At 70.9% G+C, this 113,469-nt stretch carries 108 protein-coding genes, 2 tRNA genes and 1 rRNA gene (1 of these 111 only partly in view); 26 read left to right on the forward strand and 85 right to left on the reverse strand.

Features of this window, described 5'->3' with window-relative positions; translation table 11 throughout:
- The 20 genes from ITJ64_RS00005 to infC form a co-directional block, all read right to left on the reverse strand.
- Positions 1-72, reverse strand: a 16S ribosomal RNA gene (locus ITJ64_RS00005); the annotation flags it as partial.
- A gap of 508 nt (positions 73-580) precedes the next feature.
- Entirely contained in the window at positions 581-1,891 is a 1,311-nt protein-coding gene (tyrS, locus tag ITJ64_RS00010) for a tyrosine--tRNA ligase (RefSeq protein ID WP_370544970.1), read from the reverse strand.
- 29 nt (positions 1,892-1,920) lie between these two features.
- On the reverse strand, positions 1,921-2,523 hold the full coding sequence (locus ITJ64_RS00015; RefSeq protein WP_194678755.1) for a DNA-3-methyladenine glycosylase: 603 nt from the start codon (positions 2,521-2,523) through the stop codon (positions 1,921-1,923).
- A gap of 11 nt (positions 2,524-2,534) precedes the next feature.
- A complete protein-coding gene (locus ITJ64_RS00020; RefSeq protein WP_194678756.1) occupies positions 2,535-2,699 on the reverse strand; it encodes a hypothetical protein in 165 nt (54 codons plus the stop codon).
- Positions 2,696-4,147, reverse strand: coding sequence for an argininosuccinate lyase (gene argH / locus ITJ64_RS00025; protein ID WP_194678757.1), 1,452 nt, complete (start codon positions 4,145-4,147; stop codon positions 2,696-2,698). The genes ITJ64_RS00020 and argH overlap by 4 nt, the downstream gene beginning before the upstream one ends.
- Before the next feature lie 10 nt (positions 4,148-4,157).
- The gene (gene argF, locus ITJ64_RS00030; protein ID WP_194678758.1) at positions 4,158-5,120 is read right to left on the reverse strand and encodes an ornithine carbamoyltransferase; all 963 of its coding nucleotides are present in this window, start codon (positions 5,118-5,120) and stop codon (positions 4,158-4,160) included.
- Between the two features lie 69 nt (positions 5,121-5,189).
- Positions 5,190-6,380, reverse strand: coding sequence for an acetylornithine transaminase (locus tag ITJ64_RS00035; protein ID WP_228507601.1), 1,191 nt, complete (start codon positions 6,378-6,380; stop codon positions 5,190-5,192).
- Positions 6,381-6,456: 76 nt separating this feature from the next.
- A complete protein-coding gene (argB, locus tag ITJ64_RS00040; RefSeq protein ID WP_194678759.1) occupies positions 6,457-7,374 on the reverse strand; it encodes an acetylglutamate kinase in 918 nt (305 codons plus the stop codon).
- A complete protein-coding gene (gene argJ / locus ITJ64_RS00045; RefSeq protein WP_194678760.1) occupies positions 7,374-8,531 on the reverse strand; it encodes a bifunctional glutamate N-acetyltransferase/amino-acid acetyltransferase ArgJ in 1,158 nt (385 codons plus the stop codon). The genes argB and argJ overlap by 1 nt, the downstream gene beginning before the upstream one ends.
- Positions 8,528-9,574, reverse strand: a complete 1,047-nt coding sequence (gene argC, locus ITJ64_RS00050) for an N-acetyl-gamma-glutamyl-phosphate reductase (RefSeq protein WP_194678761.1) — start codon at positions 9,572-9,574, stop codon at positions 8,528-8,530. Before argC ends, argJ begins: the two co-directional genes overlap by 4 nt.
- 61 nt (positions 9,575-9,635) lie before the next feature.
- Complete coding sequence (pheT, locus tag ITJ64_RS00055; protein WP_194678762.1) at positions 9,636-12,173, reverse strand: phenylalanine--tRNA ligase subunit beta; 2,538 nt, start codon at positions 12,171-12,173, stop codon at positions 9,636-9,638.
- A gap of 2 nt (positions 12,174-12,175) precedes the next feature.
- The gene (gene pheS / locus ITJ64_RS00060) at positions 12,176-13,216 is read right to left on the reverse strand and encodes a phenylalanine--tRNA ligase subunit alpha (RefSeq protein ID WP_194678763.1); all 1,041 of its coding nucleotides are present in this window, start codon (positions 13,214-13,216) and stop codon (positions 12,176-12,178) included.
- Between the two features lie 60 nt (positions 13,217-13,276).
- Complete coding sequence (locus ITJ64_RS00065) at positions 13,277-14,197, reverse strand: amino acid ABC transporter permease (protein ID WP_194678764.1); 921 nt, start codon at positions 14,195-14,197, stop codon at positions 13,277-13,279.
- Positions 14,194-14,841 carry an amino acid ABC transporter permease gene (locus tag ITJ64_RS00070; protein ID WP_194678765.1) on the reverse strand — a complete coding sequence of 216 codons (648 nt, stop codon included), beginning with the start codon at positions 14,839-14,841 and terminating at the stop codon, positions 14,194-14,196. Before ITJ64_RS00070 ends, ITJ64_RS00065 begins: the two co-directional genes overlap by 4 nt.
- An 85-nt stretch (positions 14,842-14,926) precedes the next feature.
- Entirely contained in the window at positions 14,927-15,793 is an 867-nt protein-coding gene (locus ITJ64_RS00075) for a glutamate ABC transporter substrate-binding protein (protein ID WP_194678766.1), read from the reverse strand.
- Between the two features lie 57 nt (positions 15,794-15,850).
- Positions 15,851-16,630 carry an amino acid ABC transporter ATP-binding protein gene (locus ITJ64_RS00080; RefSeq protein WP_304607866.1) on the reverse strand — a complete coding sequence of 260 codons (780 nt, stop codon included), beginning with the start codon at positions 16,628-16,630 and terminating at the stop codon, positions 15,851-15,853.
- Positions 16,631-16,702: 72 nt separating this feature from the next.
- Entirely contained in the window at positions 16,703-17,503 is an 801-nt protein-coding gene (locus tag ITJ64_RS00085; RefSeq protein WP_194678767.1) for an RNA methyltransferase, read from the reverse strand.
- A 42-nt stretch (positions 17,504-17,545) separates the two neighbouring features.
- The gene (gene rplT, locus ITJ64_RS00090; RefSeq protein WP_137836111.1) at positions 17,546-17,932 is read right to left on the reverse strand and encodes a 50S ribosomal protein L20; all 387 of its coding nucleotides are present in this window, start codon (positions 17,930-17,932) and stop codon (positions 17,546-17,548) included.
- A gap of 43 nt (positions 17,933-17,975) precedes the next feature.
- Positions 17,976-18,170, reverse strand: coding sequence for a 50S ribosomal protein L35 (gene rpmI, locus ITJ64_RS00095; RefSeq protein WP_173183874.1), 195 nt, complete (start codon positions 18,168-18,170; stop codon positions 17,976-17,978).
- A gap of 54 nt (positions 18,171-18,224) precedes the next feature.
- Positions 18,225-18,851 (reverse strand): translation initiation factor IF-3, encoded by a 627-nt coding sequence (gene infC / locus ITJ64_RS00100; protein ID WP_194680648.1) that lies wholly within the window; start codon positions 18,849-18,851, stop codon positions 18,225-18,227.
- 245 nt (positions 18,852-19,096) lie between these two features.
- Here infC and ITJ64_RS00105 point away from each other — a divergent pair, with 245 nt between their 5' ends.
- Positions 19,097-19,447 (forward strand): DUF1844 domain-containing protein, encoded by a 351-nt coding sequence (locus ITJ64_RS00105; protein ID WP_194678768.1) that lies wholly within the window; start codon positions 19,097-19,099, stop codon positions 19,445-19,447.
- A 6-nt stretch (positions 19,448-19,453) separates the two neighbouring features.
- Here the strand turns inward: ITJ64_RS00105 and ITJ64_RS00110 are convergent, their stop codons facing one another.
- From ITJ64_RS00110 to ITJ64_RS00135, 6 genes are all read right to left on the reverse strand, one after another.
- Positions 19,454-20,218 carry an SseB family protein gene (locus ITJ64_RS00110; protein ID WP_228507794.1) on the reverse strand — a complete coding sequence of 255 codons (765 nt, stop codon included), beginning with the start codon at positions 20,216-20,218 and terminating at the stop codon, positions 19,454-19,456.
- Between the two features lie 37 nt (positions 20,219-20,255).
- Positions 20,256-21,002: a bifunctional 1-(5-phosphoribosyl)-5-((5-phosphoribosylamino)methylideneamino)imidazole-4-carboxamide isomerase/phosphoribosylanthranilate isomerase PriA gene (priA, locus tag ITJ64_RS00115; RefSeq protein ID WP_194678769.1), complete on the reverse strand. Its 747-nt coding sequence runs from the start codon at positions 21,000-21,002 to the stop codon at positions 20,256-20,258.
- A gap of 129 nt (positions 21,003-21,131) precedes the next feature.
- A complete protein-coding gene (gene hisH, locus ITJ64_RS00120) occupies positions 21,132-21,779 on the reverse strand; it encodes an imidazole glycerol phosphate synthase subunit HisH (RefSeq protein WP_194678770.1) in 648 nt (215 codons plus the stop codon).
- Positions 21,776-22,381, reverse strand: a complete 606-nt coding sequence (gene hisB / locus ITJ64_RS00125; RefSeq protein WP_194678771.1) for an imidazoleglycerol-phosphate dehydratase HisB — start codon at positions 22,379-22,381, stop codon at positions 21,776-21,778. The genes hisH and hisB overlap by 4 nt, the downstream gene beginning before the upstream one ends.
- A 64-nt stretch (positions 22,382-22,445) precedes the next feature.
- Entirely contained in the window at positions 22,446-23,546 is a 1,101-nt protein-coding gene (locus ITJ64_RS00130) for a histidinol-phosphate transaminase (protein ID WP_194678772.1), read from the reverse strand.
- A gap of 88 nt (positions 23,547-23,634) precedes the next feature.
- Complete coding sequence (locus ITJ64_RS00135) at positions 23,635-23,985, reverse strand: LysM peptidoglycan-binding domain-containing protein (protein WP_194678773.1); 351 nt, start codon at positions 23,983-23,985, stop codon at positions 23,635-23,637.
- A gap of 225 nt (positions 23,986-24,210) precedes the next feature.
- Here ITJ64_RS00135 and lexA point away from each other — a divergent pair, with 225 nt between their 5' ends.
- Positions 24,211-24,885: a transcriptional repressor LexA gene (gene lexA / locus ITJ64_RS00140; RefSeq protein ID WP_173183867.1), complete on the forward strand. Its 675-nt coding sequence runs from the start codon at positions 24,211-24,213 to the stop codon at positions 24,883-24,885.
- Between the two features lie 78 nt (positions 24,886-24,963).
- Here the strand turns inward: lexA and metE are convergent, their stop codons facing one another.
- The 3 genes from metE to hflX form a co-directional block, all read right to left on the reverse strand.
- On the reverse strand, positions 24,964-27,288 hold the full coding sequence (gene metE / locus ITJ64_RS00145) for a 5-methyltetrahydropteroyltriglutamate--homocysteine S-methyltransferase (RefSeq protein WP_194678774.1): 2,325 nt from the start codon (positions 27,286-27,288) through the stop codon (positions 24,964-24,966).
- Positions 27,285-28,217: a methylenetetrahydrofolate reductase gene (locus ITJ64_RS00150; RefSeq protein ID WP_194678775.1), complete on the reverse strand. Its 933-nt coding sequence runs from the start codon at positions 28,215-28,217 to the stop codon at positions 27,285-27,287. Before ITJ64_RS00150 ends, metE begins: the two co-directional genes overlap by 4 nt.
- Positions 28,218-28,459: 242 nt before the next feature.
- Positions 28,460-29,992, reverse strand: coding sequence for a GTPase HflX (gene hflX / locus ITJ64_RS00155; protein ID WP_179547903.1), 1,533 nt, complete (start codon positions 29,990-29,992; stop codon positions 28,460-28,462).
- A gap of 40 nt (positions 29,993-30,032) precedes the next feature.
- Here hflX and ITJ64_RS00160 point away from each other — a divergent pair, with 40 nt between their 5' ends.
- Positions 30,033-30,641, forward strand: a complete 609-nt coding sequence (locus ITJ64_RS00160) for a class I SAM-dependent methyltransferase (protein ID WP_194678776.1) — start codon at positions 30,033-30,035, stop codon at positions 30,639-30,641.
- Between the two features lie 45 nt (positions 30,642-30,686).
- On the opposite strand, the gene dapF is transcribed toward ITJ64_RS00160, so the two are convergent.
- The 20 genes from dapF to hrcA form a co-directional block, all read right to left on the reverse strand.
- On the reverse strand, positions 30,687-31,568 hold the full coding sequence (gene dapF / locus ITJ64_RS00165; RefSeq protein ID WP_194678777.1) for a diaminopimelate epimerase: 882 nt from the start codon (positions 31,566-31,568) through the stop codon (positions 30,687-30,689).
- A gap of 4 nt (positions 31,569-31,572) precedes the next feature.
- The gene (miaA, locus tag ITJ64_RS00170; RefSeq protein WP_194678778.1) at positions 31,573-32,604 is read right to left on the reverse strand and encodes a tRNA (adenosine(37)-N6)-dimethylallyltransferase MiaA; all 1,032 of its coding nucleotides are present in this window, start codon (positions 32,602-32,604) and stop codon (positions 31,573-31,575) included.
- Between the two features lie 2 nt (positions 32,605-32,606).
- Positions 32,607-34,301 carry a tRNA (N6-isopentenyl adenosine(37)-C2)-methylthiotransferase MiaB gene (miaB, locus tag ITJ64_RS00175; protein ID WP_194678779.1) on the reverse strand — a complete coding sequence of 565 codons (1,695 nt, stop codon included), beginning with the start codon at positions 34,299-34,301 and terminating at the stop codon, positions 32,607-32,609.
- 148 nt (positions 34,302-34,449) lie between these two features.
- A complete protein-coding gene (locus tag ITJ64_RS19215) occupies positions 34,450-35,562 on the reverse strand; it encodes a RecX family transcriptional regulator (RefSeq protein WP_194678780.1) in 1,113 nt (370 codons plus the stop codon).
- Between the two features lie 105 nt (positions 35,563-35,667).
- Entirely contained in the window at positions 35,668-36,801 is a 1,134-nt protein-coding gene (recA, locus tag ITJ64_RS00185) for a recombinase RecA (RefSeq protein WP_194678781.1), read from the reverse strand.
- A 335-nt stretch (positions 36,802-37,136) separates the two neighbouring features.
- On the reverse strand, positions 37,137-37,364 hold the full coding sequence (locus ITJ64_RS00190) for a DUF3046 domain-containing protein (protein ID WP_194678782.1): 228 nt from the start codon (positions 37,362-37,364) through the stop codon (positions 37,137-37,139).
- Positions 37,365-37,366: 2 nt separating this feature from the next.
- Positions 37,367-37,675, reverse strand: a complete 309-nt coding sequence (locus ITJ64_RS00195; protein ID WP_194678783.1) for a helix-turn-helix transcriptional regulator — start codon at positions 37,673-37,675, stop codon at positions 37,367-37,369.
- Positions 37,676-37,847: 172 nt separating this feature from the next.
- Positions 37,848-38,372: a CinA family protein gene (locus ITJ64_RS00200; protein WP_194678784.1), complete on the reverse strand. Its 525-nt coding sequence runs from the start codon at positions 38,370-38,372 to the stop codon at positions 37,848-37,850.
- Positions 38,369-38,974, reverse strand: a complete 606-nt coding sequence (gene pgsA, locus ITJ64_RS00205) for a CDP-diacylglycerol--glycerol-3-phosphate 3-phosphatidyltransferase (RefSeq protein WP_194678785.1) — start codon at positions 38,972-38,974, stop codon at positions 38,369-38,371. The genes ITJ64_RS00200 and pgsA overlap by 4 nt, the downstream gene beginning before the upstream one ends.
- Positions 38,975-38,977: 3 nt before the next feature.
- Entirely contained in the window at positions 38,978-41,935 is a 2,958-nt protein-coding gene (locus tag ITJ64_RS00210) for a DNA translocase FtsK (protein ID WP_194678786.1), read from the reverse strand.
- A gap of 80 nt (positions 41,936-42,015) precedes the next feature.
- Positions 42,016-43,692, reverse strand: coding sequence for a ribonuclease J (locus tag ITJ64_RS00215; RefSeq protein WP_194678787.1), 1,677 nt, complete (start codon positions 43,690-43,692; stop codon positions 42,016-42,018).
- Between the two features lie 70 nt (positions 43,693-43,762).
- Positions 43,763-44,740 (reverse strand): 4-hydroxy-tetrahydrodipicolinate synthase, encoded by a 978-nt coding sequence (gene dapA, locus ITJ64_RS00220; RefSeq protein WP_194678788.1) that lies wholly within the window; start codon positions 44,738-44,740, stop codon positions 43,763-43,765.
- 59 nt (positions 44,741-44,799) lie between these two features.
- On the reverse strand, positions 44,800-45,714 hold the full coding sequence (gene era, locus ITJ64_RS00225) for a GTPase Era (RefSeq protein ID WP_194678789.1): 915 nt from the start codon (positions 45,712-45,714) through the stop codon (positions 44,800-44,802).
- On the reverse strand, positions 45,711-47,045 hold the full coding sequence (locus ITJ64_RS00230) for a hemolysin family protein (RefSeq protein WP_194678790.1): 1,335 nt from the start codon (positions 47,043-47,045) through the stop codon (positions 45,711-45,713). Before ITJ64_RS00230 ends, era begins: the two co-directional genes overlap by 4 nt.
- Positions 47,045-47,509, reverse strand: coding sequence for an rRNA maturation RNase YbeY (gene ybeY, locus ITJ64_RS00235; protein WP_173183851.1), 465 nt, complete (start codon positions 47,507-47,509; stop codon positions 47,045-47,047). The genes ITJ64_RS00230 and ybeY overlap by 1 nt, the downstream gene beginning before the upstream one ends.
- A 7-nt stretch (positions 47,510-47,516) precedes the next feature.
- Positions 47,517-48,497, reverse strand: coding sequence for a PhoH family protein (locus ITJ64_RS00240; RefSeq protein WP_194680650.1), 981 nt, complete (start codon positions 48,495-48,497; stop codon positions 47,517-47,519).
- 88 nt (positions 48,498-48,585) lie between these two features.
- The gene (locus ITJ64_RS00245; RefSeq protein ID WP_194678791.1) at positions 48,586-48,930 is read right to left on the reverse strand and encodes a histidine triad nucleotide-binding protein; all 345 of its coding nucleotides are present in this window, start codon (positions 48,928-48,930) and stop codon (positions 48,586-48,588) included.
- Positions 48,931-49,025: 95 nt separating this feature from the next.
- Positions 49,026-49,784 (reverse strand): 16S rRNA (uracil(1498)-N(3))-methyltransferase, encoded by a 759-nt coding sequence (locus ITJ64_RS00250; RefSeq protein ID WP_194678792.1) that lies wholly within the window; start codon positions 49,782-49,784, stop codon positions 49,026-49,028.
- Positions 49,785-49,791: 7 nt separating this feature from the next.
- A complete protein-coding gene (gene dnaJ / locus ITJ64_RS00255; protein WP_194678793.1) occupies positions 49,792-50,904 on the reverse strand; it encodes a molecular chaperone DnaJ in 1,113 nt (370 codons plus the stop codon).
- 57 nt (positions 50,905-50,961) lie between these two features.
- A complete protein-coding gene (hrcA, locus tag ITJ64_RS00260) occupies positions 50,962-51,996 on the reverse strand; it encodes a heat-inducible transcriptional repressor HrcA (RefSeq protein ID WP_194678794.1) in 1,035 nt (344 codons plus the stop codon).
- A gap of 178 nt (positions 51,997-52,174) precedes the next feature.
- On the opposite strand from hrcA, the gene ITJ64_RS00265 reads away from it, so the two are divergent.
- Positions 52,175-52,714: a DUF4870 domain-containing protein gene (locus ITJ64_RS00265; RefSeq protein ID WP_194678795.1), complete on the forward strand. Its 540-nt coding sequence runs from the start codon at positions 52,175-52,177 to the stop codon at positions 52,712-52,714.
- Positions 52,715-52,732: 18 nt separating this feature from the next.
- Here the strand turns inward: ITJ64_RS00265 and hemW are convergent, their stop codons facing one another.
- Genes hemW through lepA form a run of 3 tightly spaced genes read right to left on the reverse strand, consistent with a single transcriptional unit; the run spans position 52,733 to position 56,525 of the window.
- Complete coding sequence (hemW, locus tag ITJ64_RS00270; protein WP_194678796.1) at positions 52,733-53,959, reverse strand: radical SAM family heme chaperone HemW; 1,227 nt, start codon at positions 53,957-53,959, stop codon at positions 52,733-52,735.
- A gap of 2 nt (positions 53,960-53,961) precedes the next feature.
- The gene (locus ITJ64_RS00275) at positions 53,962-54,672 is read right to left on the reverse strand and encodes a DUF1990 family protein (protein ID WP_370544971.1); all 711 of its coding nucleotides are present in this window, start codon (positions 54,670-54,672) and stop codon (positions 53,962-53,964) included.
- Between the two features lie 2 nt (positions 54,673-54,674).
- Positions 54,675-56,525 carry a translation elongation factor 4 gene (gene lepA, locus ITJ64_RS00280; RefSeq protein ID WP_173183844.1) on the reverse strand — a complete coding sequence of 617 codons (1,851 nt, stop codon included), beginning with the start codon at positions 56,523-56,525 and terminating at the stop codon, positions 54,675-54,677.
- Positions 56,526-56,635: 110 nt separating this feature from the next.
- On the opposite strand from lepA, the gene ITJ64_RS00285 reads away from it, so the two are divergent.
- Positions 56,636-57,523: an NAD-dependent epimerase/dehydratase family protein gene (locus tag ITJ64_RS00285; RefSeq protein ID WP_194678797.1), complete on the forward strand. Its 888-nt coding sequence runs from the start codon at positions 56,636-56,638 to the stop codon at positions 57,521-57,523.
- Positions 57,524-57,538: 15 nt separating this feature from the next.
- Here the strand turns inward: ITJ64_RS00285 and ITJ64_RS00290 are convergent, their stop codons facing one another.
- Positions 57,539-58,582 carry a ketopantoate reductase family protein gene (locus ITJ64_RS00290; protein ID WP_194678798.1) on the reverse strand — a complete coding sequence of 348 codons (1,044 nt, stop codon included), beginning with the start codon at positions 58,580-58,582 and terminating at the stop codon, positions 57,539-57,541.
- 2 nt (positions 58,583-58,584) lie between these two features.
- Positions 58,585-59,769 carry a pyridoxal phosphate-dependent aminotransferase gene (locus ITJ64_RS00295; RefSeq protein ID WP_194678799.1) on the reverse strand — a complete coding sequence of 395 codons (1,185 nt, stop codon included), beginning with the start codon at positions 59,767-59,769 and terminating at the stop codon, positions 58,585-58,587.
- 207 nt (positions 59,770-59,976) lie between these two features.
- Between ITJ64_RS00295 and rpsT the strand changes: the two genes are divergently transcribed.
- Positions 59,977-60,237: a 30S ribosomal protein S20 gene (gene rpsT, locus ITJ64_RS00300; RefSeq protein ID WP_194678800.1), complete on the forward strand. Its 261-nt coding sequence runs from the start codon at positions 59,977-59,979 to the stop codon at positions 60,235-60,237.
- Positions 60,238-60,586: 349 nt separating this feature from the next.
- Here the strand turns inward: rpsT and holA are convergent, their stop codons facing one another.
- The 4 genes from holA to leuS form a co-directional block, all read right to left on the reverse strand.
- Complete coding sequence (holA, locus tag ITJ64_RS00305) at positions 60,587-61,630, reverse strand: DNA polymerase III subunit delta (protein WP_194678801.1); 1,044 nt, start codon at positions 61,628-61,630, stop codon at positions 60,587-60,589.
- 85 nt (positions 61,631-61,715) lie between these two features.
- The gene (locus ITJ64_RS00310) at positions 61,716-63,875 is read right to left on the reverse strand and encodes a ComEC/Rec2 family competence protein (RefSeq protein ID WP_194678802.1); all 2,160 of its coding nucleotides are present in this window, start codon (positions 63,873-63,875) and stop codon (positions 61,716-61,718) included.
- Positions 63,876-64,226: 351 nt separating this feature from the next.
- A complete protein-coding gene (locus ITJ64_RS00315; protein ID WP_194678803.1) occupies positions 64,227-64,997 on the reverse strand; it encodes a ComEA family DNA-binding protein in 771 nt (256 codons plus the stop codon).
- A 63-nt stretch (positions 64,998-65,060) separates the two neighbouring features.
- Positions 65,061-67,673 (reverse strand): leucine--tRNA ligase, encoded by a 2,613-nt coding sequence (gene leuS, locus ITJ64_RS00320; protein ID WP_194678804.1) that lies wholly within the window; start codon positions 67,671-67,673, stop codon positions 65,061-65,063.
- A 209-nt stretch (positions 67,674-67,882) separates the two neighbouring features.
- Between leuS and ITJ64_RS00325 the strand changes: the two genes are divergently transcribed.
- Positions 67,883-68,662 (forward strand): aminotransferase class IV, encoded by a 780-nt coding sequence (locus tag ITJ64_RS00325; RefSeq protein WP_370544972.1) that lies wholly within the window; start codon positions 67,883-67,885, stop codon positions 68,660-68,662.
- A gap of 39 nt (positions 68,663-68,701) precedes the next feature.
- Here ITJ64_RS00325 and cydC read toward each other — a convergent pair whose 3' ends face one another.
- From cydC to ITJ64_RS00345, 4 genes are read right to left on the reverse strand one after another with little or no spacing between them, the layout of a single operon-like run.
- Complete coding sequence (gene cydC / locus ITJ64_RS00330; protein WP_194678806.1) at positions 68,702-70,396, reverse strand: thiol reductant ABC exporter subunit CydC; 1,695 nt, start codon at positions 70,394-70,396, stop codon at positions 68,702-68,704.
- On the reverse strand, positions 70,393-72,156 hold the full coding sequence (cydD, locus tag ITJ64_RS00335) for a thiol reductant ABC exporter subunit CydD (RefSeq protein ID WP_194678807.1): 1,764 nt from the start codon (positions 72,154-72,156) through the stop codon (positions 70,393-70,395). Before cydD ends, cydC begins: the two co-directional genes overlap by 4 nt.
- A 4-nt stretch (positions 72,157-72,160) precedes the next feature.
- Complete coding sequence (cydB, locus tag ITJ64_RS00340) at positions 72,161-73,168, reverse strand: cytochrome d ubiquinol oxidase subunit II (RefSeq protein WP_194678808.1); 1,008 nt, start codon at positions 73,166-73,168, stop codon at positions 72,161-72,163.
- A gap of 18 nt (positions 73,169-73,186) precedes the next feature.
- A complete protein-coding gene (locus ITJ64_RS00345) occupies positions 73,187-74,599 on the reverse strand; it encodes a cytochrome ubiquinol oxidase subunit I (RefSeq protein WP_194678809.1) in 1,413 nt (470 codons plus the stop codon).
- 154 nt (positions 74,600-74,753) lie between these two features.
- Here ITJ64_RS00345 and ITJ64_RS00350 point away from each other — a divergent pair, with 154 nt between their 5' ends.
- Positions 74,754-75,434 carry a DedA family protein gene (locus tag ITJ64_RS00350; protein ID WP_194678810.1) on the forward strand — a complete coding sequence of 227 codons (681 nt, stop codon included), beginning with the start codon at positions 74,754-74,756 and terminating at the stop codon, positions 75,432-75,434.
- Positions 75,435-75,453: 19 nt separating this feature from the next.
- Here ITJ64_RS00350 and ITJ64_RS00355 read toward each other — a convergent pair whose 3' ends face one another.
- From ITJ64_RS00355 to ITJ64_RS00375, 5 genes are all read right to left on the reverse strand, one after another.
- A complete protein-coding gene (locus tag ITJ64_RS00355; RefSeq protein ID WP_194678811.1) occupies positions 75,454-76,389 on the reverse strand; it encodes an ABC transporter substrate-binding protein in 936 nt (311 codons plus the stop codon).
- Positions 76,390-76,393: 4 nt separating this feature from the next.
- Positions 76,394-77,131, reverse strand: coding sequence for an ABC transporter permease (locus ITJ64_RS00360; protein WP_370544973.1), 738 nt, complete (start codon positions 77,129-77,131; stop codon positions 76,394-76,396).
- Positions 77,128-77,820, reverse strand: a complete 693-nt coding sequence (locus tag ITJ64_RS00365) for an ABC transporter permease (protein WP_194678812.1) — start codon at positions 77,818-77,820, stop codon at positions 77,128-77,130. Before ITJ64_RS00365 ends, ITJ64_RS00360 begins: the two co-directional genes overlap by 4 nt.
- Complete coding sequence (locus tag ITJ64_RS00370) at positions 77,817-78,629, reverse strand: ABC transporter ATP-binding protein (RefSeq protein WP_194678813.1); 813 nt, start codon at positions 78,627-78,629, stop codon at positions 77,817-77,819. Before ITJ64_RS00370 ends, ITJ64_RS00365 begins: the two co-directional genes overlap by 4 nt.
- A 98-nt stretch (positions 78,630-78,727) precedes the next feature.
- A complete protein-coding gene (locus tag ITJ64_RS00375; RefSeq protein ID WP_194678814.1) occupies positions 78,728-79,375 on the reverse strand; it encodes a TetR/AcrR family transcriptional regulator in 648 nt (215 codons plus the stop codon).
- Between the two features lie 99 nt (positions 79,376-79,474).
- Here ITJ64_RS00375 and ITJ64_RS00380 point away from each other — a divergent pair, with 99 nt between their 5' ends.
- Positions 79,475-80,521, forward strand: a complete 1,047-nt coding sequence (locus tag ITJ64_RS00380; RefSeq protein ID WP_370544974.1) for an App1 family protein — start codon at positions 79,475-79,477, stop codon at positions 80,519-80,521.
- 7 nt (positions 80,522-80,528) lie between these two features.
- Here the strand turns inward: ITJ64_RS00380 and ITJ64_RS00385 are convergent, their stop codons facing one another.
- Entirely contained in the window at positions 80,529-81,959 is a 1,431-nt protein-coding gene (locus tag ITJ64_RS00385; protein WP_194678815.1) for a helix-turn-helix domain-containing protein, read from the reverse strand.
- A gap of 112 nt (positions 81,960-82,071) precedes the next feature.
- Between ITJ64_RS00385 and ITJ64_RS00390 the strand changes: the two genes are divergently transcribed.
- The 4 genes from ITJ64_RS00390 (at position 82,072) to ITJ64_RS00405 (ending at position 87,382) form a co-directional block, all read left to right on the forward strand.
- On the forward strand, positions 82,072-83,907 hold the full coding sequence (locus ITJ64_RS00390; protein ID WP_194678816.1) for a phosphoenolpyruvate carboxykinase (GTP): 1,836 nt from the start codon (positions 82,072-82,074) through the stop codon (positions 83,905-83,907).
- A gap of 92 nt (positions 83,908-83,999) precedes the next feature.
- Positions 84,000-86,627, forward strand: a complete 2,628-nt coding sequence (valS, locus tag ITJ64_RS00395) for a valine--tRNA ligase (RefSeq protein ID WP_194678817.1) — start codon at positions 84,000-84,002, stop codon at positions 86,625-86,627.
- Between the two features lie 14 nt (positions 86,628-86,641).
- Positions 86,642-87,109, forward strand: coding sequence for a GNAT family N-acetyltransferase (locus ITJ64_RS00400; protein WP_194678818.1), 468 nt, complete (start codon positions 86,642-86,644; stop codon positions 87,107-87,109).
- Between the two features lie 33 nt (positions 87,110-87,142).
- On the forward strand, positions 87,143-87,382 hold the full coding sequence (locus ITJ64_RS00405) for a hypothetical protein (RefSeq protein WP_228507603.1): 240 nt from the start codon (positions 87,143-87,145) through the stop codon (positions 87,380-87,382).
- Between the two features lie 7 nt (positions 87,383-87,389).
- Here the strand turns inward: ITJ64_RS00405 and ITJ64_RS00410 are convergent, their stop codons facing one another.
- Both ITJ64_RS00410 and ITJ64_RS00415 read right to left on the reverse strand, forming a co-directional pair.
- Positions 87,390-88,367: an aldo/keto reductase gene (locus tag ITJ64_RS00410; protein ID WP_194678819.1), complete on the reverse strand. Its 978-nt coding sequence runs from the start codon at positions 88,365-88,367 to the stop codon at positions 87,390-87,392.
- A gap of 1 nt (position 88,368) precedes the next feature.
- Entirely contained in the window at positions 88,369-89,025 is a 657-nt protein-coding gene (locus tag ITJ64_RS00415) for a GntR family transcriptional regulator (protein WP_194678820.1), read from the reverse strand.
- 81 nt (positions 89,026-89,106) lie between these two features.
- Here ITJ64_RS00415 and ITJ64_RS00420 point away from each other — a divergent pair, with 81 nt between their 5' ends.
- A complete protein-coding gene (locus tag ITJ64_RS00420; protein ID WP_194678821.1) occupies positions 89,107-90,117 on the forward strand; it encodes a 1-aminocyclopropane-1-carboxylate deaminase in 1,011 nt (336 codons plus the stop codon).
- Positions 90,118-90,180: 63 nt separating this feature from the next.
- On the opposite strand, the gene clpX is transcribed toward ITJ64_RS00420, so the two are convergent.
- The 6 genes from clpX to ITJ64_RS00450 all read right to left on the reverse strand — a co-directional run bounded on the left by clpX (position 90,181) and on the right by ITJ64_RS00450 (position 95,133).
- Positions 90,181-91,458, reverse strand: coding sequence for an ATP-dependent Clp protease ATP-binding subunit ClpX (clpX, locus tag ITJ64_RS00425; RefSeq protein ID WP_194678822.1), 1,278 nt, complete (start codon positions 91,456-91,458; stop codon positions 90,181-90,183).
- Positions 91,459-91,587: 129 nt separating this feature from the next.
- A complete protein-coding gene (locus tag ITJ64_RS00430; RefSeq protein WP_194678823.1) occupies positions 91,588-92,175 on the reverse strand; it encodes an AAA family ATPase in 588 nt (195 codons plus the stop codon).
- Positions 92,176-92,188: 13 nt separating this feature from the next.
- Positions 92,189-92,854 (reverse strand): ATP-dependent Clp protease proteolytic subunit, encoded by a 666-nt coding sequence (locus ITJ64_RS00435; RefSeq protein ID WP_194678824.1) that lies wholly within the window; start codon positions 92,852-92,854, stop codon positions 92,189-92,191.
- A gap of 35 nt (positions 92,855-92,889) precedes the next feature.
- Entirely contained in the window at positions 92,890-93,489 is a 600-nt protein-coding gene (locus ITJ64_RS00440; RefSeq protein WP_173183815.1) for an ATP-dependent Clp protease proteolytic subunit, read from the reverse strand.
- Between the two features lie 165 nt (positions 93,490-93,654).
- Positions 93,655-95,016: a trigger factor gene (tig, locus tag ITJ64_RS00445; RefSeq protein WP_194678825.1), complete on the reverse strand. Its 1,362-nt coding sequence runs from the start codon at positions 95,014-95,016 to the stop codon at positions 93,655-93,657.
- 42 nt (positions 95,017-95,058) lie between these two features.
- A tRNA-Pro gene (locus ITJ64_RS00450) sits at positions 95,059-95,133 on the reverse strand.
- A gap of 105 nt (positions 95,134-95,238) precedes the next feature.
- Here ITJ64_RS00450 and ITJ64_RS00455 point away from each other — a divergent pair.
- The 3 genes from ITJ64_RS00455 (at position 95,239) to ITJ64_RS00465 (ending at position 96,715) form a co-directional block, all read left to right on the forward strand.
- Positions 95,239-95,312 (forward strand) — tRNA-Gly (locus ITJ64_RS00455).
- A gap of 90 nt (positions 95,313-95,402) precedes the next feature.
- The gene (locus ITJ64_RS00460; protein WP_194678826.1) at positions 95,403-95,813 is read left to right on the forward strand and encodes a hypothetical protein; all 411 of its coding nucleotides are present in this window, start codon (positions 95,403-95,405) and stop codon (positions 95,811-95,813) included.
- A 41-nt stretch (positions 95,814-95,854) separates the two neighbouring features.
- Entirely contained in the window at positions 95,855-96,715 is an 861-nt protein-coding gene (locus tag ITJ64_RS00465; RefSeq protein ID WP_194678827.1) for an LLM class F420-dependent oxidoreductase, read from the forward strand.
- A 30-nt stretch (positions 96,716-96,745) separates the two neighbouring features.
- Here ITJ64_RS00465 and ITJ64_RS00470 read toward each other — a convergent pair whose 3' ends face one another.
- Positions 96,746-97,645 (reverse strand): hypothetical protein, encoded by a 900-nt coding sequence (locus tag ITJ64_RS00470; RefSeq protein ID WP_194678828.1) that lies wholly within the window; start codon positions 97,643-97,645, stop codon positions 96,746-96,748.
- 69 nt (positions 97,646-97,714) lie between these two features.
- Between ITJ64_RS00470 and ITJ64_RS00475 the strand changes: the two genes are divergently transcribed.
- From ITJ64_RS00475 to ITJ64_RS00490, 4 genes are all read left to right on the forward strand, one after another.
- On the forward strand, positions 97,715-98,074 hold the full coding sequence (locus tag ITJ64_RS00475; RefSeq protein ID WP_194678829.1) for a hypothetical protein: 360 nt from the start codon (positions 97,715-97,717) through the stop codon (positions 98,072-98,074).
- 7 nt (positions 98,075-98,081) lie between these two features.
- Positions 98,082-98,888 (forward strand): nitroreductase family protein, encoded by an 807-nt coding sequence (locus tag ITJ64_RS00480; protein ID WP_194678830.1) that lies wholly within the window; start codon positions 98,082-98,084, stop codon positions 98,886-98,888.
- Between the two features lie 60 nt (positions 98,889-98,948).
- Positions 98,949-99,422 carry a hypothetical protein gene (locus ITJ64_RS00485; RefSeq protein WP_194678831.1) on the forward strand — a complete coding sequence of 158 codons (474 nt, stop codon included), beginning with the start codon at positions 98,949-98,951 and terminating at the stop codon, positions 99,420-99,422.
- Positions 99,423-99,521: 99 nt separating this feature from the next.
- Complete coding sequence (locus tag ITJ64_RS00490) at positions 99,522-100,019, forward strand: Dps family protein (RefSeq protein WP_194678832.1); 498 nt, start codon at positions 99,522-99,524, stop codon at positions 100,017-100,019.
- Between the two features lie 129 nt (positions 100,020-100,148).
- Here ITJ64_RS00490 and ITJ64_RS00495 read toward each other — a convergent pair whose 3' ends face one another.
- From ITJ64_RS00495 to ITJ64_RS00515, 5 genes are read right to left on the reverse strand one after another with little or no spacing between them, the layout of a single operon-like run.
- Positions 100,149-101,699, reverse strand: a complete 1,551-nt coding sequence (locus ITJ64_RS00495; RefSeq protein WP_194678833.1) for an amidohydrolase — start codon at positions 101,697-101,699, stop codon at positions 100,149-100,151.
- Entirely contained in the window at positions 101,696-102,403 is a 708-nt protein-coding gene (locus ITJ64_RS00500) for an FMN-binding negative transcriptional regulator (protein WP_194678834.1), read from the reverse strand. Before ITJ64_RS00500 ends, ITJ64_RS00495 begins: the two co-directional genes overlap by 4 nt.
- Before the next feature lies 1 nt (position 102,404).
- Positions 102,405-103,526: a DNA glycosylase gene (locus ITJ64_RS00505; RefSeq protein ID WP_194678835.1), complete on the reverse strand. Its 1,122-nt coding sequence runs from the start codon at positions 103,524-103,526 to the stop codon at positions 102,405-102,407.
- Positions 103,527-103,541: 15 nt separating this feature from the next.
- Positions 103,542-104,030 (reverse strand): ribose-5-phosphate isomerase, encoded by a 489-nt coding sequence (locus ITJ64_RS00510; RefSeq protein ID WP_179547846.1) that lies wholly within the window; start codon positions 104,028-104,030, stop codon positions 103,542-103,544.
- Positions 104,031-104,089: 59 nt separating this feature from the next.
- Entirely contained in the window at positions 104,090-104,698 is a 609-nt protein-coding gene (locus ITJ64_RS00515; RefSeq protein ID WP_194678836.1) for a DsbA family protein, read from the reverse strand.
- 52 nt (positions 104,699-104,750) lie between these two features.
- Here ITJ64_RS00515 and pepN point away from each other — a divergent pair, with 52 nt between their 5' ends.
- From pepN to ITJ64_RS00535, 4 genes are all read left to right on the forward strand, one after another.
- Positions 104,751-107,306: an aminopeptidase N gene (gene pepN, locus ITJ64_RS00520; protein ID WP_194678837.1), complete on the forward strand. Its 2,556-nt coding sequence runs from the start codon at positions 104,751-104,753 to the stop codon at positions 107,304-107,306.
- Between the two features lie 105 nt (positions 107,307-107,411).
- Entirely contained in the window at positions 107,412-108,473 is a 1,062-nt protein-coding gene (locus ITJ64_RS00525; protein ID WP_194678838.1) for a mechanosensitive ion channel domain-containing protein, read from the forward strand.
- Positions 108,473-108,874, forward strand: coding sequence for a globin (locus ITJ64_RS00530; RefSeq protein ID WP_194680653.1), 402 nt, complete (start codon positions 108,473-108,475; stop codon positions 108,872-108,874). Before ITJ64_RS00525 ends, ITJ64_RS00530 begins: the two co-directional genes overlap by 1 nt.
- A 139-nt stretch (positions 108,875-109,013) precedes the next feature.
- On the forward strand, positions 109,014-110,669 hold the full coding sequence (locus tag ITJ64_RS00535) for an FAD-binding dehydrogenase (RefSeq protein ID WP_370545140.1): 1,656 nt from the start codon (positions 109,014-109,016) through the stop codon (positions 110,667-110,669).
- A gap of 84 nt (positions 110,670-110,753) precedes the next feature.
- Here ITJ64_RS00535 and ITJ64_RS00540 read toward each other — a convergent pair whose 3' ends face one another.
- On the reverse strand, positions 110,754-111,422 hold the full coding sequence (locus tag ITJ64_RS00540; RefSeq protein ID WP_194678840.1) for a hypothetical protein: 669 nt from the start codon (positions 111,420-111,422) through the stop codon (positions 110,754-110,756).
- A gap of 84 nt (positions 111,423-111,506) precedes the next feature.
- Here ITJ64_RS00540 and ITJ64_RS00545 point away from each other — a divergent pair, with 84 nt between their 5' ends.
- The gene (locus tag ITJ64_RS00545; RefSeq protein ID WP_370544975.1) at positions 111,507-112,373 is read left to right on the forward strand and encodes an acyl-CoA thioesterase; all 867 of its coding nucleotides are present in this window, start codon (positions 111,507-111,509) and stop codon (positions 112,371-112,373) included.
- 111 nt (positions 112,374-112,484) lie between these two features.
- On the opposite strand, the gene ITJ64_RS00550 is transcribed toward ITJ64_RS00545, so the two are convergent.
- Both ITJ64_RS00550 and ettA read right to left on the reverse strand, forming a co-directional pair.
- Positions 112,485-112,967 carry a thioesterase family protein gene (locus ITJ64_RS00550; protein ID WP_194678841.1) on the reverse strand — a complete coding sequence of 161 codons (483 nt, stop codon included), beginning with the start codon at positions 112,965-112,967 and terminating at the stop codon, positions 112,485-112,487.
- A 7-nt stretch (positions 112,968-112,974) separates the two neighbouring features.
- Positions 112,975-113,469: the 3' end of an energy-dependent translational throttle protein EttA gene (gene ettA / locus ITJ64_RS00555; protein WP_194678842.1), read on the reverse strand. The gene runs 1,188 nt beyond the window's last position; the window shows 495 of its 1,683 coding nt (coding positions 1,189-1,683); its start codon lies beyond the right edge, outside the window; the stop codon is at positions 112,975-112,977.

The following is a 113,469-nucleotide window of genomic DNA, read 5'->3' on the forward strand; positions in this document are numbered from 1 at the left end:
TCACCGTTCGACTTGCATGTGTTAAGCACGCCGCCAGCGTTCGTCCTGAGCCAGGATCAAACTCTCCGTAAATGTTTTATCGCACGACCACCGAAGTGACCGGCACATTAGTTTGTGCAACCCGGCCGGAATAGGCCCTGGTCACACGAGTTTGAAACTGACAGAACAAATCATTACTGACTTGCTTTGTTGTTTAAATGTTTTCCAAAGGAATCCCTACAACCGAAGTTGTCGGGGTTTTTGGCATTTGACATTGTGCACGCTGTTGAGTTCTCAAGGATCGGATGCACCAGAGTCGAACCCTTTCAGGCCGCCGCTCCAGGCAACTTCTCTACCCTAGCACCAGCTTTCAGTCTGTCAAATCAGACGTTCTGAAGCGGAGTGTGTTGGGGTTGTGATCTTTTCATCTTTTGTACCTGTCCCCACAAGGAACGGTCTTCAGGAAAGTGAAGATCTGATGTCCCGCTTGAGGCCGGTAAGCTCTTCCGCTTTCCGCACCTGTGGGGTGACGAGTAAGAACATTACGGCCCAATTCGAGGGCTCGCAAATCACTTTGCATCCCGGGCGTGTCGAGCCCCGGTCATCCGCTGATCGACAGGCCGGCGAGGGTCTTCTTGCCCCGGCGCAGCACTGCGGAACCGCCGGCAAGCCGACGGTCACCGATGGTCTCGGTGTCACTTATGACCTTGGTGTTGTTCAGGTACACGCCGCCCTGGCCGATCGCACGACGGGCATCGCTCGTCGACGAGACCAGTCCGGTCGCCACGAGGGCCTCGACGATCGAGGTCTCCCCCGTCACCTCGGCCCGCGGGAGTTCGGCCACCGCCGCGGCGACGGTCTGAGCATCCAGCTCGGCCAGGTCGCCCTGCCCGAACAGGGCGGCAGCCGCCGCGATCGCCGATTCGGTCGCCGGCACGCCGTGCACGAAGGCGGTCACCAGGTAGGCGAGCGTGCGCTGCGCCTCGCGCTTGAACGGAACCTCGGCCACGGCCTGCTCGAGCCGCTCGATCTCGGGGCGCGGCAGGAACGTGAAGATCTTCAGCCGCGCGATCACGTCGGCGTCGTCGGTGTTGAGCCAGAACTGGTAGAACGCGTAGGGACTCGTCAGCGCCGGGTCGAGCCAGACGGCGTTGCCCTCGCTCTTGCCGAACTTGGTGCCGTCGGAGTTCGTGATGAGCGGGGTGCCGATGGCGTGCACGCTCACCCCCTCGGCGCGATGGATCAGGTCGGTGCCGCTCGTGAGGTTGCCCCACTGGTCGCTGCCACCGGTCTGCAGCACGCAGCCGTAGCTGCGGTAGAGCTCGAGGAAGTCCATGCCCTGCAGGATCTGGTAGCTGAACTCGGTGTAGCTGATGCCCGCGTCGGAGTTCAGCCGCGCCGACACAGCGTCTTTCTTCAGCATCGTGCCGACGCGGAAGTACTTGCCGATGTCGCGCAGGAAGTCGATCGCCGACAGCGGCGCCGTCCAGTCGAGGTTGTTCACCATGCGCGCGGCGTTCTCACCCTCGAAGCTAAGGAAGCGCTCGATCTGGCCCTGCAGGTAGCCGACCCATTCGGCCACGGTGTCCTTGGTGTTCAGCGTGCGTTCGGCCGTGGGCCGCGGGTCGCCGATCAATCCCGTCGATCCGCCCACCAGCCCGAGCGGCTTGTGCCCCGCGAGCTGCAGCCGGCGCAGCACCAGGAGCTGCACCAGATTGCCGAGGTGCAGGCTCGGCGCCGTCGGGTCGAATCCGCAGTACAGCGTGATCGGCGGCCCGGCGAGCAGCTCCTTCAATGCCGCCGGATCGGTCGACACGTGCACCAGCCCGCGATAGTTCAGCTCGTCCCACACGTCGTCGAACGAGGAGTCGTTCTTCGGCACGAGAGCGGCGGGATCGATGAGGTCTGACACGGGAATCCAGCCTACCAGCGGGGGCCTCGTCAGCCCGCGGCGAGCTTGGGGTGGCGCTTGTACGGCGAGACCGTCGGGTCGCCCTCGAGGTAGAACCGCCAGGCGAAAGGCGCCCGGCCTCCGTCGCCGCTCACCCCGGTGCGCAGCGAGGTGGCGATCCCGGATGCGCGCCCCGAAGCCGGGGCGAGCGAGAACGGCTCGACGCCGAGCTCGGCCCCGTCGTCGCTCAGCGCGATGCCGAGCGCCTTCACCAGCAGCGCCGGGCCGCGCGCGAGGTCGACGTCGGACCGCGAGGTGGGGCGCCTCGATCGCGCGAGCTCATGGCCCTCGATCACCTCGCCCGCCCGCAGCAGCACGGCCGAGGCCTCCCCCGCCGGCGAGCAGACCACGTTGGCGCAGACGTGCATGCCGTAGGTGAAGTACGTGTAGAGCCGTCCGGGCTCGCCGTACATGGAGGCGTTGCGGCGGGTGCGGCCGCGGAAGGCGTGCGAACCCGGGTCGAGGCCGTCGCCGAGGTAGGCCTCGACCTCGGTGAGTCTCACCGCCACCCGGCCCTCGGGCGAGTCGTGGGTGATCACCGCTCCGAGCAGCAAGGGTGCGACCTCGACCGCTGTCGCCGAGAAGTCGATCACGGCCGGCCCGGCTAGAACAGTCGCACGCCGAGGGCGAGGCTCACGACGAGTCCGGCCACGACGACCACCGCGGCGATCGCGATGATCGTCCACACCACGCGGTTCGACAGCGGACGGCGCCAGAACCCGGGGTCGCCGGGGTCGCGCTCGGGCTTCGTCGGGCCGGTGGGGCTCATTCGGTGACTCCGGTGAGCTCGCCGCTGCGGGTGACGAGGGCGCGGACGCGCTCGGTGAGGGCGGCGAGCTGCTCCCGCACGCGGACTCCGGCGGTGCCGCCCGAGCCGTCGCGGCTGGCGACCGAGCCCTCGATGGTGAGCACCTCGCGGACGGCCGGGGTGAGGTGGGGTGAGATGTCGGTGTACTGCGCATCCGTCAGCTCGTCGAGCTCGAGCCCGTGGTCTTCGGCGAACTTGACCAGGGTGCCGGTGATCTCGTGCGCGTCGCGGAAGGTCACGTGCTGCTTCACCAGCCACTCGGCCACGTCGGTGGCGAGCGAGAAGCCCTGCGGCGCGAGCTCCGCCATCCGCTCGGTGTGGAAGGTGAGGGTCGCGACCATGCCGGTGAAGGCCGGGAGCAGCACCTCGAGGGTCTTGATCGAGTCGAAGACCGGCTCCTTGTCCTCCTGGAGGTCGCGGTTGTACGCGAGCGGGAGGCCCTTGAGCGTCGCGAGCAGGCCGGTCAGGTTTCCGATCAAACGGCCGGACTTGCCGCGCGCGAGCTCGGCGATGTCGGGGTTCTTCTTCTGCGGCATGATCGACGAGCCCGTGGAGTACGAGTCGGAGAGCGTGACGAAGCCGAACTCCTTGGTGTTCCAGATGATGATCTCCTCCGCGAAGCGGGAGAGGTCGATGCCGATCTGGGCCGTGATGTAGGCGAACTCGGCCACGACGTCGCGGGCCGCGGTGCCGTCGATCGAGTTCTCGACGCCGTGCGCGAAACCGAGGTCGTGCGCCACCAGTTCGGCGTCGAGACCGAGGGTGTTGCCGGCCAGGGCGCCGGAGCCGTAGGGCGAGGCGTTCGCCCGGCGGTCCCAGTCGCGGAAGCGCTCGAGGTCGCGCACCAGCGGCCAGCAGTGCGCGAGCAGCTGATGGGCGAGCAGCACGGGCTGGGCGTGCTGCAGGTGGGTGCGCCCCGGCAGGATCGCGTCGAAGTGCGCGTCGGCCTGGGCCGCGGTGGCGTCGATCAGGTCGACGAGCTGGCGGGTGATGGTGGCGGCGTGGTCGCGGAGGAGCATCCTGACGAGCGTGGCGATCTGGTCGTTGCGGCTGCGTCCGGCGCGGAGCTTGCCGCCGAGCTCGGCTCCGGCGATCTCGATCAGGCCGCGCTCCAGCGCGGAGTGCACGTCCTCGTCGCTCGGCAGGGGGGCGAAGTCGCCACTGTCCACCTGCTCGGCCAGGGTGTCGAGGGCGGCGAGCATGCCCTCCAGCTCGGTCGCGCTGAGGTAGCCGGCGCGGGCGAGGGCCCGGGCGTGGGCCCTGGATCCCTCGATGTCGTACTGGGCCAGCTGCCAGTCGAAGTGGGTGGAGCGGCTGAGCTCGGCGAGCTCCGGGGCGGGGCCGCCGGCGAAGCGGCCGCCCCAGAGGGCTCCGGCCTCAGCGGCGCGGTTCGAGACGTCGTCGGTCATGTCGCCCTCCTCAGGCTGCCGGAACGGGGGTCGGCGCGGCGGGGATCGCGGCGTTCTGCTCGAACAGCCACACCAGCAGCGCCTTCTGCGCGTGCAGCCGGTTCTCGGCCTCGTCCCAGATCACGCTCTGCGGGCCGTCGATGACGTCGGCCGCCACCTCGTAGCCGCGGTCGGCGGGCAGGCAGTGCAGGAACAGCGCGTCGGGCTGGGCCGTCGCCATCAAGGCGGTGTCGACCTGGTAGCCGCCGAAGGTCGCCACCCGCTCCGCCTTCTCGTCCTCCTTGCCCATCGACACCCAGGTGTCGGTGACGATCACGTCGGCGCCCGCCGCGGCCGCCGCCGGGTCGGTCAGCACCGCGACCGAGCCGCCGGTCTCGGCGGCGCGACGCTCGGCGTCGGCCACGACCTCCGGATGCGGGGCGTACTGCTCGGGGCAGGCGATGCGCACGTGCATCCCGGCCGTCGCCCCGGCGAGCAGGTAGGACTGCGCCATGTTGCTCGCGCCGTCGCCGAGGAACGTCACCGTGAGGCCGGCGAGCGTTCCGCGGTGCTCGCGGATCGTCAGGAAATCGGCCAGCAGCTGGCACGGGTGGAAGTCGTCGGAGAGCGCGTTGACCACGGGCACCCGGGTGCCGGCCGCCATCTCCTCCAGGCCCGACTGGGCGTAGGTGCGCCAGACGATGGCCGCGACCTGCCGCTCCAGTACGCGAGCCGTGTCACTCGCGGTCTCCTTGCCGCCGAGCTGGCTCGAGGCGGTGGAGATGATCAGCGGCACGCCGCCGAGGTCGGCGATGCCGACGGCGAACGAGACGCGGGTGCGGGTGGAGGACTTGTCGAAGATCACCGCGACCGTCTGCGGACCCTCGAGCGGACGGGCCTGGAAGCGGTCGGCCTTCAGGCGCTCGGCGAGGTCGAGGATCTGGGCCTGCTCGGCCGGGGTGATGTCGTCGTCACGAAGGAAGTGCCTGGTCATGCTCGCCTCAGGGGTGGGGACGGGGCGCGGATCGCGATGCGCCGAAAGGTTCAGGATAGCGGGACGGGCTCAGAGCGCCTCGACGAGGGCGAACGCCTGTCGCAGGCGGTCGCCGAACTCGCGCACCTCGTCGTCGCCGATGATCAGCGGCGGCGCGATGCGCAGGCTCGAGTCGTTCGGGGCGTTGATGATGAGGCCGGAGGCGAGCGCCGCATCCGACAGCTGCGGGGCGACCGGTTCGCGGAGGCCGACGCCGATCAGGAGTCCCTGGCCGCGCACCTCCTCGACGAGCGGCGAGTCGATCTCGCGGATGGCGGCGCGCAGCTGCTCGCCGCGCACGAGTGCGTTCTCGACGAGACCCGCGTCCTCGATGTGGCCGAGCACGGCGTTCGCCGTGGCGGTCGCCAGCGGGTTTCCTCCGAAGGTGCTGCCGTGCTGACCGCGCCGGAAGAGGTCGGAGGCCCAGCCGAAGGTGACCAGGGAACCGATCGGGAAACCGCCGGCCATGCCCTTGGCGATGGTCACCGCATCCGGCACGATGCCCGCGTTCTGGTAGGCGAACCAGGCGCCCGTGCGGCCGACCCCGGTCTGGATCTCGTCGACGACGAGGAGCACCCCGTGCTGCTCGGTCAGCTCGCGCGCCCGCTTCAGGTAGCCCTCCGGCAGGTCGATCACGCCGGCCTCGCCCTTGACGGGCTCGAGGAAGAGGGCGGCGACCGAGTCGTCGATGGCGGCCTCGAGGGCTTCGATCGTGCTCGGGATGTGCTCCACTCCCCCGGGCACCGGCTCGAACGGCTCGCGCATCGCGGGCTTGCCGGTGAGCGCGAGCGCCCCCATGGTGCGGCCGTGGAAGGCGTTCTCGAGCGCGACGATGCGGCGGCGGGTGGGGCTGGAGTTCAGGCGGGCGAGCTTGAACGCGGCCTCGTTCGCCTCGGCGCCCGAGTTGCAGAAGTAGGCGCGCCCGGCGTCGCCCGCGCCGGTCAGGCGCTTCAGCCGCTCGGCCAGCTCGAGCTGGGGCGGGGTCGAGAAGTAGTTCGACACGTGGGCGAGGGTGGCCGCCTGGCGGCTGACCGCCTCGACGAACACCGGATGCGCGTGACCGAGCGAGTTCACCGCGATGCCGGCGAGGAAGTCGAGGTAGCGGTTGTCCTCGTCGTCCCAGACCCACGCGCCCTCGCCGCGCACGAGGAAGCGCAGTGGCATGCCCATCGTGCGCATGAGCGATTCGTCGAAGCGGTTCTTCCACGGGGAGGAGGACAAGACGGGCCTTCCGGGTCGGTGTCGGGGCGGATGGAGGAGTGCGTGTGGCCGGTTCGGTGGGAGCGGGGTGCCCGGGTCAGGGCTCGTGCGTCGGCACGACCTCGGTGCCGAAGCCGCCGGGGGTGAAGATCTCGAGCAGCACCGAGTGCGCCTCGCGCCCGTCGATGATGGCGGCCTTCGGCACACCGCCGTCGACGGCCTCGAGGCACGCGGCCATCTTGGGGATCATGCCCGATTCGAGGCCGGGCAGCAGGGCGCGGAGCTCCTCGCTCTCGATCTCGGAGACGAGCGAGTCACGGTTCGGCCAGTCGCTGTAGAGCCCCGGCACGTCGGTGAGCACCACGAGCTTCGCGGCGCCGAGTGCGACGGCGAGGGCGGCGGCGGCCGCATCGGCGTTCACGTTCAGCACCTGACCGGGCGAGTCGATGTCGGGTGCGATCGAGGAGACGACCGGGATGCGGCCGGCCGCGAGCTGCGCCTGCACGCCCTCGGGGTTCACGCCGATCACGTCGCCGACGAGCCCGAGGTCGACGAGTTCGCCGTCGATCTCGACCCCGCGCCGGCGGCCCTCGAAGAGCCCGGCGTCCTCCCCCGAGAGGGCGGCGGCGAGCGGTCCGTGCTCGTTGATGTTGCTGACGATGTCGCGGCTGATCTGACCGGTGAGCACCATGCGCACCACGTCCATGGCCTCGGGGCTCGTGACCCGGTAGCCGCCGCGGAACTCGCTGGCGATACCCAGCCGGTCGAGCATCTTCGAGATCTGGGGGCCGCCGCCGTGCACGACGACGGGCTTGAGGCCGGCGTAGCGGAGGTAGACGATGTCCTCGGCGAAGGTGCGCTGCAGCGCCGGGTCGACCATGGCGTTGCCGCCGAACTTGATCACGACGATCTCGCCGTGGAAGCGCTTGAGCCAGGGCAGCGACTCGATCAGGGTGTTCGCCTTGACGTGCGCGAGCTCGGCGTCGGCCTCGGTGCGCTGGATGTGCTCGGCCATCAGCTGGCGTACGCGCTGTTCTCGTGCACGTAGTCGTGCGTGAGGTCGTTGGTGAAGATCGTCGCCGTGGCGTCTCCCGCCTTGAGGTCGATCAGGATGGTGCAGGCCCGCGGCGTGAGGTCGACCAGCTCGCGGTCGTCACCCGGCTCGCCGCTGCGGCAGACCATCACGCCGTTCATCGAGACGTCGATGGCGTAGGGGTCGAAGGCGGCGTCGGTCGTTCCCAGCGCGGCCAGCACCCGGCCCCAGTTGGGGTCGTTGCCGAAGATGGCCGCCTTCAGCAGGTTGCTGCGGGAGACGGCCCGGCCGACCACCACGGCGTCGTCTTCGCTCTCGGCGTTGACGACCTCGATCGCGATGTCGTGGCTCGCGCCCTCGGCGTCGGCCTGCAGCTGCAGCGCGAGGTCGCGGCAGAGGGCGGTGAGGGCGTCGGTGAAGGCGGCCTCGTCGACCTCGACGACGGATGCTCCGCTCGCCAGCAGGGCGACGGTGTCGTTGGTCGACATGCAGCCGTCCGAGTCGAGGCGGTCGAAGGTGACGCGGGTGGCCGCCCGGAGCGCCCGGTCGAGCGCGGCGGGCGGGAGCACGGCGTCGGTGGTGAGCACCACCAGCATCGTCGCGAGGCCGGGCGCGAGCATCCCCGCCCCCTTGGCCATGCCGCCGATGGACCAGCCGTCGCCTTCGACGACGGCCTCCTTCGGGTGCGAGTCGGTGGTCATGATGGCGAGGGCCGCGTCGTGGCCGCCCTCGGCGCCGAGCGCGTCGGCGGCGGCGGGCACGTTCTGCAGGATGGCGTCGCGGAAGCTCTGGTCGCCCACCCCGATCAGGCCGGTCGAGCAGACGAGCACGTCGCCGGGCGAGACGCCGAGCGCCGTGCCGACCGCCTCGGCCGTGGCGTGCGTGGTCTGGAAGCCGAAGGCTCCCGTGAAGCAGTTGGCGCCTCCGGAGTTCAGGACGACGGCCGACACCCGCCCGTCGGCGATGACCTGCTGCGACCAGAGGATCGGGTTGGCCTTGGCGCGGTTCGAGGTGAACACGGCGGCGGCGTGCTGCAGCGGGCCCTGGTTGACGACCAGCGCGAGGTCGCGGGCTCCGGTCGACTTGAGGCCGGCGGCGACGCCCGAGGCCGTGAAGCCGGCGGGGTGGGTGACGCTCACGGGGCGACTCCGTTCACGGGCAGGCCGAGGGTCTCGGGCAGGCCCAGGGCGATGTTGGTGGACTGGATGGCGGCGCCCGCGGTGCCCTTGACGAGGTTGTCGAGCACGGTGACCGTGACCACGCGCTCGGCGGCCTCGTCGACGGCCAGGCCGATCAGGGCCGAGTTCGAGCCGAGCACGTCGGCCACCTTGGGGAACGAGCCCTCGGGCAGCAGGTGCACGAACGGCTCGTCGGCGTAGGCGAGCTCCCAGGCCGAGCGCACGTCGGCGGCGCTGACCCCGGGCTGCAGGCGGGCGGTCGAGGTGGCGATGATGCCGCGCGACATGGGCACGAGCATCGGGGTGAACGAGACGGTGACCTTCTCGCCCGAGGCACCCTCGAGGTTCTGCACGATCTCGGGCACGTGCCGGTGCACGCCACCGACGCCGTAGGCGTGGGCCGAGCCGAGCAGCTCGCTCGCCAGGAGGTCGGTGCGGAGGGTCTTGCCGGCGCCCGAGGGCCCGACCGCGAGCACGGCGACGAGGTCGGCGGCCTGGATGACGGCGGCGCGGAGGCCCGGGGCGAGGCCGAGGCTGACGGCGGTGACGTTGCAGCCGGGCACGGCGATGCGTTTCACCCCGGTCAGGGCCTCGCGCTGCTTGCCGCCGTTCAGGCGCACCAGCTCGGGCAGACCGTAGGGCCAGGAGCCGTGGTACTCGGAGCGGTAGAACTCGAGCCAGGCGTTCTCGTCGGTGAGGCGGTGGTCGGCGCCGCAGTCGACCACGAGCGCACTGTCGCCGAGCTCGGCGGCGAGCGCCCCGGAGTGCCCGTGCGGCAACGCGAGGAAGACCACGTCGTGGCCCTTCAGGGTCTCGGCCGAGGTGTCCTGCAGCACGAGGTCGGCGTAGGAGCGGAGATGGGGCTGCACCTCGATCAGCGGCTGGCCGGCGTTCTTGTGCGCCGTCACGGTTCGCACCTCGAACTCCGGATGCGCGCTGAGAAGCCTCAGGACCTCGCCTCCGGCGTACCCGGAGGCACCCGCGACCGCAACTGAATAGACCATGGATCAAATCTAGCCGGTAGCGGGCGCCCCCTTTTCGCGAGCGCCGTTCGCGCCGCGGCGGCTACTCGCGCACGGTGGCGCCGAACAGTTCGCCGGCCTTCGCCGCGCCGCCGAGCTTCGCCTCGCTCGCCTCGGCGGCGGTGAGGGTGCGATCGGGAGCCCGGAAGCGGAGCGCGAACGTCAGGGACTTGGCGGCATCCGGAACACCCGTGCCGCGGTAGTCGTCGACCAGGCGGATGCTCTCGAGCAGCTCGCCCGCGCCCTCGACCACGGCCCGCTCGACCTCGCCGGCGGGGATCGCCGCGTCGACGACCAGCGACAGGTCTTGCGTGGCGGCCGGGTAGCCCGAGATCGGCGCGACCTCGATGGTCTCGCCCGCCGCGGCGAGCAGCGCGTCGAGGTCGAGCTCGGCCACCGCGACCACGCGCGGCAGGTCGAGCTCCTGCGTCAGCGTCGGCAGCAGCTCGCCGGCGAAGCCGACGCTCCGCTCGACGCCGTCGGCGCCGCGCACGAACAGCTCGGCCGTGCGACCGGGGTGCAGCGCGGTGTGCGAGCCGCCGGCGACGCGCAGCTCGACGGCGAGCGCCGACTCGACGAGCCGCACCACGTCGAGAACGTCGGCGATGCCGGCGGGCACGGCGGGCTGGCCCGGCTGCTTGTCGACGGCGTTGCCCAGAACGAGCACGCCGATGCGGCGCGGCTGCGGCGGGATGCCGCCGTGCAGCTCGGCCAGCTCGCCCGCGTCGGGCAACCGGGCGCCCGCGGGGAGCTCGGCCTGGCCGTACTCGCGACCCGCCTCGGGCCGGAAGACGAGGCCGAGCTCGAACAGCCCGAGGTCGGTGAGACCGCGCGAGAGGTTGCGGCGCGCGATGTCGATCAGCCCGGGCAGGAGGGAGGTGCGCAGCAGCGACGCCTCGGCGTCGAGCGGGTTCGCGACGCGGATGGCCGGCACCTCTTCGTCGCGGGGGCTGCCGAACGCGCGGTTCATCGCGGCGCCGACGAACGGGTAGGCGAGCACCTCGGTGAGTCCGCCGGCGGCCAGCACGTCGGCCGTTCGGCGACGGGTCACCTGCGTGACGGTGAGGCCGCGTCCGGGAGGCGCGACCGGCAGGATCGACGGGATGCGGTCGTAGCCGACGATGCGCGCGACCTCCTCGGCGAGCGAGGCCTTGTCTGTGATGTCGGGGCGCCACGACGGCGGGGTGACGACGAAGCCGGCCGAGGTCTCCTCGACGGTCGCGCCGATCTCGGCGAGCGAGCGGGCGGTCTCGTCGCTGGTGAAGTCGACACCGACGAGGCGCTGCACGTAGCCGAACGGCAGCACGATCGAGCCGGGCTCCGGATGCTCGTGGTGCACCGACCCGAGACCGTCGTCGGCCGTGCCGCCGGCGAGCGTCTCGAGCAGCTCGACCACGCGGGCGGCGGCGGGCTGCGCCACGGCCGGGTCGACGCCGCGCTCGAAGCGGCGGGACGCCTCGCTCGGCAGCTTGTGCCGGCGGGCGGTACGGGCGATCGAGACGGGGTCGAAGTTGGCCGACTCGACGAGCACGTTCGTGGTGCCGTCGCCGATCTCCGTCGAGGCTCCGCCCATCACGCCCGCGAGGCCGACGGCTCCGCGGTCGTCGGCGATCACGAGGTCTTCGGGGTCGAGCCGGCGGGTCTGGCCGTCGAGGGTCTCGAGGGTCTCGCCCGGGGCGGCGCGGCGCACGACGAGGCCGCCCTGCAGGGCATCCAGGTCGTAGCCGTGGATCGGCTGCCCGAACTCGAGCATGACGTAGTTGGTGATGTCGACCACGAGCGAGATCGAGCGGATGCCGGCGAGCTTCAGTCGCGACACCAGCCAGGCGGGGCTCGGCCGGGTGGGGTCGACGCCGCGCACCACGCGGGTGACGAACACCGTCGCGCCGACGCGGCCGCGGATGGGCGCCTCGTCGTGGATGGCGACGGGGAACCCGTTCGCGGCGACCGGGGTGACCCGGGCCACCGGGTCGCGGAAGGCCGCGCCGGTGGAGTTGGAGAACTCGCGGGCGATGCCGCGGATGGAGAAGGCGTAGCCGCGGTCGGGCGTGACGTTGACCTCGACGGCCTCGTCGTCGAGCCCGAGCAGCGGGAGCGCGTCGGTGCCGACCTCGGGGTCGAGGCCCAGGGTGCTGAGACGCAGGATGCCGTCGTGGTCCTCCCCCAGCCCGAGCTCGCGGGCGGAGGCGATCATGCCGTCGGAGACGTGGCCGTAGGTCTTGCGGGCCGCGATGGCGAAGCCGCCGGGCAGCACGGCGCCCGGGAGCGTCACCACGACCTTGTCACCCTCGAAGAAGTTGCCGGCGCCACAGACGATGCCGCGCACATCCGCCCCGCCGTCGGCGGCCGGCTGCCCCTCGGGGGCGACGCGCACCTGGCACCAGCGGATGGTCTTGCCGTTGGACTGCGGCTCGGGCACGAACTCGAGCACCTGCCCCACGACGATCGGGCCCTGGAGGTCGAAGTCGTGAGACCCCTCCTCCTCGAGACCGACCTTGACGAGGGCGGCGTGGACGTCGGCGATCGAGGCGCCGACGGGGAGGTCGACGTACTCGGCGAGCCAGGAGAGAGGAACCCGCATGACTAGACCACCATTCCGAACTGCTGGGAGAAGCGCACGTCGCCCTCGACCATGTCGCGCATGTCGTTGAGGTCGTTGCGGAACTGCAGGGTGCGCTCGATGCCCATGCCGAACGCGAAGCCCGAGTACTCGTCGGGGTCGATGCCCGCCGAGCGGAGCACGTTGGGGTTCACCATGCCGCAGCCGCCCCACTCCACCCAGCGCGCGCCGCCCTTGGCATTGGGCTGCCAGACGTCCATCTCGGCGCTCGGCTCGGTGAAGGGGAAGTAGTTGGGGCGCAGGCGGATCTTCGCGCCCTCGCCGAACATCTGCGTGGCGAAGTGCTCGAGCGTGCCGCGGAGGTGCGCCATGGTGAGGCCCTTATCGATGGCAATGCCCTCGACCTGGCTGAACACCGGGGTGTGCGTGGCGTCGAGCTCGTCGGTGCGGTAGACGCGGCCGGGCGCGATCACGTACACGGGCAGCGGGCGCTCGAGCAGGCTCCGCACCTGCACGGGGCTGGTGTGGGTGCGGAGCACGAGGTGCGACTCGGGCGGGTCGATGAAGAAGGTGTCCTGCATCGCGCGGGCCGGGTGGTCGGCGTCGAAGTTCAGGGCGTCGAAGTTGAACCACTCGCTCTCGACCTCGGGGCCCTCGGCGACCTCCCACCCCATGCCGACGAAGATGTCGGCGATGCGGTCTTGCAGCAGGGAGAGCGGATGGCGGGCGCCAATGCGGCGTCGGCTGGGCAGGGCCGTCACGTCGACCGTCTCGGCGGCCAGCTTCTGGGCCTCCTCGAGGGCGACGACCTCGGTCTCGCGAGACGCGATGGCCTGGTTGACCCGGGCGCGGGCCTGGCCGACGAGCTTGCCGGCGGCGGCCTTCTGGTCGCCCGGCAGCGACTTGATCTGCGCGTTGAGCGTGGCGAGCGTCGAGCCCTCCCCCGCGTGGGCGGAGCGCACGGCGCGGAGCTCGGCGGAGTCGGTGGCGGTCGCGAGGGCTGCGAGCGCCGCGTCGACCGCGTCGCTCACCGCCTGCTCGGTGATGGCGATGGGTTCAGACACGAGGCACAAGTTTACGGGGTGCGGTGCGGTTGCGCCGCCCGATCTGTTCCGTCGCCGCGTCTATTCCGTCGCGGCGTTCTCGGGGTTGCCGTTCGCCGCCGCCAGCGGGCCCGGCATGGCGCGACCGCCCTGCTCCCCGCCGTCGAGCAGCACCGGCGCTGCCTTCGGCGAGCGGCGGCGGGCCAGCCGCCGCGCGACCCACGACAGGGTGAGGTTGATCGCCAGGTAGATCACGAGGGTGATGAGGAACAGCGTGAAGAGGTAGCGGTTGCCGTAGAAGCTCGACAGGTTGTTCATCGTGGTGCGGATCAGCTCGTTGTACCCGACGATGTAGCCGAGGCTGGTGTCTTTCAGCAGCACGACGAGCTGGGCAACGATGATCGGCAGCATCTGGCGGAACGCCTGCGGGAACTCGATCTGCAGCTTGGTCTGCAGCCGGGTGAGGCCGAGGCTCAGCCCGGCCTCGCGCTGGCCGCGCGGCAGCGAGACGATGCCCGCCCGCAGGGCCTCGCCGATCAGGGCACCGTTGTAGATCGCCAGGGCGATGACGACCGCCCAGAACGCCCCGGTCGACCCGACGAGCAGGATGAACAGCATCATCAGCAGCACGGGCATGCCGCGGAAGAACTCGAGCACGATCGTCGTCGGCACCCGCACGACGGCGAGCGGTGAGGTGCGGAGCAGCGCGAAGAGCACGCCGATCACGAGGGCGCCCGCCGCGGCGATGGCCGCCGCCTGCAGCGTGCCGAGCACACCGCGCCCCACCGCACCCCAGAACTCGGGGTCGGTGACGAGCTTCTCCCAGCGCGTCCAGTCGAAGTAGCCCGGCAGCGTGATGCCGCCGGACTCGCGCGGCTGGGCGAGGGTGAAGACGATCCAGGCGAGGCCGGCGAGCACGACCACGATGACGATCGCCGATGCGATGCGGGAGCGCCGCTTGGCGCGCGGGCCCGGGGCGTCGAACAGGACGGAGGCGCTCATCGCTGCACCGCGAATCTCTTCTCGAGCCGGCCGGCGAGGATGCCGAGCGGGATGGTGATGACGAGGTAGAAGGTGGCCACCGCGAGCAGCACGGCGATCACCGCGTTGCCGTTGGCGTTGGCCAGCGTGCGGCCGACCCCGAAGAGCTCGGCCACGAAGAAGGCGCCGGCGACCGAGGTGTTCTTGGTCAGGGCGATCAGCACGTTGATCAGCGGCGGGATGACCATCCGGAACGCCTGCGGGAAGATGACGATGCTCACCGTCTGACCGAAGCCGAGCCCGAGGCTCCGCGCGGCCTCGGCCTGGCCGACGGGCACGCCGTTGATGCCCGAGCGCAGGGCCTCCGCCACGAAGGGCGAGGTGTAGGCGGTGAGGCCGATGATGGCGCACCAGAAGTAGGGCAGCTCCGAGCCGAGGTACGGCAGGATGATCGCGCAGAAGAACAGCACGAGCGTGAGCGGGGTGTTGCGCAGCAGCTCGGTGTAGACGGCGGCGACGCTCGAGAGCGCCGGCACGGGCGAGATGCGCATGGCGGCGACGATCGTGCCGACCACGAGCGCTCCGAGCCCCGCGATGAGGAGCAGCGAGAGCGTCTGGCCGAAGCCCTCGAGGTAAGCCGGCAGGTTGTCGATGACGACGTTCACTCGCACTCCTCTCTATCGGTCTGGTCGGTGGGTGGGAACGGGCAGGGAGGTGGGGAGCCGCCGGAGCGGCTCCCCACCGGAGGGATCAGTAGCGGTCGACCGCCGGGGGCTCGACGAACGGCAGCACGGCGCCGGCCGTCTCGTTCCACGCCTCCTCGTAGGAGCCGTCCTCGTAGGACTCCTCGAGGGTGTCGTTGATGAAGGTGCGGAAGTCGGTGTCGTCCTTCGCGAGGCCGATGCCGTAGGGCTCCTCGGTGAAGGGCTTGCCGACGACCTGGAACTCGCCCTCGTTCTGCGCGGCGAGGCCGGCGAGGATGACGTTGTCGGTCGAGACCGCCACGACCTGGCCCGTGCGCAGCGGCTCGAGGCAGTTCGTGTAGGTGTCGGTGAGCACCACGTCGGCGCCGAGCGCCTCGAGGTTGGCCGCCGGCGTCGAGCCGGTGACCGAGCAGACCTTCTGGCCGACCAGGTCGTCCTCGGTCTTGATGTCGTCGTTGTCGCTCAGGGTCAGGATGCTCTGGCCGGCGGTGTAGTAGGGACCTGCGAAGGAGATGACCTCCTTGCGCTTGTCGTTGATCGTGTAGGTCGCCACCACGATGTCGACCTCGCCGTTCTGGATGAAGGGCTCGCGGTTGGCCGAGACCGTCTCGACCCAGTTGATCTTGTCGTCGTCGATGCCGAGCTTGTCGGCGATGATCTTGCCGATCTCGACGTCGAAGCCCTCGGGCGTGCCGTCGGGGCCGACGAGCCCGAACAGGGGCTGGTCGAACTTGGTGCCGATGGTGATCTCGCCGGCGCTGGACAGGCGCTCCATGGTCGAGCCGGCCGCGAAGGTGGGCGCCGCCTCGGGCGTCTCCTCGCTGTCGGCGGCGTCGTCGGACCCCGCGCATCCCGTCAGGACCAGGGCGGTCGCCGCGGCGAGTGCGAAGAACGATAGCTTCGTGTGCTTCATTGGTCGTACCTCTCGTGTGCTGTGTTCCCCGCGGCAGACGCGCGGGATGGTTCCCGCCTAGTGGGCGAGGATCTTGGAGAGGAAGTCCTTCGCTCTCGGTGACTGGGGGTTGCCGAAGAACTGCTCGGGCGCAGCCTCTTCCTCGATGCGGCCGTCGGCCATGAAGAGCACGCGGTCGGCCGCCTTGCGCGCGAAGCCCATCTCGTGGGTCACGACGATCATCGTCATGCCGTCTTTCGCGAGGCCGACCATGACGTCGAGCACCTCGTTGATCATCTCCGGGTCGAGCGCGCTGGTGGGCTCGTCGAGCAGGATGAGCTTGGGCTCCATGGCGAGCGACCGCGCGATCGCCACGCGCTGCTGCTGGCCACCCGAGAGCTGGGCCGGCATCTTCTTCGCCTGGTTGGCGACGCCCACGCGCTCGAGCAGGGTCATGGCGCGCGCCTCGGCGTCTTTCCGCGACAGCCCCCGCACCTTCATCGGGGCGAGGGTCACGTTCTCGAGCACCGTCTTGTGCGCGAAGAGGTTGAACGACTGGAACACCATGCCCACGTCGGCCCGCAGCGTCGCGAGCTCGCGCCCCTCGCTCGGCAGCACCGTGCCGTCGATGGTGATGGTGCCGGAGTCGATGGTCTCGAGCCGGTTGATCGCCCGGCAGAACGTGGACTTGCCGGAGCCCGAGGGCCCGATGACCACGACGACCTCGCCGCGGGCGACGGTGGTGGAGATGTCTTTGAGGACGTGCAGCTCACCGAAGTGCTTGTCGACGTGGTCGATCACGACCAGCGGGCCCTCGGCACCACCTGACACTCGAACAGGGGTATCGGCGGATTTCATGATGAAAACCCAACCACACCCGTTCGGGGGGTGCAATTCGAGAAGCGCTTCTGTAACCGAAGCGAAACATTCTCAGGAGCGCAGGGCGAAGGCGCTCTCGTACAGGCACACCGACGCGGCGGTGGCGAGGTTCAGCGACTCGGCCTGGCCGTAGATCGGCAGCGAGACGGCCCGGTCGACGGCGGCGAGGTCGTCGTCGGTGAGCCCTCGGGCCTCGTTTCCGAAGACCCAGGCGGTGGGCTTCGCGAGGAGGCCTGCGGTGCGCACGTCGAGCAGGTCGTCGCCCTTGATGTCGGCGGCGAGGGCCTGCAGACCGGCCTCGCGGGCGCGGCGAAGCACGTCGTCGAGGGTCGCCTCAACGGCGACCGGGAGGTGGAACAGCGAGCCCGTGGTCGAGCGCACCACCTTGGGGTTGTAGAGGTCGACCGAGCGCCCCGTCAGGATGACCGCGTCGGCACCCGCCGCATCCGCCGCCCGGATGATCGTGCCCGCGTTGCCGGGGTCGCGAACCTCCTCCAGCACCGCGACGAGACGCGGGCCGGCGGCGAAGATGTCTTTCAGGGCCGTGGGGAACTGGCGGCAGACGGCGATGAAGCCCTGCGGCGTCACGGTGTCGGCCATCGAGTCGAGCACCGGCTCGGTGACGAACTCGACGTCGATGCCGGCGTCGGAGGCCCGCCGCGCGATGTCGGCGTGGCGCTCCAGCGCCGTCGGAGTGGCGAACAGGTCGATCACGAGGTGCGGCGCGAACGTCAGCGCCTCGACGACCGCCTGCGGCCCCTCCAAGAGGAAGAGCCCGGTCTCGGACCGGGCTCCCTTCTTGGCGAGTTTCGCCACAGCCCGAACGCGCGGTGATCGCGGATTGTCGAGCATGCGGCTGGCTCTCTTCTGTTGTGTGTCGTGCAGCGGCTGAGGCTACGCGGCGGTCTTCGGAGCCGAGGTGTCGGCGGGAAGAGCGGCCTTGGCGCTCGCGACGATCGACGCGAAGGTGGCGGGCTCGTTCACGGCGAGCTCGGCCAGGATGCGGCGGTCGACCTCGATGCCGGCCAGGGCGAGGCCCTGGATGAGGCGGTTGTAGGTCAGGCCGTTCGCACGCGACGCGGCGTTGATGCGCTGGATCCACAGGCGGCGGAAGTCGCCCTTGCGCGCACGGCGGTCACGGTAGGAGTAGACGAGGGAGTGGGTGACCTGCTCCTTGGCCTTGCGGTACAGACGCGACCGCTGACCGCGGTAGCCCTCGGCGCGCTCGAGGATGACCCGACGCTTCTTGTGGGCGTTGACAGCCCTCTTCACTCTTGCCATTGCTCTTCTTCTTTCTCGTCTAGGTCGGCTGCTGCAGCGGTGGCTACAGGCCGAGAAGCTTCTTGGCGACCTTGGTGTCGGCCTTGGACAGCACCTGGTCCTTGTTCAGGCGAGCCTTGCGCCCGGGAGCCTTGACCTCCAGGTTGTGGCGCATACCGGCCTGCTGCTTCATGATCTTTCCGCTGCCGGTGACCTTGAAACGCTTCTTGGCACCGGAGTGCGTCTTCTGCTTGGGCATGGTTCTCCTTGTGTTGTTCGGGCTTTTCGCGGCCGGGGAGGCCGGTCGGGATTACTACTCGGCCGAGGTGGCCGGAGCTGCCGGCTCGTCGCCGGGGTTCGTGGGGGCCGGCTCGTGAGCTCGGGCCTTGTTCGCATCGCGCTTCGCGTTCTGCTCGGCCTTGGCCTCTGACTTGTTCTTCAGCGGGCCGATGACCATGACCATGTTGCGGCCGTCGATGGTCGGGGTCGACTCGACGGTGCCGAACTCGGAGACGTCTTCCGCGAAGCGCTGGAGCAGACGCACGCCCTGGTCGGGACGCGACTGCTCACGACCGCGGAAGAGGATCATCGCCTTGACCTTGTCGCCCGCCTTGAGGAAGCCCTCGGCGCGCTTGCGCTTGGTCTCGTAGTCGTGCACGTCGATCTTCAGGCGGAAGCGCACCTCCTTGAGGATGGTGTTCGCCTGGTTGCGGCGGGCCTCCTTGGCCTTCTGCGCGGCTTCGTACTTGAACTTTCCGTAGTCCATGATCTTCGCGACCGGGGGCTTGGAGTTGGGCGCGACCTCGACGAGGTCGAGGTCAGCCTCCTGGGCGAGCCGGAGCGCGACGTCGATGCTGACGACGCCGACCTGCTCGCCACCGGGGCCCACGAGGCGGACCTCGGGGACACGGATACGGTCGTTTGTACGGGGATCGCTGATGCGTTGCTCCTTAGTTTCGTGTCTGGGCGAAAGCAAGGAACCACGCGCGCTCGCGAATTCTCATTCGCATCACGGCACGTCACACCCGGTCTTCCCGCCGGAGCGGGAGGGGTGTGCAGACCCGGTAACCTGATGAAGCGGTATGCGCGGGTGGGAGATTCTCCACTTTCGTACTGGGGCCGATGACCCCAGAGCCTCGAAGAGTCTAGCAGAGACTCGCCCCGAACAGTAAGGACTTCTTCGCGATGAGCGACTCCAGCCACTTCGACGACAGCTCAGACGCCATCCGCGACATCGCGGAGGTGCCGGCCGTCGAGGTCATCACGACCACCGCGGTGCACCTCATGAGCGCCGCCGCCGTGAAGTGCGGCCTGGCCGACGACCCCGATCTCGAGCTCGACCTCGACGAGGCGCGCAAGCTCATCACGGCCCTCGCGGGGCTCGTCACCGCGTCGGCGCCGTTCCTCGGAGACCAACACGCCCGCAGCCTGCGCGACGGGCTGCGGTCGCTGCAGCTGGCGTTCCGCGAGGCGTCCGCGGTGCCCGACGCCATCGGCGAGGGCCCGGGCGAGAAGTACACCGGCCCCGTCAGCTGAGCCGGCTCAGGGCAGGGCGGTCAGGCGCACCCCGAGCGAGTCGACGCGCTCCGCGATGAGCGGATGCGCGGCCCAGCGCTCCTGCAGGCGTGACGTCAGCGCGCCGAGCGCCGCCTGGTCGAGCCCGGGCACGAGGGCCAGCACGACCACGACGTCGTGCCCGAGCATCCGGTAGCCGGGGTCGCCGGCCACCAGGCGGAGGGCCGCCACCGCGGGTTCGCCGGCGATGCTGGCCTCGAACGCGGCGAGCACCTCGGGGTCATCCACCGCGGGCACCCACGGGGTGCTGCGGGCGATGGCCCAGACCGCGGGGCGGCGCAGCACGAACTCGGTCGCGGAGCCCGGGTCGAGCACGATCAGCTCGGTGTCCTCGGCGACGGCGGCCAGCGCCATGCGGGGCGCGGCGACCGGGATCGGGCGGGCCGTGGGGTTCCAGGCGCCGAGCGCCGCCACCGAGGTGAAGGCCGGGAGGACGGTGCGGCCGCCGGGGCCGGCGACCGTGACGAGGGAGAGCTCCTGCGTCTTGTCGACGCGGAGGCCCGTGTCGGTCACGCCCTCGTCGCCGGCGTGGGCCACGAGCGGGACGAGCAGGCGCACGTCGCGGACGGCGTCGACCACTGCATCCGGAGACCCCTCGCCCGCGCGGAACGCCGTCAGCGCAGCGAGGAGCGCGGGCGGGGCGCTGCCGTCGTCGTCGCTCGGGGTGCCGTGCGAGTCGAAGTGCCGCCCCTGCCAGGGCTGACCGGCGGAGTCGGCGAAGTGGGAGGGCAGGGAACGGGCCGCGGGCGGGCCGTCGTGCCCGGTGTCGTCAGTCAGACGCCACGTCCAGGGCTTCGGCGAGCGTGAACGCGCCCGAGTAGAGGGCGCGGCCGACGATGGCGCCCTCGAGGCCGAGCGGCACGAGTGCGCGCAGCTCGACGAGGTCGTCGAGGCTCGAGATGCCGCCCGAGGCGATCACCGGGCGGGAGGTGCGCTCCATGACCTGGCGGAGGAGGTCGACGTTCGGGCCCTTCAGCGTGCCGTCCTTCGTGACGTCGGTGACGACGTAGCGGGCGCAGCCGGCCTCCTCGAGGCGGTCCATGACGTGCCAGAGGTCGCCGCCGTCCTGCGTCCAGCCGCGGGCGGCGAGGGTCGTGCCGCGCACGTCGAGACCGACCGCGACGGCGTCGCCGTACTGGGCGATGACGCTCGCGGCCCACTCAGGGTTCTCGAGGGCGGCCGTGCCGAGGTTGATGCGCTTGGCGCCCGACTCGAGCGCGGTCTCGAGGCTGCGGTCGTCGCGGATGCCGCCGGACACCTCGACGTTCACGCCCTTGGCCTGGCGGATGACCTTCTTGATCACGCCGAGGTTGCTGCCGCGGCCGAAGGCGGCGTCGAGGTCGACGAGGTGGATCCACTCCGCACCCTGCGAGACCCAGTCGACCGCCGCGTCGACCGGGTCGCCGTGGAAGGTCTCGGTGCCGGCCTCGCCCTGCGTCAGTCGCACGGCCTTGCCGCCCGAGACGTCGACGGCGGGCAGCAGCACGAGGGCCGGTGCCTTGTTGAACTCGCTCATGAGGTGTCCTTGCTGGTGCGGAGGGCGTGGATGCCCCCCGCGATCGTAGCGACTCGGGCGGCCGGCGTCGAAACGGGGGCCGCGCATCCGCTCGTCTGCGAACCCCGGCCGCTCGGGGGCGTGCGCGCGTCAGCGACGGAGCGAGGCGATCCAGTTCTGCAGCAGGCGGATGCCCGCGTCGCCGGATTTCTCGGGGTGGAACTGGGTGGCCGAGAGTGGGCCGTTCTCGACCGCCGCGATGAAGCGCCCGCCGTGGTCGGCCCAGGTGACCCGCGCGGGGCGGCGCTTGGGGTCGGGGTCGATCTGCCAGTCCTGGGCGGCGTAGGAGTGGACAAAGTAGAAGCGCTCGTCGCGGATGCCGTCGAACAGGACCGACTCCTCGGGGGCGTCGACCGTGTTCCAGCCCATGTGCGGCACGACCTCGGCCTTCAGGGGCTCGACGACACCGGGCCACTCGCCGAGGCCTTCGGTGTCGACACCGCGCTCGATGCCGTCGGCGAACATGACCTGCATGCCGACGCAGATGCCGAGCACGGGGCGACCGCCGGCGAGACGTCGGTCGATGACCTCTCCCCCGCGCACGGCGGTGAGCTGGTCCATCACGGCGCTGAAGGCTCCGACGCCCGGGACGAGGAGGCCGTCGGCGTCCATCGCCTTCTGCCGGTCGCCCGTGACGGTGACGTCGGCCCCGGCACGCTCGAGGGCCTTCGCCGCCGAGTGGATGTTGCCGCTGCCGTAGTCGAGCACGACGACGCTCGGCGCGCCCTTCGTGCTCACAGTGCGCCCTTCGTCGAGGGGATGCCCGTCACCAGCGGGTCGAGCGCCTTGGCCTGGCGGAAGGCGCGCGCGAAGGCCTTGAACTCGGCCTCGGCGATGTGGTGCGGGTCGCGGCCGCCGAGCACGGTGACGTGCACGGTGAGACCGGCGTTGAAGGTGATGGCCTCGAAGACGTGGCGAACCATCGAGCCCGTGAAGTGACCGCCGATCAGGTGATACTCGAAGCCGGCGGGCTCGCCGGAGTGCACGAGGAACGGGCGGCCCGAGATGTCGACGACGGCCTGCACGAGCGCCTCGTCGAGGGGCACGAGGGCGTCGCCGAAGCGCGAGATGCCGGCCTTGTCGCCGAGGGCCTGGCGGATCGCCTGGCCGAGCAGGATGCCCGTGTCCTCCACCGTGTGGTGCACGTCGATGTGGGTGTCGCCCGTGGCCCGCACCGTGAGGTCGGTGAGGGAGTGCTTCGCGAAGGCGGTGAGCAGGTGGTCGTAGAACGGCACCGAGGTCTGGATGTCGGAGACGCCGGTGCCGTCGAGGTCGAGGCTCAGCTCGATCGAGGACTCGCTCGTCTCGCGCTGCAGGCGGGCGGTGCGGGGTTCGGTCATGGGGTCAATCCTATCCGCGGGCGCCGGGGTGGCGGCGGGATGCGCGGGTGGGGGCGGGTGGGCGCTAGGAGCGGAGCGGGGTGAGCTCGCGCAGGGCGTCGAGGAAGGCCGTGGTCTCGGCGGCGGTGCCGGCGCTGACGCGGAGGTGGCCCGGGATGCTGAGGTTGCGGATGATGATGCCGCGGTCGAGCAGCTGCTGCCAGAGCGCGGCCGGGTCGTCGACGCCGCCGAAGAGCACGAAGTTCGCGGCGGTGGGCCAGGGCGAGTAGCCGAGGGCGGCGAGCTCGTCGACCATGCGGTCGCGCTGCGCCTTGATGTCGTCGACCATCGCGAGCATCTCGGGGGCGTGGGCGAGCGCCGCGACGGCGGCCGCCTGGGTCAGCGCCGAGAGGTGGTAGGGCAGGCGGACGAGCCGCAGCGCATCCGTCACCGCCGGATCGGCCGCCAGGTAGCCGAGACGGGCGCCCGCGAAGGCGAAGGCCTTGCTCATGGTGCGCGAGACGATCAGGCGCGGGCGGCCCTCGAGCAGCGACAGCGCGGTGGCCTCACCGGCGGGGGCGAACTCGGCGTAGGCCTCGTCGACCACGACGATGCCGTCGAAGGCGTCGTAGGCCGCCCGGATCGTGTCGAGGCCGAGCGCGGTGCCCGTGGGGTTGTTGGGGGCGCAGAAGAAGACGATGTCGGGCGTGGTCTTCTGGATCCACTCCACCGCGGTGGAGGGCGAGATCAGGAAGCCGGGGTCGCGTTCGCCGTCGATCCACCGGGTGCCGGTGCCCTGGGCGATGATCGAGTGCATCGAGTAGGTGGGTGGGAAGCCCAGCACCGAGCGGCCGGGGCCGCCGAACGCCATCATGATCTGCTGGAGGATCTCGTTCGAGCCGTTCGCCGCCCAGATGTGCTCGCGGGTGATGCCCGTTTCCGGCGCGGTGCCCTCGAGGTAGCCCGCGAGCGACTCGCGGAGGGCGGTGAACTCGCGGTCGGGGTACCGGTTGACGGTGATGAGCTCGCGAGCGATCGACTCGATGATGTCGCGGGCGACGTCTTCGGGGATCGGGTGCGTGTTCTCGTTGACGTTGAGCTCGACCGGCAGGTGCAGGTGCGGGGCGCCGTAGGGCTCGAGACCACGGAGGTCGTCGCGGATGGGCAGCTCGTCGAGGGAGGTCACCCCGAAAGCCTACCGATCCGCCGCGGGTGCCCGCCGTGTCGACGGCCCGTCGAGCGCGCGAGATTGCCGGCGGGCGGGTGGAGTGGGGCTAGTCGGCGAGGTCGGCCGGGACGGCGATGCGCTGCCCCGGCTGCACCGACGACGTGGCCAGCTGGTTCAGGCTGCGGATCTCGGCGATGACATCACGCGGGTCGGACTCGGGGGCGATCGTCTCGGCGATGCTCCAGAGCGACTGGCCGGCCTGCACCGTCAGGTAGTCGAACTCGGTCGTGACCGAGGAGCCCGTGGCGACCGCCGAGCCACCTGCAGCGAGGGCCGCGACGCTGAGCGCGGCGACGATCGGTGCGGCGACCACGGCGGCGAGGACCTTGCGGCCCCGTGCCGTGATGCGCAGGTGGGTGCTGGGGGTGGTGCTCACGTTCGCTGCTGCGATGCTCATGATTCCTCCTGGGGTGTTCGCACCGACGGTCGGCCGGGACCGCCGGTGCGAAGTTATGTTCCGAATCTATATTCGAATGTGGCTGTGGTCAAGTGGCGATCTGGACGGGAATCGGCGACACACTCGAACACAGATGCGTTTTCGAGCAGTTCTCGGATACAGTTTCGATCGACAGCTGAATCACATCACCAACCACCGACATCGGTGGAGGAAGCGCAGGGAGACGTGGCGAACGACACCGGCCGCACCAGACGGCGGAAGAGTCTCAGCGACAAACAGCTCGCCATCCTCGACGTGATCCAGCGCTCCGTGCTGTCACGCGGCTACCCGCCGAGCATGCGCGAGATCGGCGACGCCGTCGGCCTCGCCTCGCTCTCCAGCGTCACGCACCAGCTCAACCAGCTCGAGCTCTCGGGCTACCTGCGCCGCGACCCGAACCGGCCGCGCGCGATGGAGGTGCTGATCGACGTGCCGTCGCTCGAGGAGTCCCCCTCCCCCGACGCCGACTCCGCTCCCCCCGTGGGCGACGCCACCCTGGTGCCGCTGGTCGGCCGCATCGCCGCGGGCATCCCGATCACGGCCGAGCAGCAGGTCGACGAGGTCTTCCCCCTGCCCCGTCAGCTCGTCGGCAACGGCGACCTCTTCATGCTCAAGGTCGTCGGGGAGTCGATGATCGACGCCGCCATCTGCGACGGCGACTGGGTGGTCATCCGGCAGCAGAACACCGCCGAGAACGGCGACATCGTCGCCGCCATGCTCGACGAGGAGGCCACCGTCAAGGTGTTCCGCCAGCGTGACGGCCACACCTGGCTGCTCCCCCGCAACAGCAACTTCGAGCCCATCCTCGGCGACTACGCCACGGTGCTCGGCAAGGTCGTGGCGGTCCTCCGCGCGGTGTGACCCCCTGGAGCGCGTCCGCCCCGCGCAGACGGAAGCCCCCGGCCGCCTCACGGTGACCGGGGGCTTCTCGTTCCCCCGTCAGGCGGAGGTGGTGGCGCGGCTGCGCACCCGGTTCGTCGCCTCGATGACGTTCTTCAGCGACTCGACGGTCTCGTCGTAGCCGCGGGTCTTCAGGCCGCAGTCGGGGTTGACCCAGAGCTGGCGCTCGGGAACCGCGCCGAGCGCCTTCTCCAGCAGCTCCGTGACCTCGTCGACGCTCGGCACGCGGGGCGAGTGGATGTCGTAGACGCCCGGGCCCACGCCGTGGTCGAAGCCCGAGGACTCGATGTCGTGCACGACGTCCATCCGCGACCGCGCCGCCTCGATCGACGTCACGTCGGCGTCGAGCTTGCGGATGGCGTCGATGACGACGCCGAACTCCGAGTAGCAGAGGTGCGTGTGGATCTGCGTCGCCGTGCGCACGCCGGCGGTGGCCAGCTTGAACGAGCCGACCGACCAGTCGAGGTACTCCTCCTGGTCGCGCTGCTTCAGCGGCAGCAGCTCGCGGAGCGCCGGCTCGTCGACCTGCACGATGCCGATGCCGGCCGACTCGAGGTCGGCGATCTCGTCGCGGAGCGCGAACGCCACCTGACGGGCGGTCTCGCCGAGCGGCTGGTCGTCGCGCACGAACGACCAGGCGAGGATCGTCACCGGGCCGGTCAGCATGCCCTTCACGGGCTTCGGGGTGAGCGACTGCGTGTACACCGACCAGTCGACCGTGATCGGTGCCGGCCGGGACACGTCGCCCCAGAGGATCGACGGGCGCGTACAGCGGCTGCCGTACGACTGCACCCAGCCGTTCTCGGTCACCGCGAAGCCGTCGAGGTTCTCGGCGAAGTACTGCACCATGTCGTTGCGCTCCGGCTCGCCGTGCACGAGCACGTCGAGGCCGATCTCCTCCTGCAGCTTGACCACCCGGCGGATCTCGGCGCGCATCAGCTCGGTGTACTCCTCCGAGCTCAGCTCGCCCTTGACGAAACGGGCACGGGCGCGGCGGATGTCACCGGTCTGCGGGAACGAGCCGATCGTCGTGGTGGGAAGGAACGGGAGGGCGAGGGCCGCCTCCTGGGCCTCGAGGCGCTCCGCGTAGGCCGCGCGGGAGAAGTCGCCACCCGTGAGGGCGGCCTCCCGGAGGCGGACGTCGCCGTCGCGGACTCCCGGTGCCGCCAGACGGTCGGCGAGAGCATCCGTCGCCGCGGCGAGCTCGGACTCGATGGCCACCCGGCCACCGCTCAGGCCGTGCGCCAGAGTGGCGATCTGCTGCACCTTCTGGTCGGCGAAGGCCAGCCAGGAGACCAGGCGCGGGTCGAGCTTGGTCTCGTCCTCGACGTCGTGTGGCAGGTGCTGCAGCGAGGTCGAGGAGGAGACCGAGACGTTGAAGGTGAGGGCGCCGAGGGCCTCGAGCTTGTCGTACGCGGCGGCCAGGTCGCCGCGCCAGATGTTGTGGCCGTCGACCACGCCGCCGACGAGCACGGTCTCGCCGAGGTGCTCGACGTGGGTCGGCAGCGACCCGCGCACGAGGTCGAGGCCGATCGCCTCGACGCCCGAGTCGACGAGCACCGGCAGCGCGTCGTCGAGGCTGTTGTAGGCGGCGGCCACGAAGATCGAGGGCCGCTCCCCCGCGGTGAGTGCGGCGTAGGCGAGGCGGGTCGCCTCGAGGGTGGTCGCGCGGTCGACGTCGATGCTCTCGCTGACCAGGGCGGACTCGTCGAGCTGCACCCACTCGGCCCCCGCATCCGCCAGCTTCGCGAGCAGCTCGGCGTAGACCGGCAGCAGCTCCTCGAGGCGGTCGATCGGGCGGAAGCCATCGGGTGCGTCGTCGCTCGGCTTGCTCAGCAGCAGCAGGGTGACCGGGCCGACGATCGACGGGCGGGTCAGGTATCCCTCGGCCTTGGCCTCGAGGAACTCCTCGAGCAGGCGGTCGCTCGCCAGCGAGAACACCGTCGAGGGGCCGATCTCGGGCACGAGGTAGTGGTAGTTCGTGTCGAACCACTTCGTCATCTCGAGCGGCGCCCGGCTGCCCTCGCCGCGCGCGACGGTGAAGTAGCCGGCGAGGTCGAGGCGGCCGTCGGCACCGGCGAGGTCGGCGAAGCGGGTCGGGATCGCCCCCACGGTCACCGCCGCGTCGAGCACCTGGTCGTAGAACGAGAAGCTCTCGGGGATCGAGGAGTCGCTCTGGCCGAGGCCCAGCTCGACGAGGCGCGCGCGGGTCGCCGAGCGCAGACCGGCGGCCGTGCTCTCGAGCTCGGCGGCGTCGATGCGACCGGCCCAGAACGCCTCGACGGCCTTCTTGAGCTCGCGCCGGCGACCGATGCGGGGGTAGCCGAGGACGGTGCCGGCGGGGAACGAGGTCTGGTTCGTCATGCGTATTCCTTGATCGAGGGTGAGACGAGGCCGCATTCGCGGAGCACCCCGAGGGCGGCCTCGTGCTGGTTGAACGTGTAGAGGTGGAGTGAGGGGGCGCCGCCCGCGAGCACGGCGCGGGCGAGGCGGGTGGCGTGCTCGACGCCGATCTCCCGGCGGGCGGTCTCGTCGGGGGCCTGTTCGAGCGCGTCGAGCAGGTCGGCGGGCACGGCCTCGCCCGACAGCTCGGCGACCCGGCGCAGCCGCGCGGCGCTCGTGACCGGCATGATGCCCGGGATGATCGGCATCGTGACCCCGGCCTCGCGGGCGCGGGCGACGAAGCCGAGGTAGTCGTCGGCCTCGAAGAAGAGCTGCGTGACCGCGAAGTCGGCCCCGGCCACCTGCTTCGCCAGCAGCGCGTCGACGTCGTCGAAGCCCGAGCGGTTGCGCGGATGCCCGTTCGGGAAGGCCGCGACCGAGACCTCGAGCTTCTGACGCTTCGGCTCCACGCGGCTCGTGCCGGGCAGCCCGGGCAGCCCGACCTCGGTGTACGGGATGCGCTCGGCCTGCACGCGGTGGATCAGCTGCACCAGCTCGCTCGCGCTGGCCAGGTCGCCCAGCTCGATCTCGTCCTCGGGCACGCCCGCCGGCGGGTCGCCGCGGAGCGCGAGGAAGCTCGTCACGCCCGCCTCGATGAACTCCCGGATGACGACGGTCGCCTGGGCGTGCGAGTTGCCGACGCAGGTGAGGTGGGCGAGCGCCCGCACCGGCGTGGTGCGGTGGATGTGCCGCAGCAGGTCGAGCGAGGAGTCACGGCTCGTGCCGTTGGCACCGTAGGTGACCGAGATGAACTGCGGCCCGACGGCGGCGAGCTCGCGCACGGTCTCGCGCACGGCTCTGGCCGACGCCTCGGTGCGGGGCGGGAACAGTTCGAACGAGAACCCGGTCATCTACTCTCTCCCTCCGTTCGCACGCACGACTGACGGCGATCGCGGGCGGGTGCCGGGCTCGGCTGTCGCACCATGAGCCACGCGGTGCGGCTGACGATGGGTCGACTCTACGAGCGGGCGGGGCCGGCGGGAAGCGTTGTGACGCACTATGACGGCGGATGCCCCGGGCTGTGGTGGGCCCGGGGCATCCGGCAGCGGGCATCCGCTCTTCTGAGGGGTTCTGCGAGCCCCGGTCGTTCGCGTCAGCGCGCGAACTCGACCAGGCGTTCCTCGAACTCGGGGTTGACCAGGGCGCGCACGTGGGTGCCGCCCTCCTCGTAGTCGGTGCTCAGCACCGTGTTCTTCTCGTGCAGCATCGTGACGACGTCACCGCGCTCGTAGGGCACCAGCAGGTCGACCTCGACGCTCGGGCGCGGCAGGATCGCGTCGATCGCCGCGAGCAGCTCGGGGATGCCCTCGCCGGTGCGGGCCGAGACGAAGACCGCCGTCGGCTCGAGGCCGCGCAGCACGAGCCGGTCGTCGTCGCTGACCAGGTCGGCCTTGTTGAACACGACGATCTCGGGGATGCCCCGCGCACCGGCCTCGCCCATGACGTCGCGCACCGTGGTGATCTGGCTCGCGGGGTCGGGGTGTGAGCCGTCGACGACGTGCACCACGACGTCGGAGTCGGCCACCTCCTCGAGGGTCGACCGGAACGCCTCGACCAGCTGGTGCGGCAGCGCGCGCACGAACCCGACGGTGTCGGCGATCGTGTAGGGCCGGCCGTCTTCGGTCACGTTCTTGCGCACCGTGGCGTCGAGGGTCGCGAACAGCGAGTTCTCGACCAGCACGCCGGCGCTCGTGATGCGGTTCAGCAGCGAGGACTTGCCGGCGTTGGTGTAGCCGGCGATGGCCACGCTCGGCACCGCGTTGCGCTTGCGGTTGGCGCGCTTGGCGTCACGGGCCGGCTTCATCTCCTTGATCTGCTTGCGCAGCTTCGCCATGCGGGTGTGGATGCGGCGTCGATCGAGTTCGATCTTCGTCTCACCGGGGCCACGCGAGCCCATGCCGGCGCCCGCGCCACCCACCTGGCCACCGGCCTGGCGGGACATCGAGTCACCCCAGCCGCGAAGACGCGGGAGCAGGTACTCGAGCTGCGCGAGCTCGACCTGCGCCTTGCCCTCGCGGCTCTTGGCGTGCTGGCTGAAGATGTCGAGGATGACGGCCGTGCGGTCGATGACCTTGACCTTCACGACGTCTTCGAGCGCACGGCGCTGGCTGGGGGCCAGCTCGGTGTCGGCGATGACCGTGTCGGCGCCGAGGCTCGCGACGATGGCCCGCAGCTCTTCGGCCTTTCCCTTGCCGAAGTAGGTGCTGGGGTCGGGATGCGGCCGGCGCTGCAGGAGGCCGTCGAGCACGACGGCTCCGGCGGTCTCGGCGAGGGCCGCGAGCTCGCGCAACGAGTTCTCGGCGTCGCCCAGTGTGCCCTGCGAGTAGACGCCGATGATGACGACGTTCTCCAGCCGCAGCTGGCGGTACTCGACCTCGGTGACGTCTTCGAGCTCGGTGGAGAGCCCGGCGACGCGCCGGAGGGACTGGCGGTCTTCGCGGTCGAACTGGTCGCCGTCGTAGCTGGAGCCGTCGCGCTCGCCCGTGGTGGCGGGGCGCTGGAGGGCCTGGGCCGAGCCCTGCTCGAAGAGCGAGTAGCCGCTCGAGCGCTGTTCGGCACGTGCGAGCACCCGGGCGACGGCGTCGTCGCCCGCACTCGTGTTCTCTGTGATCTCGTGGTCTGACATTGGCGTCAAGACTAGTCTCCTTGTTTGCTAGATTCCCTCTATGGATGGCGAGCACTACTTCTCTGCGCAGCCCGCGGGGGAGCTGTCGCTCCGCGAGCTGACGGTCACCCTGGCCGGGTCGGAGCACCGCCTCACGACGGCATCGGGCATCTTCAGCCCGGATCGGATCGACACCGGCACGCAGGTGCTGCTCGCGAACGTGCCGAAGCCGCCGCCCGGGGGGAATCTTCTCGATCTGGGGTGCGGCTGGGGGCCGATCGCGCTCACACTGGCCCTGGAATCACCGCGTTCGACGGTGTGGGCCGTGGATGTCAACGAGCGTGCTCTGGATCTGGTTCGTCGTAATGCTCACATCATGGGTCTCGAGAATGTCAACGCCGTGCGGCCCGAAGATGTTCCCGACGACGTGCGGTTCATGACGATCTGGTCGAACCCGCCCATCCGCGTCGGCAAGGCCGAACTGCACTCCATGCTGCGGCTGTGGCTGCCGCGGCTCGAGCCGGGCACCGAGGCGTGGCTCGTGGTGCAGAAGAATCTCGGGTCCGACTCGTTGCAGCGGTGGATGGACGGGGAGTTCCCCGAGCTCACGGTTCAGCGCGAGGCGACGAGCAAGGCGTTCCGGGTGCTGCGGGCGCGGAAGCGGGCTTAGAGCGTTCGGTCGCGCCGGCGCCGTCGGCCCGTTGTTCTAGTCGCGTTAGGCGATCGCCAGGTCGCCCTCGTAGACGAGCTCGGCCGGGCCCGAGAGCGCCACGTGCTCGCCGTCCTCGGCGGGGAACATGCGCACGCCCACGACGCCTCCGGGGACGGCGACGCTCCAGTGGTTCGGCGCGCCCTGGCCGGCCCAGTGACGGGTGGCGAGGGCCGCCGCGGCCGCGCCCGTTCCGCAGCTGAGCGTCTCGCCGCTGCCTCGCTCGTGCACGCGCATCCGGATGTGGCCGACGGCGTCGCGCACGAGAGGGTCGGAGGGCACGACGAACTCGACGTTGGCGCCGTCGACCGGGGCCGGCTCGAGGTGCGGGATGAAGGCGAGGTCGGCCGAGTCGAGCTCCTCGTCGTCGGCGAGGGCGACGACCACGTGCGGGTTGCCGACGTTGATGCCGAGGCCCGGGCGGGCGACCTGGAGGTTCTTGGCGCGCACGAGGGGCTCGCCGCCGTCGAGGCTCCAGCGGCCGAGGTCGACCTGGAAGCCGAGCGCGTTCAGCTGCACGTCGCGCACACCCGCGCGGGTGCCGATGACGAGGGTCTCGCCCGGGGCCAGCTCGGTGAGGCCGTTGTCGATGAGGTAGCGGGCATAGACGCGGATGCCGTTGCCGCACATCTCGGAGAGCGACCCGTCGGCGTTGTGGTAGTCCATGAACCACTCGGCGGCCGGGTCCTCGGTGAGGGCCGCAGCCCCGGCGTCGAGGTTCTGCGACCGCACGGCCCGGATGACCCCGTCGGCGCCCACACCGAAGTGCCGGTCGCAGATGGCGGCGATCTGGGCGGGCGTCAGATCGATCTCGCCCTCGGGATCGGTGAAGAGCACGAAGTCGTTGCCCGTGCCCTGACCCTTGGTGAAGTGCAACTCGGCTGGCATCTGATCAGTCTAGGGCGGTGGGGGTGGTGGCCGTCGCGGCGACCGCTGCCGCTGCCGTTGTCGTTGCTGCCGCTGCCGCTGCCGCTGTCGCTGCCGCTTCGAGCGCGGCGGGGTCGAGCGCGTCGACGTCGAGGGCGTTCGGGTAGCGCTTGAACCAGCTCACCTGGCGGCGGGCGTAGCGGCGGGTGAGGGACTGCGCCTCGGCGATCGCGTCGGCCTCGGTCATCGTGCCGTCGTGCTGGGCGAGGGCCTGCGCGTAGCCGATGGCGCGGGATGCGGTGACGCCCTCGCGGAGGCCCAGCGGCACCAGCCCGGCGACCTCGTCGACGAGCCCGGCCGACCACATCCGCTCGACCCGGGCGTCGAGCCGCTCGACGAGCCGCTCACGCAGGACGCCCAGCCGCACGATCGCGGCCGGCCGCCACAGCACCGGTTCGTCGGGCAGGGTGCCGCTGACGGGTTCACCCGTGAGTTCGACGACCTCGAGCGCCCGCACGAGCCGGCGGCCGTTGAACTGGCCGATTGAGGCGGCGGCCTGCGGATCGATCGCCTTCAGCCGGTCGTAGAGGGCGCGGACTCCCCCGCTCTCGAGCTCGGCCTCGAGCCGCGCGCGCACGGCGTCGTCGCGCGCGGGGAAGCGGAAGTCGAACAGCACCGACGACACGTACAGGCCCGAGCCGCCGACGAGGATCGCCGTGCCACCGCGCCCCACGATGTCGTCGATCGCGGCGCGGGCGGCCGGCTGGTAGGCGGCGACGGAGGCTTCATCGGTGACGTCGAGCACGTCGAGGAGGTGGTGGGGGACGCCCCGGCGGTCTCCCTGCGGCAGCTTCGCCGTGCCGATGTCCATGCCGCGGTACAGCTGCATCGCGTCGGCGTTGACGACCTCGGCGAACCCTCCGCGCGCGGCGATGCGCTCGGCGATCGCCAGCGACAGCTCGGACTTGCCCGTGCCGGTGGCGCCGACGACCGCGATCACGGTCGCTTCGCCGCCGTCCGCACCCTCGGTGTGCGCGGCGGGCGGTGTGGCGGCCATCGTCAGCCGCGCAGGTCGTCGGTGGGGCTGTAGATGGGCACGGTGGCGACGCCGTGGCCCTCGGTGGCGCCGGTGGGTGCCGCCGCGCCGCGGTGATCGGCCGCGTCACCGGTCCCGCGCGAGGAGCGGTTGACCGAGACGGCGGGGACGCCGACGCGGAGGGTGGGGAGGCCCAGCGAGACGGCGCGGGTCCCCTCGGCTCCGGATGCTCCGGCCGGCGTCGAGGGGACGCCGCAGGACTCGGCCTCGGCACGGTCCCAGGCGTCGCCCGCGCGGGTGCGGCGCACCTCGAGCGCCGCGCCGTCGGTGTCGGCGATGAGGTGGAAGGGCGCGGCCTGCGTGATCGTCACCGAGACCACGTCGCCCGGGCGGGGGCGCTCGGAACCCGCGGGCACCTCGAAATGCACCAGGCGGCTGTCCTCCGCGCGACCGCTCAGGCGGTTGGTCGCCTGGTCCTTCCGGCCCTCGCCGTTCGCGACCAGGACGTTCACGCGGCGCCCGATGAGCGCCCGGTTCTCCTCGAGGCTGATGCGCTCCTGCAGCGCGACGAGGCGCTCGTAGCGCTCCTGCACGACCTCGTGCGGCACCTGATCGGGCAGGGTCGCCGCCGGCGTGCCGGGACGGATGGAGTACTGGAAGGTGAACGCCGAGGCGAAGCGGGCGGCCTCGACCACGCGCATCGTCTCGAGGAAGTCCTCCTCGGTCTCGCCGGGGAAGCCGACGATGATGTCGGTCGAGATCGCGGCGTTCGGGATCTTCTCGCGCACGCGGTCGAGGATGCCGAGGAACTTCGCCGAGCGGTACGAGCGCTTCATCGCGCGCAGGATGCGGTCGGACCCCGACTGCAGCGGCATGTGCAGCTGAGGCATGACGTTCGGGGTCTCGGCCATGGCGTCGATCACGTCGTCGGTGAAGGCCGCCGGGTGGGGGCTCGTGAAGCGGATGCGCTCGAGCCCCGGGATGGTTCCGGCCGCCCGCAGCAACTTGCCGAAGGCGAGGCGGTCGCCGAACTCCACCCCGTAGGAGTTCACGTTCTGGCCGAGCAGCGTGACCTCGATCGCGCCGTCGTCGACCAGCGACTGGATCTCGGCCAGCACCTCTCCCGGCCGGCGGTCCTTCTCCTTGCCGCGGAGCGCCGGCACGATGCAGAAGGTGCAGGTGTTGTTGCAGCCGACCGAGATGGACACCCAGCCGCTGTAGGTCGAGTCGCGCTTCGTGGGCAGCGTGGAGGGGAAGGTCTCGAGCGACTCGAGGATCTCGATCTCGGCGGCCTCGTTGTGGCGGGCCCGCTCGAGCAGGCTCGGCAGGGCGCCCATGTTGTGGGTACCGAACACGACGTCGACCCAGGGGGCCTTGTCGAGGATGACGCTCTTGTCCTTCTGAGCGAGGCAGCCGCCGACGGCGATCTGCATGCCCTCGTGACGGCGCTTCACCGAGGCGAGGTGGCCGAGGTTGCCGTAGAGCTTGTTGTCGGCGTTCTCGCGCACGGCGCAGGTGTTGATGACGACGACGTCGGCCTCGACGCCCTCGGCCTTGACGTAGCCGGCGGCCTCGAGCGACCCGCTCAGCCGCTCGGAGTCGTGCACGTTCATCTGACAGCCGAAGGTGCGCACCTCGTACGTCCGGGCCCGCCCGTCCACACCCCGCGACGCGGCGGACGTCTCGATGACCGTCGGGGCTTCACTCACAGTGCTCATGATCGCTCCAGTCTACGAAACCCGACCGCCCCCGCCCGCCCGCGCCGCCGACCGGTCCCTCGGGCGGTGCCGTTGGTCGGCGCCGTCGGGTGGTGGTGACGCCGATTGCTCGAGTGCGCGACTGCGTCGGCGGGAGTCGGGCCCGCGCTCAGCGGAAGCGGGGGCCGCCGAAGCGTTTGCGAGTGGAGAGGGCACGGCGGGTGGCCTCGCGGACGATCGTGGAGTTGAAGCCGCGGCGGGTGAGGAAGGCCATCAAGCGGCGCTCGACCGTCGTGTCGTCGTAGGCGCTGAGCTGGCTGACGCGTTTGGTGGCCGCGTCGAGCGCCAGGGAGAACTCGTGGTCGTCGTCAAGGCCCTCGAGCGCGGCCGTGACCAGCTCGGACGGGATCTTGCGGGCCGACAGCTCGCGCGAGATGGCGCCACGGCTCTTGTGGTCGCGCTCCGACATGCGCTCGACGAGTGCCTCGGCCAACGCGGCGTCGTTGAGGTAGCCGAGCTCCTCGTAGCGGGCCACGAGCGTCTCGGCCTCGTCGTTCGACGCACCCTGCGCCTCGAGCAGCGCCTGGGTCTCCCCCGCGGACAGCTGCCGCCGCCCGAGCGCCCGCACGACGGTGTCGCTGACGCGAGCCAGACGCTCCTCGTCGCTGAGCTGCGGCTCGTCGTCGAACTCGTCGTCGTCACCCCGGAACGCCACCACCGAGCCACGATCCGATCCGGCACGCGAGGTGGCACCCCTCGCCCAACCGCCCTTCGAGGACCCACGCTTCGCCGTGCCGCCCGCTGATGCGGCGCCCGTCCACGAGTCGCCCTTCGAAGCACCGTCCCTCGCGGAACCGGCATCCGACGCAGCGCCCGTCGTGAACGCATCCGACGACGAACCGCCCTCCGCAGCTGCATCCGCGGAGGACGCGCCCGCAGACCAACCGCCGTCCGAAGCCGCACCCGTCGCGGACGAGCCCGCCGACCAACCGCCCTCCGGAGCCGCGCCGGTGGAGGACGCGCCGGTGGAGGACGCGCCCGCAGACGAACCGCCCTGCGGAGCCGCATCCGGGGAGGACCCGCCCGCAGACGAGCCGGCCTCCGAAGCCGCACCCTGCGGCGAGACGACCTCGGGCCTCGCGCCCGTCGACGTGTCGGCGACGGACGTGGCACCCGTCGAGGCGTCGCTTGCTCCGAAGGCCGGGTGACCCGACCCCGACGCACCCGACGGGCGCTTCTTGCGGTCCCGGCGGGCGGCGTCGAGGCTGATGATGTCGTTCACGCGACTCCTAGGGAGGTGTCTCTGGACCGGTCGCCGTCAGCGATCGTCGTGGATCGGATTTGGGGATGCAGGCCCACGAAGAGGTCGCACCCGGGGAGCGCCGCCTCAGGCGCCCTTGCGGCCCGCGGCCAGCTTGGGGGCGATGGGCTCGACCGTGGCGGTCGAGGTCTTGGCTGCCGAGGCCTTCGCATCGGAGGCTTTGGCGGCGGACGCCGTGCTGGCGGCCAGGGCCGCTGCTCCGGCCTCGCCGACGCCGAGCTTCGCGAGGATCTTGTTCTCGATCTCGAGCGCGATGTCGGGGTTCTCTTTCAGGAAGCGGCGCGAGTTCTCCTTGCCCTGGCCGAGCTGGTCGCCGTCGTAGGTGTACCAGGCACCCGACTTGCGCACGATCTCGTGCTCGACGCCGAAGTCGATCAGGCTGCCCTCGCGAGAGATGCCGACGCCGTAGAGGATGTCGAACTCGGCCTGCTTGAAGGGCGGCGCCATCTTGTTCTTGACGACCTTGACGCGGGTGCGGTTGCCGACGGCCTCCGTGCCCTCTTTCAGGGTCTCGATGCGGCGGATGTCGAGTCGCACCGAGGCGTAGAACTTCAGCGCCTTGCCACCGGCGGTGGTCTCGGGGCTGCCGAAGAACACGCCGATCTTCTCGCGCAGCTGGTTGATGAAGATCATCGTGGTGTTGGTCTGGTTCAGGCCACCGGTGAGCTTGCGGAGGGCCTGCGACATCAGCCGGGCCTGCAGACCCACGTGCGAGTCGCCCATCTCGCCCTCGATCTCGGCGCGGGGCACGAGCGCGGCCACCGAGTCGATGACGATGAGGTCGATTGAGCCGGAGCGCACCAGCATGTCGGCGATCTCGAGCGCCTGCTCACCGGTGTCGGGCTGCGACACGAGGAGCGAGTCGATGTCGACGCCGAGCTTCTTGGCGTACTCGGGGTCGAGCGCGTGCTCCGCGTCGATGAAGGCGGCGATGCCCCCGGCGCGCTGGGCGTTCGCGATGGCGTGCAGCGTGAGCGTGGTCTTTCCCGAGGACTCCGGGCCGTAGATCTCGACGATGCGGCCACGGGGAAGACCTCCGATGCCGAGCGCGACGTCGAGGGCGATCGACCCCGTGGGCACGACCTCCACGGGTGCGCGGTCGTCGCTGCCGAGGCGCATGACCGACCCCTTGCCGAACTGACGGTCGATCTGGGCGAGCGCGGTCTCGAGTGCTTTTTCGCGGTTGGCGTCTGACGGCATGGCGTCTTCCTTCTGTCGTGTGCGGCCTGGGTTCGGTGACCCGGTGTCGCGATGGTGTGCCCACAGGCTGTCGTGTGCGGGTGATCTCTCGATCGGGCAACGACAGGGCGTTTTTCGGGAGTTCCTCGAACGGGTTCCACGCTAGGCAGGACCACCGACATCCGTCGTCGGCCCGTGCCATCTGTGGAGAACGTCTTCGATTCTCTCGATGTGCAGAAGCCTACTCAGAACCGAAGGTATGTTCGAGAGGCCGGGGCGGCGTGTCGGGCGCGAAAAAGGCCCCCGGAGCATCCGAGGGCCTTCTTCAATTCAGAGCAGCAGCACGAGCGACAGCTTCACCCGCGAGGCTGAGCCGGCAACCCGGCACCGTGCCACCGCTCACGCGGCACGTCAGCGGCCCGGCACACCGCGAGCCACACCTCTCGCGGCGAGATGCCGGCCTTCAGCGCCTGCTCGGGAGTTCGATCGCCGAGGTCGACGAGCATCAGGTCGCGCGTGACCACCTGGCCGTACGCGTCGCCGAACTCGTCGGAGACGGCCTGACGGAATTCGCTCAGGCGCACTCTCAGCGGGTGACGAGGTCGGCGTCGAAGTCGGCGACGAACTCGTCGGGGATGGTGTCGGGAATGGGATCGATGCCCTCGACCACGGCGAGACGGTCTCCGACCTCGCGCATGATCACCGAGATGGGCGTGTCGAGAGCGTCGGCGACCGACGCGAGGATCTCGCTCGAGGCCTCTTTCTGACCACGCTCGACCTCGCTCAGGTAGCCGAGCGCGACGCTCGCCTTACTTGCCACTTGACGAAGGGTGCGGCCCTTCTGCAGGCGGAAGTCCCGAAGCACGTCGCCGATCTCCTGACGAACTAGAATCACTGGACCCTCCTTGCGTTCAGTCACGGTCTTATCGAGTGGCTCTCGAACCGCGGTTGCCGGTGGTTCGTAGCAGAAACTCTAAGCGACGGGGACTGGACATATCTTGTGAATGACATCAGATGTAACGAGATCGAAACGCGTCGCATTCCCGGCTGAGCAGCCCGCCGGAAGCTCACAGGAACTCCTCCAGCAGAGCCAGTGCGCGGGCCACGACGGCGGCCCGCACGGCAGCCCGGTCGCCCTCGGCGTGCACCTCGACGAAGCGCACCTCGCTGCCGATCGCGAGCCCGACGAAGGCGGTGCCCGGCGGATGCCCGTCCTGCGCGTCCGGCCCGGCGACACCGGTCGTCGACAGCCCGATCCACGGCTCCTCGCCGTCGACGACGAGTGCGGTGCGAACCCCGACGGCCATCTGCAGCGCGACGTCGGGATGCACCGGACCGTGCGCGGCCAGCACCTCGGCGTCGACGCCGAGCACGCTGTGCTTAACGCGGGTGTCGTAGGCGACCACTCCCCCGCGCAGCACGGCCGACGCTCCGGGCACCTCGACCAGAGCCGCGGCCAGCAGACCTCCGGTGAGCGACTCGGCGACGCCGACCGTGACGTGCCGCGCCGTCAGGGTCTCGACGAGCCGACGGGCGACCTCGAAGGTCGGCGACGGAGCCGGAGAAGCCGCCGGCGACTGAGGCGAGCTCACGCGGCCCGCTTCGGGCGGTTCAGGCGCCAGGCCTGCACGAGGTAGTCGATGCCCGTCACGACGGTGAGCACCAGGGCGATGGCCATGAAGACGGCGTTGACCCAGTTCATCCAGTCGCCGAGGAGGTTCGGGAAGGGCAGCAGAGCGAGCGAGATGGCCACCGACTGCGCGAGCGTCTTGAGCTTGCCGCCGCGCGAGGCCGGTATGACCCGGTCGCTCAGCTGCACGAAGCGCCACACGGTGATGCCGATCTCGCGCACGAGGATGACGATCGTCACCCACCAGGGCAGCTCGGCCAGGATCGACAGACCGACGAGAGCCGCGCCCGTGAGCACCTTGTCGGCGATCGGGTCGAGCAGCTTGCCGAGGTCGGTGACGAGGTTGCGGCTGCGGGCGATGTGCCCGTCGATGCCGTCGGTGGCGATGGCGAGGATGAACAGCACCGCGGCCGCCCAGCGCAGCCCGCCGTCGGCCCCGTTGTCGGCCAGCAGCATCACGAAGAACACCGGGGCGAGCAGGATGCGCACGATCGTGATCGCGTTCGGCAGGTTCCAGTTGCTCGGCTTCGCCACCGCGCCGCCTGTGTGCTCGGTGCTGCTCACGTGCTACTCCCTGCCGGTCAGTCCCCAGGCGTCCTCATCGGACGAGTCCGCCTCGACCTCAGGGTACTGGGAGAGCGCGTCACCCACCGCATCCGAGCCGTAGCGGTCGTGCTCGGGAGCCGGAGCGGAAACAGCAGAGGCAGAAGCAGACGCGGCCCCAGACCCAGCCCCAGCCCCAGCCGAGGCAGAAGAAGCCGCCGCCCCGGCCGACGACCCGCCGCGGATCATCGACAGCACCTCCGGCAGCTGCTCGGCCGTGACCAGCACGTCCCGCGCCTTCGACCCCTCCGACGGCCCGACGATCTCGCGCGACTCCAGCAGGTCCATCAGCCGGCCCGCCTTGGCGAACCCGACCTTGAGCTTGCGCTGCAGCATCGAGGTGGAGCCGAACTGCGTGTTGACGACCAGCTCGGCCGCCGCGAGCAGCAGCTCGAGGTCGTCGCCGATGTCGGCGTCGATCTGCTTCTTCTCGGCCGTGACCGCGACGTCGTCGCGGTACTCCGGTCGCGCCTGACGGGTGACGTGCTCGACGACCTTGGCGATCTCGGGCTCGCTCACCCAGGCGCCCTGCACGCGGATGGACTTCGACGAGCCCATCGGCAGGAACAGGGCGTCGCCCTGGCCGATCAGCTTGTCGGCGCCCGGCTGGTCGAGGATGACGCGGGAGTCGGTGACGCTGGTGACCGCGAAGGCGAGGCGCGAGGGCACGTTCGCCTTGATCAGACCGGTGACGACGTCGACCGAGGGCCGCTGGGTGGCGAGCACCAGGTGGATGCCCGAGGCGCGGGCCAGCTGGGTGATGCGCACGATCGAGTCCTCGACGTCGCGCGGGGCGACCATCATCAGGTCGGCGAGCTCGTCGACCACGACGAGGAGGTAGGGGTAGGGCTTCAGCACCCGCTGCGAGGCGGGCGGCAGCTGGATCTCGTCGTTGATCACGGCGCGGTTGAAGTCGTCGATGTGCCGGAAGCCGAAGCTCTCCAGGTCGTCGTACCGCATGTCCATCTCCTTCACCACCCACGACAGCGCCTCGGCCGCCTTCTTGGGGTTGGTGATGATGGGGGTGATCAGGTGCGGCACGCCCTGGTAGGCGGTGAGCTCCACCCGCTTCGGGTCGATCAGCACCATGCGCACCTCGCTGGGCTTCGCGCGCATGAGCACCGAGGTGACCATCGAGTTGATGAAGCTCGACTTGCCCGAGCCGGTGGAGCCGGCCACCAGGAGGTGGGGCATCTTGGCGAGGTTCGCGAGCACGAACTTGCCCTCGACGTCCTTGCCGACGCCGATGGTCATCGGGTGCGGGTCGTTCATCGCCTTCTGCGACCGCAGCACGTCGCCGAGCGACACGGTCTCCCGGTCGGTGTTGGGGATCTCGATGCCGATGGCGCTGCGCCCCGGGATGGGCGACAGGATGCGCACCTCGTTCGACGCGACCGCGTACGAGAGGTTCTTCGACAGCGCCGTGACGCGTTCGACCTTGACGCCCGGGCCGAGCTCGATCTCGTAGCGGGTGACGGTGGGGCCCCGCGAGAAGCCGGTGACCGTGGCGTCGACCGAGAACTGCTTCAGCACGTCGGTGATGGCGCGCACGATGTCGTCGTTCACGGCCGAACGGGCCTTCGAGGGCTCTCCCACCGAGAGGTTCGCGACCGAGGGCAGGCGGTAGTTCGCGGGGTCGGACGCGGGCGCCGGGGCCGGCATGCCGTCGACGGCGCCCGTTCCGGAGAGGTCGAGCGGAGCATCCGGAATCGGCGTCGCGAACGCGGGCAGCCCCTCGGTGGACTCGTCGTCGAGGAGGCCCGTGGTCTGCAGCCGACCGGGCAGGATCTCGCCCGTGACGCGCTTGATGGCCTGCTCGGCGGCCTCCATGTCGTGCAGCAGGCCCGAGCCGAAGCTCTCGGTGCTGTCGAGGTCGGTGGGATGCACGACCTCGGCCGGGCTCTCGAACGGCCCCTCGGGCGCGGGGGTGCGGTCTTCGATGCGGGGCTGCAGCGGCGGGGCCGAGGACTCGGGGTCTTCTTCGCGGCCGCTGGAGTTGCGCCGCCACCAGGGCAGGGCGCCCGACTCTTCCGGCGTGGCCTCGAGATCGAGCATGTTGGGGTCATCGGACTCGGCCGAGCGGTTGCGACGCCCGCGCTTGGCGGCGACGGGGGCGGTCTCGTCGGACCCGGAACCCGAGCCGGAGACGGCGGACGCACCGGAGGGATCCGACTCCTCGGCCGCCCCGAAGAGGTAGGCGTACAGCTCGCGCAGACGCCGCCCGATGCGGTTCGGCGGCGTCTTGGTGATGATGAACAGCGACAGCGCGAGCAGCACGATCAACACGGCGGCCGAGCCGGCCGGGGTGATCAGCGCGGCGAGCGGGGCCGCGGCGATCCAGCCGATGACACCGCCGGCCAGGGCCAGCACGTCCATGCCCTGCGAGGGGTCGGGGGCCTGGCTGAAGATGTGGCAGAGGCCGGAGACCGTGACGAGGAAGACACTCAGGCCGATGCCGATGCGCCCGTTGTCGTGCACGGAGCTCGGATGCCGGAACAGCCAGATGGCGAGCAGCATCAGGATGACGGGCAGGGCGTAGGAGACGCGGCCGAACAGTCCGCCGAAGGTCCACGCGTTGATGGCGACGGCCACCGCGTTGGAGGCGAGGAACCACTCGGTGATCGCACCCGCGACCGCGAGCACGAAGAACAGGAAGGGGAGGCCGTCGCGGCGCTCCTCCTTCGCCAGCGTCTCGTGGCCGAAGGCGCGCGCGGCGCCGCCCGTGACATGGGCGAGGCCGAGCCAGAGCTTGACGAGCGGGTTGGGACCCTGCTCCTCCTGGATGACCGGATACTTCACGGTCTTCTGGGCGGCGGTGCGGGCGGGCGCCTTGCGGGGCGTCGCGGCCGACGCTGCCGTGCCTCGCGTCGAGCGCGGGGTGGACGCCGGCTTGCGGGGCGTCGACTTACTGCTGGTGGCCATGGTTTCACGCTACCCGCGGCCGGTGACAGCAGACCGTCACCGACCGCGGGTGTTGGGAAATCGGGCCCTCGAACGGGCGGTTACGCCTCGATGACGACCGGCACGATCATCGGCCGGCGGCGGAACGAGGCGCTGACCCAGCGGCCCACGACGCGGCGCACGACCTGCTGCAGGGCGTGGGTGTCGCGCGTGCCGTTCTGGGCGGCCTCGGCCAGCGCGGCGCTGACCTTGGGCTTCAGGGCGTCGAAGACCTTGTCGTCCTCGGCGAAGCCCTTGGCGTGGATCTCGGGGCCCGAGACGACCTTGCCGGTCTGGGCCTCGACCACGACGATGATCGAGATGAAGCCCTCCTCGCCCAGGATGCGCCGGTCTTTCAGGTCGGCGTCGGTGATCTCGCCGACCGTCGAGCCGTCGACGTAGACGAAGCCGAGGTCGTACTGGCCGACCACCTTCGCGACGCCGTTCTTCAGGTCGATGACCGTGCCGTCCTCACCGATGAAGGTGTTCTCGGCCGGCACGCCGGTCTCGATCGCCAGTTTCTGGTTCGCCACCAGGTGGCGGTACTCGCCGTGCACCGGCAGCACGTTCTTCGGCTTCAGGATGTTGTAGCAGTAGAGCAGCTCGCCCGCGGCCGCGTGGCCCGAGACGTGCACCTTGGCGTTGGCCTTGTGCACGACGTTGGCGCCGAGCTTGGTGAGGCCGTTGATGATGCGGTAGACCGCGTTCTCGTTGCCGGGGATGAGGCTCGACGCGAGGATGACGGTGTCGCCCTCGCCCACCTCGATCTGGTGCTCGAGGTTGACCATGCGCGAGAGCACGGCCATCGGCTCGCCCTGCGACCCGGTCGACATGTAGACGATCTTGTCGTCGGGGATGTCGCCGGCCTTCTTGAAGTCGACCAGCACGTTGTCGGGCACCTTGAGGTAGCCGAGCTCGGCGGCGATGGTCATGTTGCGCACCATCGAGCGGCCGAGCAGCGCCACGCGGCGGCCGTTCGCGGCGGCGGCGTCGAGCACCTGCTGCACGCGGTGCACATGGCTGGAGAAGCTGGCCACGATCACGCGACGGGGCGCGCGCTCGATGATCGACTCGAGCACCGGCCCGATGTCGCGCTCGGTGGGCGTGAAGCCCGGCACGTCGGCGTTGGTGGAGTCGGGCAGGAACAGGTCGACACCCTCCTCGCCCAGGCGGGCGAAGGCGCGGAGGTCGGTGAGGCGGCCGTCGAGCGGCAGCTGGTCCATCTTGAAGTCGCCGGTGTGCAGCACGAGGCCGGCCGGGGTCTTGATGGCCACCGCGAGGGCGTCGGGGATGGAGTGGTTGACCGCGACGAACTCGCACTCGAACGGGCCGAGGTTCTCGACCTGGCCCTCCGCCACGTCGAGCGTGTACGGCTTGATGCGGTGCTCCTTGAGCTTCGCCTCGACGAGCGCGAGCGTCAGCGCCGAGCCGATCAGCGGGATGTCCTCCCTGAGCTTCAGGAGGTAGGGCACGGCGCCGATGTGGTCCTCGTGGCCGTGCGTGAGCACGATGCCGACGATGTCGCGGAGGCGCTCGCGCACGACGCTGAAGTCGGGCAGGATCAGGTCGACGCCGGGCTGGTGCTCCTCGGGGAAGAGCACGCCGCAGTCGACGACGAGCAGCTTGCCGCCGAACTCGTAGACCGTCATGTTGCGGCCGATCTCGCCGAGGCCGCCCACGGGGGTGACGCGCAGGGTTCCGGCCTCGAGGGGCGGAGGAGTGATGATGGGGCTCTGCATGGGCCCTCCTAGTTCTTCTTCTGATGCAGGTGCGCGCGTCGAGCGCGCGCTGTGGCTGATGGCACCCGCCTCAGCGGGTGGTGCCCGCCACCTTGGGCAGCGCTCCGCCGGCGGCCGCGTTGCGGTCGGGGCGGAAGTTGCCGAGGTCGAGTCCGGGGATGTCGCGCACGAGATCGATCTCGCTCTCGATCTGCGCGGCCTCCCATTCCTCGGGCCCCACGAGGGGCAGGCGGACGCGCGGGCTGGCGATGCGGCCGAGCCCGTGCAGGATGTACTTGGCGGCGACCGTGCCGGGCACGTGCGTCATGACGGCGCGCACGAGCGGCTCGAGCGCCTGGTGGGCGGTGGTGGCCGTGGCGAGGTCGCCCGCGTTCACGGCGTCGACGATCACCCGGTAGGGCGCCGGCGCGATGTTCGCGGTGACCCCGATCAGGCCGGCGGCGCCGATCGCCATGTGCGGCAGCACGTTGGCGTCGTCGCCCGAGAAGTAGAGCAGGCTCGTCTGGTTCAGCACCCGGCTGACCTCGCTGAAGTCGCCCTTGGCGTCTTTGACGGCGAGGATGTTCGGGTGCTTCGACAGTCGGAGGATGGTGTCGTACTTGATCGGAACCCCGGTGCGACCCGGGATGTCGTACAGGATGACCGGCAGGTCGGTGGCGTCGGCGATCATGCGGAAGTGCGTGAGGATGCCGGCCTGGGTGGGCTTGTTGTAGTACGGCGTGACGACGAGGTTGCCGTCGGCGCCCGCCTTCTCGCTCTGCCGGGCGAGCTGCATCGCGTGCGCGGTCTCGTTCGAGCCGCCGCCCGTGATGATCTTCGCGCGACCGGCCGCGACCGACTTGCCGACCTCGACGAGTCGGATCTTCTCGGGGTCGGTCAGCGTCGACGTCTCGCCCGTGGTGCCCGAGACGACGATGCCGTCGGCCCCGCCCACGATGAGGTCGTCGATGAGCTTCTCGACACCGGGCCAGTCGACCTCGCCGTCGGCGGTGAACGGGGTGACCATGGCGACCAGCACCTGGCCGAACGGGTTCGAAGCGTATGACACGTCTACAGGGTAGCGGTTCGTGATGCCACGGCGATCAGGCCGGTCATCCGGATGCCCGCTCAGAAGCCGAGCCGGCCGAGCAGCTTCGGGTCGCGCTGCCAGTCCTTCGCGACCTTCACCCGGATGTTGAGGTACACCTGGCTGTCGAGCAGCGGCTCGATCTCGGCCCGGGCACGCGCCCCGACCTCGCCGAGCCGGGCGCCCTTCGGCCCGATGATGATGCCCTTCTGGCTGTCTCGCTCGACGAAGAGGTTGGCGTAGATCTCGACCAGCTCCTTGTCGTCGCGCTGGCGCATGTCGTCGATCGTCACCGCGATCGAGTGCGGCAGCTCGTCGCGCACGCCCTCGAGCGCCGCCTCGCGGATGAGCTCGGCGACCCGGCTCTCGATGCCCTCGTCGGTGTACTGGTCGTCGGGGTAGAGCCGCTCCGAGCGGGGCAGCAGACGGATGAGCTCGCTGGTCAGCACGTCGAGCTGGATGCGGCTGGTCGCCGACACGGGGATCACCGTCTCCCAGTCGCGGAGCTCGGAGACGGCGAGCAGCTGCTCCCCCACCTGCTGCTTCGAGGCGGAGTCGATCTTCGTGACGATCGCGACCTTCTTGGCCTTGGGGTACTGGTCGAGCTGCTCGTTGATGAAGCGGTCGCCGGGGCCGAGCTTCTCGTCGGCCGGCAGGCAGAAGCCGATCACGTCGACGTCGCCGAGGGTGGACTGGACGAGCGAGTTGAGCCGCTCGCCGAGCAGGGTGCGCGGCCGGTGCATGCCGGGGGTGTCGACGAGGATCAGCTGGCCGGCCGGGTCGTGCACGATGCCGCGGATGGTCTGCCTGGTGGTCTGCGGCTTGGGGCTCGTGATGGCCACCTTCTCGCCGACCAGCGCGTTCGTGAGGGTCGACTTGCCCACGTTCGGGCGGCCGACGAAGGTCACGAAGCCCGCCCGGAAGTCGTCGGGGCCGGGGGTGCCGGTGTCGGTCATGCGTTCTCCTTGCTGGGGGCGGTGCCGGCGGCGACGTCGTCGGCGGGCTCCTGACCATTGTCGGGGTCGGCGGGCTCGGCGCGGTGCACGAGCACCGTGACGACCCGCTTCCGCCGGCCGTCGATGCGGTCGGCGGTGAGCACGAGGCCGAGCGCCTCGGCGGTGGAGCCCGCCTCGGGCAGGCGGCCGAGGGCCTTGGTGAGCAGGCCGCCGACGGAGTCGACGTCGTCGTCGTCGAGCTCGAGGTCGAACAGCTCGCCGAGCTCGTCGACCGGCAGCCGGGCGCTGACCCGGAAGCCCGCGTCGTCGTCGAGCGGCTCGATCTCGACCACGTCGCGGTCGTACTCGTCGGAGATGTCGCCGACGAGCTCCTCGATCAGGTCTTCGAGGGTGACGAGCCCGGCGATGCCGCCGTACTCGTCGACGACCATGGCGAGGTGGTTCGACTCGGTCTGCATCTGCCGCAGGGTGTCGTCGACCTTCTTCGACTCGGGGATGAACAGGGGCTGCCGGGCGAGCTCGCGCACCGGCATGGTGTCGACGAGCGTGGGCCGCTCGTAGCTGACGCGCGCGACGTCGCGGAGGTGCAGCACGCCCGCGATCTCGTCGACATCGTCGTCGACCACGACGGGGATGCGCGACACGCCCTTGCTCAGGAACAGGCCGAGCCCGTGCCCCACCGTGGCGTCGTCGTCGATCGTGACCATGTCGGTGCGCGGGATCATCACCTCGCGCACGACGGTGTCGTTGAACTCGAGGATGGAGTGGATGAGCTCCCGGTCGTCCTCCTCCAGCACGTCGAGCTCGGTGGCCTCGTCGACCATGCTGAGCAGCTGCTCCTCGGAGGCGAAGCCGGCCGAGCGGGCGCGGGCCGGGGTGACGCGGTCGCCGATCGTGACGAGCAGGTTCGCGATGGGCCCGAGGAAGACCCGCACGATGTGCACCGCCACGGCGCCGTAGCGCACGACGACCCGCGGATGCACGCGCCCGACACTGCGCGGACTCGAGCCCACGAGCACGAACGACACCACGATCATCACGACCGCCGAGACGACGAGCGCGATCCAGAGCTCGTCGATGGTGAAGGCGAACGAGATGGTGACGAGCACCGCCGCGGTCGTCTCGAAGACGACCCGCGCGAAATTCGCGGCGTTCAGGTGCGCGCCCACGTCGTTCGCGATGGCGCGCAGCGACCGCTTGGCCCGGTAGCGCTCGGCGAGGTCGAGCATGTCGCCGCGTGACAGCGACGTCATCGCCGAGTCGACCGCTGCGAACAGACCGCCCAGGGCGACCAGCACCACGGCGGCGAGGAGGAAGACGACGATCGTCATTACCGGCGGCGGCGCTCGCTCATCGCGTAGCCGACCAGGATGTCGCGCTGGATGCCGAACATCTCGCGCTCCTCCTCGGCGTCGGCGTGGTCGAAGCCGAGCAGGTGCAGCATGCCGTGGGTGGTCAGCAGAAGCAGCTCCTCGAGCGTGGAGTGCCCGGCGGTCTGCGCCTGCGACTCGGCGACCTGCGGGCAGAGCACGACGTCGCCGAGGAGCCCCGCGGGGGTCGGCATGTCTTCGGTGCCCGGGCGCAGCTCGTCCATGGGGAAGCTCAGCACGTCGGTGGGGCCGGGCTCGTCCATCCACTGCACGTGCAGCTGCTCCATCGCCGCCTCGTCGACGAGCACGATGGCGAGCTCGGCGTCGGGGTGGACGTGCAGGAAGTCGAGCGCGAACGTCGCCAGCCGCAGCAGCGCCGTCTCGTCGACCTCGACCGACGACTCGTTGTTGACCTCTATCGACACGGGGTGTCTACCGCTTTCCCTTGGTGTAGCGGCGATCGCTCTCGCTGCTGAAGTCGTGCCCCTGCTGGCGGGCCAGCTGCACCTGGTCGTACTCGGTGTAGGCGTCGACGATCTGGCCCACGAGGGTGTGCCGCACCACGTCGGCGCTCGTCAGGAGCGCGAAGTGGATGTCGTCGATGCGGTCGAGGATGCGGCTGACGACCTGGAGGCCCGAGGTGCCGTTGGGCAGGTCGACCTGGGTGATGTCGCCCGTGACCACCATCTTCGAGCCGAAGCCGAGCCGGGTGAGGAACATCTTCATCTGCTCCGGCGTGGTGTTCTGCGCCTCGTCGAGCACGATGAAGGAGTTGTTCAGCGTACGACCGCGCATGTAGGCCAGCGGCGCCACCTCGATGGTGCCGGCCGCGAGCAGCTTCGGCACGATCTCCGGATCCATCATCTCGTTCAGCGCGTCGTAGAGCGGCCGGAGGTAGGGGTCGATCTTGTCGGTGAGCGTGCCGGGCAGGTAGCCGAGCCGCTCCCCCGCCTCGACGGCCGGGCGCGTCAGGATGATGCGCTCGACCTCCTTGCGCTGCAGCGCCTGCACGGCCTTCGCCATGGCAAGGTAGGTCTTGCCGGTGCCGGCGGGGCCGATGCCGAAGACGATGGTGTTCTCGTCGATCGCGTCGACGTACTCCTTCTGACCCAAGGTCTTCGGGCGCACGCTCTTGCCGCGGGCCGTGACGATGGCCTGGCTGAGCAGCTCGGCCGGGCTGGAGCCCCGGTCGTTCTCGAGGATGCGCGCCGACGACGACACCTCGGTGGGCGTGAGCTCGTGACCGTTGCGCACCATCTGCAGCAGCTCCTCGACGAGGCGGCGGGCGGCGTCGACCTGGTCGGCCGGGCCGGTGATCGTGATGTCGTTGCCGCGCACCAACACGGAGACCTCGGGGAAGCGGCGCTCGACGGTGGTGAGCAGCCGGTCTTGAGGGCCGAGCAGGCGCACCATCTCGATGCCGTCGACGTGCAGCTTCGCCTCGTCGCGCGGGGACTGCTCGTCGCGGGGGGACTGGGGGGTGGGTTCGGTGGGAGCCAAATTACTCTTTCAGCCCGCCCGCGAGAACATGGGCGTGCACGTGGAAGACGGTCTGACCGGCGTTCTCGCCGGTGTTGAAGATGAGACGGAACTCGCCGTCGGCGCGCTCCTCGGCGATCGAGCGGGCCGTGTCGACGACCTCGGCCAAAAGGCCCGGATCGCCCGCGGCGAGCTCGACCACGTCACGGTACCGCTCGGTCTTCGGCACCACGAGCACATGCACGGGGGCCTTGGGCGCGATGTCCTCGAAGGCGATGACGCGGTCGGTCTCGCGCACGATCGTGGCCGGGATCTCGCGGGCCACGATGCGCGAGAAGATCGAGGGGGACTCGGATTCGCTGGACATGACTCCATCTTAGGTTCGACCGCCGACACCGAGGAGGGGCCGATCGGCGCGGATCCGCCGGTTTCGCTACCAGCGTCGAGCCGTCGGGACCCGCGCTACCAGCGCCCGAGCGCCACGTTCAGCACCGCGATCGCCGCGGGCCCCGCGCTCGAGGTGCGCAGCACCTCGTCGCCGAGCCGCACGGTCTCGGCACCGGCCTCGTCGAGCTTCTCGAGCTCGCGCGGCGAGATGCCGCCCTCCGGCCCCACCACGAGCACGATCGCGCGGTCGTCGGGCTCGCCTCCGGCGGTGGTTCCGAACGTCAGGGACGTGAGACGGGTGCCGGCGCCCGGGTCGAGCACGAGCATCCGGCAGCCGTCGGTCTCGGCGATCAGCTCGGGCACGTCGACCAGGTCGCCGACCGCGGGCACGAACGGCCGGATCGACTGCTTCGCCGCCTCGCGCACGATGCTGCGCCAGCGCTCGACGCCCTTGACGGCCTTCGGGCCCGCCCAGCGCGAGACCGAGCGCTCGGCCTGCCACGGCACGACGCCCGAGACGCCGAGCTCGGTGGCGGTCTGCACCGCCAGCTCGTCGCGGTCGCCCTTGGCGAGGGCCTGCACCAGCACGATGCGGGGCGTGGGCTCCGGATGCTCGTGCACCCGCTCGACCGCGAGGTCGAGCTCCTTCGCCTCGGCCCGCACCACGACGCCCTCGACGATCAGTCCGCGACCGTCGCCGATCGCGGTGTGCTCGCCCACGCGCATCCGGTTCACCGTCGCCGCGTGCTTGGCCTCGTCGCCGCCGAGCGTGACCACGTCACCCAGCTCGTGCGGCACCACCGACAGCTCGTCGAGCAGGAAGAGGGAGCTCACCGGCGGCTCAGACGTTCAGGAAGCGGTCGCGGAGCTTCGCGAACAGCCCCTGCTGGAACTGCCCGAGCGAGGGCGCCGGGTACTTGTGGGCCGAGGCGAGCTGCTTCATGAGCTCTTTCTGCTTGTGGTCGAGCTTCGTCGGCGTGACCACCTGGATGCCGACCCGGAGGTCGCCGCGCCCGTTGCCGCGCAGGTGCGTGACGCCACGGCCCTTGACCGTGAGCACCTCGGCGCTCTGGGTGCCGGGCTTCAGCTCGATCTCGATGTCTCCGTCGAGGGCCTTGATGGTGGTGGTCGTGCCGAGCACCGCGTCCCACATCTGCACCTCGAGGGTGCAGAGCAGGTCGTCGTCGTTGCGCGAGAAGACGTCGTGGTGGCGCACCTTCATCTCGAGGTAGACGTCGCCCTGAGGGCCGCCGGCGGGGCCGACCTCGCCCTGGCCGGGCAGCTGCAGCCGGAGGCCCGTGTCGACGCCCGCGGGGATGTCGACCGGCAGGGTGCGGCGCGCGCGCACGCGGCCCTGGCCCTGGCAGGTGGGGCACGGGTTCGGGATGATCGTGCCGTAGCCGCGGCAGGTGCCGCAGGGGGCGCTCGTCACGACGTTGCCGAGCAACGACCGCACGGTGCGCTGGATCGAGCCGGAGCCGTGGCAGATGTCGCAGGTGACCGGAGCGGTTCCCGGGGCGCAGCACGAGCCGTTGCAGGTCTCGCAGAGCACGGCGGTGTCGACCTCGAGGTCACGGTGCGTGCCGAAGATGACCTCGCCGAGGTCGACCTCGACGCGCAGCAGTGCATCCTGACCCCGCTCGGCGCGCGACTTGGGGCCGCGGGTGCCGCCGCCCTGCCCGCCGAAGAAGGTCTCGAAGATGTCGCCGAAGCCGCCGAAGCCCTGACCGCCCGCGCCGCCGAAGCCCTGCTGCGGGCCGCGGTCGTAGTCGCGGCGCTGCCCGGGGTCGCTCAGCACGTCGTAGGCGTGGGTGACGGCCTTGAACGTCTCCTGGGCCTCGGGGCTCGGGTTGACGTCGGGGTGCAGCTCGCGGGCGAGCCGACGATAGGCCTTCTTGATCTCTTCGGGAGTCGCGTCGCGCGAGACGCCGAGCACGTCGTAATGGTCAGCCACCAGGGGCTTCTCCTTCGTTGTCGTTCGAGTCGTTCGGAGTCGGGATCGGGTCGCCGGTCAGCTCGCGCTGCCGGTCTCGCCGAGGGTGCGGGAGAGGTAGCGCGCGACGGCGCGCACCGCGGAGATGTTGCTGGAGTAGTCCATGCGGGTGGGGCCGAGCACGCCGAGGCGCGAGATGGCGCTGCCGATGCCCGTGTAGCCGCTCGCGAGGATGGAGGTCTCGCCGAGGCCGAACGACTCGTTCTCGCGGCCGATGGAGACGAGGAGGCCGCGCTGGTCGGCCTCGAGCTCGCTGAACAGGCGCAGCAGCACCACCTGCTCCTCGACCGCCTCGAGCACGGGGAGGATGCTGCCGTGGAAGTCGTCCTCGGTGCGCACCAGGTTGGCGGCACCGGCGATCAGCAGCTTCTCCTGGCGGTTGGCCGAGACCTGCTCCTTGAGGGTGGCCGCGACGACGGATGCGGTCGCCGCCTGCTCCGCCTGGAAGCGCTCGGGCACGCCGTCGAGGGCGCCCGCCGCCTCGATGAGCCCTTTGCCGCCGACCGCCTCATTGAAGCGCTGGCGGAGCTCGCCGATCAGCTGGTCGTCGATGTCGGCGGGGACGTCGAGGATGCGCTGCTCGACGTGGCCGGCGTCGGTGATGATCACCGTCATGAGCTTGCGCGGCGCCAGGGCGACCACCTCGATGTGCCGCACCCGCGCCTGCGAGCGGAGCGGGTACTGCACGAGGGCCACCTGGTGGGTGAGTTGGGAGAGCAGCCGCACGGTGCGGGCGAGCACGTCGTCGACGTCGACGCTGGAGTCGAGGAAGGCCTCGATCGCGTGCCGCTGCGCCGGCGTGAGCGGGCGCACCTCGGAGAGGTGGTCGACGAACAGCCGGTAGCCCTTGTCGGTGGGCACGCGACCGCTCGAGGTATGGGGAGCCGTGATCAGCTCCTCCTCTTCGAGCAGCGCCATGTCGTTGCGGATGGTGGCGGCCGAGACGCCGAAGGAGTGCCGCTCGGCGATGCTCTTCGAGCCGACGGGCTCGCGGGAGGCGACGTAGTCCTGCACGATCACGCGGAGCACTTCGAGGCTGCGTTCGGAGACCATGTCGACCACCTCCCTCTTGGCACTCAGACGGCTTGAGTGCCAATCATATCGCGCCGGGACCGACATCCGGCTGGGGACTCGGGGAGACACAGTGAGCGAAAATCATTGCTCGCCCCCGGGGCTACCGCTATCTTGTCTCGTGTACCGCCCCGTCCATCCGTCTGAAAGGCGCGAGACAATGACCGACCCCAACGCAACGCCGAACGATCCGGCCGCAGGCCAGCCGACGCCGCCTTCGGGTCAGCCCACGCCCCCGCCCGGGTACCAGGCTCCTCCCCCCGGCTACCAGGCCCCGCCCCCCGGCTACCAGGCGCCCCCGCCCGGCTCGGGCTACCAGCAGCAGCCCGGCTACCAGCAGGCCGCCCCGCAGGCGCCGCTCTCGCCCGCCGACGACAAGCAGTGGGCGTTCCTCGCCCAGCTCGGCGGCATCCTCGGCTTCCTGCCGCCGCTGATCATCTGGCTGATCTTCAAGGACCGCGGCCCCCTCACCAACCAGGAGGGCAAGGAGTCGCTGAACTTCCAGATCTCGGTCGCGATCGCGGTCGTGGCCCTCTACATCCTGGGCACGATCCTCTCGGTGATCCTGATCGGCTTCCTGTTCTACTTCCTCGCCTGGGCGGTGCAGATCGTGGGCGTGGTGTTCGCGATCATCGCCGGCGTGCGGGTCAACGGCGGGGGCACCTACCGCTACCCGTTCACCTTCCGGTTCATCAAGTAGTCGCGATGCCGGCGGCGCCTAGGTGAGGCGCCGCACCACGGCATCGGCCAGCAGACGGCCCTTCAGGGTGAGAGCGATCTCGCCCCGGAGGGCCGTTCTGCCGTCCACCAGCCCGTCGGCGATCAACCCGGCGACCTCCTGGCGCGCCTCGGGCGCGAGCGAGTCGGTGCGCAGGGCCCCGCGCACGCGGCTGAGCAGCAGGATGCGCTCCAGCTCGCGGATATCGTCGTCGATGCTCTCGCGGCCGGCGGCGGGCGACTCCCCCGCGGCGATGCGCTGCGCGTACGCCGCCGGGTGCTTGACGTTCCACCAGCGGGTGTCGCCCACGTAGCTGTGCGAGCCGGGGCCGATGCCCCACCAGTCGTGCCCGACCCAGTAGCCGAGGTTGTGCCGCGAGCGGGTGCCGGGGCCGGTCGAGAAGTTGCTGACCTCGTACCAGTCGTAGCCCGCGTCACCGAGGGTCGCATCCGCCCGCTCGTACATGTCGGCCTGCAGGTCGTCGGAGGGCGCCGCCACCGCGCCGCTCTTGATCTGGCGGGCGAGCTTCGTGCCCTCCTCGACGATCAGCGCGTAGGCCGAGACGTGGTCGGGGCGCTGGGCGACCACGGCGTCGAGCGAGCGCTGCCAGTCGTCGATCGTCTCGCCGGGCGTGCCGTAGATCAGGTCGAGGCTGACCTGCAGCCCGGCCTCCTTCGCCCAGCGCACCACGTCGGGGATGCGCTCGGGGTCGTGGGTGCGCTCGAGCGTCGCCAGCACGCTCGGCACGGCCGACTGCATGCCGAAGCTGACCCGGGTGAACCCCGCGTCGGCGAGCGTCTGCAGGTAGGCGGCATCGACCGAGTCGGGGTTCGCCTCGGTGGTGATCTCGGCGTCGTCGGCGAAGCCCCAGGTGTCGCGGGCCGCGTGGAGCATGCCCGCGAGCTGGTGGGCGGGCAGGAGCGTGGGGGTGCCGCCGCCGAAGAACACCGTCGAGATCGGCCGGGGCGCGTAGCCGGAGCGGTCGAGCACCTCGGCGCCGAAGCGCATCTCGGCGACGGCCTCCTGCCAGTAGTCGGCCTGCTTCGCGCCGCGCAGCTCGGTGGCCGTGTAGGTGTTGAAGTCGCAGTAGCCGCAGCGCACCCGGCAGAAGGGCACGTGCACGTAGAGGCCGAAGTCGCGGTGGGCGGCCCCGGAGGCGCGGTCGGCGGGCGGCGGCAGCAGGCCGTCGGCCGGAGCCGGGTCGCCGAGCGGAAGGACGGAGGGCACGGTCAGCGGCCGTCGGCGGTGCGATCGGGGCCGTCGGCCGCGCGGGCCGGCGCCAGGGGCACCCGCCCGGGCAGGAGCGCCCGCAGGTAGCGGCGGGTGTAGCGCCACTGCATCAGGCGCAGCACGGGGTAGCCGAGCCGGTAGAACCAGCTGCTCGGCCGCGAGAACGCGCGGATCACGATCCAGACCGAGCCGTCGGCGAGCTGCTCGACGACGAAGCTCTCCTCGCCCGACTCGGGATGCCCGGGCAGCGTGCCGTAGGCGAAGCCGAGGCGGCCGGGCTCGTCGACGAGGTAGACGACCCGCACGGGCGCCGTGACCTTCAGGCCGAACGCCGAGATCGTGAGCTCGGCCGTGGTGCCGGGCGTGACGAGCGGGGTGCCGTCCTCCCCGTAGGCCTGCTCCGGATGCGCGGCGAGCGGCCCGAGAGGCGCCCCCGTCTCGTCGTACCGGAGCCCCGCCCAATCGGTCTCGGACGGCGCCGGTGGCTGGATCTCCCCCACCCGGATGCCGGCCCCGCGCTGCACGCCCCACGCCATCAGCCGCGACGACGCCGCCTCGAACCGCGCCTGCCCGCTGCCCAGGCGCGCGCGCACCTGCATCGGGCGGAAGCCCTTCGGCGGGAAGTACAGCAGATCGGGCGCCTGGGTCGCCCCGACGGCCGCGTAGCTGAGCGGGGTCTCGGCGGCCGGGCGGGGAAGCGTGGCCGACACCGCTACTTCTTGTCCTTCTTCTCGACGTCGCCCGAGAGCGCGGCGATGAACGCCTCCTGGGGCACCTCGACGCGGCCCACCATCTTCATGCGCTTCTTGCCCTCCTTCTGCTTCTCGAGCAGCTTGCGCTTTCTGGTGATGTCACCGCCGTAGCACTTGGCGAGCACGTCCTTGCGCATGGCGCGGATCGACTCGCGCGCGATGATGCGGGCACCGATCGCCGCCTGGATGGGCACCTCGAACTGCTGGCGCGGGATGAGCTCGCGGAGCCGTCCCGTCATCAGCACGCCGTAGGCGTAGGCCTTGTCGCGGTGCACGATCGCGCTGAACGCGTCGACCTGCTCGCCCTGCAGCAGAATGTCGACCTTCACCAGGTCGGCCTCCTGCTCGCCGGCGGGCTCGTAGTCGAGGCTGGCGTAGCCCGCGGTCTTCGACTTGAGGTTGTCGAAGAAGTCGAACACGATCTCACCCAGCGGCATCGTGTACTTGATCTCCACCCGGTCTTCACCGAGGTAGTCCATGCCCTGCAGGGTGCCGCGGCGCTGCTGGCAGAGCTCCATGATGGTGCCCACGTAGTCCTTCGGCGCGAGGATCGCGGCGTTCACCACGGGCTCCTTGACGTTCAGGATCTTGCCGCCCGGGAACTCGCTCGGGTTCGTGACCGTGACCGTGCGCTTGTCCTCCGTGGTGACCTCGTAGATCACGCTGGGGGCCGTGGCGATCAGGTCGAGGTTGAACTCGCGCTCGAGCCGCTCGGTGATGATCTCGAGGTGCAGGAGGCCGAGGAAGCCGCAGCGGAAGCCGAAGCCGAGCGCGACCGAGGTCTCGGGCTCGTACACGAGCGCCGCATCCGACAGCTTGAGCTTGTCGAGCGCCTCACGGAGCACCGGGTAGTCGCTGCCGTCGATCGGGTAGAGGCCCGAGAAGACCATGGGGAGGGGTTCGGTGTAGCCCGGCAGAGCATCCGTCGCCGGCTTCGCCGCGGTCGTGACCGTGTCGCCGACCTTGGACTGCCGCACGTCTTTCACGCCGGTGATGAGGTAGCCCACCTCGCCGACGCCGAGGCCCTGGCTGGGGGTCGGCTCGGGGCTGGAGACGCCGATCTCGAGGATCTCGTGGGTGGCGCGCGTCGACATCATCTGGATGCGCTCGCGCGGGCTGAGCTTGCCGTCGATCATCCGCACGTAGGTGACCACGCCACGGTAGGCGTCGTAGACGGAGTCGAAGATCATGGCGCGGGCCGGCGCATCCGCCTTGCCGACCGGGGCGGGGATGAGCTCGGTGACGCGGTCGAGCAGCGCCTCGACGCCCTCGCCGGTCTTGCCGCTGACCCGCAGCACGTCGGCCGGGTCGCCGCCGATCAGGCTCGCCAGCTCCTTCGAGTACTTCTCGGGGTCGGCCGCGGGCAGGTCGATCTTGTTCAGCACCGGAATGATCGTGAGGTCGTTCTCGAGCGCGAGGTAGAGGTTCGCGAGCGTCTGCGCCTCGATGCCCTGCGCCGCGTCGACGAGCAGGATGGCGCCCTCGCAGGCGGCCAGGCTGCGGCTGACCTCGTAGCTGAAGTCGACGTGACCGGGGGTGTCGATCATGTTCAGCGCGTAGCTCTGGCCGTCGAGCGCCCAGGGCATGCGCACGGCCTGGCTCTTGATGGTGATGCCGCGCTCGCGCTCGATGTCCATGCGGTCGAGGTACTGCGAGCGCATGTCGCGGTCGCTGACGACGCCCGTGATGCCGAGCATGCGGTCGGCGAGCGTCGACTTGCCGTGGTCGATGTGCGCGATGATGCAGAAGTTGCGGATGAATGCCGGGTCGGTGGAGGCCGGCTGGAGGGCCTTCAGGGCTTTGGGGCTCACGCATTCCTCTGGAGTGTCGGTGGGATCGGCGCCGGACTGACGCGCACGATCGCAGGGACTCATTCTGCCACGTCTGGAATGACGGACCGGTTTGGCTGTTGAATCGGGGTATGGCCATCTTCCTCACCGGCGCGACCGGCTTCATCGGTTCCGCAGTCCTCCGTCAGCTCCGCGAGCAGGGGCGCGACGTCGTCGCCCTCGTCCGCTCGTCCTCCTCGGCCGCGGAGGTCGAGGCGCTCGGCGCCCGCGCCGTGCTCGGCGAGCTCACCGATCGCGAGATCGTGACGCACCTCGCCCTCGAGAGCGACGGCGTCATCCACCTCGCCTCCCCCGGCGACGAGTCGAGCGCCCCGACCGACGACGCGTTCGTCACCGCGGTGCTCGCGGGCCTCGAGGGCAGCGACAAGCCCTACGTGCACACCTCGGGCGTTTGGATCTTCGGGAACGGCTCGGCGATCACCGAGACCTCCCCGTTCGACCCGCCCGCCCTCACCTCCTGGCGCCTGCCCGTCGAGGCGCGCGTGCGCTCGGCCGTCGGCGTGAAGACCTCGATCGTCGCGCCCGGCATCGTGTTCGGCAACGGCGGCGGCATCCCGAACCTGATCGTGGACGCCCCCCGTACCGAGGGCGACGCCCCCGCGATCGAGCTGATCGGCTCGGGCGAGCAGCACTGGACGACCGTGTTCGTCGACGATCTCGCGGAGCTCTACATCCTCGCCTTCGACCTCGCCCCGGCGGGCTCTTACTACCTCGGCGCGAGCGGGCAGAACCCGACCGTGCGCGAGCTCGGCGAGGCGGCGGCGCAGGCGGCCGGGCTCGACGGGCGGGTCGCGCCGTCGTCGGTCGACGCCACGCACGAGCGGCTGGGCGAGCCCTTCGCGGACGCGCTGCTGCTCGACCAGCAGGCGACCGGGTCGGCGGCACGGATCGACCTCGGCTGGGAGCCGAACGGGCCGTCGCTCGTGGAGGAGCTGCGGTCGGGGTCGTACGTTCGCTAGCCGACCGCCGGCGGCTCAGCCCCGCCGGGCCGCCTGCACGGCCGCGGCCACCGCGTCGGGCGCGACGAACTCCTTCTCAAGCTCGACGCGGTGCACCAGCTCCACCAGGGCGGCGTTCACCGGCGCCTCCCGCCCGAGCGCCCGCGCCGCCTCGACCACCGCACCGTTGAGGTGGTCGATCTCGGTCAGCTGACCGCGACGGATGCTCTGCAGCGTCGATCCCGGATTCGGCGTGCCGCCCATCCGCCGCCCCATCAGCCTCGGCAGCAGCCGGGCGAGCGGCTCGGGCGCGGCGCTGAACGCCCGCAGCAGCGGATCGCTCAGCCCCAGCAGCGTCTCGAACCGCACGCCCGTCGCCCGGGCCACGGCGACCGCCTCGCGCATGCTCGCCGTGAGCACCGCCCGCAGCCGCGGGTCGGCGATCGTCTCCTGCACCGCGAGCCCCGTGATGGCGGGGAGGGCGTTGATCTGGTTGACGATGAGCTTCGTCCACTGCGCGCCCTCGAAGTTGGGGGTGCGCTCGATCGGCAGGAGCGCCCCGAGCACGCGCTCGGCGAGGGCCAGGGCGGCGTCGTCGGCGGGGCGTGCCGGGCGGGCATCCGTCGCCTGGGGCAGGCCGAGGTAGGTGCTCGCGGGGGTCGTGATCGAGACCTCGCCGGGTGAGAGGTACGAGGCGGCGAAGAGGGCGAGCGCGCCGACGACCGGGGTTCCGGGCAGCTGGGCGGCGGCTGCGGCTGCCCCGCCGAGACCGTTCTGCACGACGACCAGGGGCACGCCGGGCAGGGCGGCGGCGTTGGCCTCGAGGGCCGGCCGCGCATCCTGAGCCTTGACCGTGAGCAGCACGACGTCGAACGGGTGCGCCTCGTCGACGCTCAGAAGAGCGGATGTCCGGGGCCGCGCCGTGTGCTCGCCCCAGTGACCCGTCAGTCTGAGACCGCGCTGCTCGATCGCGTCGAGCTGGGCGCCGCGCGCCGTGACCTCGACGTCGTGGCCCGCGCGGTCGGCGAGGGCGGCGACGACTCCGCCGACGGCTCCGGCGCCGATGACTCCGACGCGCATGGTCAGGCCTTCTGCGCGGCCGGTTCGGCGGGTGGTGCCGGGAGGCGGCGGATGCCCTCGAGCAGGTCGTCGGTGGAGGCGGCGGCGCAGAGGCGGATCCAGCCCTCGCCCGTGCGGCCGAACGCGCTGCCCGGGGCGACGGCGACGCGCTGCTCGATCAGGAAGCGCTCGGCCCACTCGGCGACGTCGCCGCCCGTGGCGTAGGAGACGTCGACCCAGAGGTAGAAGGCGCCGGTGGGCTCGAGGTGGGCGATGCCCCGCTCTTTGAGGAGCGCGACGGCGGCGTCGAGGTTCTCGCGGTAGTGCCGGGCCGCGTCGGCGACGTGCTGCTGGGAGCCGCGGAGGGCCGTGACGACGGCGCGCTGGGCGGGGGTGTTGACGCAGCTGACCATCGCCTCCTGGGCGGCGCGGAGGAGCGGGGCGAAGCCGGGCGGGGTGAGCAGCCAGCCGACGCGGGCGCCGGTGAGCGCGTAGGTCTTCGAGGCCGAGAAGACGGTCAGCACCCGATCCTCGGCCGCGTCGCCGCGTTCGGCGGCCAGGGCGGCGAGGCTGACGTGCTCGACGCCGTAGGTGAAGCGCTCGTAGACCTCGTCGCTGATCACCCAGAGGTCGTGGCGCTCGGCGAAGTCGAGCAGGGCGTCCAGGGTCTCGCGGTCGAAGACGGCGCCGAGCGGGTTGGACGGGGAGTTGACGATCAGCACCCGTGTGCGCGGGGTGACCAGGCGGTCGAGCTCGTCGAGGTCGGGGGTGAAGCCGGCCGCCGGGCGGAGCGGGTAGGGCACCGGCACGGCCGAGACGAGGTGCGCGTTCATCGTGAAGGTCGTGTAGCCGGGGTCGGGCACGAGCACCTCGTCGCCCGGGTCGAGCAGGAGGGACATGGCGAGGTAGAGGCCCTGGGTGGCACCGGCGGTGACCCAGACGCGCTCGAGCTCGGTCGTGATGCCGTTCTGCTCGCGCACCGTGTCGACGATCGCCTCGCGCAGCTCGGTGATGCCGCCGTTCGGCGTGTAGGCGGTGTCGTCGGCCTCCCAGGCGGCGGCGCCCTCGGCGAGCACGGCCGGGTCGACCGCCACGTCGGGCTCGCCCACCACGAGGTAGACGACGTCGTCGAGCGAGTGGGCCAGTTCGAACAGGCGGCGGATGCCCGAGGGCGGGACCGTGTCGGTGTGGGCGGCTAGGCGTGGCATAGGGTTCTACGGTACTCCCGCGTCTCTCCCGCCTGGCTCGCATTTTCGGGCTCGGATTGTCGGTGGGTGCTCTACCTGGTAATGTTGCCTGTTGGCTTACGCATCCGCGCGACAAGGTGGGTGCGAACAGCGAGTGGCTCCATCCGCGGCCCGGCCGCAGCGGACCATCGCACCGCACTCATCCGAACAGATACAGAGGTTATTTCCGTGGCAAACATCAAGTCGCAGATCAAGCGCATCGGCACCAACAAGAAGGCCCAGGAGCGCAACAAGGCCGTCAAGAGCGAGCTCAAGACCGCCATCCGCGCCACCCGCGCCGCCGTCGTCTCGGGCGACAAGGACAAGGCCGCGTCGGCCCTGACCCTCGCCACCAAGAAGCTCGACAAGGCTGCGTCGAAGGGCGTCATCCACAAGAACCAGGCGGCGAACCGCAAGTCGGCCATCGCCAAGCAGGTCGCGGCTCTCTGAGCCCTGCGCGGCGCCTCGCGCGTTGCGGGCGGCGCTTCGCGCGCCGCGGGTGCTTCGGCACCGCACCTGGCCTCCGGGCACTGAAGGGCCCCGCTCCGGCGGGGCCCTTCGCCGTTCCCGGGCGGGCACCGTCGCGGCACGCGCGTCACCGGCGCGCGTTCGGGTGCGGAATGACGGGCGCGTGTCAGCGGCCGCGGGGCTAGAGGTGGCGCGGGGTTCGAGGGTGGCGCGGGGGCTAGAGGGTGCCGCGGGGGCTAGGCGGGCTAGAGGGTGCCGCAGGGGCTAGAGCGTGCCCCGCGGGTCAGAGGGTGGCGCGGGGTGGCGCGGCGTTCGAGGGTGTGCCGCGGGGCTAGAGGGTGCCGCGGGAGGAGACGACGCCGATCATGTGCTCGAGGGCGAAGACCGGGTCGCGGCCGGCGCCCTTGATCGACTCGTCGGTCTCGGCCAGCACCTGGATGCTGCGGCCGAGGCCCTCGCCCGTCCAGCCCGAGACGTCGCGGCGGGCGCGGTCGATCTGCCACGGCGCCATGCCGAGCTGCCCCGCGAGCTGGCCCGAGCCGCCGCGGGTGCCGAGCACCTTCGCCATGGTGCGGAGCTTCATCGCGAACGCCGCCACGATCGGAACCGGATCGGCCCCCGACGCCAGCGCGTGCCGCAGCAGCGCCAGCGCGTCCCCGTACGCCCCGCCAATGGCCGAGTCGGCCACCGCGAAGGCGTTCGTCTCGACCCGCCCCGCGTAGTAGCGCTCGACGGTGACCTCGGTGATCTCCTCGGCGGAGTCGGACGCGAGCTGAGCGCATGCCGCGGACAGCTCGGCGAGGTCGTCGCTGAACGCCGACACCAGCGCCCGGATCGCCCCCGGCGACACGCGCTTGCCGAGCGCCCGGAACTCGGCCGACGCGAACTCGTACCGGTCGGAGTCGCGCTTGATCTCGGCGCAGACGATCTCGATCGCCACTCCCGACGCGGCCCGCACCGCTTCGAGCATCTTCTTGCCACGCACGCCGCCGCCGTGCCGCAGAACGAGGTAGACGTCGTCGGCCGGATACGCGAGGTAGGAGATGACGTCCTCGATCAGCGCATCGGTGCACTTCTCGACCCCGGCCACGCGGATCAGCCGCGGCTCCCCGAACAGCGACGGGCTGGCGAGCGACAGCAGCTCCCCCGGCCCGTAGGACGAGGCCTCGATGTCGGTGATCTCGAGGCTCGGGTCTTCGGCCTTGACCAGGTCGCGCAGCTGCCGGATGGCCCGCTCGGCGAGGAACGTCTCGGTGCCCGACACGAGCACCACGGGCGCGGGGCGCACCTGGTTCCACTCGAGCTGTGGAATGGCGACCTTGGCGCTCGGCTTCGCCGCCTTCGACGGCGACCTGCTCCCGCGTGCGACGGCCATGACCACCCCTTCTCGAACTCCCCCGCCAGCCTACCGGCCCCCACCGACGCCCTGCCCCGGCGCCGCGACACCCCGGCTCGGCAGGTCAGGGCGGGGCGGGATGCTCGGTCCAGATGCGGAGGGACGCGGGGGTGCCGGAGATCAGGGTGAGGCCGCCGAGGTCGGTGCGGAGGGGGCGGGTGCCCGTGCGGCCGAGGAGGCCGAGGAGCCGGTCGGTGGGGTGGCCGTAGGTGTTGTCGGCTCCGACCGAGATGACGCCGAGGGTCGCGTCGGCCTCGGCGTAGAGCTCCGGGCTCTGGTCGGCGCTGCCGTGGTGGGCGACCTTGACGACGTCGAGCGGGCCGAGGGCGGCGCCGGCGTCGACCCCGCGCTGGGCGGACTCTCCGAGGTCGCCGAGGAAGAGCATCCGGAGCGTGCCCGTGACGAGGAGGGTGACGCTGGCGTCGTTGCCGCGGAGGGGCGTGCCGGGGCGCGGCCAGAGCACCTCCCAGCGGTCGTCGCCCAGGGCGCCCGTGAGGCCGCGGCGGGCCGGGACGACGTCGGCTCCGGCGTCGTGGAGGCGGGCGAGCATCCGCTCGTCGTGGGGGCCGTCGGGCGGGCCGACGAGGGCGCGGTCGACGCGGCCGAGGACGGCGTCGAGGCCGCCGACGTGATCGAGGTCGTAATGCGTCAGCACGAGCAGGTCGAGGCGGTGGATGCCGAGGCGGTCGAGGCAGGCGGTGAGCGGCTCGGGGTCGGGGCCGACGTCGACGAGCGCCGTCTGGCCGCGGCTGCGGACGAGCACGGCGTCGCCCTGGCCGATGTCGCAGGCGGCGAGGTGCCAGTCGGGCGGCATCGAGGTGAGGCGCGCGAGCTGTCCGCCGGCGAGTGACCCGGTGGCCACCACGAGGCCCAGCGTGACGACGAGGCCCGCCGACCGCGCCAGGCGGGGCCGCCGGGGTGCCACCAGGGCGGCCGTGCCGATGAGCAGCACGGCGAGCACCGCCCCGGCGGCGGCCAGGGCGCCGTCGGGCACGGGGACGGCGGCGAACGGGGCGCGGGCGAAGAAGCGGGCGACGGCGGCGATCCAGGCGGAGGGCAGCCACGGCAGCCAGGCCAGCACCGCCGCGAGGCCCGGGGCGACCACCGCGACGAGGCAGACCACCAGGCCGAGCACGCTGACCAGGGCGGCGGCCGGCTCGGCCAGCAGATTGGCCGGCAGCGTGTACGGGGTCAGCTGCGGGGCGAGCAGGAAGAGCACCGGCTGACAGGCGAGCTGCGCTGCAGCCGGCACGGCCAGGGCGAGGGCCAGCGGCCGGGGCATCACGCGAGTGGCGAGGGCCGCCAGCGGGCGGGTCAGCACGAGGAGACCGCCCGTGGCGAGCACGGAGAGGGCGAAGCCGGCGCTGCGCCCGAGGGAGGGGTCGAGGGCGAGCAGCACGACCACCGAGAGCGCGAGCGGCGGGATGCCCGCCGCCGGACGCCCCGCCGCCAGTGCGGCGAGCACGATCACGGCCATCGTGGCGGCGCGCAGCACGCTCGGCTCGGGCGTCACGAGCACGACGAAGAGCGCGAGCACGCCGATCGACACGGCGATGCGGAGTCGCCGACCGAGCCCGGCGGCTCCCCCGACGAGCATCACGGCGGTGACGACGATGGCGCAGTTCGCGCCCGACACGGCGGTGAGGTGGGTCAGACCCGAGACCGTCATGTCGTCGACGAGGTCGTCGGTGACGCGGCTGTCGTCGCCGATCGCCAGCCCGGTGAGCAGCTGGGCGCCGTCGCCGGGCAGCGCGGCCGTGGCGCTGCGGAACGCGGTGCGCACCGTGGCCGCCCAGGCGAGCGTCGGCGGCGGGGGCTCGAGCACCTCGGGCGGCGCGCGGCCGAACACGAGGTAGTCGTGCGACTCACCCCTCGGCTGGGGTGCGAGCGAGCCCTCGACGCGGATGCTCGTGCCGATCGTCAGCTCGGCGGCATCGTCGACCGTGGCGAACACGAGCGCGGGAGCCCGGGCGGCGGTGCTCCGCCCTCCCGCACTGAACCCCCGCAGCTCGGCGTCGAACCGCATCCGCTCGCCGTCCGCTCCGTCTCCGTCGCCGGTGCCGAAGAAGCCCGACTGCGCCACCCGCGGCGCGCCGGTCACGATCAGCACGGCACTCCCCTGCCGCGGATGCCCGGCATCCAGCTCCCCGGGCCGCCGCAGCCCATCCCCGGCGGCCACCGCCGTCGCCACGAGCGCCACCGCAGCGACCGCGAGCGCGGCCACCGGAACCACAACGCGAAGCCCGCGACGTCCTGCCCGGGACGGGTGGTGTGGGTGCCGGCTGCTTCTCATCACGAGGGCAAGGGTGGAACCGGCGGCGACAAGCCACGCCACCGCGGCCGCCACGGCTGCGACCCGGCCTTCGCAGGGACCGAGCATCCACGCCGTCAGCCACGATGCTGCCGCGGCGGGTGCGAGACGCAGGTCGAGGTTACCGGTCATCGGGTTGCCGAGGGTTCGTCGCGCACGCTGGGCGGCCGTCGGCGCCGTGGAAAGGTCGGCGGGCGTGAGGCGTGCGCGAAGGCCCGGCGACCGCCGGGGAGACGGCCGGCCGGGCGGTGGGGGCGGCGGACATCAGAGGGTGAGGAGCGGTCGGAGGGACTCGAGGGTCTTGTCGCCGATGCCCGGGATCTGGAGGAGGTCGTCGATCGAGGCGAAGGGGCCGTTGGCGTCGCGGTAGGCGACGATGCGGGTGGCCATCGCCGGGCCGATGCGGGGCAGGGTGTCGAGGTCGATCTCGGTGGCGGTGTTGAGATCGACGAGGGTGGGCGCCCCACCCGGGGCGGCGGCACCCGAGCCCGCACCGGAGCCCGCACTCGAGTCGGCAGCTCCCGGGGCCGCGGCGACCGGCGCACCCGGCAGCGGCGCGGGCGGGGTCTCCCCCACGGCGAGCACCCGCAGCTGCTCCCCGTCGACGAGCGGGCGCGCGAGGTTGACCGAGGCGCTGTCGGCGGTCGGCGCGAACCCGCCCGCGGCGGCCACGGCGTCGACGACCCGCGAGCCGGCGGCGAGTTGGTACACGCCCGGCGCACCGACGGCGCCCAGCACGTGGACGAGCAGGGGCGGCGCCGCCGGAGCAGCCGGATCGGTGAGCGACGAGGTGGGTGGGACACCCGGCGAGGCCGGAGCAGCGGAGGATGGAGCAGCGGAGGCGGCGGGAGAACCGCCGGCACGAGCATCCGGAATCACCGTCGTCGCGCCCACCGGAGTGAGCGCCGTCACGAGCACCGACGCCACCAGCGCCGCCACCACCAGGACGACAGCCGCCCCCACGCCCACCCGCACCCGAAATGACGGAGAGGACGGGGAGGACGACGAAGGGGGCGGCGCCGCAGGCAGTGACATGCCGTCACCCTACGAACGCCGCCCCCACCCCGAGACGCGGAAGAAGAACCTGTGGAGAACTCCCTACGAGGAAGGCTTGGTGACGAAGTTCACCAGCCGCGGCGCCCGCACGACGACGGTCACGACCGTGCGGTCGCCGATCGCCCGCTGCACCGAGGGCAGCGCCCGCGCCGACTCCTCGAGCGCGGCGCCCTCGACCTTGGGCGAGACCTCGAGCCGGTCGCGCACCTTGCCGTCGACCTGCACGACCGCGGTCACGAGGTCCTGGGTGAGCAGCGACGGGTCGGCCTTGCGCCAGCCGTAGTTGGCGACGGAGGCCTCGTAGCCGAGGCGCGACCACATGTCCTCGGCCGTGTAGGGCGCGAACAGCGACAGCCCGAGGGCGATCGTCTCGACGGCCTCGCGCACGGCGGGGTCACCACCGCCCGGGCCCGAGTCGATGGCCTTGCGGGCCGCGTTGACGAGCTCCATCAGGCGCGCGACGACGACGTTGAACTTGAACGCCTCGATCAGGCCCGGCGCCTCGGCGAGGAAGCGGTGGGTCTGGCGCCGCAGCGCGCGGTCGCCCTCGCGCCAGTTCACCGAAGGCGGAGAAGTCACGGAAAGCACGAGCCGCCACGCCCGCGCCAGGAACTTCGCCGACCCGGCCGGCGACACGTCGGCCCAGTCGATGTCGTCCTCCGGAGGCCCGGCGAAGGCCATCGTGAGGCGCACCGCGTCGACACCGTGCTCGTCGAGCTGGTCGGACAGCCGCACCAGGTTGCCCTTCGACTTCGACATCGCCGAGCCGTCCATCAGCACCATGCCCTGGTTCAGCAGCGCGCTGAAGGGCTCGGTGAACGAGACGTAGCCGAGGTCGAACAGCACCTTCGTGATGAAGCGCGCATAGAGCAGGTGCAGGATCGCGTGCGTCACGCCGCCGACGTACTGGTCGACCGGCGCCCACTTGTCGACCTCGCGCGGATCGAAGGCCTGCGTGGAGTCGTTCGGCGACAGGAAGCGCAGGAAGTACCACGAGCTGTCGACGAAGGTGTCCATCGTGTCGGGGTCGCGGCGCGCGGGCGAGCCGTCGACGGGGTTGGGCACGTTGACCCAGTCGTCGGCGGCTCCGAGCGGCGACGAGCCCTTGGGGGTCAGGTTGAGCCCCTCGGTCGGCGGCAGCTCGACCGGCAGCTGGTCCTCGGGCACCGGGTACTCGGTGCCATCCGCTCCGTGGATGATCGGGATCGGCGTGCCCCAGTACCGCTGCCGCGAGATCAGCCAGTCGCGCAACCGGTAGTTCTTGGCCGGCCGCCCGGTGCCCGCCGCCTCGAGGATCTCGATGATCTTGCGGATGGCGTTCGACTTCGACAGCCCGTCCAGCGGCCCCGAGTTGATCAGGCGCCCCTCGCCGGCCAGCGCGATGCCGGTGGTGCCGGGGTTCAGGTCCTCCAGCTCGGGCAAGTCATCGGGGTCGAGCACGGGGATGACGCCGGTCACCGGCGCCAGCGTGTCGACGACCACCCGCACGGGCAGCCCGAAGGCGCGCGCGAAGTCGAGGTCGCGCTGGTCGTGCGCGGGCACGGCCATCACGGCGCCGTGGCCGTAGTCGGCCAGCACGTAGTCGGCCGCCCAGATCGGCAGGCGCTCGCCGTTGACCGGGTTGATCGCGTAGCGCTCGAGGAAGATGCCGGTCTTCGGCCGGTCGGTCGCCTGACGCTCGGTCTCCGACGACTTCTGCACCTCGGCCAGGTACGACGCGAAGCGGTCGCGAACCTCGGCGGAGGGCGACCCCGCGGCCAGCTCGATCGCCAGGTCGGAGTCGGGTGCGACCACCATGAACGTCGCCCCGTACAGCGTGTCGGGCCGCGTCGTGAACACGGTGACGGGCTCCGAACGCCCCTCGACCGCGAAGTCGACGTCGGCGCCGATCGAGCGGCCGATCCAGTTGCGCTGCATCGCGATCACCTTGGCGGGCCAGGTGCCCTCGAGCTGCTTCAGGTCGTCCAGCAGCCGGTCGGCGTAGTCGGTGATGCGGAAGTACCACTGCGTCAGCTTCTTCTTCACCACGACGGCGCCCGAGCGCTCGGACGTGCCGTCGGGCAGCACCTGCTCGTTTGCGAGCACGGTCTGGTCCACCGGGTCCCAGTTGACCCAGCTGGCCTTGCGGTACGCCAGGCCCTTCTCGTACATCTTCAGGAACAGCCACTGGTTCCACTTGTAGTACTCGGGGTCGCTCGTGTGCAGCACGCGGTCCCAGTCGAACGAGCCGGCGTACTTCTTGAAGCTCGAGTGCTGCTGCTCGATGTTGTCGTAGGTCCACTGGCGCGGGTCGAGGCCGCGCTTGATGGCGGCGTTCTCGGCGGGCAGGCCGAACGAGTCCCAGCCGATCGGGTGCAGCACGTTGAAGCCCTGCTGGCGCCAGTAGCGCGCCACGACGTCACCGAGCGCGTAGGCCTCGGCGTGCCCCATGTGCAGGTCGCCCGAGGGGTACGGGAACATGTCGAGCACGTACTTGCGCGGGCGCTTGTCGCCCTCGATGTCGGTGCGGAAGGGCTTCTGCTCCTCCCAGACCGGCAGCCACCTGTCCTGCAGGGCGCGGAAGTCGTAGCGCTCGGCGCCGTCGCGCTCGTCGTCGGGCTGACCGTGGTCGCCCGACCGTCCGTCGGGGGCAGAGGTGTTCACGATGACTCTCATTCGTTGCTGGCGCGGCACACCACCGGGGTCGGCAGCTGGTACCAGAGGGTGGGTCGCTGGGGAGGCGCGCAGGGCGCACCAGTGAACAACAGTAGCGAATGCGGCCGTGTTCCCGCCGGGCGCCCGGTTCGCAGCGGGTGGTTCCGGATGCCCGCCCGCACCGACACCGCTGCACTAGCGTTGAAGGCACCGCCGAGAGGAGCCGCCCCGTGGCCGAAGCCCCCGCCGCCTTCGCCTGGCAGAACGGCGCCCTGGTCGAGACCGGGCTCGCCCCGCACCATGCGCTCGCGGCGGCCGACTCCTGGTACGTCTCCCCCGAGGGCCGGGTGCGGGCGCTCGACACGCACCGGGAGCGGTTCCTCGCGGCGACGGGCGAGCGGATGCACGTTGACGCCGAGACCTTCTGGGGCGCCGCCGTGGGCCGCCTCCGCTCCTACGCCGGAACCGCCCTCTTCCCGCGGGTCGAACTGGCGCAGACGGATTCGGGCCCCCAGCTGCGCCTGCGCGTCCGAGTCGCCCCGCGCCTTCGCACCACGACGGTGCTCGCGACCCACGCCGGGCCCGACCCGCGCACCGTGCCGCGCACGAAGGGCCCCGACCTCGAGGCGCTGCTCGCGTTGCGCGCCGCCGCCCAGGAGGACGGGGCCGACGAGCTGGTGCTGCTCCGCGACGGCCTCGTGGTGGACGGCAGCACGTCGGCGCTGCTGTGGTGGCGCGACGAGACGCTGGTCGCGCCGGCGGGCGACCTCCCTCGGGTGGCGAGCGTGACGGCCCGGAGCATCCGTCTGATCGCCACCGCCACGGGCACCCGGGTCGTGGAGGAGCGGGCCCGCCCGGCGGATCTCGCAGGCTGCGAGGTCTGGTCGGTCAGCGCCCTGCACGGCATCACCGTGGTCGACAGCTGGATCGGCGGCCCGGCCACCTCGGCCCGCCCCTCCCGCGCGGCCACCTGGCGCCGCCGCCTCGCGGCCCTCTCCCGCCCCCTCTGACCCGCCGCGCATCCGCCGACGCGCTCTGCAGGACGTGATCTAGAGGACGGGTCGCGCCGAGTCGACCGGCGGCGACAGCGTGAGAGTGCGGGTCACGAGCGCGGACGGCACGGGCGTGTGCGAGACGAGGAGCACGGCGCGCGACTCGCCGGCCGCCGCCGCGAGCAGGTCGGTGAGCAGCGCGTCGGCCTGCTCGGGGTCGACGTTGGCCGTCGGCTCGTCGAGCACGAGCACCGGGAAGCCTGCGAGCAGCGCCCGGGCGAGCGCCAGGCGCTGCGCCTGCCCGCCCGAGACGAGGGCGCCCCGCTCCCCCACGCGCGCCGTCAGCCCGCCGCGCGCCTGCACCCACGACCCGAGCCCGACGCGGTCGAGCACGGCGAGCAGCTCGTCGTCGGTGGCGGTGTCGCGCGCGAACAGCAGGTTCTGGCGGATGTCGTCGTCGAACAGGTGCGGCCGCTGCTCGCACAGCCCGACGACCCGGCGCACGGCGTCGACGGGGTACTCCCGCGCCTCGTGCCCGTTCAGCCGGTAGCTGCCGCCGTACTCGAGGAAGCGCACGAGCACGTGAGCGAGCGTGGTCTTGCCCGCACCGCTCGCTCCGCGCACGAGCACGCGGTCGCCCGGGACGAGGTCGAGCGACACCGGCGCCAGCGCCGGCGAGGAGGCTCCGGGCCACTTCGCCGTGACCTCGCGCAGGGACAGGCTCGTGAAGACCGCGGGTGCCGGTCGGACCGCAGAAGGCCCGTCGACGGGGATGGACGCCGGCACACCGGACGGCACCACCGACGCGATCCGGTCGGCGCTCGCCCGCACCTGCCGCCACGCCCCCGCGGCCAGCGGGATCATCGCGAACACCTCGAAGGCCGCGAGGGGCACCAGCGCCACCACGGCGAGCGCCGGCCCGTCGAACCCGCCGGAGCCCGAGACGGCCCCTGCCCCGAGCGCCGGCACCCCCACCACGAGCGTCAGCACGGTCGCGAGCCCGGCGAAGAACGTCACGGCAGCCGCGGTCGCCCCGGCCCCCACGGCCCGCCGCCGCGACGCGGCCGTCAGCGCGGCGTCGGCCTCGTCCAGCCGAGCGAGCGCAGCCCGGTCGTCCCCGTACGCGACCAGCACGTCGAGGTTCGTCAGGTAGTCGGCGAGCGCCGCCCGGTGCCGCCCGCGCAGCCCCGCGAGCGAGCGCTCGGCCCGTCCCGAAAGGGCTGCGTTCAGCACGGTGCCGACGAGCAGCGCGGCAATCAGCGACAGCAGCAGCACGAGCCCCGCGGCCGGCAGCAGCAGCCACACCACGACGACCACGGCGGCGGAGGTCAGCCCCGACACCACGAGCGGCTGCACGACCCGCAGCGGCAGGTTCTGCTGCTCGTCGACATCCGACACGAGCCGGCTCAGCAGGTCCCCGCTCCGCGCCGACCCCAGCCCGTCGGGCGCGACCGGCACGAGCCGCTCGTACACGCCCACCCGCAGCGCCGGCATGGTCGCGAACGCCGCGTCGTGCCCCACGAGCCGCTCGAGGTACCGGAACGTCGCCCGCCCCAGAGCGAACGCCCGCACCCCCACCATCGCGGCCGAGAGGAACAGGATCGGCGGCTGCTCGGCCGCCCGCGTGATCAGCCACGCCGACACCCCGAGCAGCCCCACGGCGCAGAGCGCACTGAGCAGCCCGAGCGCCACCCCGGGCGCGAAGCGCAGCAGCGGCGGCTGCGCGAGCCGCAGCACCTCCCGCCGGTTCACGCGGCACCTCCGCGGGCGCCGGCCGGCGCGACGAGCGGATGCGCGGCCACAGCCTGCTCGGCCACAGGACGCGCGGGCACGGGCGCCGCGAACACCAGCCGCTCGTCGGCCGACGCCGTCACCGCGGGCCGATGGCTCACCACGATCACGGCGCGGCCCTCCTCGGCCAGTGCGCGCAGACTGCGGATGAACTCCGCCTCCGTCCCGGCGTCCAGCGCCGACGTCGGCTCGTCGAACACCACGACCGGGCAGTCGAGCGCCCGGGCCCGGTACACGGCCCGCGCGCTCGACACGCGCTGCGCCTGCCCGCCCGACAGCCCGCCGCCGCGCGGGTCGATCCGCTCCGAGAGACGGATGCCCGCCCCTCCCACGAGGTCGAGCGCCGCCCGTGCCCGTGAAGCGTCGGGCGCGTCGTCGCCGAGCGCCACGTTCTCGAGCACGCTGCCCTCCACGAGCGCGGCGCGCTGCCCTGCCCAGGCGAGCCAGGGCCGCGGCGCCGGGTCGTCGGTGACGTCACGGCCGCCGACGAGCATCCGCCCCTCGACCGGCACGAAACCGAGCAAGGCGTTCACGAAGGAGGTCTTGCCGCTGCCGCTCGGCCCGGTGACCGCCATGACCACACCGCGACGGATGCTCGCCTGGAGCCCCGCGAACGCCACCGTCTCCCCGTACCGCACACCGAGCCCCCGCACCTCGAGGCCGGCCGTACCCGGGGCCCCGGCCGAGGAGGCCACAGCAGGGGCGCCGACGGGAGCCGCCGACCGCGCATCCGTCGCCGCCGCACCAGCACCCGCCCCAGCCGAACCCGCCGCCTCGTCGAGGATCTCGAACACCGACGTCGACGCCGCCACCCCGTCGGCCGCCGCATGGAACTGCGCCCCCACGTTGCGCAGCGGCAGGAACGCCTCGGGCGCGAGCAGCAGCACGAACAGCCCCACGCCGAGCCCGAGACTGCCGTCGATCAGCCGCACGCCGATCGAGACCGCCACGAGCGCCACCGACAGGCTCGCGGCGAGCTCGAGCGCGAAGCCGCTGAGGAACGACACCCGCAGCACCTTCATGGTCTGCGAGCGGTACTCCTCGGTGACGGTGCGGATGCGGGCGGCCTGCCGGTGCTGCCGCCCGAAGACCGTCAGCGTCGACAGCCCGCCCACCACGTCGAGGAAGGCCGTGGAGAGCCGGGTCAGCTTCTCGAACTGGCGCTGCTGCACGGTCTGGGTGGCCCAGCCGATCAGGATCATGAAGATCGGGATGAGGGGCAGGGTGAGGGTGACCGTGAGGCCCGAGATCCAGTCCTGCGACCAGATCACGAGCACCACGAGCGGCATCGCGATCGCCGTCAGGATGAGCTGCGGGAGGTACTTCGAGAAGTAGGTGTCGAGGGCGTCCAGCCCCGGCCCGGCGGTGACGCCGACCGCGGTGCTGCTGCGGCCGCCGAGCCAGCCGGGGCCGAGCCGGGTGACGGCGGCGAGCACACGGCGGCGCAGCTCGCTCTTCACCACGGCCGCGCCTCGGGCCGCGTTGTACTCGGCCAGCCAGCCGAGGGCGAAGCGCAGGGCCACGACCGCGGCGAGCGCGCCGATCCACGGGGTCAGCGCCGGCAGCGACGAACCGGCGATCGCGCCGACGACCACCTGCGTGACCAGCCAGGAGAAGGCGATGATCGCCGCGGTCTGCCCGAGCGCCAGCACACCGCCGGCCGCGAAGAACGCCCGGGCCGACGCCGCGTATCGGAGGAGTCGGGGATCGACGGGACGCACGGTACTAGTGTGCCGCCTCGACCGGGATGTGGGCGCGGGTGACCCGCTTGCGGAAGATCCAGTAGGTGAAGCCCTGGTAGGCGAGGATCAGCGGCAGGAAGATCAGCGCCACCCAGCTCATGATCTGCAGCGTGTAGGCCGACGAGGAGGCGTTCTCGATCGTCAGGCTGTTCGCCGCGTCGTTCGACGCCGGCATCACGTCGGGGAAGAGCGAGGCGAATAGGCTGAGCACGGCGAAGCCGATGGTGCCGGCCATCAGCGCGAACGCGGCGCCCTCGCGGCCGCGCAGGTTGGCGAGGAACGAGACGACGAGCGCCACGGCGGCGACGAGCGCGAAGACCGCAGAGAGCAGGCTGCCGTAGGCGAGGGTCGTCCAGACGAGGAAGGTCGCCGCGACGACGATCGTCACCGCCCCCGAGCGGGTGGCGAGCGTGCGCGCGCGGGCCCGGATGTCGCCGTCGGTCTTCAGCGAGACGAACACCACGCCGTGGGTGAAGAAGAGCAGCAGCGTCGTGAGGCCGCCGAGCAGGGCGTAGGGGTTCAGCAGGTCGAAGACGCTGCCCGTGTAGTCGTGGTTCGCATCCAGCGCCACACCCTGCACGATGTTGGCGAAGGCCACGCCCCAGAGGAAGGCGGGCACCGCCGAGCCGACCACGATCATCCGGTCGAAGCGGGCCTTCCAGGCCTTCTCGGGGCGCTGGTGGCGGTACTCGAACGAGACGCCGCGCAGGATCAGGGCGATCAGGATGAGCAGCAGCGGCAGGTAGAAGCCGCTGAACAGCGTGGCGTACCACTCGGGGAAGGCGGCGAACAGGGCGGCGCCGGCGACGATCACCCACGTCTCGTTGAGATCCCAGACGGGGCCGATGGTGTTGATCAGCACGCGCCGGTCGGTGTCGTCCTTGCCGAGGAAGGGCAGCGACATGCCGACGCCGAAGTCGAAGCCGTCGAGCACGAAGTACCCCACGAAGAGGAAGCCGACGATGCAGAACCACAAGATGGTCAGGTCCATGATGTTGTCTCTCCCGGCCTAGTAGACCGTGGCCGTGTGCTGGAGCTCGCCGGTCTCGGGGTCGGGCTCGGGGGCCGCCTCGGGCCCCTTCTGGATGGCCTTCTTGATCAACCGGAACTCCACGACCGCGAGGGTGCCGTAGACCGCGGTGAACGCGATCAGCGAGATCAGCACGTCGAGCCCCGAGATGCCGGGCGAGACGGCGTCGGAGGTCTTCAGCAGGCTGAACACGATCCAGGGCTGGCGGCCCATCTCGGTGAAGATCCAGCCGACGATCATGGCGCCGAGCGAGAGCGGGAAGGCCCAGACGGCGACCCGCCACATCCAGCGCCACTTCGGGTCGCGGCCCTTGCGGGTGAGCCAGAGGCCGGCGACGGCGATCAGCACGTGCAGCAGGCCGAGCGCGATCATCCAGCGGAAGGCCCAGTAGGTGATCCAGACCGTGGGCGTGTAGTCGCCGGGGCCGTACGCCTGCACGTACTGCGCCTGCAGGTCGTTGATGCCCTCGACCGTCCCGTCGAAGGTGTGCGTCGACAGGAACGAGAGCAGGTACGGGATGCGGATCGAGAACAGCTCGCTGGTGCCGTCGGGCGTGCCGAGCGTGAAGATCGAGAAGGATGCCGCCGCCCCCGTCGAGGTGTTGTAGAGCGCCTCGGCGGCCGCCATCTTCATGGGCTGGGTCTCGACCATCGCGAGCCCGAGCTGGTCGCCGGTGAGCACGGTGAGGCCGCCGGCGATCACCATCATCCAGAGCCCGAACTTCAGTGCGGGGCGCATCGTCTCGAGGTGCTGGTTGCGGGAGAGGTGCCAGGCCGCCGCGGCGATGATCAGGCCGGCGGTCACCATGAAGCAGGCGAAGATCGTGTGCGGGAAGGCGGCGAGGGCGACCTTGTTGGTCAGCAGCGCCCAGATGTCCGTCAGCTCGGCGCGGCCCTTGACCTCGTTGATGCGGAAGCCGACCGGGTTCTGCATGAAGGCGTTCGCCGCGATGATGAAGTACGCCGAGAGCACGCTGCCGAGCGCCGCGATCCAGATGCTGGCGAGGTGGAGCTTCTTCGGCAGCCGGTCCCAGCCGAAGATCCAGAGGCCGATGAAGGTGGCCTCGAGGAAGAAGGCGAGCAGGCCCTCCAGGGCGAGCGGGGCGCCGAAGACGTCGCCGACGAAACGGGAGTAGTCGCTCCAGTTCATGCCGAACTGGAACTCCTGCACGATTCCGGTCACGACGCCCATGGCGAAGTTGATCAGGAAGATCTTGCCGAAGAACCGGGTCAGCTGGAGGTACTTCTCCTTGTCGGTGCGCACCCAGGCGGTCTGGAAGATCGCCACGGTGACCGCGAGCCCGATCGTCAGGGGCACGAAGAGGAAGTGGTAGATCGTCGTGAGGCCGAACTGCCAGCGGGAGAGGATCAGGGGGTCGAGCAGCTCGTTCACGCTGTACTCCTTGCGTGGGAAGTGAGGCCACGCTGCCGTCGCAGTGGATTGCGACACCCTCAGTTTAGCTTGCTTGTATACAAGGTTCCAAACCCATCGGCGATTCCCATGGTCGCTCCGCTAGAGTGTCGGGCATGCGGTGTGGAATACAAGCATGAACGAGGCGCTGTCCTGGGTGCTGGATACGGTCCAGTCGGTAGATCCCCTGGTCAGAACCCTCTTGGCCGGGCTGGCGATCATGCTCGAGACGAGCATCCTGATCGGGCTGGTGGTACCCGGCGACAGCGTCGTGCTGGTGGCCGCGACCGGCGTCGAAGGGCCACTTGAATACACGTCGCTGGTCATCGTGGTGATCATCGGCGCCCTCACCGGCGAGAGCATCGGCTTCGCCATCGGGCGCTGGTTCGGCCCGAGGCTGCGGGCCTCGAGGCTCGGCCGGCGGCTCGGCGAGAAGAACTGGGTGCGGGCCGAGACCTACCTCGCCCGGCGCGGGGGCATCGCCGTCTTCCTGTCGCGGTTCATCCCCGTGCTGCACTCGCTCATCCCGCTCACGGTGGGCATGAGCCCGATGCGCTACCGCCGCTTCATGGCCTGGACGGTGCCGGCGTGCATCCTCTGGTCGCTCGCCTACGTCTCGGTCGGCAGCGCCGCCGCCGGGGGCTACCGCGAGCTCTCGCGCGAGCTGCACTGGGCCGGCTACCTCTTCGTCGGCGCCATCGCGCTGTTCGTGGTGGCGGTCTTCGTGGTGAAGAAGGTCATCAACCGGCTCGAGCGCCGGCACATGGAGGAGGCCCCGCCCTCGCCCGTCGACGACGGGGAGAGCGGGGCCTCCTGACCTGCAGGGGTGCGGGCTCCTAGAAGAGCGCGACCTTCTCGAGCCAGGTCTTCGCGATGGTGTCGGGCGACTCCTGGTCGTTGACGCTCTGCGAGTTGAGGTCGACGAGGTCGGCGGCCGTCAGTGCGGCGCTGACCTTGTTGATGACCTCGGTCACCTCGGGGGTCGCGGCGTCAGTGTTGATCAGCGGCACCACGTTCGAGGCGAGGAAGAGCCCCTTCGGGTCCTCCAGCGTCACGAGGTCGTTGGTCTTGATGTTCGGGTCGGCCGAGTAGATGTTCACCAGCTGCACGGTGTTGTCCTTCAGCGCCTGGATGGTGAGCGGTCCGCCCGAGTCCTCGATCGGGGTGAACCCGACGGTGACGTCGTAGGTGCTCTTCAGGCCGTCGGGGCCGTACGGGCGGGTCTGCAGCTCGGAGTTGCCGCCGAGGGTCAGCGGCGAGGTGACCTTCGCGAGGTCCTCCAGGCTCGTGACGCCGTTGGCGTCGGAGAACTCCTTGGTGACGTTGTAGGAGTCCTGGTCGGTGGCGGGCGACTGGTCGAGCACCTCGAGGCCCTCGGGGAGGGCACCGGCCAGGGCGGCGTAGACGTCGTCGCTGGTCTTGGCGGTGGTCTCGGGGTCGTAGTACTGCAGCAGGTTCCCGGAGTACTCGGGGAACAGCTGCACCTCGCCGTTCTCGAGCGCGGGCAGGTAGGCGTCGCGCTGGCCGATGTTGAACTGGCGCGTGACCTCGACGCCGTTGGCCTCGAGCGCCTGGGCGTAGATCTCGGCGATGATCTCGTTGGAGTAGTACGCCTGCGAGCCGATGACGATGGCTCCGCCGTCGGTCGAGCCGGCCGCCGACGTGGACGAGGTGTCCAGCGGATCGCTGGACGAGCACCCTGCCAGCGCCACCGCTGCGCTGACCGCGACTAGCCCTGCGACGAGCCGGCCTTTCGTGATTGCTGTGAACATGTGACTATTTCCCTTCTTGGATGGGGGATCCCATCACCGCGCGCGAACGGGATGACCGCGCGCGGACGTTCTGCTGCCCCGTGGCGACGACGCCCCGTGGAACGACCAACTTCTGCAGCAGGGCGAAGATTCCCTCGAGCACCAGCGCCAGTGCGGTGACGAGGATCGACGCGCCGAGCATCATGTCGTAGTTGCGCGTCGCCGCGCCCTGGAAGATGAAGGTGCCGAGGGCGCCGCCGCCGATGTAGCCCGCGAGCGTCGCGGTGGCCACGACCTGCAGCACGCTCGAGCGCACGCCGCCGATCAGCAGCGGCAGCCCGAGCGGCACCTCGACCTTGCCGACCACCTGCAGCTCGGTCATGCCGACCGCCCGCGCGGCGTCGATGGTGCGGCGGTCGACGGCCTCGAAGCCGGCGTAGGCACCGGCCAGCAGCGGGGGGATGGCGAGGATGACCAGGGTGAGCATCGGCGCCTTGAAGCCGATGCCCAGGGCGAAGCCGAACAGGATCAGCACGCCGAGGCTCGGCAGCGCCCGGAGGCCTCCCGAGAAGGCGACCGCGATGTCGCGACCGCGACCCGTGTGGCCCACGGCGTAGCCGAGCGGGATGGCGACGATAGCCGCGATCGCGACCGCGCCGAAGGTGTAGCCGAGCTGCTCCAGCAGTCGGGCGATCCAGCCGGAGGGCCCGTTCATGTTCGCGGGGTCGAGGATCCAGGCGATGCCGCCGAGCACGAGGTTCACGAGACGCCTCCGGCGACGAGGGCGGGCGTGGTGCGGCGGGTGGCCTTCCGGCGCCGGTCGGGCGTGCTCCACGGCAGCAGCAGGCGGCCGATCAGCACGAGCAGCAGGTCGAACACGACGGCGATGACGAGCGTCGCGACGATGCCCGTGACCACCTCGGCCGGGATGTTCCGCTGGAAGCCGTTGGTGAAGAGGTAGCCGAGGCTCTGCACGCCGATGATCACGCCGAGGGTCGCGAGGCTCACCGTGCTCGCCGAGACGACGCGCAGCCCGCTCAGCAGCACCGGACCGCTCAGCGGCAGCTCGACCCGCCAGAAGCGCTGCCAGCCCGAGTAGCCCATGGCCGAGGCGGCCAGCAGGGTGTCGTCATCGACCGAGGCCAGGCCATCGGCCGCGGTGCGCACCATCAGCGCCACGGCGTAGATGGTCAGTGCCACCACCACGTTCACCGGCGAGAGCAGCGGCGTGCCCAGGAAGATCGGCATGAAGATGAACAGCGGGATCGACGGCACCGTGTAGAGCAGCCCCAGCACCACGAGGATGACGCCGCGCGACGGCCGGTACCGGTTCGCCAGCCAGCCGATCGGGATGGAGACCAGGAAGCCGATCAGGATCGGCGGAACGCTGAGGCCGATGTGCGCCAGCACGAGCTCCCAGACGAGATCGAGGTTCGACTCGAGCCACTTCACGGCTGGAGGACCCCCGTCGGGGTGCCGTTCTCGTCGACCACGACGTCACGATCGCCGACGCGCTGGATGTGCAGGGCGCGCTTGCGCTTGTCGGCACCCACGAAGGTGGCGACGAAGTCGTTCGCGGGAGCGGCGAGGATCTCTGCCGGCGTGCCGGACTGGGCGATGTGCCCGCCCTTCTGCAGGATGACGACCTGGTGACCGAGCAGGAACGCCTCGTCGATGTCGTGCGTGACGAACACCACGGTCTTGCCGAGACCCTCCTGCAGGCGGATGGTCTCCTGCTGCAGCTCGGCGCGCACGATCGGGTCGACGGCACCGAAGGGCTCGTCCATCAGCAGGATGTTCGGGTCGGCCGCGAGGCCGCGGGCGACGCCGACGCGCTGCTGCTGACCGCCCGAGAGCTGGCGCGGGTACTTGTCGGCGAGCGAGCGGTCGAGGCCGACGGTGTCGAGCAGCTCGAGGGCGTGCTCGCGGGCCTCGCGCTTCGGGGTGCCGTTCAGGATCGGCACGGTGGCGACGTTGTCGATCACCTTGCGGTGCGGCAGCAGGCCGGAGTTCTGCATCACGTAGCCGATCCGGCGGCGGAGCTTCACGGGCTCGAGGCCGCCGGTGTCCTCGCCGTCGATCAGGATGCTGCCCGAGGTCGGGTCGATCATCCGGTTGATCATGCGGAGCAGCGTGGTCTTGCCGCAGCCCGACGACCCCACGAGGACGGTCGTCTTGCGCGGGGGGACGACCAGGTCGAAGGAGTCGACGGCGAGGGTGCCGTCGGGGAATCGCTTGGTCACCGACCGGAACTCGATCATCACTCAGCCCAATCGTCGGGGGCCCGCAGCGCGGACCGCCGCTTCAGCCAAGCATCATCCGCCCGAAACGCAAAGAGCCTTGCAAGAAGACGTCACATTCAGGCCCGTGCGCCCGCCGGGGCGAGGTAGCCCGCCACCAGGGCGCGCGTGGCCTCGATCGCGGCGGGGTCGCCCTTCGGATCGATGACGAACGCGCGGACGAGCAGCGCGTCGGCCATCGTGAGGGCGATGTCGAGCCGTTCGGCCAGGCCGTCGCCGTCGACGCCGAGCTCCGCGACGAAGATCGCGGCCAGCGGTCCGGCGATCCGCGCGGACGATGCCGTTCCGCCGTCGACCTCGGGGAGGGCGATCTGATCGCTCAGCCGGATGGAGGTGAAGCCGGGTTCGGTGCGGTGCAGCTCGACGGCGGCGTCGATGAGGCAGGTGATCGCCTCGTCGAGGGTCGTCGGCTTCGTCGCCTCGAGGTTCTCGACGCTCGCCCGGAGGAAGCGCTCGAAGCCGCGCAGGCTCATCGCCGCGAGCACCGCGATGCGGTCGGGGAAGTAGCGGTAGACGGTGCCGATCGAGGCCCCGGCGCGCTCGGCGACCATGGCGGTCGTCAGGCGTTCGATGCCGACCTCCGCCACCACCGCCGATGCCGCGTCGAGCAGCGTCGCGATGCGCTCGCTGCTTCGCGCCTGCACGGGTTCGTTGCGCACCTGGCCGCTCGTGGTGAGCGCACCGCTGATCAGGTCGTTGAATGCCACGGAGTTCCTTCCCGATGTCCCGCTCCCCAGTGTAGATCCGAGTTTCCGTCATTCGTGCGCGAGGCGCGCGTTCAGGGCAAGCCGTGACAGACTGAGGACGTGCCAGAGAAACGACTTGCGGCACCCCGACTGCACCGGGCCGCCCGCATCGACGACGCGATCCACGGCTTCCGGGTGAGATGGGCCCGCCGACGCGGGCATCTGCCGACGGTCATCCCGTACGCCGGCTACGGCTCCCCCACGCGCATCCGCGTGCTCGGCCGGGTCGTGCTCGCGAAGCAGCCGAAACCGGGCTCGCGGGCGGCGAAGAAGCTGCAGAAGCGGGAGGACCGGGTGCGCGGCTGGCGCAGCTTCACCAGCGTGCCCCTCGGCGACGTCGACGTGCTGATCGAGGTCGAGGGCATCCGCCGCACCGTGCGGGCCGACCGCGGCGGCGTGGTCGACGCGTCCGTCGACGTCGAGCTCGATCCGGGCTGGCACTCGATCGCCATGACGGCGGCGGGGTCGGAGGCCGTCGAGGCCCCCGTCTCGATCGTCGCGCCCGGCACCGACGTGGGGATCGTCTGCGACATCGACGACACCGTGATGGTGACGGCGCTGCCCCGTCCGTTCCTGGCGTTCTGGAACACCTTCGTGCTCGACGTGCACGCACGGACGCCGACCCCGGGCATGTCGGTCTTCCTCGAGCGGCTGACGGCCGAGCATCCGACCGCCCCCGTCATCTACCTCTCCACCGGGGCCTGGAACGTCGCGCCGACCCTGACCCGCTTCCTCTCGCGCAACCTCTACCCGCGCGGCCCGCTGCTGCTGACCGACTGGGGACCGACGCACGACCGCTTCTTCCGCAACGGGCGCGAGCACAAGGAGAAGAACCTGCGACGTCTGGCCGAGGAGTTCCCCGACGTGCGCTGGATCCTGATCGGCGACGACGGGCAGCACGACGAGGAGATCTACGGCGAGTTCGCCGTCGAGAAGCCCGGCAACGTGCGGGCCGTCGTCATCCGGCAGCTCTCGCCGAGTGAGGCCGTGCTCGCGGGCGGGCGCTCCAAGCCCGACCAGCAGCTCGCCGGCTCGGCGGTGCCGTGGGTGTTCGCGCCCGACGGCGCCGGCCTGCTCGAGCAGCTCGAGGCACTCGGCCGCGCCTGAGCAGCCCCTACCCGGCGTGGGCCTCGAGGAACTGGTAGACCTCGTTCTCGTCGACCCCGGGGAACTTGCCCGAGGGCAGGGGCGACAGGATGTGCGCGTGCAGCTTCGCGCTCGGCCACGCCGCATCCGACCAGCGCTCCGCCAGCTCGGACGCCGGGCGCCGGCAGCACGACTCGTCGGGACAGCGTGACTGCTGTCGCATCGCCGTGTCGCGCCCGCGGAACCACTTCGCGTCGGAGAACGGCACCCCGAAGGTGATCGAGAACTCCCCCGCGTCGGTCTTGCCCGTCTGCGTCGCGCACCAGAAGGTGCCGGCCGGGGTGTCGGTGTACTGGTAGAACTCGGTGGTGCGGTTGGTGCGGCCGAGCGCCCCGCGCGCCGCCCACTTGCGGCAGACGAGCTGCCCCTCCACGGCGCCCGTCACGTCGGCCGGCAACGGCAGACCGTCGTTCTCGTAGGACTTGTAGATCGCCCCGTCCTCCCCCACGCGCAGGAAGTGCACGCGCATGTCGAGGTGCGCCGTCGCGAGGTTCGTCATGCGCAGCGCCGCCGCCTCGTGGGTGACCCCGAACGCGTCGCGGAAGTCCTCGACCGAGAGGTCCTTCCGCTGCTTGGCGGCCCGGAGGAACGCGACCGACGCCGTCTGCGGCATCAGGCAGGCCGCCGCGAAGTAGTTGATCTCGAGCCGCTGCTGCAGGAACTCGGCGTAGCTCTGCGGCGGCGTGTGGCCGAGCAGCCGGTGCGCCATCGCCTGCAGCGCCATGGAGCGCAGCCCGTGGCCGCCCGGGATGGAGGCCGGCGGGAGGTAGATGCGGCCGTTCTCGAGATCGGTGACCGAGCGCGCCGAGTGCGGCAGGTCGTCGACGTAGATCAGGGTGAAGCCGAGGTGCTCGGCGAGCAGCGACACGCTGCGGTGCGTGAGCGCCCCCGAGCTGTGGCCCACCGTGGCGAGGGTCTCCTCGGCGAGGCGCTCGAGCTCGGGCAGGTGGTTGTCGAGGCCCCGCATGGCGAGCCGGTTCTCCGTGTTCGCGCGCCGCGCCTCCTCGGGGGTCGCGATCGACTCGGCGGCTCGGCGGCGCAGCTCCCGGTGCAGCCCGACGAGCGACTCCAGCGTCTCCTGGGGCAGGGTGCGGCTCGCCGGCACCGCGGGCAGGCCGAGCGAGGCGTAGAGCGGGCTCTGCTGGGCCTTCGCCAGCTCGATCTCGAGGGCGGTGCGGGCATCCGGAGCCTCGTCGCTCAGCAGATCGGCCAGCGGCACGCCCAGTTCGGCGGCGAGCGCCTGCAGCAGCGAGAGCTTGGGCTCGCGGTGGCCGTTCTCGATCAGCGAGAGCTGGCTGCCGACGACGCCCACGCGCTCGCCGAGCTGGTCGAGGGTGAGCCCGAGACGCTTGCGATGGTGGCGGATGCGCCTCCCAAGTGTGATGAGGTCGCCGTTCATCTTCTCTCCTCGTCAAGATCAGCCGATCTTTACAGACCGTGACCCGAAATCTACCCTCCAGCCCGCTCATAGTGGAAGAACTAGCCGCCAATTGATGAGGATGAGGCCGAGGATGAGCATTCTGGAGACGACGAGCATGGTCGACACCGAGGGTCCGTCGAAGAACCCGGCGGTCAACGAGTGGGTGCGCGACGTGGCGCTGCTCACGAAGCCCGACCGCATCGTGTGGTGCGACGGCTCGACCCGGGAGTGGGACGAGCTGACGAAGGAGATGGTGGCGCAGGGCACGCTCATCCGGCTCAACCCGGAGTGGCGGCCGAACAGCTTCCTCGCCCGCAGCGACCCGGCCGACGTGGCCCGCGTCGAGGACCGCACCTTCATCTGCTCGGAGCGCCGCGAGGACGCCGGGCCCACGAACAACTGGCGCAGCCCCTTCGCCATGCGCGAGGAGCTCACCACCCTGTTCGCCGGCAGCATGCGCGGCCGCACGATGTACGTCGTGCCGTTCTCGATGGGACCGCTCGGCGGCCCCATCTCGCAGCTCGGCGTGCAGCTGACCGACTCCCCGTACGTCGTGGCGAGCATGCAGCTGATGACCCGGATGGGCTCGGCCGCGCTCGACCTGATCGAGGCGGAGACCCCCTGGGTGCCCGCGCTGCACTCGGTCGGCGCACCGCTCGTCGACGCCGACGGCACCCGTCACGACGACGTCGCCTGGCCGCACAACCCCACCAAGTACATCTCGCACTTCCCCGAGACCCGCGAGATCTGGTCGTTCGGCTCGGGCTACGGCGGCAACGCCCTGCTCGGCAAGAAGTGCTTCGCGCTGCGCATCGCGAGCGTCATGGCCCGCGACGAGGGCTGGCTCGCCGAGCACATGCTGATCATCAAGATCACGAGCCCCGAGGGCCGCGTGCACCACGTGGCCGCCGCGTTCCCGTCGGCCTGCGGCAAGACCAACCTGGCGATGCTGAACCCGTCGATCCCCGGCTGGACGGTCGAGACCATCGGCGACGACATCGCCTGGATGCGGCCCGGCCCCGACGGGAAGCTGCGGGCGATCAACCCGGAGCGCGGCTTCTTCGGGGTCGCCCCGGGCACCGGCATCACGACGAATCCGACCGCGGTCGACACGGTCTGGGGCAACACGATCTTCACGAACGTCGCCCTGCGCGACGACGGGGACGTCTGGTGGGAGGGCCTCACCCCGAAGGCGCCGGCGCACCTGCTGGACTGGCAGGGCGAGGACTGGACGCCTTCCTCCGACGGGCCGGCCGCGCATCCGAACTCCCGCTTCACGGTCACCGCCGACCAGTGCCCCACCATCGCCGACGACTGGGACTCACCCGAGGGCGTCGTGATCGACGCGATCCTGTTCGGCGGGCGGCGGCCGAGCACGGTGCCGCTCGTCTCCGAGGCGCGCGACTGGGCGCACGGCGTGTTCATGGGGGCGACCATGGCTTCCGAGACCACGGCGGCGGCCGAGGGCGCGGTCGGGCGCCTGCGTCACGACCCCTTCGCGATGCTGCCGTTCTGCGGCTACGACGTCACCGACTACTTCGCGCACTGGCTCGAGATCGGGCAGACGCTGGGGGCGGATGCTCCCCCGGTGTTCTCCGTCAACTGGTTCCGCAAGGACGCCGACGGCCGCTTCGTCTGGCCCGGTTTCTCGGAGAACGCCCGGGTGCTCGAGTGGATCGTGCGCCGCGTCGAGGGCTCGGTCGAGACCGTCGACACCCCCATCGGGCGGCTGCCGCGGGTGCGCGACGTGAACGTCGAGGGGCTCGAGCTCGGCTACGAGGAGCTGCAGGGCATCCTCTCGGTCGACCGCTCGGCGTGGCTGCGCGAGGTCGACGAGATCGACGCGTACTTCGACGAGATCGGCGGGGAGCGCGTGCCCGTCGAGCTCCGGCGCCAACTGGCCTCCCTGCGCGCGAACCTGCGCTGAGGCGCCGGGCGGCGCCGACCGGTATCCTGGGAGGACAGTGAGGCACCTCTCCACCTGACACGGTGCCGCCCATATCGCCAGGAGGCCCATCCATGTCCGCACACGTGCCCGACAAGCCCGCACTCGAAGGCCTCGAGGCGAAATGGGACGGGGTCTGGGCCGAGCAGGGCACCTACCTGTTCGACCGCGCCGACGCCGCCCGTGACGACGTCTACTCGATCGACACCCCGCCGCCCACGGCCTCCGGCTCGCTGCACATCGGCCACGTGTTCTCGTACACCCACACCGACGTGATCGCGCGCTTCCGCCGCATGACCGGCAAGCGCGTGTTCTACCCGATCGGCTGGGACGACAACGGCCTGCCCACCGAGCGCCGGGTGCAGAACTACTACGGCGTGCGCTGCGACCCGTCACTGCCCTACGACGCCGAGTTCACCCCGCCGTTCGAGGGCGGCGACAACAAGTCGTCGAAGGCGGCCGACCAGATCCCGATCTCGCGCCGCAACTTCATCGAGCTCTGCGAGATCCTCACCGTCGAGGACGAGAAGCAGTTCGAGACGCTCTGGCGCGACCTCGGCCTCTCGGTCGACTGGACCCAGACCTACCGCACCATCTCACGCGAGTCCCAGGCCGCGTCGCAGCTGGCGTTCCTGCGCAACATCGAGCGCGGCGAGGCCTACCAGGCCATGGCGCCCACGCTGTGGGACGTCACGTTCCGCACCGCGGTGGCGCAGGCCGAGCTCGAGGACAAGGAGCAGCCGGGCGCGTACCACCGCCTCGAGTTCCACCGCCCCGACGGGGAGGGCGTGTTCATCGAGACCACCCGCCCCGAGCTGCTGCCCGCGTGCGTGGCGCTGGTCGCGCATCCGGACGACGAGCGGTACCAGGCGCTGTTCGGCACCACCGTCACCACCCCCGTGTTCGGCGTCGAGGTGCCCGTCGTGGCGCACCACCTGGCGCAGCCCGACAAGGGCTCGGGCATCGCCATGGTCTGCACCTTCGGCGACCTGAACGACGTGATCTGGTGGCGCGACCTCGATCTGCCCAACCGCGCGATCATCGGCTTCGACGGACGCATCATCAGCGAGGCGCCCGCGGCGATCACCTCCGAGGCGGGGCGCGAGGCCTACGCCCAGCTGGCCGGCAAGACCGTGTTCTCGGCCAAGCAGGCCGTGGTCGAGCTGCTCCGCGGCACCGGCGAGCTGATCGGCGAGCCCAAGCCCATCACGCACCCGGTGAAGTTCTTCGAGAAGGGCGACCGCCCGCTCGAGATCGTCTCGACCCGCCAGTGGTACGTCACGAACGGCGCCCGCGACGAGGCCCTGCGGGCGAAGCTGCTCGAGCTCGGGGCCGAGCTCGACTGGCACCCCGACTTCATGCGCGTGCGCTACGAGAACTGGGTCGGCGGCCTCACCGGCGACTGGCTGATCTCGCGCCAGCGCTTCTTCGGCGTGCCGCTGCCCGTCTGGTACCCGCTCGACGGCGACGGCAACCCCGTCTTCGACCAGCCCATCGTCGCCCCGCGCGAGCTGCTGCCGGTCGACCCGTCCTCGGATGCGGCCCCCGGCTACTCGGAGGACCAGCGCGGCGTGCCCGGCGGCTTCCAGGGCGAGGTCGACGTGATGGACACCTGGGCGACCAGCTCGCTCACCCCGCAGCTCGCGGGAGGCTGGGAGCGCGACGAGGAGCTGTGGAAGCTCGTCTTCCCCTACGACCTGCGCCCCCAGGGCCAGGACATCATCCGCACCTGGCTGTTCTCGACCATGCTGCGCGCGACCCTCGAGGAGGGCGTGAAGCCCTGGCAGAACGCCGCCCTCTCGGGCTTCATCGTCGACCCCGACCGCAAGAAGATGTCGAAGTCGAAGGGCAACGTCGTCACCCCGGCCGACATCCTGAAGACCCACGGGTCGGATGCGGTGCGGTACTGGGCCGCCTCCTCGCGCCTCGGCACCGACGCGGCCTTCGACGAGAAGAACCCGACGCAGATCAAGATCGGCCGTCGCCTCGCGATCAAGATCCTGAACGCGGCGAAGTTCGTCTACGGCTTCACCCTGCCGGCCGGGCACACCGAGATCAGCGAGCCGCTCGACCTGAGCATGCTGGCCGGACTCGACGAGGTCGTGCGCACCGCCACGGCCGCGCTCGAGCGCTACGACCACGCGCGCGCGCTCGAGATCACCGAGACGTTCTTCTGGACCTTCTGCGACGACTACCTCGAGCTCGTCAAGGAGCGTGCCTACCGCGACGAGTCGGAGGCGGCCGGCAAGGCCTCGGCCGTGCTCGCCCTGCAGACCGCGATCGACGTGCTGCTGCGCCTGTTCGCGCCCTACCTGCCCTTCGCGACCGAGGAGGTCTGGTCCTGGACGCACGAGGGCTCGGTGCACACCAGCGGCTGGCCGACGGCCGTGCTCGAGTCGCTGCCCGAGGGCGTGACGGTGACCGCCGATTCCGTCGCCGACGACGCCGGCCTGCTGGCCCTCGCCTCGCGGGCGATCGTCTCGGTGCGCCGGGCCAAGACCGACGCCAAGGCCTCGCAGAAGACCCCGGTCGCCTCGGCGACCATCTCGGGCACCGACGAGGAGATCGCGCTGCTGAAGCGCGCCGAGGGCGACCTCAAGGCGCTCGGCCGGATTGCGGTTCTCGGCTACGCCTCGGCTGAGGAACTCTCGGTCGGCGATATAGTTCTAGCGCCCGAGCAGAACGCCGAGGCCCCCGCATGAGCCAGGAGGCGACGATGCCGAACGAGACCACCACGACCGCGGTGCGCGTGCGCCCCGTCGCCGGCAACGAGTTCTTCGCCTGGCACGCGGTCTACACGGGCTACGGCGAGTTCTACGAGAAGCCGCTGCACGACGAGAAGGCCGTGCTGGTCTGGAGCTGGATCATCGATCCCGCCCACGAGCTCGAGTGCCTCGTGGCGGTCGACGGCGACGACCAGGTGGTGGGCCTCGCCCACTACCGTCCGTTCTCGCGCCCGCTCGACGGCAGCCGGGGGCTCTACCTCGACGACCTGTTCGTGCTCCCCGAGAAGCGCAAGCAGGGCATCGCGACCGCGCTGATCGAGGGCGTGGCCGACATCGGCCGCCGCCGCGGCGCGAGCGTCGTGCGCTGGATCACGTCGAAGGACAACGAGGCCGCCCGCGCCCTCTACGACACCGTCGCCGAGAAGACCCGCTGGGTCACCTACGACAAGGCGCTCTGAGCCCTTCAGAGAAGCCGCAGTGAGAGGAACAGCATGATGCAGCTCGGAACCCGCTGGCTCGTCGGCGACGAACCCCCCTCCCGCCTCCCCCAGGCCGTGATCGACGCGGTCTACGAGGTCGAGGGCGAGCTCGCCGAGCAGGGCGTCGACGCCAAGGACTGGAGCTGGACGCTGACCTGGCTCGAGGGCCGTCCGGTGGTCTCGCTCGACGACGACACCACGATCGAGTTCGACCCCGAGACCGACACGGCGCTGGTCACCGCGCCGGAGTAGACGCGTCTCAGAACCCCTCGGGCCGCCGCGGCGTGTAGGGCTGCTCCAGCGCGTCGAGCTCCTCGCGGGTGAGGGTGAGGTCGAGCGAGGCGACCGCGTCGTCCAGGTGGTGCGCCTTCGTGGCGCCGACGATGGGCGCGGTCACCGCGGGCTGCTGCCGCACCCAGGCGAGGGCGACCTGGGCCCGGGTGACGTCGTGCTCGTCGGCGATGCGGCCCACGGCATCCGTGATCGCCCGGTCGGCCTGCTCGGCCTGGCCGTACATCGCCTTGGTCACCTCGTCGCTCGCGGTGCGGGCGGTCTCCTCGCCCCAGGGGCGGGTCAGCCGGCCGCGGGCGAGCGGGCTCCAGGGCAGCACCCCGACGCCCTGGTCGAGGGCGAGCGGATGCATCTCCCGCTCCTCCTCGCGCTGCAGCAGGTTGTACTGGTCCTGCATCGAGACGAACGGGGTGAAGCCGTGGCGCTCGGCGACGTGCTGCGCCTTCGCGAACTGCCAGGCCCACATCGAGCTCGCGCCGAGATAGCGGGCCTTGCCGGCCTTCACCACGTCGTGCAGCGCCTCCATCGTCTCCTCGATCGGCGTCTCGTCGTCCCAGCGGTGGATCTGGTAGAGGTCGACGTAGTCGGTGCCGAGGCGGCGGAGGCTCGCGTCGATCGAGGCCAGGATGTGCACCCGCGAGAGCCCGCGCTCGTTGGCACCCGGGCCCGAGGGGAAGTAGACCTTCGTCGCGATCTCGATCTCCTCGCGGCGGGCGAGGGTGCCGAGCATCCGGCCCGCGATCTCCTCGCTGGTGCCGTCGGAGTACATGTCGGCCGTGTCGAAGGTGGTGATGCCGGCCTCGACGGCCTGCACGTAGAACGGGCGCGCCTCCTCCTCCGGCAGGGTCCACGCGTGGGTGCCGCGGTCGGGCGTGCCGTAGCTCATGCAGCCCAGCACGATGGGGGAGATCTTCAGGCCCGAGCGGCCGAGTCGTACGTGCTCCATGTCAGTCAGACGCCTTTCCGAGGGTGAGGGCGAGCCAGTTCTCGCGGGTGAGCCGGGCGGCGAGCTCGGCGTCGCCGGCGGTCGCGGCGGCCAGGATGCGCTCGTGCTGCTCGACCGATCCGCGGCCGTCGAGCGAGGAGAAGCGGAGGCGCTCCACGCGGCGCAGCACGGCGGTGGCCCCGTCGAGCACCTCCACGATCATCCGGTTGCCGCTCGCCTCGACGAAGACCGCATGGAAGCGGTCGTCGGCCTCGAGGGCGCGGTCGACGTCGTCGTCGTCGAGGGCGGCGGCGAAGTCGTCCGCGGCGGTGCGCAGACGCTCGAGGTCGTCGGCCGCCAGCCGGGGCACGGAGAGTCGGGCCGCCAGTTCGTGCAGCGACGCGGCGACCTGCTGCGCATCCGTCACCTCGGGCCCGTCGACCGGGGCCACCATGGTCGCCCGGCCGGGCCGGGTGATCACGAGGCCGGCGCGCTCGAGCCGCAGCATCGCCTCGCGGATCGGGGTGCGGCTCACCCCGAGCCAGAGCTCGAGCTCGGGGTCACGGAGGCGCTCACCCGGTTCGAGGGTGCCGTCGACGATCGCGGCGCGGAGCGTCAGGTAGACGTCGTCGCGCAGCAGCGTGCGGGCACGCACGGCCGTCGAGGAGGGAACGGGCATGCTTCATCGTACTGACGGACGGTGCGATATATTGCATGGAAGCATTCGTCCGTCTCGATCGTCCCGACCGTCTGGAGCCCCATGGCACTCGCCGACTTCCCGCGCTACCCGCTGACCTTCGGGCCGAGCCCCGTGCACCACCTGCCCCGGCTCTCCCAGCACCTCGGGGGCGCCCAGGTCTGGGCCAAGCGCGAGGACGTGTCGAGCGGTCTGGCCTTCGGGGGCAACAAGATCCGCAAGCTCGAGTACCTGGTTCCGGATGCTCTGGCGAGCGGTGCCGACACGCTGGTGTCGATCGGGGGCTACCAGTCCAATCACACCCGGCAGGTCGCCGCCGTGGCCGCGAAGCTGGGGCTGAAGGCCCGGCTGGTGCAGGAGAACTGGGTCGACTGGCCCGACCCGCTGAGCGACCGGGTGGGCAACATCCAGCTCTCGCGGATCATGGGCGCGAAGGTCACGCTCGACTCCGCCGGGTTCGACATCGGCATCCGGTCGAGCTGGCAGCAGGCGATCGACGAGGTGATCGCCGACGGCGGCACGCCGTACCCGATCCCGGCCGGTGCGTCCGAGCACCACCTCGGCGGGCTCGGCTTCGCCAACTGGGCCTACGAGGTCGAGCAGCAGGAGCGCGAGCTCGGGGTGTTCTTCGACACGATCGTGGTCTGCACGGTGACGGGGTCGACGCACGCCGGCATGATCGCGGGCTTCGCCGGGCAAGATCGGCCCCGCCGTGTGATCGGCATCGACGCCTCGGCGACCCTGGAGAAGACGCGGGACCAGGTGGCGCGGATCGCGCGGCACACCGCGTCGCTGATCGAGCTCGGGCGGGAGCTGCGCGACGACGAGATCGAGGTGCTCGAGGGGTGGGCGGGCGACCTCTACGGCATCCCGGTCGACTCGACGCTCGAGGCCATCCGGCTGGGCGCCGAGCTGGAGGCGATGATCACCGACCCCGTATACGAGGGCAAGTCGCTGGCCGGCCTGATCGACCTGGTGCAGTCGAAGGAGATCCCCGCCACGAGCACGGTGCTCTACGCGCACCTCGGCGGGCAGCTCGCGCTGAACGCGTACAGCGGGCTGTTCCGGTCGTAGGCGGGAACGACGAAGGGCCGCTCCCACCGGAGCGGCCCTTCGTTCTGCGTCGTGGTCGCGCGGCTACGCCGACTTCTCCTCGCGCCGCGGCTTGCGGGGCACGATGGTGGGGGCCGCGTTCTCGAGCACCGTCTCCTTGGTGACGATGACGCGGGCGACCTCGTCGGTGGAGGGCACCTCGAACATGATCGGCCCGAGCACCTCCTCGAGGATGGCGCGGAGCCCGCGGGCACCGGTCTGCCGCAGCACGGCGAGGTCGGCGATGGACTCGAGCGCGTCGTGCTCGAACTCGAGGTCGACGCCGTCGAGCTCGAACATGCGCTGATACTGCCGGACGAGCGCGTTGCGCGGCTCGGTGAGGATCTGCATCAGCGCGGCCTGGTCGAGCGGCGTCACCGTGGTGACGACGGGCAGCCGGCCGATGAACTCGGGGATCAGCCCGAACTTGTGCAGGTCTTCGGGCAGCACCTCGCCGAACAGGTTGGCGTCGGCCTTCTTGCTGTAGAGCGGTGAGTTGAACCCGATGCCGCGCTTGCCGGCCCGCTGGGAGATGATCTCCTCGAGCCCGGCGAAGGCGCCCGCCACGATGAACAGCACGTTCGTCGTGTCGATCTGGATGAACTCCTGGTGCGGGTGCTTGCGGCCGCCCTGCGGCGGAACGCTGGCGACCGTGCCCTCGAGGATCTTCAGCAGCGCCTGCTGCACGCCCTCACCCGACACGTCGCGCGTGATCGAGGGGTTCTCGGCCTTGCGGGCGATCTTGTCGACCTCGTCGATGTAGATGATGCCCGTCTCGGCCCGCTTGACGTCGTAGTCGGCGGCCTGGATGAGCTTCAGCAGGATGTTCTCGACGTCTTCACCGACGTAGCCGGCCTCGGTGAGGGCGGTGGCGTCGGCGACGGCGAACGGCACGTTGAGGCGCTTGGCGAGCGTCTGCGCCAGATAGGTCTTGCCGCAGCCGGTGGGGCCGATCAGCAGGATGTTGCTCTTGGCGATCTCGACCTCGCTGGCCTGGGCCTCGGCCGAGACGATCGTGGTGCGCGCCTTGGTGCGCTTGTAGTGGTTGTAGACGGCCACCGACAGCGCGCGCTTGGCGGCGTCTTGACCGATGACGTACTCCTCGAGGAAGGAGTAGATCTCCTTCGGCTTCGGCAGCTCGAACTCTCCGGCCGCCTCTTCGCTGGCCTCGGAGAGCCGCTCCTCGATGATCTCGTTGCAGAGCTCCACGCATTCGTCGCAGATGTAGACGCCGGGACCGGCGATGAGCTGCTGGACCTGCTTCTGGCTCTTTCCGCAGAACGAGCACTTCAGCAGGTCGGCGCTCTCCCCTATGCGTGCCATGCCCACTCTCCTCAAGCTGTATTCCGTCGAGCCTAACCCGAACCCCCGACAAGCACCGACACCGACCCGCATTCGTGACCTACCCGTGCCGCCGCCCGCCCGTGCCGCCCGCCCGGGCTGGCCCGCCGCTCAGTCGAGCAGGTGCCGCAGGTACCGGCCCGGCGCCTGCAGGTAGTTCCGCCAGTGCGCGACGAGCTCGAGCTCCTCCCACGCGGCCTCGCGGATGCCCCACTCCCCGAACTCGAGCACCCTCGCCCCCGGAAGCGACGCCAGCACCGGCGAGTGCGTGGCGCACACGATCTGCGCCCCGGCCTTCGCCAGCTCGTCCAGTCGCCCGAGGTAGCGCAGCGTCGACTGGAACGACAGCGCCGCCTCCGGCTCGTCGAGGCAGAAGAAGCCCGGGCTGTCGATCTTGCGGTCGAGCAGCGCCAGGAACGACTCGCCGTGGCTCATCTCGTGCAGGTCGCCGTCGGGCGACCCGGGCATCCCGCCCAGATAGCTGAAGTAGCCGAGCACCGTGGACTTGCCGGTGCCGTTCTCGCCGACGAGGAAGGTCACGCCGGGGCCGAGCTCGAGGCCGTCGCGGAGGGCGGCGACGGCCGGCACCGTGAGGGGCCACGAGACGGCGACAGCCGGGGCATCCGCCGAGAGCGATGCTCTGCGGATGACCCGGCTGTCGGTGAGCCCTCCCCCGAGGGGGCGGGCCGGTGGCGTCATGCCGTGACTGAGGTCAGCTGACCAGGGCCGGCACGGCCTTGCGGGAGCTCAGCACCTGGTCGATCAGACCGTACTCGAGCGCTTCGTCGGCCGAGAGGATCTTGTCGCGGTCGATGTCCTTCGAGACCTGCTCGTGCGAGCGGTTCGAGTGGTGCGACAGCGTGCTCTCGAGCCAGGTGCGCATGCGCATGATCTCGCGGGCCTGGATCTCGATGTCGGAGGCCTGGCCGCCGCCCTGCCCGGTGGCGGGCTGGTGGATCAGGATGCGCGCGTTCGGCAGCGCGAGGCGCTTGCCGGGCGTGCCCGCCGCGAGCAGCACGGCAGCAGCCGACGCCGCCTGACCGAGGCACACGGTCTGGATCTGCGGGCGCACGTACTGCATCGTGTCGTAGATCGCCGTCATCGCGGTGAACGAGCCACCGGGAGAGTTGATGTACATCTCGATGTCGCGGTCAGGGTCCTGCGACTCGAGCACGAGCAGCTGGGCCATGACGTCGTCGGCCGAGGCGTCGTCGATCTGCACGCCGAGGAAGATGATGCGGTCCTCGAAGAGCTTCGCGTACGGGTCCTGGCGCTTGAAGCCGTAGGCCGTGCGCTCCTCGAAGCTCGGGAGGATGTAGCGGTCGCTCGGCATGGTGCCGTTGCGGTAGGCGCTCGCACCGAAAGTGGGGGTTTCCATGTTCTCTTTACCTGTTCTCTGGGATGCGATTGCGACTACAGGGTGGAGGGGGCGTCGATGGTGCCGCCGCCGCCCGCGACGTCGGTGGCGTACTCGCGCACGTGGTCGACGAAGCCGTACTCGAGGGCCTCCTGCGCGCTGAACCAGCGGTCGCGGTCGCCGTCCTCGTTGACCTGCTCGACGGACTTGCCCGTCTGCGCGGCGGTGATCTCGGCGAGACGCTGCTTCATGCTCAGGATGAGCTGCGCCTGCGTCTGGATGTCGGAGGCCGTTCCACCGAAGCCACCGTGCGGCTGGTGCAGCAGCACCCGCGCGTTGGGCGTGATGTAGCGCTTGCCCTTGGTGCCCGAGGTGAGCAGGAACTGGCCCATCGAGGCCGCCATTCCGATGCCCACCGTGACGATGTCGTTCGGCACGAACTTCATCGTGTCGTAGATCGCCATGCCGGCCGTGATGGAGCCACCGGGTGAGTTGATGTAGAGGAAGATGTCGCGCTTGGGGTCTTCAGCCGCGAGCAGCAGGATCTTGGCGCAGATCTCGTTCGCGTTGTCATCGCGAACCTCGGACCCGAGCCAGATGATGCGGTCCTTCAGCAGTCGGTCGAAGACAGTTGAGGGGAAAGCCTGATCGGCCATGTGTGTCGCTCCAATTCACTTGCAGTGGTTTGAATCTACTGGAGCCGGTGCACTCCGGCTCCCGTGTTCGCCGTCGGCAGAGCCGAGCCGGGGCTCCGGATGCTCCGCGAACGACGAAGGGCCCGCATCCGGTGCTCGGATGCGGGCCCTGTCGTCAGGGTGCGACTAGTGCGAGTGGCCCTCGTGGTCGTGGCCCTCGTGCTCGTCGGCGGACTCGATGCCGACCAGGTTCTCGGCGTCGGCGTCGTCGTCGGCCAGCACGGTGAACTCGGAGATGTCGACGGCCTTGCCGTTCGTGTCGACGACCTTCGCCTTCGACAGCACGATCGCGAGCGCCTTGTTGCGGGCGACCTCGGCCACCATCGCGGGGATCTGGTTCGACTCGGACAGGATCTTGACGAACTCGTTCGGTTCCATGCCGTACTGCGCGGCCGACTGGATGAGGTACTGGGTCAGCTCGTCCTGCGAGACTTTGACCTCTTCGCGGTCGACGACCGCGTCGAGCAGGATCTGCGTCTTGAAGGTGCTCTCGCTCGAGGCCGTGACCTCGGCGCGGTGCTCCTCGTCCTCCAGGCGGTTCTCGCTCTCGAGGTGACGGTGCACCTCGTCCTCGATCAGCGCCGGGGGAACCGGGATCTCGACCTTCTCGAGCAGGCTCTCGACGATCTTGGTGCGGGCCTCGGAGGCCTGACCGAACGCCTTCTGCTTCTCGACCTGCTCCTTGAGCGAGTTCTTCAGCTCGTCGAGGGTGTCGAACTCGCTGGCGATCTGCGCGAAGTCGTCGTCGGCCTCGGGCAGCTCGCGCTCCTTGACGGAGTTGAGCGTGACCGTGACGAGGGCGTCGCGGCCGGCGTGCTCGCCGCCGAGCAGCGGGGCCTCGAAGGTGGTGGTCTCACCGGCGGTGAGTGTGTCGAGCGCCTCGTCGATGCCCTCGAGCAGCTCGCCCGAACCGATCTCGTAGGAGATGCCCGAGGCGGTGTCGACCTCGACGTCGTCGACCATGGCGACGAGGTCGAGCTGGGCGAAGTCGCCCGTCTTGGCGGGGCGGTCGACGGTGACCAGGGTGCCGAAGCGGCTGCGCAGGCGCTCGAGCTCCTCGTCGACGTCGCTGTCTTCGACGACGGCGGGCTCGACGGTGACCTCGAAGCCCTCGTAGTCGGGCAGCTCGATCTCGGGGCGCACGTCGACCTCGATGGCGAGCTCGAGGTCACCCGAGAAGTCCTCGGCCTTGGGCCACTCGACGATGTCGGCCTGCGGGCGGCCGAGCGGGCGCAGCTCGTTCTCGGTGACGGCGTCGCGGTAGAAGCGGTCGAGGCCCTCGTTGACGGCGTGCTCGAGCACCGCGGCCTTGCCGACGCGCTGGTTGATGATGGGCGGCGGCACCTTGCCCTTGCGGAAGCCGGGGATGTTGACCTGCTCGGCGATGTGGCTGTAGGCGTGATCGATGCTGGGCTTCAGCTCGTCGGGGGTGACGAAGATGGCGATCTTCACACGCGTGGGGCTGAGCTTTTCGACCGTGGTCTTCACGTTGAGTGTCTCCTGTGGTTGATTCGAGGTTCGTACGTCGTGTCGGGGCGACAGGATTCGAACCTGCGACCTCCCGCTCCCAAAGCGGGCGCTCTAGCCAAGCTGAGCTACGCCCCGGCGGCGAAATGGCCTCGGCAAGTCTAGTGCACCCCCCGGTGCCGGTCACACAGCCCGTTCGAAGCTGTACTACGATGTGTCGGGTGCCGGGCGTGAGCCCTGCTCGGGGATGTAGCTCAATGGTAGAGCCTCAGTCTTCCAAACTGATTACGCGGGTTCGATTCCCGTCATCCCCTCCACGCGGTGGCGCTTGCCCATCCCCCTTACTTCTACTACCGTCGTGCAGAATGCCGCACGATCCGACCCGGGCGGCCGAGGAAGGCCATGCCATGACCGCGACTGACGAGCCGCGCATCCACTCCAGCTCCGCGGACTCCCGCCGCGCCCGACGCCGTGTCGAGGAGGTGAGCTTCGACGAGCTGATCGCCGACGACCTGAGGGCCCGCGAGGCGCTGTCCGCCGAATCCCCCGCCGAGGCGGCACCCAAGGCCGCGCGCACCCACGCGAACGCGGCGCCGGCGCCTTCGCCGGTGCAGGCTCCCGCTCCGGCGAAGCCCACGGCGAAGGCGAAGGCCGAGCGTGCCGAGGCCCACCACCCCAAGGGCCGCTTCTACCGCCCCGAGCTCTACAGCACGACCCAGCGCATCACCGGCAGCGTCGTGGTGAAGGTCACCGTCGTCGTGCTGCTGCTGGCCGGCACCGCCGCCCTGGTCTACCTGGCGCTCGACCGCTTCAGCTGATCCGTGCCCGCCCGTCACCAGGCGGGCGTAGTCTCCCAGCCATGGAGATCGGACTGCACCTCGCGAATCTGACGTTCGAGGGCGGCACCCCCGCGCTCGCCCCCACCCTGGCGCGCGTCGCCCGGGAGGCCGAGGCCGCCGGGGTGGCCCGCCTCACGGTGATGGACCACCTCTGGCAGATCCGCGGCGTCGGCCCCGCCGAGAACGCGATGCTCGAGGCGTACACGACGCTGGGGTTTTTGGCCGCTCACACCGAGCGGATGCTCCTGCACTGCCTCGTGACCGGCGTGACCTATCGCGCGCCCGGCCTCCTCGCCAAGCAGATCGCGACCCTCGACGTGCTGAGCGGCGGTCGTGCCGGGCTCGGCATCGGCGCCGCCTGGAACGAGGAGGAGGCCACGGGCCTCGGCCTCGAGTTCCCCCCGATGAAGGAGCGCTTCGAGCGGCTGGAGGAGGCGATCCGCATCTGCCTGCAGATGTGGAGCGACGACGACGGGCCCTTCGAGGGCGCGCACTACCGGCTCGGCCGCACGCTGAGCGAGCCCGCCCCGCTCAGCCGGCCGCATCCGTACCTGATGATCGGCGGCTCGGGCGAGCGCAAGACGCTGCGCCTCGTGGCGCAGTACGCCGACGCCTGCAACATCTTCGGCGGCCCCGACGCGGGCCGGAAGCTCGAGGTGCTCCGCGGCCACTGCGACGACGTCGGCCGCGACTACGACGAGATCGAGAAGACGACGATCGGCGGTCTCGCCGCCGGCACATCGGCCGACGAGCTGCTCGCGAGTCTCAGCGGCGCGAGGGAGCAGGGCTTCACGGTGATGTACCTGATGCCGGAGGGGCCGCGGCCGCTCGAGGCCGTCGAGCTGCTGGCGTCGCTCCGCGAGGAGATCGCCGCGATCTGAGTCGGCGGCCGCGCGCCGGGGCGCGAGGGATCAGCGGGAGAAGCGCGCCGGCAGGTACGCCGCCGCGGGGGTGACCACGTAGACGACGTCGTCGGCATCCGCCACCGAGTAGGCCTCGACGTAGCTGGCGGTCGCGCCCGGCGCGACGGTCGCCGCCGGCGGCAGCCCCGTCATGCCGTTCGACGGGTCGACGATCGGGTTGCCGCTCGCACCGGCCGACACCACCGAGGTGACGGTGCCCGGCACGAAGTCGCTCGCGCTGCCGTTGTAGACCGTGACGGTCACCGCGATGTTCGCGGGCTGGCCGGCGCCCGAGGCCTGGGGCGAGGGGCTGAACGACTCGGGCGACGAGACCGAGATCTGCAGTCCGTCGTCGTAGGTCACGGTCTGGTCGTAGAGCGCCGGCACGACCTCGGTTCCGGATGCGGCCGGGCCGCCGCCGTCGGCCGCCTGGCCGCCGAAGAACGTTCCCGAGGTGGCCGCGCCGATCATCCCGACGGCGAACACGACGCCGAGCACGACGACCACCACGAAGGCGATGCCCGCGAGAAGGAGACCCGGCACGAGCAACGGGTTGCGCGGCGAGCGCGCCTGGCCGTGCGCGGTGCCGGCCGGTCGCGCCGGAGCCGGCGCCGGGCGCCGCACGGGCGCCGCGGGACGGGGCGACGTCGTGGGGGCCGTGCCGGGCAGCGGGTTGCCCGGCCGCTTGAGCTCCCACCGGTTGGGCTCGACCGGAGGCGCTGCGGGAGCCGCCGCGGGACCGGCCGCCTGAGCCGGAGCCGGCACCGGAACGGGCGCAGCCGCCTTCACGGGCGCGGCCACGGGCGCAGGCACGGGCACGGGCGCAGGCGGCGTCGCGCCGTCGTCGTCGCGCCCGCCGAACGACGGCGGGAGGGGCGGCAGAGGCGGCAGCGGCGGGGTCGACGTCATCCCTCTCAGTCTGGCATCCGCAGCGCCCGGGGCCCTGCCGTTCGCGGGCGGGCCGCGTAGTCTGACGACATGTCACCCCAGCCGCTCTTCGTCGCGGCGATGACGAGCTACGCGGTCAACTGCGCACTCGGCGCGTCGGTCGCCGCCGGTGTCGTCGACACCCGCCGCGTCCGCTGGGTGCACCACGCGCTGTACATCGCGACCTGCACCCTCGCCGGCGCCGCGGCCGCCTCCGCGGTGCTGCCCGCGCTCCGCCCCGCCGGCCCCGCCGCCGCGGCCGCGGCCCGCCGCGCGGCCCTCGCCCTGGCCCCCGCGGCCGTGCCCCTCGTCGTCATCCCCCGCGTGAGCGCGCGCACCGCGCGCCATCCGCTCGTCGCCCTCACCGCCGCCCCGTTCCTCGTGGCCGGCCTGATGCTGTCCAGGAGGTAGCAGTCCCGTGGAGTTCCTCGACGTCGTGCGCCGTCGCAAGACGACCAACGGCCCGTTCCGGCCCGACCCGGTGAGCCGGGAGCACCAGCGGCTCCTGATGGAGGTCGCGGGCCGCGCCCCGTCCCAGCTGAACAGCCAGCCCTGGCGCTTCGTCATCGTCGAGGAGCGCGACACGATCGAGAAGATCGCCCGCATCAGCGGTGACAGCATGACCGAGGCGATGTCGAACGGCACCTTCTTCGAGCGCTACAAGCCCTACTTCCGGTTCAGCGCCGAGGAGATGGCCGAGAAGCGCAGCGGCATGCTCTTCGACAAGCTGCCGGCCGTGCTGCGCCCCTTCACCAAGCAGGTCTTCACCCCTCGCGGCCAGAAGCTGATGAACGGCCTGCGCGTGCCGCAGACCCTCGGCGAGGAGAACCGCAAGCTCGTCGCAGGATCGCCCCTGCTGCTCGGTGTGATGCTCGACCGCTCCGAGTACCGGCCGGGCGAGCTGAGCTCGTTCTACTCGGTCTTCAGCATGGGCGCGGCCATGGAGAACGTCTGGCTGAGCACGGTGGAGCTCGGCATGGGCATCCAGTTCGTGTCGTTCCCGATGGAGGTGCCCGGCAAGTGGGCCGAGATCGAGTCGCTGCTCGAGGTGCCCGACGAGCTCGAGCTGATGGCGGTCTACCGGCTGGGCTACCTGCCCGCCGATCAGGTGCGCCCGGCCATCGACTGGTCCAGCCACGAGCGCAAGAAGCCGTCGCAGTACGTCTTTCGCGGCACCTGCGCCTCCCCCGAAACGGGGTGGGACGAGACTCCCCCCGTGCCCTAGGGTCGGTGCTGGGGGCAGTGCGACGGATGCTCGTTCCCGTCGACCCCGAAAGGCTCCCCCATGGCAGACCGCACCCTCTCCGGCCCCGAGTTCACCGGCGAACGCCCCCTCGAGGCCTCCCCCTGGGAGATCAAGCTCTCGTTCGGCCTCTGGCTCGCCGAGGCGATCCTCGCCCTGATCGGCGGTGTGCTGGTGCTGTTCGCGGGCGTCGCGGTCGCCCTCGTGGTCGGCACCGACGGCGTCGACGCGCCCATCACGGTGGCCCTGCTGGTCATCGCGGGCATCGCGATCATGGCGCTCGCCGTGTTCCGCATCGTCTGCGCCGCGAAGCTGCTGCGCGGCAAGCCGTGGGCGCGCAACGCGCTCACCATCCTCGGCGTGCTCGCGCTCGCAGGCATCACCCTGGAGTTCCAGGGCAACGCCGGCGTCGCGATCGCGCACGCACTGGTCACCGTGGTCGCCATCGTGACGATGTACCTGCCGAACTCCAACGCGTACATCCGCGCGCCTTTCCCCACGTCAGCGGCCGTTTAGCAAGGGTCGCCTCACCTTCGTGAGCGTTGCCTCAGCTTGCTTGCGGAACATTTCCTGCTGAGTACCGTTGAGTCACAGGGATCGGAAGGACACCTCATCATGACCGAAGTCATCGGCACCCGCACCACCAGCCCCGCCAGCACCACGAGCCCCGACGTCGCCGCTGCGGCCGCCCAGTTCCTCAGCCCCGTCGTGATCGAGCTGCAGGCCCTCGCGGTCAACGGCAAGCAGGCCCACTGGCACGTGCGCGGCGCCAACTTCATCGGCGTGCACGAGCTGCTCGACACCGTGGTCGACCACGCGCAGGAGTACGCCGACACGGCGGCCGAGCGCGTCGTCGCCCTGGGCCTGCCGATCGACGCGCGCATCCAGACCGTCGCCGAGAAGACCGGCACCACCGCGATGCCGGCCGGCTTCCAGAAGTCCGACACGATGATCCAGGCGATCATCGGTCAGATCGACGTGGCGCTCACCGTCGTGAACAAGGCCGTCGCCGAGCTCGGCGAGATCGACGCCTCGTCGCAGGACGTGGCGATCGAGATCGCCCGCGGCCTCGACAAGGATCGCTGGTTCCTGTTCGCGCACATCTCGGAGTAGTCCTCCGCCTCCGCTCCGGCGGGCTCGCCTCCGGGCGGGCCCGCCGTTCGCGTTTCCGGGCGGGGTTCCGGATGCGCGTCGCAGCGCCGACTGCGGGCCGGCCCTCGAGGCCTCCACACGCCGGCCGGGCTAGAGGGCGCGGTGCGTCTCGCGGCCGGCGAGCAGGGTGAGGGCGACGGGCATCGTGCGCAGCGCATCCGGAGCCGCCGTCAGCGGGTCGTGCTCCACCACCGTGAGGTCGGCCGCCTGACCGGTGCGCACCGAGGCGCGACCCCGGGTGCTCGCCAGCAGGGCCGCCGATGCGGGGATGCGCTGCTCGGGGTGCCACGGCTCACGCCCGTCGCGGGTGCGCCCGACCGCGGCCGCCATCGTGACCCACGGGTCGAGGGGCGCGACCGGGGCGTCGGAGCCGAGGGCGAGGGTCGCGCCCGCGGCCCGCAGGCTCTCGAGGGCGAAGGCGCGGCCGGTGCGGCCGGCCCAGTAGCGCTCGGCGACGTCGCGGTCGTCCATCGCGTGCTCGGGCTGCACGCTCGCGATCACGCCGAGGCCGGCGAAGCGCGCGATGTCGGCTTCGTCGAGCAGCTGCGCGTGCTCGAGCGAGCCGCCGCCGCCGAGCGCCTCGAAGGCGTCGAGCGCGAGGCGGTTCGCGTGGTCGCCGATGGCGTGCACGGCCGGCACCAGCCCCGCCTCGCGCGCCCGGTGGAGCAGCGCCGAGAGCTCCTCGGGCGGCACGGTGAGCTGACCGTGGGCGTCCGGCCGGCCCTCGAGGCCGGGGTACTCGTCGAAGCAGAAGGCCGTGCGGGTGTTCAGCGAGCCGTCGGTGATCACCTTGAACGGCCCGACCTGCACCAGTCCCTGCGTGCCGGCGAGCGGCTCGCCCGTGCGCAGCCCCTCGGCGATCGCGCGCTCGAGGTGCTGCGGATAGACGCCGAACTCGACCCGCAGGAGGTCGTTGCCGTCGGCGACCCGGCGCGCCCAGGTGCCGGCGTTCCAGGTCATCTCGAGGTCGACGACGCCGACGACTCCGCGGGCGGCCGCCGCGCTGGCCGCGTCGAGGGCCCAGGCGTCGGTGAGGGCGTCGGGCAGCTCGCCGAGCGCGCGCTGCACGGCGAAGGCGGGCTCCTCGCGCAGCACCCCGCGGGGGCTGCCTGCCGCGTCGCCGTCGAAGCCGAAGCGGCGGAGGGCCGCGGTGTTCAGCCAGCAGCAGTGCAGGTCGGCCGAGATCAGCACCACGGGCCGGCTGCCGCTCACGGCGTCGAGCAGCGCGGCCGAGGGCTCGTCGGGCCAGAGCGCGTCGCGGAACCCGATGCCGACGAGCGGATACGCGGCCTCCGCGCTGTCGCCTACGCTGGCCGCGCCGCGGGCCGCTTCGCTCCGCTCGGCCTCCCCCACAAGCGTCGCCGCTTCGGCCGCCGACCGCGCCGAAGCCACGTCGAGGCGCTGCGCCACCGCCGCCCACGAGGTGAAGTGCACGTGGTTGTCCCAGAGGCCGGGCACCACCCAGCGCCCGTCGAGCTCGATGCGCTCGAAGCCCTTCGGGGTGCCGTCGCCCGCTGGGGTGATCACGGCGATCTCGCCGTCGGCGATCACGATGTCGACGGCGGCCCCGCCGTCGGAGAAGCGCCCCTCCGAGGTGCTGCCGGGCAGGCGTCCGCCCGCGAGGAGGAGGTCTCCGGTCATCCGCTGGTCTCCTTCGTGAGGTCGGCCCCGGCGGCCTCGGCGGTCGCCCTCGGCAGGCCCGGCGTCTCGTCGCCGAAGACCGCGGGGTTCGCGCGCCGCACGTGCTGCGCGAGCTCGGCGCTGGCGTAGGGCCCGTCGCCCTCCAGCCCCGCCACGATGCAGCGGAGGCTGCCCTCGGTGCGGTTCTGGCTCATCTTCAGCTTGGCGGTGAAGCGCTCGACCGGGATGCGGAGGCCCACCGTGCCCGCGCTGATGCGGTCGGCGTAGGCCGAGTTCTCGAGGGTGCCCCGCATGAGCTGCGGCTCGGGCATCCGCTCTTCGAAGTGGTCGACCAGCTGCTCGAGCACACGCAGGTTCTCGGCCGGGTCGAGCAGTTCCGGGGTGCCGTGCAGGTGGGCGGTGACGAAGTTCCAGGTGGGCACCGACGGATGCTCGTCGTACCAGCCCGGCGAGATGTACCCGTGGGGCCCCTGGATCACCACGAGCAGCTCGTGCTCGCCGAGCTCGTGCAGCCGCTCGTCCGGCCGGCCGACGTGGGTGAGCAGCGTGAGCGAGCCGTCGGAACCCTCCTCGACCAGCACCGGGTAGTGCGAGGCGACGAGCCCCTCGCTCGTGTTCGAGACGAGCGTGGCCCACGGGTGGTCGCGGATCAGCTGCGCGACGACGGCGGAGTCGGTGAGGGCGAAGACGGGGGTGTGTCGCATGTCAGGCCTGATCCTTCGGGCACCAGTAGAGCTTCCGGCCGCCGAACTCCTCGAGCACGATGTTCGTTCCGCAGAGGCGGCAGGGCAGGCCCTCGCGCTTGTAGACCCAGTGCCGGTCGGCGCGGCTCGCCATGGCGAGCGCCTGCGCCTCGTCGTCGAGGCCGTCCATCGTGAGCATCTGGCCGGTGCGCACGCCGAGGTCGAGCAGGTAGACCCAGTCGCGCCAGAGCGCACGGGCCGTGTCGACCGGCACCTGCTTGCCCGGGGTGTGCGGGTTCAGGCGGGCGCGGAAGAGCATCTCGGCGCGGTAGACGTTGCCGATGCCGCTGACGACGCTCTGGTCCATCAGCAGCAGGCCGATGGGCGTGGGCTTCTTGCGCACCGTCTCGACGAACCGCTCCTCGGCCTCGGCGGAGTCGTCGTTCAGCGGGTCGGGGCCGAGCTTGGCGATGGCGCGCTCGACGCCGGCGACGTCGAGCACCTCGCAGGCCGTCGGGCCGCGGAGATCGGCGACGGCGGTGTCGGTGAGCAGGCGCACCCGCACGGCGCCGACCGGGGGCGGCGGGAAGTCACCCTCCTCCTCGGTCTCCTTCTCCTGCTCGGACATGCGGAGTCGGGCGCGGCGGGGGGCGCCGATCGAGCGCACCGAGTCCTCGCCGTCGGCGTCGTCGGGTTCGTCGGCCGCGGCGCCGTCGCGAGCCAAGCCGGCGCCTGCTCCCGCTCCCGCCAGCGCCTCCCGCGCGCGCTCGGGCAGCTCCCCCGCGGCGGCGAGCTCGTCGATCGTCCCCTCGGCCTGCCCACCGAGACCGGGCTCGAGGTCGGTGCCGCGCATGTTCGTCTGCCCCATCCGGCCCCCGGCCGAGCGGATCGTCGCGTCGGTCGTGATCTCGCCCGCGAAGTCCCAGGCGCCGTAGATGCCGAGGTGCACCCGCAGCCAGACGCCGTCGTCGAACTCGAGGAACATCTGCTTGCCCACGGCGCGGGCACCCGTCAGGGTGCGGCCGTCGAGCACCGACGCGCCCTCGGCGAACCGGCCCTGCGGGGAGCTCGCCGAGACGCGGTGGCCGACGAAGTTCGCGGCGAACTGCCGCGCGATGCGGTGGACGGAATGACCCTCGGGCACGACGGAGCCCCCGGTTTAGGCGTCGACGCTGCGGCCGGCGATGAGCCCGGTGGCCTCGTACTCGGCGAGCTGGGCGATGCGGCGCACGTGGCGCTCCTCGAACGAGAAGGGCTCGGCGACGAACCAGTCGATCAGTGCGACGGCCTCCTCGACCGTGTGCTGACGGGCACCGATCGAGATGACGTTGGCGTCGTTGTGCTGCCGGGCGAGCTTCGCGGTCGACTCGTTCCAGACGAGCGCGGCGCGCACCCCCGTGACCTTGTTCGCGGCGATCTGCTCGCCGTTGCCCGAGCCGCCGAAGACGACGCCGAGCGCCTCGACACCGGCCTGCTGGTCCTGCACCACGCCGTGAGCGGCGTTGATGCAGAACGAGGGGTAGTCGTCGAGCGGGTCGTAGCTCTCGGGGCCGTGGTCGACGACGTCGTGGCCGGCGGCGGTGAGGTGCTCGGTGATGGTGCGGCTGAACTCGAGCCCGGCATGATCGGTGCCGATGTGGATGCGCATGGCTCTCAGCTTAGAACGACCGGACGGGCGGGCGCGTCGGCACCCGCCTCACCGTCTCCTCAGAACTGGGGGCCGCGGGTGCGGCTGCGCTTGAGCTCGAAGAAGCCGTCGTAGGAGGCCGCGGCCACCACGCCGTCCCAGAGCGTCAGCGCCATCTCGCCGGTGGGCGCCGGGCTGATCACGGGCCCGAAGAAGGCGACGCCGTTCACCGCGATGACGGGGGTGCCGACATCCTGGCCGACGCGCTCGATGCCGTCGAAGTGCGAGGCCCGCATCTGCGGGTCGTACTCCTCCGAGTCGGCGTAGGAGGCGAATTCGGCGGGCAGCCCCACCTCGGCGAGCGCCCCGGCGATGACCTCGTCGGAATCGGTGCTGCCACCCGGGTGGATGCGCATGCCGAGCGCGTCGTAGAGCGGCTTCACGATCTGCTGACCGTGCAGCTCGGCGGCCGCGGCGACGAGGCGGGTGTATCGGAGGGCGCGCGGGAAGAAGGCCCGGTACTCCTCCGACACGTCCTGGTCCTCGTTCAGCACCGCGAGGCTCATGATGTGCCAGGTCACGTCGAGGTCGCGGTGCTCCGCCACCTCGTCGACCCAGCGGGAGGTCATCCAGGCCCAGGGGCAGGAGGGGTCGAACCAGAAATCAACGCTCGTCTTCTCTGAAGTCACGGATCCATCATCGCATTAGGCTGAGCGGGCAATCGAAAAGGAGAGCAGCCCCGTGCCTGGAGAAAACCTCACCCGCGCAGAAGCCCGCGAACGCGCCGCCATCGTCGACGTGAAGAGCTACGACGTCGTCCTCGACCTCACCACCGGTGCCGAGACGTTCCGCAGCACCACCACCGTCACGTTCGACGCCATCCCCGAGGCGGTCGGCGCGTCGACGTTCATCGACGCCATCACCCGCACGGTGCACGCGGTGACCCTGAACGGCGAGTCGCTCGACCCCGCCCAGGTGAGCGACGGCGTGCGCATCCAGCTGCCCTCCCTGCAGACCGAGAACGTGCTCGTCGTCGACGCCGACATGGTCTACACCAACACGGGCGAGGGCCTGCACCGCTTCGTCGACCCGGTCGACGACGAGGTCTACCTCTACAGCCAGTTCGAGGTGCCCGACTCGCGCCGCATGTTCGCAGTGTTCGAGCAGCCCGACCTGAAGGCCGTCTTCACCTTCACGGTCACGGCGCCCGACTACTGGGAGGTCGTCTCCAACTCCCCCACGCCGTCGCCGACCGTGGCGGTCGAGGGCTCCTCGGCCACCTGGGCGTTCGAGCCCACGCCCCGCATCTCGAGCTACATCACCGCGCTCGTCGCCGGCCCCTACATCGTCGAGCGCTCCTCGCTGACGAGCGCTGACGGCCGCGAGATCCCCCTCGGCGTGTTCAGCCGGGCGTCGCTGGCGCAGTACATGGACGCCGAGTACATCTTCGAGAAGACCCGCGAGGGCTTCGCGTTCTACGAGGAGAAGTACGACTTCCCCTACCCCTTCGCCAAGTACGACCAGCTCTTCGTGCCCGAGTTCAACGCGGGCGCCATGGAGAACGCGGGTGCGGTGACGTTCACCGAGACCTACGTCTTCCGCTCGAAGGTGACGGATGCGGTGCGGGAGCGCCGCGTCGTCACGATCCTGCACGAGCTCGCCCACATGTGGTTCGGCGACCTCGTCACCATGCGCTGGTGGAACGACCTGTGGCTGAACGAGTCGTTCGCCGAGTACATGTCGACCCTCGCCACCGCCGAGGCCACGGAGTGGAAGGAGGCCTGGACCACCTTCGCCGCGATGGAGAAGAGCTGGGCCTACCGCCAGGACCAGCTGCCCTCGACGCACCCGATCGTCGCCCGCATCAACGACCTCGAAGACGTGCAGGTGAACTTCGACGGCATCACCTACGCCAAGGGCGCCTCGGTGCTGAAGCAGCTCGTCGCCTGGGTCGGCCAGGACGAGTTCATGAAGGGCGTCGCCGCCTACGTGAACAAGCACCAGTTCTCCAACACCGAGCTGAACGACCTGATGGTCGAGCTCGAGGCCACCAGCGGCCGCGACCTCACCAGCTGGTCGGAGCTCTGGCTCGAGACCGCCGGCGTCAACACCCTGCGCCCCGTGATCGAGTACGACGAGAACGACGTCATCACCTCCTTCGCGGTCGCCCAGGAGGCACCGCTGGACTACCCGACCATCCGCCCGCACCGTCTGGCGATCGGCTTCTACGAGCGCGAGGGCGAGAAGCTCGTGCGCACCTACCGCGTCGAGCTCGACGTCGACGGCGACTCGACGCCGGTGCCCGAGCTGGTGGGCCGCTCGCGCCCCGAGATCGTGCTGCTGAACGACGACGACCTGGCCTACGCCAAGATCCGCCTCGACGGCTACTCGCTCGACACCGCCATCGAGCAGCTCTCCTCGATCGAGTCGCCGCTCGCCCGCTCGCTGGTCTGGGGCTCGGTCTGGGACGCCACGCGCGACGCCGAGACCCGCCCGCGCGACTTCGTGCGACTGGTGCTCGGCAACATCGCCACCGAGACCGAGTCGACGACCATCCGCACCGTGCTGAACCAGCTCGTGCTGACGGCGTCGAGCTATGTGGCTCCGGATGCCCGTGACGCCGTCGTCGAGGACGCCGCGACCACCCTGTGGCGCCTCGCGCTCGACGCGGCTCCGGGTTCCGACGCCCAGTTCCAGTTCGTGAAGTTCTTCGCCGCGCTCGCCTCCACCGACGAGCAGCTCGAGAACGTCGCCCACCTGAAGAACGGCACCGTCGTGCTCGAGGGCCTCGACATCGACACCGACCTCACCTGGGAGCTGCTGATCGCGCTCGTCGCGGGTGGCAAGGCCGGCGAGGCCGAGATCGCCGAGACGCTCGAGGCCGACAACACCGCCTCCGGCGCTCAATCGGCCGCCCACGCCCGCGCGGCCATCCCGACGCCCGAGGGCAAGGCGGCGGCGTTCGCGTCGCTCGTCGACGTCGACACGGCGCCGAACGCGATCGTGCGCGCCACCGGGCTCGGCTTCCAGCGCGGCAGCGACCCCGCCCTGTTCGAGCCGCTGGTCGAGCAGTACTTCGACTCGCTGCAGCTGCTCTGGGAGACCCGCAGCTACGCGATCGCGAGCGCCGTGATCAACGGGCTGTACCCGGCGGGGCTGGCGAACCAGGCCCTTCGGGACGCGACGCAGCAGTGGCTCGACCGCAACGGCGAGCCGCCGGCGCTGCGGCGCCTCGTGGTCGAGAACCTCGCGGGCGTCGACCGGGCGCTGGCGGCGCAGGCGCGCGACGCGCGGTAGCGCTCGGGCTTCCCGCTCCGGGTTCCCGCTCCGTTCCGTTCCACCCACGGTCCTGCGGGTGCGCTCTGAGGCTCCGCCAAGAGTGCGCCCGTAGGATCGAGGCATATGGACTGGAACATGATCTGGGCGAACATCGCCTCCTTCACGCACGACTACCGGATCCCTCTCGGCGTTCTCGCCATCATCGTCGTGGCGTTCGTCGTGCGCGCGGTGCTGCTGTACTCGGTGCGCCGCCTCGTCGATCAGGTGGTCAACGGGGTCAAGCGCAAGCAGAACGTCAGCGACACACAGGCCCTGGTGGCCTCGCCGCTCGCCGCCGTGCGCATCGTGCAGCGCACCCGCACCCTCGGCTCGGTGCTGAAGAACATCATCAACGTCACGATCGTCATCGTCTCGCTGCTGCTGATCGTGCAGACGATCGACTCGAGCATCCTCGGCTCCCTGGCCCTGCTCACCGCCGCGCTCGGCGCCGGCCTGGGCTTCGGCGCCCAGAACATCGTCAAGGACGTGCTGAACGGGCTGTTCATGGTCTTCGAGGATCAGCTCGGCGTCGGCGACGTCGTCGACCTCGGCCCGGCCACCGGTGTGGTGGAGGCGGTCGGCATCCGCATCACGCAGGTGCGCGACGTCAACGGCACGCTCTGGTTCGTGCGCAACGGCGAGATCCTGCGTGTCGGAAACATGTCGCAGGGCTGGGCGCGCGTCATCATCGATCTCGCGATCCCCTACGACTCCGACCTCGATCGCGTGCAGGAGAAGATGCTCTCCACCGCGACCGCCATGGCGAACGAGCCCAAGTGGCGCTCGCGCATCGTCGAGAAGCCCGAGATCTGGGGGCTCGAGTCGATCTCGGCCGAGGCGCTCGTGATCCGCATCGTGGTGAAGACCCGCACCTCGGCGAAGGACGACGTGGCGCGTGAGCTGCGCATCCGTCTGAAGAAGTCACTCGACGAGATCGGTGTCACCCTGCCCTCGCTGAACACCGTCGTGCTCTCGGGCTTCGAGGGTGCGGCCAGCGTGCAGGGCGCCCGGCCGCCGAAGACCAAGTCGGTCGAGACGCAGCAGGCCGCCCAGGAGTCCGCGCTCACCAAGGCGCCGCGGGCACCCCGCGCGCCTCGCGCTCCCCGCGCCCCCAAGGCGCCGAAGCCCCCGAAGGACGAGGCGTGATGGATCTCACACCGAAGGTGCCCGTGAACCCGTTCTACGAGCAGGTCGGCGGGCACGACACCTTCGTCGCCCTCGTCGAGCGGTTCTACCAGGGCGTCGAGACCGACCCGGTGCTGAAGCCGATGTACCCGGCCGACGACTGGGACGGGGCGGTGCGCCGGCTGACGATGTTCCTCGAGCAGTACTGGGGCGGTCCGGGCACCTACAGCGAGGAGCGGGGTCACCCGCGGCTGCGGATGCGCCACAACCCGTTCAAGGTGAACCCCGACGCCCGCGACCGCTGGCTGGCGCACATGCGCGTGGCGGTCGACTCGCTGTCGCTCGCGCCGGCCGACCGGGAGCTGCTCTGGGACTACCTGGAGCGGGCCGCACATGCCATGGTGAATACCTTCGAGGACTAGTCGGCTGGTCCTCATCGGGGCCGAGCGGCCCTGGAACAGCACTGCGACGAAGGAGTTGCCCGTGGAACCGGATCCGTCGACCGTCCCGACCGTCCCGACCGCCCCGACGTCGTCGACCTCGTCGACCTCCTCGACCGACGTGATCGTCGTGGGGGCCGGGCTCGCCGGGCTCGTCGCCGCCTGCGAGGTGCTCGAGGCCGGCAAGCACGTGACCGTGCTCGAGCAGGAGCCCGCGTCGTCGTTCGGCGGGCAGGCCTGGTGGTCGTTCGGCGGCATCTTCCTCGTCGACAGCCCCGAGCAGCGACGGATGCGCGTGCGCGACTCGCTCGAGCTCGCCCGCCAGGACTGGCTCGGCTCGGCCGGCTTCGACCGCCCCGAGGACGAGTGGGGCCGGCGGTGGGCGGAGGCGTACCTGCAGTTCGCGGCCGGCGAGAAGCGGGCCTGGCTGAACTCGCTCGGCGTGCGCTTCTTCCCCGTGGTCGGCTGGGCCGAGCGGGGCGGCTACACGGCGAACGGGCACGGCAACTCGGTGCCGCGGTTCCACATCACCTGGGGCACCGGGCCGGGGGTGCTCGAGCCGTTCGTGGCGCGATTCCGGCGGGGCGTGGCCCAGGGGCGCGCGCGGGTGCTGCACCGGCATCGGGTCGATGAGCTCGTCACGGCCGGGGACGGGGCGGAACGCGCATCCGCTCTTCGTGTCGTGGGCGCCCGAGGGTCGGTGCTCGCGGCGAGTGCGGTGGGCCGGGGCGAGGAGAGTTCACGCGAGGTCGTGGGCACGTTCGAGGTCTCGGCCGGGGCCGTGATCGTGGCGAGCGGCGGCATCGGCGGCAACCACGAGCTGGTGCGGCAGCAGTGGCCGCGACGGCTGGGGGCGGCTCCCGCGACGATGCTGTCGGGGGTGCCGGCCCACGTCGACGGGCGGATGCTCGGCATCACCGCCTCGGCCGGAGCCCGCCTCGTCAACGGCGACCGCATGTGGCACTACACCGAGGGCATCGAGAACCACTCGCCGGTCTGGCAGCGGCACGGCATCCGCATCCTCCCCGGTCCGTCGTCGCTCTGGCTGGACGCCACCGGGAAGCGGCTGCCGGTGCCGCTGTTCCCGGGGTTCGACACGCTCGGAACGCTCGAGCACCTCCTGACGACCGGGTACGACCACAGCTGGTTCGTGCTGACCCAGTCGATCATCGAGAAGGAGTTCGCGCTCTCGGGCAGTGAGCAGAACCCCGACCTGACCGGGCGCGACCTGAAGCTGCTCGCGCAGCGCGTGCGCCCCGGAGCCCCCGGGCCCGTCGAGGCGTTCAAGGAGAAGGGCGCCGACTTCGTGGTGGCGTCGACGCTGCCCGAGCTGCTGCACGGGATGGCGCGGATCACGACGGCGCCGCTCGACCCGGCGCAGGTCACCCGGGAGATCATCGCCCGGGACCGCGAGGTCGACAACGTGTTCACGAAGGACGCGCAGCTCACCGCCGTGCGGGGCGCCCGGCACTACCTCGGCGACAAGCTGATCCGGGTGGCGAAGCCGCACCGGCTGCTCGACCCGGCGGCGGGGCCGCTGATCGCGGTGAAGCTGCACGTGCTGACGCGGAAGAGCCTCGGGGGCATCCAGACCGATCTGCAGGGGCGGGCGCTGTCCGAGTCGGGGGCACCGGTGGCCGGGCTGTACGCGGCGGGCGAGGCGAGCGGGTTCGGCGGCGGCGGGATGCACGGGTATCGGGCGCTGGAGGGGACGTTCCTCGGGGGCTGCCTGTTCTCGGGGCGGGCCGCGGGGCGGTCGGCGGCGGGGGCGGTGTGAAGCGTCTGTCGGCGTCTCGTCTCGCGTCGGGCGCTTCGTGCCGGACGCATCGTGCCGGGTGCTTCGTGCCGGGCGCGGCTGGTGTCAGCGGCGCACGAGGACGTGACCGCGGCGGGTCGTGAGGCGCAGCCAGGAACCGGAGCGGTAGACCGACACGGCGTCATCCGGCCTGACGAAGCCGAGGCTCACGGCGCTGAACGCGGCACCGGCCGGGATGCGCGGCTCGAGCTCGGGCAGCACGTCGAGGTCTCGGCCCCACACCTCGGAGCGCACCTTGTGCACGAGCTGCTCGCCCGTGTTGTCGGGCACGGCGGCGGCCACCTCGGCGACGCCCGCACGGGTGGCCTCTTCGAGGACCTCGCCCGGCACCGCGCCGGCCGCCTCCCAGCCGCCGCGCGGCGGACTGATGCCGGCCCACGCCACGCCCTGCTCCCCCGGGGGCAGCGGCACCTCGAGCGGACCCTCGGCCGCGTTGCTCATTACCGAGAGCTGCGCGAGACGATCCAGCAGTGAGCGGATCGGCACGACGGTGTCGAACGGCTCCGGGCTGTTCAGTGCGAAGGTGCGGAGGCCGAGCACGGTCGGCGCCCGGTCGAGCAGCCCCTTCGGCGTGAGGGTCGGCGTGTACACGGCGAGCACGCCGAGACTGCCGAGCAGGCGCGCGGAACCGGGCTCGACCCGGGCGGCGCGGCCGAGGTACACCTTGAGATCGCCGAGCGACGCGGCGTCGATGAGCGTGAAGGACTGGACCATCTGTGCTGTCTAAACTACTTCACAGCGACGGATGCGCACGCATCCCGGTCGCGTTCGCACCCACCTGAACCACCGGGAGAGATCGTGTCAGACGCGCTAGCGGGCTTCCTCACCACCCTCGACCTGGTCGACACCGGCGCCCGCACGACCGAGGACATCTTCACCGGCCCCTCGCAGTCGATGCCGAACGGGCGCGTCTTCGGCGGCCAGGTGCTGGCGCAGGCGCTGATCGCCGCCACCCGCACGGTCGACGACGACCGGGCGGTGCACTCGCTGCACGGCTACTTCCTGCGACCGGGCGACGCGTCGGCCGACATCACCTTCGCGGTCGACCGCATCCACGACGGCCGCTCGTTCACCACCCGCCGGGCGCAGGCCTACCAGAACGGGGTGCCGATCCTCTCGGCCATCCTGTCGTTCCAGACGGCCGACTCGGGGCTCGAGCACCAGATCGAGATGCCCACCGACCTGCCCGGGCCCGACGAGCTGCCGAGCGCGGTCGAGGTGCTCTCGGCGGTCGACCATCCGGTCGCGCGCACCTGGGCGCGGGAGCGGGCGTTCGACATGCGGCACGTGCCGAACCCGATCTACTTCAGCGTGGAGGGCGAGCGGGAGGCGCGGCAGGCCGTGTGGATCCGCTCGCTCGGCGCCCTGCCCGACGACCCCGACCTGCATCGCGCGGCGCTCGTCTACGCCAGCGACTACACGATCCTCGAGCCCGTGATGCGCCGGCACGGCGTCTCGTGGGCGCGGCCCGACCTGAAGATGGCGAGCCTCGACCACGCGATGTGGTGGCACCGGTTCGCACGGGCCGACGAGTGGCTGCTCTACACGCAGAGCTCGCCGAGCGCGAGCGGCGGGCGGGGGCTCGCGCTCGGGCGCATCTACGACCTCGGCGGCCGCCTCATCGCGTCCGTGGCGCAGGAGGGCATGGTCCGCGTCAAGGACTGACCCGCGCGGCCGCCGCCCGCCTGGCCTCGCCGCCTCGCGGGGAAGCCGGCGGAATCGTGCCGGTTCTCGTACCACGCGGGCGAGCCCTTGAGCTCCCATCCACCGGACGGGTCAGGTGCGGCGGCGGAAGGTGAGGGGCTCGTCGAGGTAGGGCTCCCACGCGGTGCGCTCGTGCGGGTGCATGCGCCGCGGACGGTCGGTCGCCGCGTCGACGAGCACCAGGGTCGTCGACGCCTTAACGTAGGTGACCCGCGGTTCGACGCCGAGCGGGCTCTTCACCTCGTAGTAGACGTCGAGGCTCGCCCCGCCGAGGTGCCCGATCCACAGCTCGACGTCGATCGGCTGCCGGATGTACGGCATCGACGTCACGTACTCGATCTCCTGCCGCGAGATCACGCTCTTCGTGTCGGCCCGCGGCCCCGCGTCGATCACCGCCGTCGACCACTGCGCCTGCTCCGGGTCAGCGATGTCGCCGTCGACCCAGAACGCGAAGACGCGCGCCTCCTCGAGGATCTTCAGCATCGACGCGTTGTTGACGTGCCCGTACGCGTCGAGGTCGCTCCAGCGCAGCTGGATCGGGACGTGCAGCCGCATCGCTCGCCTAGTCGCGGGTGAGCTTGCGGTACGTGGTGCGGCTCGGCTTCGCAGCCTCGGCGCCGAGGCGCTCGATCTTGTTCTCCTCGTAGGCCTCGAAGTTGCCCTCGAACCAGTACCAGTTCGCCGGGTCGTCCTCGGTGCCCTCGTAGGCGAGGATGTGCGTCGCGATGCGGTCGAGGAACCACCGGTCGTGCGTGATGACCACCGCGCAGCCGGGGAACTCGAGCAGCGCGTTCTCGAGGCTCGACAGGGTCTCGACGTCGAGGTCGTTGGTGGGCTCGTCGAGCAGCAGCAGGTTGCCGCCCTGCTTGAGGGTGAGCGCCAGGTTCAGGCGGTTGCGCTCACCACCGGACAGCACCCCGGCCTTCTTCTGCTGGTCGGGGCCCTTGAAGCCGAAGGTCGAGACGTAGGCGCGCGCCGGCACCTCGGTCTTGCCGACCTGGATGTAGTCCAGCCCGTCGGACACGACCTCGAACAGCGTCTTGTTCGGGTCGATGCC

This window comes from Herbiconiux sp. VKM Ac-1786 (assembly GCF_015350805.1).
Lineage (GTDB): Bacteria > Actinomycetota > Actinomycetes > Actinomycetales > Microbacteriaceae > Herbiconiux.

Bases quoted from the DNA above. Each gene is read 5' to 3' on its own strand.
- ITJ64_RS00020 (WP_194678756.1), bottom strand. From the start codon at position 2,699: ATGAGCCCCACCGGCCCGACGAAGCCCGAGCGCGACCCCGGCGACCCC.
- argH (WP_194678757.1), bottom strand. From the start codon at position 4,147: ATGACCGACGACGTCTCGAACCGCGCCGCTGAGGCCGGAGCCCTCTGG.
- argF (WP_194678758.1), bottom strand. From the start codon at position 5,120: ATGACCAGGCACTTCCTTCGTGACGACGACATCACCCCGGCCGAGCAG.
- argB (WP_194678759.1), bottom strand. From the start codon at position 7,374: ATGGCCGAGCACATCCAGCGCACCGAGGCCGACGCCGAGCTCGCGCAC.
- argC (WP_194678761.1), bottom strand. From the start codon at position 9,574: ATGGTCTATTCAGTTGCGGTCGCGGGTGCCTCCGGGTACGCCGGAGGC.
- pheT (WP_194678762.1), bottom strand. From the start codon at position 12,173: ATGCGGGTTCCTCTCTCCTGGCTCGCCGAGTACGTCGACCTCCCCGTC.
- ITJ64_RS00065 (WP_194678764.1), bottom strand. From the start codon at position 14,197: ATGAGCGCCTCCGTCCTGTTCGACGCCCCGGGCCCGCGCGCCAAGCGG.
- ITJ64_RS00075 (WP_194678766.1), bottom strand. From the start codon at position 15,793: ATGAAGCACACGAAGCTATCGTTCTTCGCACTCGCCGCGGCGACCGCC.
- ITJ64_RS00080 (WP_304607866.1), bottom strand. From the start codon at position 16,630: ATGAAATCCGCCGATACCCCTGTTCGAGTGTCAGGTGGTGCCGAGGGC.
- ITJ64_RS00085 (WP_194678767.1), bottom strand. From the start codon at position 17,503: ATGCTCGACAATCCGCGATCACCGCGCGTTCGGGCTGTGGCGAAACTC.
- rplT (WP_137836111.1), bottom strand. From the start codon at position 17,932: ATGGCAAGAGTGAAGAGGGCTGTCAACGCCCACAAGAAGCGTCGGGTC.
- rpmI (WP_173183874.1), bottom strand. From the start codon at position 18,170: ATGCCCAAGCAGAAGACGCACTCCGGTGCCAAGAAGCGTTTCAAGGTC.
- ITJ64_RS00105 (WP_194678768.1), top strand. From the start codon at position 19,097: ATGAGCGACTCCAGCCACTTCGACGACAGCTCAGACGCCATCCGCGAC.
- priA (WP_194678769.1), bottom strand. From the start codon at position 21,002: ATGAGCGAGTTCAACAAGGCACCGGCCCTCGTGCTGCTGCCCGCCGTC.
- hisB (WP_194678771.1), bottom strand. From the start codon at position 22,381: ATGACCGAACCCCGCACCGCCCGCCTGCAGCGCGAGACGAGCGAGTCC.
- ITJ64_RS00135 (WP_194678773.1), bottom strand. From the start codon at position 23,985: ATGAGCATCGCAGCAGCGAACGTGAGCACCACCCCCAGCACCCACCTG.
- metE (WP_194678774.1), bottom strand. From the start codon at position 27,288: ATGACGAACCAGACCTCGTTCCCCGCCGGCACCGTCCTCGGCTACCCC.
- ITJ64_RS00150 (WP_194678775.1), bottom strand. From the start codon at position 28,217: ATGACCGGGTTCTCGTTCGAACTGTTCCCGCCCCGCACCGAGGCGTCG.
- hflX (WP_179547903.1), bottom strand. From the start codon at position 29,992: ATGTCAGACCACGAGATCACAGAGAACACGAGTGCGGGCGACGACGCC.
- ITJ64_RS00160 (WP_194678776.1), top strand. From the start codon at position 30,033: ATGGATGGCGAGCACTACTTCTCTGCGCAGCCCGCGGGGGAGCTGTCG.
- dapF (WP_194678777.1), bottom strand. From the start codon at position 31,568: ATGCCAGCCGAGTTGCACTTCACCAAGGGTCAGGGCACGGGCAACGAC.
- miaA (WP_194678778.1), bottom strand. From the start codon at position 32,604: ATGGCCGCCACACCGCCCGCCGCGCACACCGAGGGTGCGGACGGCGGC.
- miaB (WP_194678779.1), bottom strand. From the start codon at position 34,301: ATGAGCACTGTGAGTGAAGCCCCGACGGTCATCGAGACGTCCGCCGCG.
- recA (WP_194678781.1), bottom strand. From the start codon at position 36,801: ATGCCGTCAGACGCCAACCGCGAAAAAGCACTCGAGACCGCGCTCGCC.
- ITJ64_RS00210 (WP_194678786.1), bottom strand. From the start codon at position 41,935: ATGGCCACCAGCAGTAAGTCGACGCCCCGCAAGCCGGCGTCCACCCCG.
- ITJ64_RS00215 (WP_194678787.1), bottom strand. From the start codon at position 43,692: ATGCAGAGCCCCATCATCACTCCTCCGCCCCTCGAGGCCGGAACCCTG.
- era (WP_194678789.1), bottom strand. From the start codon at position 45,714: ATGACCGACACCGGCACCCCCGGCCCCGACGACTTCCGGGCGGGCTTC.
- ITJ64_RS00230 (WP_194678790.1), bottom strand. From the start codon at position 47,045: ATGACGATCGTCGTCTTCCTCCTCGCCGCCGTGGTGCTGGTCGCCCTG.
- ITJ64_RS00240 (WP_194680650.1), bottom strand. From the start codon at position 48,497: ATGGTGCGCCTGCTCGGCCCTCAAGACCGGCTGCTCACCACCGTCGAG.
- ITJ64_RS00245 (WP_194678791.1), bottom strand. From the start codon at position 48,930: ATGTCCAGCGAATCCGAGTCCCCCTCGATCTTCTCGCGCATCGTGGCC.
- hrcA (WP_194678794.1), bottom strand. From the start codon at position 51,996: ATGGTCTCCGAACGCAGCCTCGAAGTGCTCCGCGTGATCGTGCAGGAC.
- ITJ64_RS00265 (WP_194678795.1), top strand. From the start codon at position 52,175: ATGACCGACCCCAACGCAACGCCGAACGATCCGGCCGCAGGCCAGCCG.
- ITJ64_RS00285 (WP_194678797.1), top strand. From the start codon at position 56,636: ATGGCCATCTTCCTCACCGGCGCGACCGGCTTCATCGGTTCCGCAGTC.
- ITJ64_RS00290 (WP_194678798.1), bottom strand. From the start codon at position 58,582: ATGCGCGTCGGAGTCATCGGCGCCGGAGCCGTCGGCGGAGTCGTCGCC.
- ITJ64_RS00295 (WP_194678799.1), bottom strand. From the start codon at position 59,769: ATGCCACGCCTAGCCGCCCACACCGACACGGTCCCGCCCTCGGGCATC.
- holA (WP_194678801.1), bottom strand. From the start codon at position 61,630: ATGGCCGTCGCACGCGGGAGCAGGTCGCCGTCGAAGGCGGCGAAGCCG.
- ITJ64_RS00315 (WP_194678803.1), bottom strand. From the start codon at position 64,997: ATGTCACTGCCTGCGGCGCCGCCCCCTTCGTCGTCCTCCCCGTCCTCT.
- leuS (WP_194678804.1), bottom strand. From the start codon at position 67,673: ATGAGAGTCATCGTGAACACCTCTGCCCCCGACGGACGGTCGGGCGAC.
- cydB (WP_194678808.1), bottom strand. From the start codon at position 73,168: ATGGACCTGACCATCTTGTGGTTCTGCATCGTCGGCTTCCTCTTCGTG.
- ITJ64_RS00350 (WP_194678810.1), top strand. From the start codon at position 74,754: ATGAACGAGGCGCTGTCCTGGGTGCTGGATACGGTCCAGTCGGTAGAT.
- ITJ64_RS00355 (WP_194678811.1), bottom strand. From the start codon at position 76,389: ATGTTCACAGCAATCACGAAAGGCCGGCTCGTCGCAGGGCTAGTCGCG.
- ITJ64_RS00370 (WP_194678813.1), bottom strand. From the start codon at position 78,629: ATGATCGAGTTCCGGTCGGTGACCAAGCGATTCCCCGACGGCACCCTC.
- ITJ64_RS00385 (WP_194678815.1), bottom strand. From the start codon at position 81,959: ATGAACGGCGACCTCATCACACTTGGGAGGCGCATCCGCCACCATCGC.
- ITJ64_RS00390 (WP_194678816.1), top strand. From the start codon at position 82,072: ATGAGCATTCTGGAGACGACGAGCATGGTCGACACCGAGGGTCCGTCG.
- valS (WP_194678817.1), top strand. From the start codon at position 84,000: ATGTCCGCACACGTGCCCGACAAGCCCGCACTCGAAGGCCTCGAGGCG.
- ITJ64_RS00400 (WP_194678818.1), top strand. From the start codon at position 86,642: ATGCCGAACGAGACCACCACGACCGCGGTGCGCGTGCGCCCCGTCGCC.
- ITJ64_RS00405 (WP_228507603.1), top strand. From the start codon at position 87,143: ATGATGCAGCTCGGAACCCGCTGGCTCGTCGGCGACGAACCCCCCTCC.
- ITJ64_RS00410 (WP_194678819.1), bottom strand. From the start codon at position 88,367: ATGGAGCACGTACGACTCGGCCGCTCGGGCCTGAAGATCTCCCCCATC.
- ITJ64_RS00415 (WP_194678820.1), bottom strand. From the start codon at position 89,025: ATGCCCGTTCCCTCCTCGACGGCCGTGCGTGCCCGCACGCTGCTGCGC.
- ITJ64_RS00420 (WP_194678821.1), top strand. From the start codon at position 89,107: ATGGCACTCGCCGACTTCCCGCGCTACCCGCTGACCTTCGGGCCGAGC.
- clpX (WP_194678822.1), bottom strand. From the start codon at position 91,458: ATGGCACGCATAGGGGAGAGCGCCGACCTGCTGAAGTGCTCGTTCTGC.
- ITJ64_RS00430 (WP_194678823.1), bottom strand. From the start codon at position 92,175: ATGACGCCACCGGCCCGCCCCCTCGGGGGAGGGCTCACCGACAGCCGG.
- ITJ64_RS00435 (WP_194678824.1), bottom strand. From the start codon at position 92,854: ATGGAAACCCCCACTTTCGGTGCGAGCGCCTACCGCAACGGCACCATG.
- ITJ64_RS00440 (WP_173183815.1), bottom strand. From the start codon at position 93,489: ATGGCCGATCAGGCTTTCCCCTCAACTGTCTTCGACCGACTGCTGAAG.
- ITJ64_RS00460 (WP_194678826.1), top strand. From the start codon at position 95,403: ATGACCGCGACTGACGAGCCGCGCATCCACTCCAGCTCCGCGGACTCC.
- ITJ64_RS00465 (WP_194678827.1), top strand. From the start codon at position 95,855: ATGGAGATCGGACTGCACCTCGCGAATCTGACGTTCGAGGGCGGCACC.
- ITJ64_RS00470 (WP_194678828.1), bottom strand. From the start codon at position 97,645: ATGACGTCGACCCCGCCGCTGCCGCCTCTGCCGCCCCTCCCGCCGTCG.
- ITJ64_RS00475 (WP_194678829.1), top strand. From the start codon at position 97,715: ATGTCACCCCAGCCGCTCTTCGTCGCGGCGATGACGAGCTACGCGGTC.
- ITJ64_RS00485 (WP_194678831.1), top strand. From the start codon at position 98,949: ATGGCAGACCGCACCCTCTCCGGCCCCGAGTTCACCGGCGAACGCCCC.
- ITJ64_RS00490 (WP_194678832.1), top strand. From the start codon at position 99,522: ATGACCGAAGTCATCGGCACCCGCACCACCAGCCCCGCCAGCACCACG.
- ITJ64_RS00495 (WP_194678833.1), bottom strand. From the start codon at position 101,699: ATGACCGGAGACCTCCTCCTCGCGGGCGGACGCCTGCCCGGCAGCACC.
- ITJ64_RS00500 (WP_194678834.1), bottom strand. From the start codon at position 102,403: ATGCGACACACCCCCGTCTTCGCCCTCACCGACTCCGCCGTCGTCGCG.
- ITJ64_RS00510 (WP_179547846.1), bottom strand. From the start codon at position 104,030: ATGCGCATCCACATCGGCACCGATCATGCCGGGCTCGAGTTCAGCCGC.
- ITJ64_RS00525 (WP_194678838.1), top strand. From the start codon at position 107,412: ATGGACTGGAACATGATCTGGGCGAACATCGCCTCCTTCACGCACGAC.
- ITJ64_RS00530 (WP_194680653.1), top strand. From the start codon at position 108,473: ATGGATCTCACACCGAAGGTGCCCGTGAACCCGTTCTACGAGCAGGTC.
- ITJ64_RS00540 (WP_194678840.1), bottom strand. From the start codon at position 111,422: ATGGTCCAGTCCTTCACGCTCATCGACGCCGCGTCGCTCGGCGATCTC.
- ITJ64_RS00550 (WP_194678841.1), bottom strand. From the start codon at position 112,967: ATGCGGCTGCACGTCCCGATCCAGCTGCGCTGGAGCGACCTCGACGCG.